The sequence below is a fragment of the Agromyces sp. NPDC058064 genome (assembly GCF_042885275.1).
Lineage (GTDB): Bacteria > Actinomycetota > Actinomycetes > Actinomycetales > Microbacteriaceae > Agromyces.
In genome coordinates, this window is record NZ_JBHVSE010000005.1 from 134338 (window position 1) to 244370 (window position 110033).

A 110033-nucleotide genomic window follows, 5' to 3' on the forward strand; every position below is an offset into this window, starting at 1 on the left:
CGCCGTCCCGCCGGGAACCCGTGGGAGGGTGGAGGCATGAGCACGCAGCCCGCCCGTCGCGCAGACGAGACCCTTCCGGCCGAGATCCTCGAGCGCGTCGACGCCCTGCTCGACGAGGCCGACATCCGCGAGAACCGAGGCCTCGTCGAACGGGTCCTCCTCACCGGCCTCCGGCTCGGGACCGACGGCACGCGACGTCTCGACCTGAAGATCACCGCATCGGCCCTCGAGGAGATGCGCGCGGCGTTCCGGCTGTTCGAGCCCTACTCGCGCGTGCCGAAGGTCACGGTGTTCGGCTCGGCGCGCACCTCGCCGAGCGACCCGCTCTACCGCCAGGCGCAGGACGTGGCGGCCGCGCTCGCCGCCGACGGCTGGATGGTCGTGACCGGCGCCGGGCCCGGCATCATGGAGGCCGCGACGACGGGCGCCGGTCCCGGGCGGGCGCTCGGGGTCTCCATCCGCCTGCCGTTCGAGGAGGCGCCGAACGAGGCGATCGCCGCGGCGAGTCGCGTGGCGATGAAGTACTTCTTCACCCGCAAGCTCATGCTCGTCAAGGAGTCGCGCGGCTTCGTCTGCCTCCCGGGCGGATTCGGCACGCTCGACGAGACCTTCGAGCTGCTGACGCTGCAGCAGACCGGCAAGGCCGAGCCTATGCCGATCGTGCTGCTCGATGCGCCCGGCGTCGGATTCTGGGAGGGCCTCCAGCGCTTCGTGGACGACTCGCTCGTGCCCGCGGGGCTCATCAACCGCGACGACCTCGATCGCGTGCTCATCACCGACTCGGTCGAGGCCGCCGCCGCCGAGATCACGGGGTTCTGGCGGAACTACGACTCGTTGCGCTGGGTCGGGAACCGGCTGGTGCTACGGCTCAACGCGCAGCCGAGCGACGACGAGGTCGACGAGCTCAACGACCGGTTCGGCGCGCTCCTCGCGGCCGGCCGGATCGAGCGGACCGAGCCCCTCCGTCCCGAGCGGGACGACGAGGACGTGCTCGGGCTGCCCCGCGTCATCCTCGAGCCCGACCAGCACCGCGTCGGAGAGCTCCACCGGCTCATCCGCGCGCTCAACGCGCTGCCGTCGGCGCCGGCCGACGCGACGCCGCCCGCGGTACCGGCCGCCGGCGGGTGAACCCCGCGCCGCGGGTGCTCGGAGGTCCCCGCATCCGGTACCGTAGAGTGTCCGCTCCGAGGGGTGGCGGCACGAGAGCTGAATAGAGGAGGCCGGCGATGGACATCGACCTCAGCATGCTTCGCATGGTGGAGCGCGAGAAAGAGATCCCGTTCGAAGAACTGGTGCAGATCATCGAGCAGGCGATCCTGATGGCCTACCTCAAGCACCAGAACCCGACCGTGCACGGCCACGCCAACCCGACGGGGGCCCGCGCCGAGCTCGACCGCAAGACGGGCCACGTCTCGATCTTCGTGCCCGAGCTCGACGACGAGGGCGAGGTCATCGGCGAGAGCGAGGACACCCCGAACGACTTCGGCCGCATCGCCGCCTTCGCGGCGAAGCAGGTCATCATGCAGCGCCTCCGCGACATCGCCGACGACGCGGTGCTCGGCGAGTTCCGCGGGCGCGAGGGCGACATCGTCGCGGGCATCATCCAGCAGGGCCCGAATCCGCGGATGGTGCACGTCGACCTCGGCACCGTCGAGGCGATGCTGCCGCCCGAAGAGCAGGTCCCGGGCGAGGAGTACCCGCACGGCCAGCGCATCCGCGTCTACGTCACGAGCGTCTCGAAGGGCACGAAGGGCCCGTCGATCACCGTGTCGCGCACGCACCCCGCGCTCGTCCGCAAGCTCTTCGCGCTCGAGGTGCCCGAGATCGCGAACGGCGTCGTCGAGATCGTCTCGCTCGCCCGCGAGGCCGGCCACCGCACGAAGATCGCCGTCCGGGCGAACCAGCCCGGCGTCAACGCGAAGGGCGCCGCCATCGGCGAGCTCGGGCAGCGCGTGCGCGCCGTGACCGCCGAGCTGGGCGCCGAGAAGATCGACATCGTCGACTGGTCCGACGACCTCGCGACCTTCGTCGCGAGCGCGCTGAGCCCGGCGAAGGTGACGAGCGCCTACATCATCGACGAGGCGACGCGGGCCGTCCGCGCGCTCGTCCCCGACTACCAGCTCTCGCTCGCGATCGGCAAGGAGGGTCAGAACGCTCGCCTGGCCGCCAAGCTCACCGGGGCGAAGATCGACATCCAGCCCGACTCGATCCTCGAACAGGGCTGATCCGCCGAAGGTCGTCAGCGCGACCTCCGCCCGTCGCGTCGGCGGGCCTGAGCGCAGAGTGTAAGATGGAACCTGTCAGAACGTGCATCGGATGCCGTTCGCGCGCCCCGCGATCCTCGCTTCTGAGGGTCGTCTCCCAGAACTCCCACGTCGTGGCCGATGTCACGGCCGTGCTTCCGGGCAGGGGTGCGTGGCTGCATCCGACACCCGAGTGCTACCGGCTCGCCGTTCGGAAGCGCGCCTTCGGGCGAGCGCTCCGTCTTCACGGCGAGGTGGACACCGGCAACGTAGAGAACAGGCTGAACCCACAAGTGATGACCAATGAGTGACAACTAATGAGCGGCTCGAAATGAGTCCCGTCCGCCATTGATGGTCTGCCCCTGTCCGGGCGCAGGCCCGGAACAGGAGAGAAGTGGCTGCCAAACCACGCGTACACGAGATCGCATCCGAGCTCGGTGTCGACAGCAAGATCGCCCTTGAGAAGCTCAAGGAGATGGGCGAGTACGTCAAGGGACCCTCGTCGTCCATCGAACCCCCCGTCGCACGTCGCCTGAAGGCGGCGCTCGAGGCCGCCGGCGCCGCCGCGCAGGCCGCGCCCGCGGCGACCCCCGCCGCACCGGCGAAGCCCGCGGCGAAGCCGGGTGCGAAGCCCGGCCCCAAGCCGGCTCCGAAGCCCGCCGAGCCCGCTCCCGCGGCTCCGGTCCCCGCCCCGGCGCCCGCCGCCCCGGCCGACGCGCCGCTGACGGTCGCCGAGCGCCAGGCGCAGGCGGAGGAGAAGGCGGCCCAGGCCGCCGCCGAGAAGGCCGCCGAGGCGCCCGCCGCCTCGACCGACGCCGTCAAGCCCGGCGCCTCGGCTCCGAAGCCCGGTGCCGCGGCTCCGCGCCCCGGTGCTCCGAAGCCCGGCGCGCCGCGCCCCGGCAACAACCCGTTCTCGAGCTCGCAGGGCATGGGCTCCCGCCCCGCCCAGCCGCGCCCGGGCAACAACCCGTTCTCGAGCTCGCAGGGCATGGGCCAGCGTCCGAGCCCCGGCAACATCCCGCGCCCGCAGGCCCCGCGCCCCGGTTCGCCGCGCCCCGGCGCCCCGCGTCCGGCCGGCGCAGGCGGTCGTCCCGGCGGCGGCTTCCAGCGCCCCGGCGGTGCGGGCGGCGGCGCCCGTCCCGGCGGCGGCGGTGGCTTCCAGCGCCCCGGCGGCGCTCCCGGCACCGGCTTCGGCGGCCCGCGTCCCGCGGGCGGCGGCGGTCGCGGTCGCGGCCCCGGCGGCGGTACTGCAGGTGCCTTCGGCCGCGGTGGCGGCAAGTCCAAGGCGCGCAAGTCGAAGCGGACGAAGCGGGCCGAATTCGAGATGCGGGAGGCCCCGTCGCTCGGCGGCGTGAGCGTTCCCCGCGGCGACGGCAACACCGTCATCCGCCTGCGTCGCGGCTCCTCGATCTCCGACTTCGCCGACAAGATCGACGCGAACCCCGGTTCGCTCGTCACGGTGCTGTTCCACCTCGGTGAGATGGCGACCGCGACCGAGTCGCTCGACGAGGCCACGTTCGAGGTGCTCGGCGCCGAGCTCGGCTACAAGATCCAGGTCGTCTCGCCCGAGGACGAGGACCGCGAGCTCCTCGAGGGCTTCGACATCGACCTCGAGCAGGAGCTCGAGGACGAGACCGACGAGGACCTCGCGCAGCGGCCCCCGGTCGTCACCGTCATGGGCCACGTCGACCACGGTAAGACCCGACTCCTCGATGCGATCCGCAACGCGAACGTCGTCGCGGGCGAGGCCGGCGGCATCACCCAGCACATCGGTGCGTACCAGGTGCACACCGAGCACGAGGGCGTCGACCGCGCGATCACCTTCATCGACACCCCGGGTCACGAGGCGTTCACCGCCATGCGCGCCCGTGGTGCGCAGGTCACCGACATCGCGATCCTCGTGGTCGCGGCCGACGACGGCATCATGCCGCAGACGATCGAGGCGCTGAACCACGCCCAGTCGGCGAACGTGCCGATCGTGGTCGCGGTGAACAAGATCGACAAGCCCGACGCCAACCCGGCGAAGGTGCGCCAGCAGCTCACCGAGTTCGGCCTGGTCGCCGAGGAGTACGGCGGCGACGTCATGTTCGTCGACGTCTCGGCTCGCGAGGGCGTCGGCATCCAGGAGCTGCTCGACGCGGTCCTGCTGACCGCCGACGCCGGGCTCGACCTCCGGGCGAACCCGAACAAGGCGGCCCGCGGTGTCGCGATCGAGGCGAAGCTCGACAAGGGGCGCGGCGCCGTGGCGACCGTCCTCATCCAGTCGGGCACGCTGAAGGTCGGCGACGCGATCGTCGCGGGCACGGCCTACGGCCGCGTGCGCGCCATGGCCGACGAGAACGGCGACGCCGTCACCGCCGCGACCCCGTCGCGTCCGGTGCAGGTGCAGGGCCTCTCGAGCGTCCCGCGCGCCGGCGACACCTTCCTCGTCACCGAGGAGGACCGCACGGCCCGTCAGATCGCCGAGAAGCGCGAGGCCGCAGAGCGCAACGCGCAGCTCGCGAAGGCTCGCAAGCGCATCTCGCTCGAGGACTTCACGCGTGCGCTGGAAGAGGGCAAGGTCGAGGCGCTCAACCTCATCATCAAGGGCGACGTGTCGGGTGCCGTCGAGGCGCTCGAAGAGTCGCTCATGAAGATCGAGGTCGACGACTCGGTGCAGCTGCGCATCCTCCACCGCGGTGTGGGTGCCGTCACCGAGAGCGACATCGACCTGGCGACGATCGACAACGCGATCGTCATCGGGTTCAACGTCCGCCCCGATGTGAAGGCGCGCGAGCGCGCCGCCCGCGAGGGTGTCGACGTGCGCTTCTACAACGTCATCTACAACGCGATCGACGACATCGAGGCCTCGCTCAAGGGCATGCTCAAGCCCGAGTACGAAGAGGTCCAGTCGGGTGTCGCCGAGATCCGCGAGGTGTTCCGCTCCTCGAAGTTCGGCAACATCGCCGGTGTCATCGTGCGCTCCGGCACGATCACGCGCAACGCCAAGGCGCGCGTCATCCGCGACGGCGTCGTGGTCGGCGACAACCTGGCCATCGAGTCGCTGCGCCGGTTCAAGGACGACGTCACCGAGGTCCGCACGGACTTCGAGGCGGGCATCGGCCTCGGCAAGTACAACGACATCCAGGTCGGCGACGAGATCGAGACCATCGAGATGCGCGAGAAGCCTCGCGCGTAGCCGGAACCGGGGGCGGCGGCACGCCGCCGCCCCCGTCTCCGTCCGTTCGGAAGGGAACCACCCATGGCTGATCCGGCACGCGCCAGGAAGATGGCCGACCGCATCAAGGAGATCGTCGCCCGGCGCCTCGACAAGGGTCTCCGCGACCCGCGCCTCGGCTTCGTGACGATCACCGACGTGCGCGTCACGGGCGACCTGCAGCACGCGAGCATCTTCTACACGGTCTACGGCTCCGACGAGGAGCGCCGCGACTCGGCGCTCGCGCTCAAGGCCGCCACCGGGATGCTCCGCAGCGAGGTCGGCCGCAACATCACGGCTCGGCTCACGCCGACCCTCGAGTTCATCGCCGACGCGGTGCCCGAGAACGCGCAGCACATCGCCGATCTGCTGCGCGAGGCCCGCACCCGCGACGAGGAGACGTCGGCGCTCGCGGCGAAGGCCGAGTACGCCGGCGACCCCGACCCGTACGTGAAGCCGCGCGAACTCGACGACGACGAGGACGACTTCGACGACGTCGAGGCTCGCTGAGCGCGCGACGACGTCGCGAACGACATCGCGTCGACCGAGGTCGACGTGCAGCTGCCCGGGGCCATCAGGCCTCGGGCAGCGTCATTCCGTCGGCGGTCGCGACGGCGAGCCCGTCGGCGACGAGCCCGGCGATCGCGCGCTCGAGCTGCGCGGCGTCGCCCCAGACCCCTGAGAGCTCGGCGCGGGTCACCGGACGGTGCGCGGCACGGAGCTCGCGCATGACGATCCCGCGCACCTGCCGGTCGGAGCCCTCGAATCGCGCCTGCCTCGCCTTGCGCGGTCCGTCGTAGGCGGGCGAGCCCGCGCGGAGCCAGGCGCAGCGGTCGCGGATCGGGCAGTCCGCGCACCGCGGAGCGCGGGCCGTGCAGACGACCGCCCCGAGCTCCATGGCGGCGGCGTTGAACACCCGCGCCGTGCGCGGGGCATCGGGCAGCAGCGCCGACATCGCGGCGAGGTCCCTCGTCGTCGACGGGGGAGCGGGCTCGGCGTTGCCGTCGACCGCCCGGGCGATCACCCGCCTCGTGTTCGTGTCGACGACTGGCACCCGCACGCCGAAGGCGAACGCCGCCACCGCGCGGGCGGTGTACGGCCCGACCCCCTGGAGGGCGAGGAGCTCGTCGAGCTCGCGCGGCACCTCGCCGTCGTGGCGCTCGACGATCTCGACGGCCGCTCGATGCAGCCAGAGCGCCCGCCGCGGGTATCCGAGCCGGTCCCACGCGCGCACCGCCTCCGCGGCGGGCTCGGCGGCGAGGCTCGCCGGGGTGGGCCACCGGCGGATCCAGGCCTCCCAACGCGGGATCACCCGGTCGACCTGCGTCTGCTGCAGCATGAACTCGCTCACGAGCACCGCCCACGGCGACACCTCGGCAGCGCGCCAGGGCAGCGGCCGCGCGGCATCCTCGAACCACTCGTTGACGGCGGTGGCGAGGTCGGGGGCGGCCTGACGGGGCATCCGACCAGCCTAGGCCGCCCCGGAGGGCCCGGCGTTATGCTCGCAGCATGCGCCTCGTCACGACGCCCCGGGTCACGTTCCTCCGCGAGCTCTCGGGCGAGATCATCGCGCACTACGGGCGCGGGCGCATGATCGTCGCGGTCGACGGACCGCTGCGGAGCGGCAAGACGGCGTTCGCCGACGATCTCGCCGAGGTGCTCCGCGAGCGGGGCCACACGGTGTTCCGGGCGAGCATGGAGGGCTTCCACCGCTCCCGCGCCGCGCAGGCCGCCTTCGGGGACGACACCGCGGAACGCTACTACCGGTACGGCTTCGACGAGTCGGCGCTGCGACGGGTGCTCGTCGAGCCGTTCCGGCTCGGCGGCTCGACGGCGTTCGTGACGCGCGTGCTCGACCCCGCACGCGACGCGTGGGTCGAGCCCAGGTGGGTCACCGGCCCGGCCGACGCCATCCTCCTCCTCGACGGGCGCTTCGTGCTCCGCGAGCGGCTCGACGAGCTGTGGGACTACCGGATCGTCGTCGGAGGCGACCCGATCGACCCGGCCGACCGGCTCGCCTACGCCGAGCGCGACCCGCGGCGGGTCGCCGACGCGATCGTGAACCTCGAGGATCCCTCGGACCCGCGCCGAGGATAGGCGTTTGTACCCCGGTTCGATTCCCCATTCCGGGGGGCATTTTGTACCCCGATCGACGGAATCCGCCGATCGCGGGGGCGATCGATCACCATAATTGGCTGATTGCCAGCCCCCGGCAGCAGCGATACCCGACGCACCACCGCAGCACCCGAACACCGACGTCGACCGACGCGGCGCAGCCGCCGCGCCGATCGCCGACGCGCGGCAGCGCCCGGTTCGAGCCCCGCTCGACGCCGGCGGCTCGTCGCCGTTCGTGCTCCGGCGCGTGCTCGCGGGCTCCTCCTCGACCGGGCCGACTCCAGGAGACCCATTCGATGAGGACCACCCGTGCACTCCGCATCGCGGCGACCGTCGTCGGCGCGCTCGCGCTGACCCTCGGCTCAGCCGTGCTGCCCGCGCAGGCGACGCAGCCGTCGTTCATCTGTGAACCGCTCGACTCGGGCAAGATCGACACGACGGGCAGCCCGGCCACCGTCACGGTGACGGCGCCCGAGGGGCAGCTCATCGACGGGTACTGCGTCAAGGCCGGCACGACGAAGTACTTCGTGCCCGTGGTGCCGCCGCAGGCGACCGTCGTGATCGACCACCCGACGAAGGACTCCGTGAGCCACTACTCGGTGAGCTACGTCGACGTGCCGAGCGACCCCGAGGACCCCGAAGGCCTGCCGATCCCGGCCGAGCCGTCCTGGGTCGACGAGTGCGGCGTCGAGAACGACGGCTACGTGCTGCCCGACGACACCGACGACGTGGTCTGGACGACGAGCGGCCGCGACGCCGAGGGCCGGGAGACGGTGACGGCGACCGCGCAGGGCGAGCAGACGTTCGTCGGCGGCGACCCGACCGCCGAGTTCTCGCACGTCTTCACCGACGAGGAGTGCGAGACCCCGCCGCTCACCCGCTGCGAGGCGTTCTCGTCGAACCACTCCACCGACCTCTCGAAGTGGGACCTCGGCCAGACCCGCGCGACCGGTCACAACGAGCTCGTCGCGACCGGCCTCCGCGTCTGGACCGAGGGCGCGACGTCGACCGACAAGGCCGCCGGCTACTACGACACCAACTTCCCGCTCAGCGGCGTCGGGGTCACCTCGATCGCGGACGCGCTCGACTACACGGCGACCACCGGGCCCGAGCCGGGACTCCAGCTCGTCATCGACGTCGACGGCGACGGCACGGGCGACGGCATCCTGGTCGGCGAGGCCGTCTACGGCGAGAACTGGTGGCTGAGCGGCGGCTCGGCGCAGGCGCTCAAGGACGGGGCCCCGAACACGGGCGGCGGCAACGGCTCGGAGTGGTTCGGCACGGCCGCGGAGTGGGTCGAGGCGTTCCCCGATGCGATCGTCGAGGCGATCGGCTACTCGCTCGGCTCGGGCGTGCACGGCGACGGCGTCATCACGAAGATCACCCTCGGCTGCGTCGAGTACACCTTCGGCCTGAAGCCCACCGAGCTCGCGCAGCCGACGCTCGACGGGAGCATCGCCGCCGGCGTCTGCGTCGCGAACGCGCCGTGGATCTACTTCCACGTCGCCCTCACCGACCCCGACGGCGTCGTCGTCTCGCGCGAGGTCTCGCTCGTGCTGAGCGACGGCGAGCACACCGAGACGATCCCGCTCGGCACGCTGAACGACGAGGGCGTGCTCGAGGACGAGGTGCTCTGGCCCGGTGCGGCGGTCGACGACGAGGGCAACGCCACCGCGTGGCCCGGCTGGAAGCAGCTCGGCGACGGCACGTGGGTCGAGACCGACGAGAACTTCGCCTGGACCCGTGACCTCACGAGCGCGAGGTTCGTCGTGAACCCCGAGGTCGAGGTCGAGCTGGCCTACCCGCCGGCCACGCCCGACTGCCTGGCGGCCCCGCCCGTGACGCCGGGCGAGCCCGGTGGCGGCGACGGCGACTCGCCCTCGACGCCGGCCGGCGACGGTCTCGCCGACACCGGCTTCGCCGGCACGACGATCGCGATCGTCGCGGGGGTCGTGGTCCTCGCGGGCGTCGCGTTCCTCGTGATCGCGCGCCGGCGCCGCACGGAGTCCTGACGCCGCACGCGGAGGGGGCCGGCGCGCCGGACCCCTCCGCCGGCGGATGACCCGCACTTCCGCTCGGATCAGGGTTTTGTCCCCCACTTCGGGGGACATCTGGTACCTCGTGCCGAAAAGGGGCTGACAAGTCCCCCATTTCGAGGACATAATGGGGGACATTGCCAAGCCCCCGGCAGTAGCGAAACCCGAAGCACCACCCGCAACACCCGATACCCGAAGCTGATCGCCACGGAGACCCCTCCGCGTCGATCGTCGCTGTGTGCGCTCGATCCGGCCATGCAGGTGCGAACACGCACTCGCGAGGCCGGGTCGAGCGCCCGCGAAGAACTGCCCTCGTGCGCGACTTCGCCAAGCCTTCGCGTTCTCCGTTTCGCCGCCGAGCCGGGCCGATCCCTGGAGAGAACCCGAATGAGCAAGCCCGGCGCCGGTCTGGCGCACGCTGCAGACGGCGACGTCCGCGCACGGAAGCGATCCTCGTCCGTCCATCCGCTCCGCCGTCTCGCGGCAGCGGTCACCGCCCTCGTCGTCGGTGCGGGCCTCGCCCTCGTCGGCGTCGCCGCGCCCGCCGCTGCGCACACGGGCGACCTGACGGCCAAGGCCGTCTGCAACGTCGAGACCGGCGAGTACGACGTCACCTACACGCTCAAGCTCTCGAACGTGCCCGACGGAAAGACCGGCACCACGAACTGGCGGGTCGGCACGTCGAAGTTCGACGGCACGCCCAGGAACGCCGACGACATGGACCGCGGCCCGCTCACGTCGAAGGGCAACACCACGCTCACGCTCGGCACCGAGAGCCTGCCCGGCGACACCGTCGGCAACGGCCCGTGGGTGTACGCCTTCACGAGCTGGGACAAGAACAACAAGAAGGGCTCGGACGGTCGCATCGAAGGCCTGACCGGTGACTGCGGCAACGAGAGCACCGTCAAGAAGATCACCTTCTGCCACGCGACCGGAAGCGCCACGAACCCCTACGTGCGGCTCACGACCTCGGTCAGCGCCTTCCTGAACGCGGGGCACATCGACCACCAGAACCGTGGCGACATCTACCCCGAGTTCACGTACAAGAAGCCCGGCAAGAACGGCCAGCTGATCACGGTTCGCGCCCAGGGCGACCAGAGCCTGCTCCAGTACGAGGACTGCACCAAGCCGCCCACCAGGATCGCCGTCCCGACGGCCTCGTTCGCGGACGAGTGCGGTGTCGACAACTACGTGCTGAGCTACGACAAGAAGCTCGAGGGCGTCGTGTGGTCGGAGTCGGTCGCGGGCGGCAAGGTCACGCTGACGGCGAAGCCGGCTGCGGGCTACGTGTTCGAGGGCGGCAAGTCCGAGATCGTGTTCGGCCCGTGGACGCTCAACCAGAAGCCCTGCGACGTGCTGATCCCGGTGCCGACCCAGGCGTCGTTCGCAGATGAGTGCGGTGTCGACAACTACGTGCTGAGCTACGACAAGGAGCTCACGGGCGTCGTGTGGTCGGAGTCGGTCGTCGACGGCGAGGTCACCCTGACGGCGAAGCCGGCTGCGGGCTACGTGTTCGAGGGCGGCAAGTCCGAGATCGTGTTCGGCCCCTGGACGCTCAACCAGAAGCCCTGCGACGAGAAGATCGCCGCCCCGGTCGCCACGTTCACGGACGAGTGCGGCGTCGACAACTACGTGCTGAGCTACGACAAGGAGCTCACGGGCGTCGTGTGGTCGGAGTCGGTCGTCGACGGCAAGGTCACCCTGACGGCGACGCCGGCAGAGGGCTACGCCTTCGAGAACGGCGAGTCCGAGATCGTGTTCGGCCCGTGGACGCTCAACCAGAAGCCCTGCGACGTGCTGATCCCGGTGCCGACCCAGGCGTCCTTCGCCGACACGTGCGGCCCCGACAACGAGTCCCTCGCCTACGACAAGGAGCTCGCGGGCGTCGTGTGGTCGGAGTCGGTCGCGGACGGCAAGATCACCCTGACGGCGACGCCGGCTGCGGGCTACGTGTTCGAGGGCGGCAAGTCCGAGGTCGTGTTCGGCCCGTGGACGCTCGATGACGAGCCCTGCATCGCACCGGTGCTCGACGGCTCGGTCGCGACCGGGGTCTGCGAGGCCGACGCGCCGTGGATCTCCTACAAGGTCACCTTGACCGATCCCGACGACCAGGCGACCAGCCGCGAGGTGTCGCTCATCCTGAGTGATGGCGAGCACACCGAGACGCTCGCCCTCGGCACGCTGAACGACGACGGCATCCTCGAGGATCGCGTCCTCTGGCCCGGCGCCTCCGTCGACGACGAGGGCAACGCGACCGGATGGCCCGGCTGGAAGCAGCTCGGCGACGGCACCTGGGTCCAGACCGACGACAACTTCGCATGGACTCGCAACCTCACGAGCGCGACCTTCGTCGTGAACCCCGAGCTCGACGTCGAGCTGGCCTACCCGCCGGCCACGCCCGACTGCATCGCGGCCCCGCCCGTGACGCCCGGTGGCGAGGGCGAGACGCCCTCGACGCCGGCAGGCGACGGCCTCGCGGACACCGGCTTCGCCGGCACGACGATCGCGATCGTCGCGGGCGTCGTGGTCCTCGCGGGCATCGCGTTCCTCGTGATCGCGCGCCTGCGCCGCAAGCAGTCCTGACGCAGCACACGAAGGGGGTCCGGTTCGCCGGGCCCCCTTCGTCGTCGGCCGGTCCAGGCATCGGCGCGCCGGTTCAGACGCGAACGGCCGCGAGCACCCGCTCGGGAGCGAGGGGCGCACCGCTCGCCTCGACCTCGTGCACGAGGGCGGTGAGTGCGCGGCTGACCGGGGCGTCGAGCCCGGCGAGCGCCGCCTCGCGCACGACGGCCCCATTCAGGAAGTCGATCTCGGTCGGCTGGCCGCGGCGCACGCTCTGCTGGGTCGAGCCGAGGTTCGGCACTCCGCCCATGCGCACCCGCATGAGCCACGGGAGGACCTGGCCGAGCGCGAGCGGAAGCCGTGCGAAGAGCCGCAGGCGCCGATCGCCGAGGCCCTGCAGGGCTCCGAACCGCACGCCTCGCGCGATGCCGACGCGCACCGCCTCGCGCATGGAGGCCGCCACGACGCGGCGCAGCCGGCGGTCGTCGACGACGTCCTGCACGCTCCTGCCGACGACCGCCGGCACCGCGTTCAGCATGTTCACGATGAGCTTCGTCCACTGGGCGCCGCGGAACCCGGCGATCGCGACGACCGGCACGGCGTCGGAGAGGGTCGCCGCGAGTCGCCTCGACTCGGCATCGGGTGCGCCGTCGCCCCGGCCGAGATAGCTCGTCGCGGGCGTCGTCACGCGGACGACCCCGGGCTCGGTGTAGTTCGCGGCGATGATCGAGAGCAGCCCGACGGCGTGCGAGCGGGGGAGCAGGCGTTCGGCCGTCGCGACGCCGTCGAGCCCGTTCTGGACGACGACGACCGGCACGCCGTCGATGAGCGCCGCGTTCGCGGTGATCGCCGCCTCGGCGTCCTGCGCCTTCGTGCAGACGAGCACGAGCTCGGGGCGTTCGGTGAGGAGCTCGCCGGCCGCGACCCGCGCGTGGGCGTCGCCGTAGCCGCCGCTGAGCCGGATGCCGTCGGCCCTGATCGCCGCGAGGCCCGGGCCGCGCGCGGTCACCTCGATCTCGTGTCCGGCGCGCGCCAGCAGCGCCGCGAACGTCCCGCCGAGCGCGCCCGCGCCGATGATGCCGATCCTCACCGCTCCAGCGTAGGGCCGCGCCGCGCTGCTCGGCGCCGGCCGGGGCGCGTGCGACTGTTAGCCTGAGGGGCGTGAACAGCGGCATCCTCCTCGTCGACAAGCCGCAGGGGATCACGAGCCACGATGTCGTCGCCCGCATGCGGCGCCTCGCCGGGACGCGCAAGATCGGCCACGCCGGCACGCTCGATCCCATGGCGACGGGCCTGCTCGTGCTGGGCGTCGGCACTGCGACGCGTCTCCTGCACTACCTCGTCGGGCTCGACAAGGAGTACTTCGCGACGATCCGGCTCGGCTGGGGCACCACGACCGACGACGCCGAGGGCGAGGCGCTGCCGGCGACGCCCGAGATGACGGCGACCGCCCTCGCGCAGGACGAGGCGACGCTGCGCGAGGCGTTGCTCGCCTTCACCGGCGAGATCGAGCAGGTGCCGAGCGCGGTGAGCGCGGTGAAGATCGACGGCAAGCGGGCGTACCAGCGCGTGCGCGACGGCGAGACCGTCGAGATCGCCCCCCGCAGGGTCACGATCTCGGCCTACGAACTGCTCGACGTGCGCGCCGGTGAGGGATGCCTCGACCTCGACGTCCGCGTCGAATGCTCGTCGGGCACGTACATCCGGGCGCTCGCGCGCGATCTCGGCACGAAGCTCGGCACGGGCGGCCACCTGACGGCGCTCCGGCGCAGTCGGATCGGCCGGTTCGACGTCGCCGAGGCCGGCGAGCTGGAGGGCTTCGACGTCGCCGCCTCCCTGGTGAGCCCGACCGCCGCGGCACGGCGCGCACTGCCGGTCGTCGAGTTCTCCGACGCGGAGGCCGTCGATCTCGGGCACGGCAAGCGCGTGCCCGTGAGCGGCGCCGGCGACGAGGCATCCGCCGATCGACGCGGCGAGCCCTTCGCGGCCGTCGCGCCCGGCGAGCGCCTCGTGGCGATCGTCGAGCGGCGCGGCGGGCAGTGGAAGGTCGTCACCGGATTCCCGCAGGAGGGCGGAGCATGATCGAGTGGTTCGCCTGGGTGCAGCTCGCGGTCGCGGTCGCGGCGGGACTGCTCTGCCTCGTGCTCGGCTTCGCGGGCCGCGTGCCGAGCGACCTCACGCTCGGGGCGCTCGCGCTCGTCGAGCTCCTGCTCCTCGTGCAGGTCGTGGTCGCCATCGCCGCGCCCGCGTTCGGCAACTCGCCGACGGGCAGCCCGCTCGAGTTCTGGGTCTACCTCGTCTCGGCGGCCCTGCTGCCGCCGGCCGCCGCGTTCTGGGCACTGCTCGAACGCAACCGCTGGTCGACCGTCGTGCTCGGCGTCGCCGCGCTCTCGGTCGGCGTGATGGTCTACCGGATGCTGCAGATCTGGACCGTGCAGTCCGTCTGAGCGCCGCACTTCTGAGAGAATCGAACGACATGGAAAGCCTGCAGAGCGCCCCGGCGGAGACCCGTACGCCGACGAAGATGAGCGGTATCGGGCGCGTCCTCGTCGCCGTGTACGGCGTGCTGGCGCTCGCCGCCCTCGGCCGGTCCTTCGTGCAGATCGTCTCGAAGTACGACGAGGCGCCGCTCGCGTACGCCCTGTCGGCGCTCGCCGCCGCGGTCTACGTCGTCGCGACGATCGCGCTCGTGCGGCCCGGCGTGGTCTGGTACCGGGTCGCCTGGGCGACGATCGTCTTCGAGTTCACCGGCGTCATCGTGGTGGGCACCCTGAGCGTCGTGGACCCTGCGCTGTTCCCGCACGACACGGTGTGGTCGTGGTTCGGCCGCGGCTACCTGTTCATCCCGCTCGTGCTGCCCGTGCTCGGCATGTGGTGGCTCGCGAAGCACCGGCCGACGGCGGAGGCCGAGTGAAGACGTACAAGGGCCTCGGCGCCGTCCCGCAGGGCTTCGGGCCCTCGGCTGTGACGATCGGCAAGTTCGACGGCGTGCACCGCGGGCACCGCGAGGTCATCGCACGACTCCGCGACATCGCCGAGGCCGAGCACCTCGCCACCACCGTCGTGACGTTCGACCGCAATCCGCTCGCGCTGCTCGCGCCCGACAAGTGCCCCGAGTCGCTCGTGAGCGTGCGCCAGAAGCTCGAGCTGCTCGCGACGACGGGGGTGGATGCCACGGTGCTGCTGCCGTTCGACCGCGCCCTCGCCTCGGTGCCGGCGACGGAGTTCGTCGAGCGGGTGCTCGTCGACACGCTGCAGGCGAAGGCCGTCCTCGTCGGTAGCGACTTCCGCTACGGCGCCAGGGGCGCCGGCGATGTCGCGCTGCTCGTCGACCTGGGCGCACGCTTCGGCTTCACCGTCGAGGTCGTCGGCGACGTCGCACCCGACGGCGAGCGACGGGTGTCGTCGACCTGGGTGCGCGAACTCCTCGCCGAGGGCGACGTGCGGCGGGCCACCGAACTGCTCGGGCACACGCCGACCGTGTCGGGCATCGTGGTGCACGGGGCGGCCCGCGGTCGCGAGCTCGGGTACCCGACGGCGAACCTGACGCCCGAGTCCGAGGGGCTCATCCCGGCCGACGGCGTGTACGCGGGTTGGCTCACCGACGCGGGCACGCGGTACCCCGCGGCGATCTCGGTGGGCGACAACCCGACGTTCGAGGGCGTGCCGAAGAAGCAGGTCGAGGCCTATGTGCTCGACCGCGAGCTCGACCTCTACGACCACGTCGTCGACGTGGAGTTCGTCGACCGGATCCGTGGCATGGTGGCCTTCACCTCCATCCCCGCGCTCATCGACACGATCCGCGACGACGTCGAACGCACCCGCGGCATCCTCGGGCTCTGAGCCGCGCCTCGCGCGAACCGACCTGGACCCGAGACGGAGACCCGACCGATACCCCGGCTGCCGCAGATACTGCACGATATCGGCGCTGCTCTCGCTCTACGCCGCGATGGCCGCCGGGCTCGTCGTGCCGGTCACCGCGGCGCGCTACGGCCGGATCCGGCTGCTCGTCGGCATCTCCGTGGTCTCGTTCGTCGTCGGCTACCTCGTCGTCGCCGTGAGGCCGCTCCTCGTCGGCATCCTGCACCAGGCGAGCGGCGGATGGACCGTGCCGCTCGTGCTGGTGCTCGCCTCGGCGGCCCGCGGCGGTCGCCGGCGTCGTGATGGCGAGGCCCCGTTTCGTCGAGGACGATCGCCCGGGACGCTGAACGGCGGCGGCGCGGGGCGAGGGGTCGACGCGCACCCGCGGGGCGGCTAATATCCGGGTGCCATGGAGTTGCTGACCTCCGCGGTCGAGACGGCCGCCGCGGCGAAGTCGCCGAACCTCTGGGGCGCGCTCGGCTGCGCGCTCGCCTACTCGGGCGCCCTGTTCGCAACGATCGACGCCTTCGCCGACCTGCTGCTGACGCGCGGCGACGGCGCCGGCGGCCGACTCAGTCCCGCGCTGCGGCTCAAGGCCGGGTCGAAGATCGCCGCCGCGGCCATCACGGTGGTCTCTGCGGCGCTCGTGCTCGCGCTCGACGCGAACTGGTTCGCGTTCTCGGCGCTCAGCATCGTGTTCGCGGTGCTGGTCGGGATCGCGGCGCTCGTGCTCGTACGGCAGCGGGCGCACGTGCGCGAGCGCACGGCCGTGTTCGATGCGCCGGCGACGCGGAGGGGCGGCGCCGAGCCGACGGCCGACGGGGTGTGACATCGCCGTCGACGGTGCGGCCGGACGAAACGACGAACGGGACGATACCGGACGAAACGGACGAGTCAGACGATGAGGTCGGGCCGGTGCACGAGCGCCGCCGCGCCGATCAGGGGGCCCTCGTCGGACAGCGCGGAGGGCACGATCTCGACGCGCGTCGCGAAGGCGAACCCGGTGCGCTCGGCGACCGCGGCGCGGGCGTGGTCGAAGAGCACGGGGGAGACCCGCGAGAACCCACCGCCGATCGCGACGAGATCGAGGTCGAGCAGATTCGTCGCCGAGGCGATGGCGTGGCCGATCGCGGTGCCCGAGCGCTCGACCGCCGCGATCGCGACGGCGTCGCCGGCGGCGTGGGCGCGCGCCAGGTCTTCGCCGGTCGTGCCGTCGAAGCCCTGCGTGCGGGCCCAGGCGACCGTGCGCGGACCCGAGGCGATCGCCTCGAGGCAGCCGCGGCCGCCGCAGGTGCACGGGTCGTCGAACCCGCCGACCTCGATGTGGCCGATGTGGCCGCCGTTGCCCGTGGGGCTCGCGACGGCTCGGCCGCCGATCACGAGCCCGCCGCCGACACCCGTCGAGACGACCATGCCGAGGAGGTTCTCGCCCGGGCTGCCGGCTCCTGCGCCGACCCAGTGCTCGGCGAGCGCGATGCAGAGGCCGTCGATGCGCAGCACGACGGGCGTCCCGGGGAGCATCTCGCCGAGCCGGTCGCGCAGCGGGTGCCCGCGCCACGCGGGCACGTTGAGCGGGGAGACGCGGCCGGTGGCGACGTCGATCGGGCCGGCCGAGCCGACGCCGACGCCGACGAGACCGGCGTCGGCCGGCAGGGCGGCGAGGGCCGCCTCGACGACCTCGCTGACGGACCGGTCGAGCTCGTCGGCGGTCGCGGTCGACCCGGTGGGGCGCCGGTGGCGGGAGCCGGCCAGCAGGGCGCCGTGCTCGTCGACGAGTGCGGCTTCGACCTTGGTGCCGCCGAAGTCGACGGCGAGCGCGAGGGGCGTGGGCATTGCACCAGCATAGGCGCGCAGCATCCGCCACCGATCTGCTCATATGAGCAGCATCGCCTGCGAGTGTTGCCGATGAGCACCCGGCTGCCTACGCTGGAAGTCGAGGCGGACGGAGGCGCATGGACGAGATCGACGAACTCCTCTCCATCAGGGCGGCCGAGCTCTACTACGAGGAGAACAAGACCCAGGACGAGATCGGCCAGGCGCTGAATCTCACCCGGTGGAAGGTCGGGCGCCTGCTGGCGCAGGCCAAGCACCGCGGGTTCATCCGCATCGAGATCCTGCACCCGCGGGCGCGGCGGCTGCCGATCGAGCGGCGCCTCCGCGAGGAGCGCGGGCTCACCGACGCCATCGTCGTCTCCTCCGCGGGCGTCGCCTCGGCCGAAGAGCTGCAGGCGCGCACCGCGCAGGCCGCAGCCGACTACCTCACCGCGCTCCGGCCGGTGCCGCGCACGCTCGGCGTGAGCTGGGGGCGCACCCTCTTCGAGATCTCCCAGCACCTGCGCAACGGCTGGGCGACCGGCGTCAACGTCGTGCAGATCAACGGCGGCGTGAGCCTCAACCGTCGCGCGGGCACCGCGGCGGCGACCGCCGTCGCGATCTCGCAGAAGGGCGGCGGCCAGGCGACGCTGCTGCCGAGCCCCGCCATCCTCGAGCGGCTCGAGACGAAGCACGCCATCGAGTCCGATCGCGTCGTCGCCGGCGTCATCGAGCTCGCCCGCTCCGCCGACGCCTATCTGTTCAGCGCCGGCGCCGCCGACCACAACTCGGTGCACGTCGAGAGCGGCTACCTCGCTCCCGGCGACGTCGACCTCCTCGTCGCCAAGGGGGCCGTCGGCGACGTCGTGGGTCGGTACATCGACTCCGACGGCAACATCGTCGACCCCGCCCTCGACGCCCGCACGGTCGGGCTCACGCTCGACGAGATCCGCAGCTCCCCGCTCGCGATCGCCGTCGTCGCTGGCCCTGCCAAGCACGCCGTGGCCGACGCGGTCGTGCGCAGTCGGCTCTGCACGGTGCTCGTCACCGACGAGTCGACCGCCCTCCATCTCCTCGACGGCTGATCCCCCGCCGTCCTCCACCACACGAAAGCCAGGTCCAACTCATGCCAGCACCGGTCAACGCCGGCACCGCCCTCGCCACCGCACGCGAGCGCGCGCTCGCCGTGCTCGGCGGCGAGCCCGACGACCAGACGCTCGGTCGCTACCTCCACGGCATCCCCGGGGTCGACGCCGTCGGCCTCGAGCAGCGCGCCGCAGCCCTCGGCACCCGCTCGATCAAGACGACGTCGAAGGCCTGGGCGCTCGACCGCATCATCGAGCTCATCGACCTGACGACGCTCGAGGGCGCCGACACCCCAGGCAAGGTCCGCTCGCTCGTCGCGAAGGCGCTCACGCCCGATCCCGCAGACACCACGACTCCGCGGGTCGCCGCGGTCTGCGTCTACGGCGACATGGTGCCGTACGCGGTCGAGGCGCTGGGCGCCGCGCACGGCGACCCCGACGACGGCCTCATCTCGGTCGCCGCGGTCGCCACCGCGTTCCCGAGCGGCCGCTCCTCGCTCGCCATCAAGCTCGCCGACACGGCCGAGGCGGTCGCCGCCGGGGCCGACGAGATCGACATGGTCATCGACCGCGGCGCGTTCCTCGCGGGGCGCTACGGCGAGGTCTTCGACCAGATCGTCGCGGTGAAGGAAGCCTGCCGACGGCCCGACGGCACGAGCGCGAGCCTCAAGGTGATCCTCGAGACGGGTGAGCTCGTGACCTACGACAACGTGCGCCGCGCCTCGTGGCTGTCCATCCTCGCGGGCGGCGACTTCATCAAGACCTCGACCGGCAAGGTGTCGCCCGCGGCGACCCTGCCCGTGACGCTCCTCATGCTCGAGGTCGTGCGCGACTGGCACCGGCTCACGGGCCACAAGGTCGGCGTGAAGCCGGCGGGCGGCATCCGCTCGTCGAAGGACGCGATCAAGTACCTCGTCACCGTCGCCGAGACCGTCGGCGAGGAGTGGCTCGTGCCCCACCTCTTCCGGTTCGGGGCCTCGAGCCTCCTCAACGACGTGCTGCTCCAGCGCCAGAAGCGGACGAGCGGGCACTACTCGGGCGCCGACTACGTGACGATCGACTGACTGGACTGAACATGAGCTTCCTCGACTACGCACCCGCACCCGAGTCGCGCGCGATCCTCTCGCTCCGCGACAGCTACGGCCTCTTCATCGACGGCGAGTTCGTCGACGGCCGCGGCACCCCGTTCCAGACCATCTCGCCCGCGAGCGAGGAGCGCATCGCGATGATCGCGAACGCGAACGAGGCCGACGTGGCCGACGCCGTCGCCGCGGCACGCCGCGCCTACGACCGCGTGTGGTCCAAGATGAGCGGCCGCGATCGCGGCAAGTACCTCTTCCGCATCGCGCGCCTCGTGCAGGAGCGCGCCCGCGAGCTCGCGGTCGCCGAGTCGCTCGACAACGGCAAGCCGATCAAGGAGTCGCGCGACGTCGACGTGCCCCTCGTCGCGGCGTGGTTCTTCTACTACGCGGGATGGGCCGACAAGCTCGACCACGCCGGTCTCGGCGCCGACCCGCGCTCGCTCGGCGTCGCGGCGCAGGTCATCCCGTGGAACTTCCCGCTGCTCATGCTCGCCTGGAAGATCGCCCCGGCGCTCGCCGCGGGCAACACCGTGGTGCTGAAGCCCGCCGAGACGACGCCGCTCACGGCGCTCATCTTCGCCGAGATCCTCCAGCAGGCCGAGCTGCCGCCGGGCGTCGTGAACATCGTCACGGGCGCCGGCGACACGGGTGCGGCGCTCGTCGCGCACGAGGGCGTCGACAAGGTCGCCTTCACCGGCTCGACCGCGGTCGGCCGCGCGATCGCGAAGCAGATCGCCGGCACCGACAAGAAGGCCACCCTCGAGCTCGGTGGCAAGGCGGCGAACATCGTCTTCGACGACGCGCCCATCGACCAGGCGATCGAGGGCATCGTCAACGGCATCTTCTTCAACCAGGGGCACGTGTGCTGCGCCGGTTCGCGACTCCTCGTGCAGGAGAACATCCACGACGAGGTCGTCGAGCGACTGAAGACCCGACTCTCGACGCTGCGCCTCGGCGACCCGCTCGACAAGAACACCGACATCGGCGCCATCAACTCGCGCGAGCAGCTCGACCGCATCCGCGCGTTGAGCGACGCGGGCGTCGACGAGGGTGCCGAGCGCTGGAGCGCGCCGTGCGAGATCCCCGAGAACGGGTTCTGGTACGCCCCGACGATCTTCACGGGCGTGCAGACCTCGAGCCGCATCGCCCGGGAGGAGATCTTCGGGCCGGTGCTCTCGGTGCTCACCTTCCGCACGCCGCAGGAGGCGATCGCGAAGGCGAACAACACGCCGTACGGTCTCTCGGCCGGCATCTGGACCGACAAGGGCAGCCGCATCCTCGCGGTCGCCGACCAGCTGCGCGCCGGCGTCATCTGGGCGAACACGTTCAACCGCTTCGACCCGGCCTCGCCCTTCGGCGGCTTCAAGGAGTCGGGCTACGGCCGCGAGGGCGGCCGCCACGGACTCGCCGCGTACCTCGCCCCTGCGCCGATCGGGCGGGCGGCGGTCACGCGTTCCGCCGCGAAGTCGGCGATCACGGCGGATGCCTCGGCGGCCGACCCGGCCGCCAAGCGCACCCGTCGAACGCAGAAGGCCACCACGAAGGGATCGAAGCGATGACCCGCCTCGCCGTGCCGAAGACGTACAAGCTCTACATCGGCGGCAAGTTCCCCCGCAGCGAGTCGGGGCGCACCTACGAGGTCGCGGCTCCCGACGGTCGCTTCCTCGCGAACGCCGCGCTGGCCTCCCGCAAGGACGCCCGCGACGCGGTCGTCGCCGCGCGCGCCGCCGTCTCGGGCTGGGCGGGCGCGACCGCGTACAACCGCGGCCAGGTGCTGTATCGCATCGCCGAGCTCCTCGAGGGGCGCCGTGCGCAGTTCGTCGCCGAGATCGAGGACTCCGAGGGTGTCTCGAAGGCGGTCGCCGCCGCCCAGGTCGACGAGGCGATCGATCGCTGGGTCTGGTACGCGGGCTGGGCCGACAAGTTCGCGCAGGTCGCGGGCAACGCGAACCCGGTGGCGGGGCCGTACTTCAACATCTCGGTGCCCGAGCCGACGGGCGTCGTCGCGATCGTGGCCCCCCAGGACACCTCGCTCCTCGGCCTCGTCTCGGCGATCGCGCCGGCGCTCGTGGCCGGCAACTCGGTCGTGGTCGTGGCGAGCGAGCGCTTCCCGCTCTCGGCGATCAGCCTCGCCGAGGTGCTCGCGACGAGCGACGTGCCGGGCGGCGTCGTGAACGTGCTGACCGGCTCGCCCGCCGAGATCGCGCCCTGGCTCGCGAGCCACGCCGACGTCAATGCGATCGACCTGGTCGGCGCCGGCGCGCTCGACTGGATCTCGCTGGAGGTCGCAGCGGCCGACACGCTCAAGCGGGTGCTGCGCCCCGAGAACGGGCCCGACGCCGCGGCGCCGGCGCTCGGCCGCATCTCGGCGTTCACCGAGACGAAGACCGTCTGGCACACGAAGAGCCTGCGGTAGGGGCGACGGTGGCGGGTCGCAACGGCGCATCCGACGAGCGCGGCCGGCTCGTCACCGATCCGTTCGACTACCGCATCGCGAAGGACGGTGCGGTGGTCGTGTCCCGCGGCGGGCGCGTCGTGACGACGGTCGGCGGCCGCGATGCCGCGCGGCTCGGCGCCGCGCTGCAGTCGGCCGACGACGAGCGGGTGCAGCATCTGCTCGCCCGTGCGACGGGCAACTACCGGCGCGGCAACGAGCGGCGCTGACCGCGGTCGGGCGGGCCGATGCGACGTGCGCGCCCGGGCCCTCGGTGCCGCGGTTTCGCGGCGCGTCGGCGGTGCCGTCGGGCCTGCGGAATTCTCCGCGGAATTCGGTAACGAAACGGTAACGGTGTTGCTAGAGTAGCGTGCACCGCGCGGGCAACGGCGCCCCGCGGTGGAAAGGCCCGAACCCGTGAAGCACGCCTTCCGCATGGTCGACCCCGAGACCGTGCGGCGGCGGCCGAGTGCCGTCGCAGCCACGCCCCCCGCCCGCCCCCGACTGTTCGACGTCCTCGCGATCCCGCCCCGCAGGGCGATCCGCGCGGCGCTCGCCGCGATCGCGGTGGCGATCCTCGCCGCGGTGCTGCTCGTCGCGCAGACTCCGCCGACGGTGTACGCCATCGACGTGTTCGGCGCGCTCCGCGCACCCGGCGAGCGCGCCTTCACCGTCGGTCATCGTGGCGACCGGGCGACCGCACCGGAGAACACCATGCCCTCGCTCGAGCTCGCGATGGACGAGCTCGCGTTCGTCGAGACCGACGTGCAGCTCACGCGCGACGGCGTGCCGGTGCTCTTCCACGACGTCACCCTCGAGCGCGTCACCGGCGACCCGCGCACGGTGGGGGAGCTCGAGCTCGCCGAGCTGCGGCGGCTCGACGCGGGCGCCTGGTACGCGCCCGAGTTCGCCGGCACGCCCATCCCGACGCTCGAGGAGTTCTTCGTCGCGCTCGCCGAACGCGACGGCGCCCGTGCGCTCGTCGAGCTGAAGGCCGACTGGACGCCCGACGAGGTGAAGGCAGTGACGGGCCTCGTCGACCGGCACGGGCTCCGCGGGCGCGTCGTGCTGCAGAGCTTCAGCCTCGAGACGCTCGTCTCCCTGCAGTCGGTGGCGCCCACCCTCCCGCGCATCATGCTCATCCGCGAGCTGCCGGCCGACCCGGTACCGCTCGCGGAGCGGCTCGGCCTCATCGGCTTCGGCACGACGGTGGACTCGGTGACGGCCGAGCCCGGTGCGCTCGTGCTCGCGCACGAGGCCGGCGTCGCGGTGCTCTGCTACACGCTCAACACCGACGAGCACTGGGCGGCGGTGAACGCGCTCGGCGTCGACGGCATCATCACCGACGAGCCGAGCGAGCTCGACGCCTGGCTCGCGGTGACCTCGCCGGGCACCTGAGCGCGTCGAGGGTCAGCTGCGGTTGTTCGAGAGCTCGAAGATGCGCACGAGCTCGGCGACCGCCTCGTCGCGCTGCTCGCCGCCCTGCTCGTACATGTGCGAGACGTGGGTGCGCAGGTGGTTCTCGACGAGGAGCTTGTTCAGGGAGCCGAGCGACTTCTGCACGGCGAGCGACAGCGTGATGATGTCGACGCAGTAGTCCTCGTTCTCGATCATCTTCTCGATGCCGCGCAGCTGGCCCTCGATGATCTTCGTGCGGTGCAGTGCGCGCTTCTTGATGTCCTCGATCACCCTCACAGGATACCCCGTTTGCACCGAATACCCCTAGGGGGTACCCTCGAACGCATGACGACGCTCGAGACGCCACCGGTCCGCACCATCGACCTCGACATCGAGGGCATGACGTGCGCGAGCTGCGTCGGCCGCGTCGAGAAGCGCCTCGGCCGCCTCGACGGGGTCGAGGCCGCGGTCAACCTCGCGACCGAACGAGCGCGGGTCACGTTCCCGTCGAGCACCTCCATCGAGGCCCTCGTCGAGGCGGTGCACCAGGCGGGCTACACGGCCACCCCCGTCGTACCGGCGGATGCCACGGCGTCGCCGTCGCTCGCGGCCACCGAGCCGTCCATCGGCACCGCGACCCGACGCGCCGGGGCGGGCGGCCCCGCGGCAGACACCTCGCCGGCTGCCGGCGACGGCGAGTACGACCCGGCCGACGCCGGCGCGACGACGGGCACCCGCCGCGAGGCATCCGACCCGCTCATGACCCGGCTCGTCGTCTCGACGGTGCTCACCGTGCCGGTCGTGGTCATCGCGATGATCCCGGCGTTCCAGTTCACCTACTGGCAGTGGCTCTCGCTCACCCTGGCCGCACCGGTCGTGGTGTGGGGCGGCTGGCCGTTCCACCGCGCCGCCTGGCAGAACCTGCGGCACGGCGCCCTCACGATGGACACGCTGGTCTCGCTCGGCACCCTCACCGCCTTCGCGTGGTCGCTGTGGTCGCTGTTCCTCGGGCACGCCGGCATGCCGGGCATGACGCACGAGTGGTCGTTCGGCGTGCGGGGCACGCCCGGCGGCGACATCTACCTCGAGGTCGCGGCGGGCGTCATCACGATCCTGCTGCTCGGGCGGGTGCTCGAGGCGAAGTCGAAGCGCCGCGCGGGCCGGTCGCTGCGCACCCTGCTCGAGCTCGCCCCGCGCGAGGTCTCGGTGCTGCGAGGGCCGGACGGCGGCGGAGCCGGCGCGGTCGAGACCGAGGTGCGGGTGGCGATCGGCGCGCTGCGCCCCGGCGACCGCTTCGTGGTGCGCCCGGGTGAGCGCATCGCCGCCGACGGGGTGGTCGCCGACGGCGAGGCGAGCGTCGACGAGTCGATGCTGACGGGCGAGCCCGCCCCGGTCGACGTCGCGGCAGGTGCCGCGGTCACCGCGGCGACCATCGTGCACGGCGGCAGCATCGTCGTCACCGCGACCCGCGTCGGCGCCGACACCCGGCTCGCCCAGATCGCCCGCCTCGTGGAGGACGCGCAGCTCGGCAAGTCGAAGGCGCAGCGCCTCGCCGACCGCATCTCGGCGGTCTTCGTGCCGATCGTCATCGCGATCGCCGTCGGCACCGCGATCGTCTGGATCGCGACCGGCAGCCCCGTCGAGCAGGCCGTCACGGCGGCCGTCGCCGTGCTCGTGATCGCCTGCCCCTGCGCGCTCGGGCTCGCGACGCCGATGGCGATCCTCGTCGGCACGGGCCGCGGCGCCGAGCGCGGCATCCTGATCACCGGGCCCGAGACCCTCGACCGCACCGCCGGCATCGACACGATCCTGCTCGACAAGACCGGCACCCTGACGACCGGCCGCATGCGCCTCGGCGAGGTCACCACGACCGGCGGCACCGAGCCGAACGCCGCGCTCCGCGTCGCGGCCGCCCTCGAGCAGCGCTCCGAGCACCCCATCGCACGGGCCGTCGTCGACGGCGCAGCCGAGCGCGGGGTCGTCGTGCCAGAGGCGCAGGAGTTCCGTGCGCATGCCGGCCTCGGCGTCTCGGCGAGCGTCGACGGCGTCCGTGCGGCCGTGGGGCGCCCCGCCTTCCTCGAGGGGCTCGGCATGACCCTGCCCGCGGCGCTCGCCGAGCGGGCCGCCGCCTCCGACGCCACCGCCGTCGCCGTCGGCTGGGACGGCGAGGTGCGCGCGCTCCTCGAGGTGGGCGACTCGATCCGCCCGGGTGCCCGCGAGGCCGTCGACCGGCTGCGCGCCCAGGGGCTCGAGCCGATCCTGCTCACGGGCGACGCGCATCGCCCCGCCGAACGCGTCGCCGCCGAGCTCGGCATCGAGCGCGTGCACGCCGAGGTCAGCCCCGAGGGCAAGCTCGCGGCCGTCACCGAGCTGCAGGCCGCGGGGCGCAAGACCGCGATGGTCGGCGACGGGGTCAACGACGCCGCAGCGCTCGCCGCGGCCGACCTCGGCATCGCGATGGGCGGCGGCACCGACGCGGCGGCGAGCGCGAGCGACCTCGCGCTCACGCGCGACGAGCCCGGCGCGATCCCCGACGCGATCTCGCTCGCCCGCGCGACGCTCGGCACGATCCGCGGCAACCTCTTCTGGGCCTTCGCCTACAACGTCGCGGCGATCCCGCTCGCGGCGGCGGGGTTCCTGAACCCGATGATCGCGGGTGCGGCGATGGCGTTCTCGAGCATCTTCGTCGTGCTGAACAGCCTCCGACTGCGTCGGGCCTGACCCGCGACGCACCTGACGAACCGGCGCGGCGGCGGCTAGCGTTGGGGCATGCCCCGTCGCCCCGCCCGCCGTGCCGCCGTCGCACGACTCGCCGCCGCGTTCTCGGCCGCAGCCTCCGCCCTGCTCCTGGTCGGCGCCCTCGGTGCCGCGCCCGCCGTCGCGGGGGAGCGCGGGGCATCCCGACCGCTCGACGCGGCGGCCGGGCCCGCCGCCGTCGCTCCCGCGGCGATCAGTCCGCTCGGCGTGCGCGCCGGACCCGACGACTTCGTGTTCGACTCCTTCGACGCGGTCTACGAGCTCTCGCTCGACGACGAGGGGCGCTCGGTGATGGAGGTCACCGAGACGCTCGTCGCGGTGTTCCCCGAGTTCGACCAGAACCACGGCATCCGCCGAGCCATCCCGCTGAACTACGACGGGCATCCGGTCGACCTGGTCGTCGAATCGGTGACGGATGCCTCGGGCGCGCCTCGTCCCTTCGAGACCGAGGCCGACGAGGACGACGAGTTCCTGCTCGTCACCAGCCGTGCGGACGGCTTCGTGCACGGCGAGCAGACCTACGTGTTCCACTACCGCATGCACAACGTCACCCACGTGCCCGACGACGCGGCGATCGACGAGATCTACTGGGACGTCAACGGCACCGGGTGGGCGCAGCCCTTCGGCGTCGTGCGCGGCGAGCTGCGCCTCTCGGCCGAGCTCGCCGACGCGATGACGGGCGACATGGCCTGCTACCGCGGGTGGTCGGGATCGAGCGACCCCTGCGACTCGATGACGAGCGAGCCCGTCGACGACGGGGCGGTCGTCGTGGCCGAGGCCGCCGGGCTCGGGCCGTACGAGAACCTCAGCTTCGCGGTCGCGTTCGAGCCGGGCACGGTCGTGCCGCGCGACGACTCCTTCTGGTCGTCGCCCGCCGCCGTCGGCAGCGCGATCGCGGCGGCGCTCGCCGTGGCCGCCGCCGCCGTCGCGCTCGCGCTCCGCCTCGGCCGGTGGCGCAGCCACCCGGGCCGGGGCACGATCATCGCGCAGTACGAACCGCCCGAGGGCGTCTCCGCGTTCGTCGCCGCCGAGCTCGTCGGCAGCATGTCGCGGGGGGTCACCGCGACGGTGCTCGAGCGCGCCGTCGCCGGGGAGCTCCGCGTCGTCGAGACCGGGTCCCGCCGCTACGCCGTGCAGTTCACCGGCGGCGGTCCCGCGGGCGACGAGCACGCCCGGGCGGTCATGGAGGCGCTCTTCGGCAGCCCGCCGCAGCCCGGCGCCCTGCGCGAGATGAAGTCGAGCGACACTGCGCTCGGCAAGCGGCTGCTCGCGATCAGGCAGCGGGTGTCGAGCGGGGTCGTCGCGGCCGGGCTCCGGCGCAGCCCCGACCACGGCCTCCGCCTCCTGCTCGCGATCGGGGCCGGCATCGCGGCGGTCGCGAGCTTCGTGCTCGGCGTCATCGCGCTCACCTCGGTGATGGGCGGCGGCTGGCCCGCGCTCTGCTTCATCGTGGCGATCCTCGCCGGGCTGCTCGCGATCGGGACGGTCGCGTCGGTTCGGCCGCTCACCGAGCGCGGCCGCGAGCTCCGCGACCATCTCGAGGGCCTGCGGACGTACATCCGGCTCGCCGAGGCCGACCGCATCCGGGTGCTGCAGAGCCCCGAGGGCGCGCTCCGCATCGACACGAGCGATCTCGGCCAGGTGCTGAAGCTCAACGAGCGCCTGCTGCCGTACGCCGTGCTGTTCGGCTTCGAGCGCGACTGGAGCCGCGAGCTCGCGGTGCTCTACGAGCAGCTCGGCCGACAGCCCGACTGGTACTCGGGCAGCAGCGGGTTCAACGCGGCCTACTTCTCGGCGGGCGTCGCCTCGTTCTCGAGTTCGTCGAACAGCTCGTGGTCGGGATCGAGCTCGAGCTCGTCGTCGAGCGGCTCGGGCGGCGGCGGCTCGTCGGGCGGCGGTGGCGGCGGAGGCGGCGGCGGGGGCGTCTAACCCGGCCCGCCCCGGCCCTGGCCCGAGCGTGGTCGCGACCGCGCCGACCTGCCGGCGAGCTGCTACCCGGCTTCGCCCGCCGCAGCCGCGCGCTCGTCGCCGAGATCGACCCTCCGCTCGGCGTCGAGGCCCTCGACCTCCTCGTCGAGCACGTCGTCGAGCGAGCGCCCGTCGTCGTCATGCGCCTCGTCGGCCTCGTCGAACTCGGTGTCCTGCGAGACCGTGAAATCGTCGTCCTCGGGCGCGAACTCCGCGCCCGCCCCCGCGAGCTCGTCCATGTCTCAAGGGTAGGCGCGTCGGCGGCGAACGGGTAGCCCCGGTCCCTATGCTCGCAGCATGGCCGACTGGATCCTCGCGGGCATCGCCGGACTCCTCGCGGGCGGCGCGCTCCTCCTCGGCGCCGTCATCGCGTGGTACGTGAAGGTGCCGACGCGCGTCGTGGCATCCATCATGGCCTTCGGCTCGGGCGTGCTCGTCTCGGCGCTCGCCTTCGACCTCGTGCTCGAGGCGCAGGACGAGGGCGGCTTCTGGCCGACGGTCGGGGGGTTCGCCGTCGGAGCGATCGTCTACGTGTTCGCGAACCAGCTGCTCGACCGCCTCGACAAGCGCAACCCGCGCGGCACGGGCGAGGACCCGGGCACCGGCACCGGCATCGCCGTCGGCGCGCTCCTCGACGGCATCCCCGAGTCGGCGGTGCTGGGGCTCAGCATGGTCGGCGGCGGGGGAGTGAGCGTGCCGGTCTTCGTCGCGATCCTGATCTCGAACATCCCCGAGGGGCTCTCCTCGACGGCGGCGCTGAAGGAGAGCGGGCGTTCCCGCACGTACGTCTTCGTGCTCTGGGCGGGCATCGCGCTCGCGAGCGCGCTCGCGTCGCTCGCGGGCTACGTGCTGCTCGACGACGCCCCGGGCGAGCTCACGGCGTTCATCACGGCCATCGCGGCGGGCGCCATCCTCGCGATGATCTGCGACACGATGATCCCCGAGGCGTTCCGCACGGCGCACGCCTTCACGGGGCTGCTCGCGACGGCGGGGTTCCTGCTCAGCTACGCCGTGCACGTCGTCGGGTGACACGCGGTTCACGCCGGAGGCCCTTCGCCCGCTAGAATGGGGGAAGCGCCCGACGAATCCGTTCTTCGGCCGACCGTGCGAGCCCCGCTCGCCGCTGCTCGGTTCGGGATTCGGCGTACCGCGCCGCGCGGCATCCGAGCCGCAGCGTGCGGGCTCGACCACCAGGTGGTGCCGAGGGGGCGTGCCGGGCACGGCACGAAGGAAACGGGAGGACCATGGCCCAGACGAGGCAGCGGCAGCGTACGCGTTCGCGCGACGACGAAGCACCCATCATCCCGATCCTCGCCCGCAAGGTGCGAGAGGTCGAGCAGAAGGCGCAGAAGGGCAAGCTCGGCCCGACGAACCGCACCAAGTTCCAGGTCATCGCGCTGCTCATGCGCGAGGAGCGCGCCCGGGTCAAGGCCGACGCCGAGATCGGCGACGCGGCCCGCGGCGAGCTCCTGAAGCGGCTCGACGGCATCGCGCAGATCCTCGCGAAGACCGCGGCGCGCGACACGAGCCTCATCCAGCTGCTCGAGCCCGACGCCTCGATCTCCACCGTCGCGCAGCGATTCCGCCGCGACTGGCTGCTCGAGTCGGGCGCCGAGCTGAGCCCCGACGAACTCATCATCACGCGCGAGCCCGAGGCGAAGCTCGAGGTCTCCGAGAACCAGGTCATCCCCGCCTCGGTGAAGTCGCGCCAGCTCGCGAACCCGTTCCTCGCGCCCGACTTCTCGAAGCCCGCCGCGCCGCTCGTGCCCGTGCGCCGGCTGGCCAACTGGGAGCTGCTCGGCCCCCTCTTCAAGTCGTTCGAGCAGGGCTCGGGCGGCCAGGCCGCCTCGATGGAGCTGCCCGAGGCGCCGAAGGCCGACCGGCTCTCGCCGCGCGGCCTCGAGCTCATGAAGCACCAGGCCCGATTCATCGAGAGCGCCCGCGAGGGCCACCGCGCGTTCCTGCTCGCCGACGAGCCCGGCCTCGGCAAGACGGCCCAGTCGGTGCTCGCGGCATCCGTCGCGAACGCCTACCCGCTGCTCGCGGTCGTGCCGAACGTCGTGAAGATGAACTGGGCGCGCGAGGTCGAACGGTGGACCCCGCACCGCCGCGCCACCGTGATCCACGGCGACGGCGACACCCTCGACGCCTTCGCCGACGTCGTCATCGTGAACTACGACGTGCTCGACCGGCACATGGCGTGGCTGTCGACGCTCGGCTTCCGCGGCATGGTCGTCGACGAGGCGCACTTCATCAAGAACCTGCAGTCGCAGCGCTCGAAGAACGTGCTCGCGCTCGCCGAGCGCATCCGCAAGTCGACCCCCGGCGGCAACCCGCTGCTGCTCGCCCTCACGGGCACGCCGCTCATCAACGACGTCGACGACTTCCGCGCCATCTGGAAGTTCCTCGGCTGGATCGACGGCGACAAGCCCTCTGCGGAGCTCCTCGCGAAGCTCGAGGAGACCGGGCTCACCCCCGCCGAGCCCGGCTTCTACTCCGAGGCCCGGCGCACCGTCATCGACCTCGGCATCGTGCGCCGCCGCAAGGTGGACGTCGCGGCCGACCTGCCGGCCAAGCGCATCGCCGACCTGCCCGTCGAGCTCGACGACGAGCTCGGCCGCTCGGTGCGCGCCGCCGAGCGCGAGCTCGGCAATCGCCTCGCCTCGCGGTTCCGCGCGCTCGTCGAGGCCCGCCACCTCAAGGTCGGCGACCTCGACGAGGACACCCGCGACCAGTTCATCCGGGCCGTCGCGAGCGCCGAGCTCGAGGAGTCGAAGTCGTCGAAGTCGGGCGAGAACGTCTTCACGATGGTGCGCCGCATCGGCCAGGCGAAGGCCGGCCTCGCGGCCGACTACGCCGCCCAGCTCGCCCGCTCGGTCGGCAAGGTCGTCTTCTTCGCGAAGCACATCGACGTCATGGACCAGGCCGAGGCGGCCTTCGCTGCACGCGAACTGCGTACGGTGTCGCTGCGCGGCGACCAGACCGCGCTGCAGCGCCAGGCCGCGATCGACGCGTTCAACAAGGACCCCGAGGTCTCGGTCGCGGTCTGCTCGCTCACCGCGGCGGGCGTCGGCGTGAACCTCCAGGCCGCGTCGAACGTCGTGCTCGCCGAGCTCAGCTGGACGGCCGCCGAGCAGACGCAGGCGATCGACCGCGTGCACCGCATCGGCCAGGAGGAGCCGGTCACCGCGTGGCGCATCATCGCCGCGCACACGATCGACGCCCGCATCGCCGAGCTCATCGACTCGAAGCAGGGCCTCGCCGCCCGCGCCCTCGACGGCCAGGACGTCGAGCCGGGCTCGGCCGACTCGGTGCAGCTCGACGCCCTGCAGCACCTGCTCCGGCAGGCGCTCGACGGGGCGCTGTAGGGCTGGGCTCGAGGAGTCGACGAAGTCACCGTGTCGGTGAGATGTCTCGAAATCGCAGCGCGAGCGCATCGCTCATTCCGGGCGCACTCTTCACTGTCTTCGTGCTGAGCCAAGGGCTGGCGCTGGGTGCACGAGCCGTGCAGCTCTCCAATCCGCTCCTCGTTGTCGTGCAAGGGCTCGGGATCACGGCGATGATCCTCGCGATCGCATATTTGAGTTACACGCGCCACACCCGGAGACTGCTTGCAGGACTGCCTCGGCTCTCGGGCGACGCAACCGATCTCCTGTGGGTGGGCGCACGGCTGCATGAGACCGAGGTGGAATTCGGGAGGCTCAGAGCGGAGCGGGTGAAGCTCTCCCTCATCTACGTCGTGAAAGTGGAGCACGAAGTGCTCTCCGTACACAATCTCCCCGATGGGGAGGTCGTCATGGCCGTGCCCGTCTCCGGCATCGGCGAGTTGACGGTGGGTACATCGACCCGTCTGGGTGTCACCAACAACTGCCTTTTCGTCGACCTCGATCTGAACGGACTCTCGGCGAGACCGCCACTCGTGCTTCAGCGCAACTCCACGCCATTCTCAGTCATGCAGGACTCAAATCGACTCGAGGAATCCGCGCGGAGCCTCGCTGCGCTCGTCCATTAGGCCGACAGCCGCCTCGCCGTCATGGCGCATGGGTCGCTGACGGCGGAGATGTACGTGCGAGGTCAGCTCGAGGCGTTCCTCCAGCGGCAGGTGAATGTTCTCCTGTCCTCTCGATCGGGGAAGAACTCGATGAGGCGCGGGCGAGAGTCCAGGCACGGTGGTGGGGAACGGAAGATGCCGGCGAGGCGCCCGAGGCGGCGGCGTCGTGAGCAGACGGAGTGCTCGCCGTCGGGATGGAACCCGCTCGGTAGCGACCCGCGGCTGGCGCGAAGCTTGCGGCTTTCTGGCGAGCTTGATTCGAGGGCCCGCCCGAGCGGCCGTCGCAGAGTCGAGGTTCGCTAGACTTCCGAACGTCGTGCCCCGATGAAGCGGCTCCAGCGACGATTTCCCCCAGTGCAAGGAGTCCCACGCGTCATGAAGATCGGAATCCTCACCTCCGGCGGCGACTGCCCGGGGTTGAACGCCGTCATCCGCGGTGCCGTCCTCCGGGGCGTCATCTCGCACGAGACGGAGTTCGTCGGCTTCCGCTGGGGCTGGAAGGGCGTCGTCGAGGCCGACATCATGCCCATCACCCGCCACGACGTGCGCGGGCTCTCGAAGCAGGGCGGCACGATCCTCGGCTCGAGCCGCACCAACCCCTTCGAGGGCGAGGGCGGCGGCCCCGAGAACATCCAGCGCATGCTCGACGAGCACGGCATCGACGCGATCATCGCGATCGGCGGCGAGGGCACGCTCACGGCGGCCCGCCGCCTGCACGACGAGGGCGGCATCAACGTCGTCGGCGTGCCGAAGACCATCGACAACGACCTCGCCGCGACCGACTACTCCTTCGGCTTCGACACGGCCGTCGAGATCGCGACCGAGGCGATCGACCGCCTCCGCACGACCGCCGACTCGCACGGCCGCTGCATGGTGCTCGAGGTCATGGGCCGCCACGTCGGCTGGATCGCCCTGCACTCGGGCATGGCCGGGGGAGCGCACGCGATCCTCATCCCCGAGCAGCCCCAGTCGATCGAGCAGATCTGCGAGTGGGTCGAGTCGGTGCGCGACCGCGGCCGCTCCCCGCTCGTCGTCGTCGCCGAGGGCTTCACGCTCGAGGGCATGGACGAGGCGCACTCGCACAAGGGCCTCGACGCGTTCAACCGCCCGCGCCTCGGCGGCATCGCCGACATCCTCGCCCCCATGATCGAGGAGCGCACGGGCATCGAGTCGCGCGCGACCGTGCTCGGCCACATCCAGCGCGGCGGCGCGCCGTCGGCGTACGACCGGGTGCTCGCCACCCGCCTCGGCATGGCCGCGATCGACGCCGTCTACGACAACGCGTGGGGCTCGATGGTCACCCTCCGGGGCACCGACATCGAGACCGTCTCGATCGCCGAGGCCGTCGGCACCCTGAACCGGGTGCCGCAGTCGCGCTACGACGAGGCGCGCGTCCTCTTCGGCTGACATGTACCAGGTCTGCGTCTGCTACCTCCTGCGCGAACGCGACGGGGTCACCGAGGTGCTCCTCGGGCGCAAGAAGCACGGGCTGGGCGAGGGCTACTACGTCGGGCTCGGCGGCAAGCTCGAACCCGGCGAACAGGCGGTGGATGCCGCGGTGCGCGAGGTCTTCGAGGAGTCGGGGCTCGTCGTGGCCGCAGGCGACCTCGAACCGCGCGGCCTCCTCAGCTACCACTTCCCGCACCGCGAGTCGTGGAGCCAGGAGTCGAGCGTGTTCGTCGGCCGTCGCTGGCAGGGCGACCCCGTGGCATCCGACGAGCTCGACCCCGAGTGGTTCGCCCTCGCCGAGGTGCCGTACGCGCAGATGTGGGACGACGCGAAACGGTGGCTGCCCGGCGTGCTCGCGGGCGGCGAGGTGCGCCGTACCTTCGTGTTCGGCGAGGATCTCGCCACCGTGGTGACGGAGCACGGATCGGTCGCGTAGGATCGACGGGGTTCCTGAACTCCAGGTGAACTCTTCCCTCTCGCAAGAAAGACGCCGGTGGATCTCACCCTCATCGTCGTGCTGGTCATCGCACTGGCGCTCTTCTTCGACTTCACGAACGGCTTCCACGACACCGCCAACGCGATGGCGACGCCGATCGCCACCGGTGCGCTGAAGCCGAAGACCGCGGTCACGCTCGCAGCCCTCCTGAACCTCGTCGGCGCGTTCCTCTCCACCGAGGTGGCGAAGACGATCTCGGGCGGCATCATCAAGGAGGGCGACGGCGGCGTGCTGATCACGCCCGAGCTGATCTTCGCCGGCCTCATCGGCGCGATCGTGTGGAACATGATCACCTGGCTGCTGGGCCTGCCCTCGTCGTCGAGCCACGCCCTGTTCGGCGGCCTCATCGGCGCAACCCTCGTCGGCTTCGGCGTCAGCGCGATCGACTTCTCCGTCGTGATGTCGAAGGTCATCCTCCCGGCGATCCTCGCCCCGCTGACGGCGGGCCTCATCGCCTACGCCGCGACGAAGCTCGCGTACGCCATCACGCGCCGCTACGACGGCAAGCCCGACGGTCGCGACGGCTTCCGCCACGCGCAGATCTTCTCCTCCTCGCTCGTGGCCCTCGCGCACGGCACGAACGACGCGCAGAAGACCATGGGCGTCATCACCCTCACCCTCGTCGCCGCCGGGCTGCAGCCCGCCGGCAGCGACGTGTACCCGTGGGTCATCGTGACCTGCGCGGTCGCGATCGCGCTCGGCACCTACATGGGCGGCTGGCGCATCATCAAGACCCTCGGTACCGGCCTCACCGACGTCAAGCCCGCGCAGGGCTTCGCGGCCGAGACCGCGACCGCCGCGACCATCCTCGCCTCGAGCCACGTCGGCTTCGCGCTCTCGACGACGCAGGTCGCCTCTGGCTCGGTCATCGGCTCGGGCCTCGGGCGCCGCGGCTCGAAGGTACGCTGGCGCACCGCGGGGCGCATCGGCGTCGGCTGGCTGCTGACCCTGCCGGCCGCGGGCGCCGTCGGCGCGCTCGCCGCGCTCGTCGCGCACATGGGCGTCATCGGCGTCATCATCGACACGGTCGTCGGCGTCGGCGTCATCGTCGGCATCTTCCTGTGGTCGCGTCGCAGCGAGGTCTCGCACCACAACGTCGTCAGCGAGGTCGCGCACTCGGGCCGCGCCGTGAAGATCAAGCGCAACCCCAAGCCGAAGAAGAAGGTGACGTCGTGATCGACTGGCTCGCGTTCCTCCTCGTGTTCGTCTCGGCGCTCATCGGCACCGTCGTGGTCGTCTCCGCCTACTCGCTCGGCATCCGCCTGCTGACGGTCTCGGGGCGTACGCCGATCGTCACGCCGGCCGAGTTCACCGACGCGATCACCATCGTGACGCCCGCCGAGATCAAGCAGGCCGAGAAGCGCGCGAAGAAGGCCGCCAAGAAGAGCCCCCTCACCGACGGCCAGAAGCGCGCCGCGCTCGTGGGCGCCTGGGTCTGCTTCGCGCTCAGCGGCGTGGCCGTGCTCGTGGGCATCTACCTGATCGTCGGCGACCACATCATCAAGATGTTCAGCTGACCGCGTCGCGCACCCGTTCCACCACCCCAACTCCATACTCGACAGACCACCCGTCGTGCGCCCCCGGCGCTCGTCCCTCATCGAAGGTTCCCGGATGACCACTGCAACCACCCCGACGACCGACCCCGCCGACCCGGCCGAGCAGCAGCCGGTCGGCGCCGTCGACCGCTTCTTCGAGATCACGAAGCGCGGCTCCAACTACGCGACCGAGGTGCGCGGCGGCATCGTCACCTTCGTGACGATGGCGTACATCGTCATCCTCAACCCGATCATCCTGTCGACGCCCGACGTCGACGGCAACGTGCTGAACGGCGCCGCGGTCGCCGCGGCCACGGCGCTGACCGCCGGCGTCATGACGGTGCTCTTCGGCCTCGTCACGCGCCTGCCGTTCGCCTTCGCCGCCGGTCTCGGCATCAACGCGTTCCTCGCGTTCTCGGTCGTGGGCTCGGTCACCTGGCCCGAGGCGATGGCCCTCGTCGTGATCAACGGAATCGTGATCGTGCTGCTGGCGGCCACGGGCCTGCGGAAGATGATCTTCGATGCCGTCCCGGTGGAGCTGAAGCTCGCGATCACGGTCGGCATCGGGCTCTTCATCGCGTTCATCGGCTTCGTGAACGCGGGCTTCGTCACGGCCACCGGCAACCCGTCGCCCCCGGTCGACCTCGGCATCGGCGGCTCGGTCGCGAGCCTGCCCACCCTGCTCTTCGTCATCACGCTGCTCGCGGGCGGCATCCTGATCGCGCTCCGCGTGAAGGGGGCGATCCTCATCGCGCTCGTCGGCGGCACGGTGCTCGCCGCGGTGACCAACGCCATCTGGCCGTTCGGGCTCGACTTCGGCTTCGCCGGCGGCATCGTGAGCCTGCCCGACCTGAGCCTCATCGGCGCCGTCGACTTCGGTTTCGACCTCTCCAAGGTCGGGGTCCTCGCGCTCGTCATGATCGTCTTCACCCTCGTGTTCTCGAACTTCTTCGACGCGATGGGCACCATGACCGGCCTCGCCAAGGAGGCCGACCTCGCCGACGGGAAGGGCGACTTCCCGCGCATCAAGTCGGCGCTGGTCGTCGAGGGCGTCGGCGCCATCGTCGGCGGCGGCACCTCGTCGTCGTCGGCGACGGTCTTCGTCGAGTCGGGCTCGGGCATCGGCGAGGGCGCGCGCACCGGCCTCGCCAACGTCGTCACGGGCGGCCTGTTCCTGCTCGCGATGTTCTTCACGCCGCTCACCTCGCTCGTGCCCGGTGCGATCGCCGGCGCCGCCCTGGTGCTCGTCGGCGCCATGATGCTCTCGCAGATCAAGCACATCGACTTCACCGACTACCGCGTGCTGCTGCCGGTCTTCCTCACCGTCACCGTCATGCCGATGACGTACTCGATCGCGAACGGCATCGGGGCGGGCTTCGTGAGCTGGGTCGTCGTCAACGCGCTGTCGGGCAAGGCCAAGTCCATCCACCCGCTCCTGTGGGTCGTCGCCGCCGGCTTCGTGCTGTACTTCGCGCGCGGGCCGATCGAGGCGCTCTTCGCCTGATCCCGCGCGAACGACGGATGCCCCGGGCTGCGACTGCGGCCCGGGGCATCCGTGTCTCTCGTGGAGGTGCTCAGTTCGTGCCGCGCGCCTTCGCGATGCCGTTCATGACGTGGTAGATCACGATGGCGGCGATCGTGCCGAGCGCGATGCCGTTGAACGAGACCCCGCCGACGGCGAAGGTGAAGTCGGCGATGCCGATGATGAGGGCCGTCGCGGCGGTGAACTGGTTCACCGGCTTCGAGAAGTCGACCTTGTTGTCGAGCCAGATCTTCACGCCGATGATGCCGATGAGGCCGTACAGCGCGGTGGTGACGCCGCCGAGCACGCCAGGGGGGATCGTGTTGATGACCTCGCCGAACTTGGGGGAGAGGCCGAGCAGCACCGCGACCATGCCGGCGATCCAGTAGGCGGCGGTCGAGTAGACCCGGGTCGCGGCCATCACGCCGATGTTCTCGCCGTAGGTCGTCGTGCCCGAGCCGCCGAAGAGGCCTGCGACGGTGGTGGCGAGGCCGTCGGCGAAGAGCGCTCGGCCGGTCGACGTGTTGACCGAGGGGTCGGTCATCTGGGCGACGCCCTTGATGTGGCCCACGTTCTCGGCGATGAGCACGAGCACGACCGGCAGGAAGGCGGGGAGGAAGCCCCAGATCGCCGAGTCCGTGAACGGGTTCGCCGCCAGGTGGAAGGTGGGCAGGCCGATCCACGCGGCATCCTCGATGCGGGCGAAGTCGATCTCACCCTGGATCGCCGCGGCGACGTAGCCGATCACGACGCCGAGGAGGATCGACATGCGCCCGAGGATGCCGCGGAAGGCGACGCTCGCGATGATCACGGCGGCGAGGGTGATGAGCGCGGTCAACGGGGCGAGCATGAAGTTGTTCTTCGCAGCGGGCGCCAGGTTGAACCCGATCAGGGCGACGATCGCACCGGCGACGACGGGCGGCATGAGCGCGTCGATCCAGCGCGTGCCGACCCACTGCACGAGGAGGCCCACGAGGGCGAGGAGCACGCCGACGACCACGATGCCGAAGAGCGCGGCGCCCATCGGGTCGGCGATCCCCTCCGCGCCCATCGCGGCGGTGATGGGGGCGATGAACGCGAACGAGGAGCCGAGGTAGCTCGGCACCCGGTTCTTCGTGATCACGAGGAAGAGAATCGTGCCGAGGCCCGAGAAGAACAGGGTCGTCGCGGGCGGGAAGCCCGTGAGGATCGGCACGAGGAAGGTCGCGCCGAACATGGCGACGACGTGCTGCGCGCCGAGGCCGATCGTGCGGGGCCAGCTGAGTCGTTCGCCGGGGGCGACGACCTCACCGGGTCGGACGTTCTTGCCGTCGCCGTGCAGGGTCCAGGGCAGGGTCATGCTGCTCCGTTCGGGAGTCGAGGGGTGGGATCCCTCAGATCGTACCGGGGGGATAGCCCCATGTCGGAGGCCGTGCCACGTCCGTAGCGTGGTCTCATACCCACCAACGGGACCTCACGAACAGGAGACCGACCATGACCACCGTCACCGACACCGCAACCCGGGCGCCGTACGCGGAGCCGCACCCCGCTGCCGCGCCGATCGCGGAGTCGCGCGGGTTCAGCATCGCGAGCCTCGTGCTCGGCATCGTCTCGATCGTCGCGGGCTACAGCTTCGTCGTGCCGATCGTCGGCCTCGTGCTCGGCATCATGGCGCTCAAGCGCGAGCCGGCCGCCCGCACCATGGCGATCTGGGGCATCGTCCTCAACGCGGTCATCCTCGCGGGTGCGACGCTCGTCGCGCTCGGGGCGGCCGTCTTCGGCCTCGCGCTGCTGCCCTTCGCGTTCCTCTAGGCGGCACGGCGGCAGCGCCCCGAGCGGGGCCCGGGCTCGGCCCGGGCCCCGCTCGTCGTGCGCCGCCGCCGACCCGTGCAGAGCGTCCCGCCAGGGGGCGGGAACCGGACGCCTCGCCCGCCTCGCGGAGTGCCCTCGCGGCGGCCTCGCGGGATAGGCTCGGAGGGACGACCGCGCGGCGATCCCGCGCGACTGAGGCGATGGGGCCGGTTCCGGTGCGTCCGAACGATGACGCCGCCGCACGGCTCCGTGGAGGAACGACATGCACGTGCCCGAGACCACCCCGGCGACCCGGATCGAGACCGACTCGCTCGGCTCGGTCGAGGTGCCCGCCGACGCCTACTGGGGCGTGCACACGAAGCGGGCGCTCGAGAACTTCCCGATCTCGAAGCGGCCCATCTCGGTCTATCCCGAGCTCGTGGTCGCGCTGGCCTCGGTGAAGCAGGCCGCCGCCCGGGCGAACCGCGACGTCGGCGTGCTCACCTCGCAGAAGGCGGCGTGGATCGACGAGGCTTGCCAGCGCATCATCGACGGCGAGCTGCACGAGCAGTTCGTCGTCGGCGTGATCCAGGGCGGCGCGGGCACGTCGACGAACATGAACGCGAACGAGGTCATCGCGAACCTCTCGCTCGAGATCGCCGGCTACCCCAAGGGCCGCTACGACGTGATCCACCCCATCGACGACGTGAACCGCAGCCAGTCGACGAACGACACGTACCCGACCGCCGTGAAGGTCGCGATGGCGTTCTCGCTGCGCACCATGCTCGTCGAGCTCGACCAGCTGCGCATCGCGTTCAGCCGCAAGGGCCGCGAGTTCCACGAGGTGCTGAAGGTCGGCCGCACCCAGCTGCAGGACGCCGTGCCGATGACCCTCGGCCAGGAGTTCCACGGGTACGCCACGACGCTCGGCGAGGACATCGATCGCCTCCGCGAGACGATCAAGCTCCTCGGCGAGGTCAACCTCGGGGCGACCGCGATCGGCACCGGCATCACGGCCGACCCGGGCTACGCGTCATCCGTCGTCGAGCACCTGAGCGCGATCACCGAGTTGCGGCTCGAGACGGCGCCCGACCTCATCGAGGCGACGAGCGACACGGGCGTCTTCATGACCTTCTCGAGCGCGCTCAAGCGCAGCGCCATCAAGCTCTCGAAGATCTGCAACGACCTGCGCCTGCTCTCGTCGGGCCCGCAGGCGGGGCTCGGCGAGATCAACCTTCCGCCGATGCAGGCGGGCTCGTCGATCATGCCGGGCAAGGTGAACCCCGTCATCCCCGAGGCCGTCAGCCAGGTGGCCTATGCGGTCGCCGGGGCCGACGTCACCGTCATGATGGCGGCCGAGAGCGGCCAGCTGCAGCTCAACGCCTTCGAGCCGGTGATCGCGCACTCGCTGCTGCAGTCGATCACCTGGATGCGCCAGGCCTGCTGGACCCTCCGGGTCAACTGCGTCGACGGCATCACGGCGAACACCGACCGCCTCGAGCAGATGGTCGCGTCGAGCGTGGGCGTGATCACCGCGCTCATCCCGTTCATCGGCTACACCGAGGCGGCGAAGCTCGCGAAGCTGGCCCTCGCCACGGGCCGCCCCGTCGCCGACCTGGTCGTGGAGGCCGGGCTCATGAGCCGCGACGAGGTGATGGCCCAGCTGCAGCCCTCGAAGCTCTCGGGCATCCGGCCGATCACGACGGTGATCCCGGTGCAGGAGCTCCACTCCGAACCGCACGAGTAGGGCGGATACGCCGGGGCGTCGCCGTGCGCGGCGCCCCGGGCCCGTCGCTCGTGGCGGACCCGGCTCGCCCGCTCGCGGCGGGCCCGGCTCAGATCACGCGGCAGTGCGTCGTGAGCGAGCCGATGCCCTCGATCGTCACGGTGACGGTCGAGCCGTCGCGGAGGAACACCTGCGGGTTGCGCGAGTAGCCGGCGCCGCCGGGGCTGCCCGTCGAGATGAGGGTGCCGGGCGGCACGGTCGCCGAGCGCGACAGGTACTCGATGATGTCGGCGACGCTGCGCACCATCTCGTTGGTCGACGCGTCCTGGAGGATGCGGCCGTCGAGGTTCGTGGTGAGCCAGAGATCCTGCGGGTCGGGGATCTCGTCGGCGGTGACGACGACGGGGCCCGTCGGCGTGAAGCCGTCGAACGACTTGCAGCGCGACCACTGCGCCTCGCTGAACTGGATGTCGCGGGCGGTGATGTCGTTCACGACCGTGTAGCCCCACACGTAGTCGAGGGCGTCGCGGGCCTGCACGCCGCGGGCGGGCTTGCCGATGATCACGCCGAGCTCGGCCTCGTAGTCGACCTGGGTGGCGAGGTCGCCGGGCCAGGTCGTGGTGGCGCCGTGCGCCGCGAGCGAGTTCGGCCAGAGCGAGAAGATCGTCATCGCCGTCTCGGAGCGGAGCTTCAGCTCGGAGGCGTGCGCGGCGTAGTTCGCACCGATGGCGATGACCTGCGCCGGGCGGAGCACGGCGGAGGAGTGCCGGAGCTCGGAGACGGGCGTCAGGCCCGCGCCTGCGGCGAGACCCGCGTCGACGGCCTCGCGGACCGCGGCGAGCCCCTCGTCGCCCTGCTCGATGAGGTCCTGGAGGTCGCGGGGCGCCTCGGCCATGATCTCGTCGAGGAAGATCGCGGCTTCCGCGACGACCACCGCGAGTCGAGGGGTCGATTGGCCTTCGGCTCTCAGGTGCGCGAACTTCACCTGTCTAGGCTAGCGGGCCCGTCTCCGACCGCTCTGTGCGGCATGTACAACGAATGCGTTCGCATACGCCGCGGTGTCGACAATCGACGGGGTCCTCGGTGCGACGTCGGCGGGATGGGGTCGCGCGGCCGGCGGGGCGACCGCCGGCCGCGCGTACCGCTACTGGGCGGGTCGAAGCCGGAGCTCCTGCATGCCGCCGTCGACGGCGAGCGAGACGCCCGTCGTCGACCCCGACGCCGGGCTCGCGAGGTACGCGACGGCGCCGGCGACCTCGTCGGGGTCGACGAGGCGCCCGTGCGGCTGACGCGCCTCGAGCGCGGCGCGTTCGGCCGCCGGGTCGTCGGCCGAGTCGAGCAGCCGCCCCACCCACGGGGTGTCGGCGGTGCCGGGGTTCACGGCGTTCACGCGGATGCCCTCGCGCAGGTGATCGGCGGCCATCGCCCGGGTGAGCGCTGAGATCGCGCCCTTGCTCGCGCTGTAGAGCGCCCGCTGGGGCAGGCCGGCCGTCGCGGCGATCGACGAGGTGTTCACGATCGCCGCGGCGGGGGAGACGCGGAGGTGAGGCAGGGCGGCCCGTGACACGCGCACCGTGCCCAGCACGTTGACGTCGAGCACGCGGCGCCACTCGTCGTCGTCGTTCGCCGCGATGTCGCCCTGGGCGCCGATGCCGGCGTTGTTCACGACGACGTCGAGCCGGCCGAACTCCGCGACGACGCGGTCGACCCCCGCGCGGACGCTCGCGTCGTCGGCGATGTCGACCGCGACCGCGAGATCGGCGTGCGGGGCGGCATCCGGTGCGAGGTCGAAGACGGCGACGCGCGCCCCGCCTTGCCGGAGCCGGGCCGCGATGGCGGCGCCGATGCCCGACGCGCCGCCCGTGACGACGGCGACGAGGCCCTCGAACTCGGCGGTTCCGGTGAGTTCCTTGCTCATGGTGTTCCTCTCGATCGCGGCGTCAGGCGTCGACGTAGCGCTGGCGCTGGCGGCCGAGCCCGTCGATCTCGATCTCGACGACGTCGCCGGCGCCGAGGTAGGGGAAGCGGCCCGAGAGGGCGACGCCCTCCGGGGTGCCGGTCAGCACGAGGTCGCCGGGGTCGAGGGCGAGGTACTGGCTCAGCTGCCACACGATCGTGTCGATACCGAAGATCAGGTCGCCCGTGCGCGAGTCCTGCCGGGGCTCGCCGTTGACGAAGCTGCGGAGCCGCACGTCGTCGGCGTCGAGCTCGTCGGGCGTCGCGAGCCAGGGGCCGGTGGGGCAGAAGCCCGGTGCGCTCTTGCCCTTCGACCACTGGCCGCCTGAGACGGCGAGCTGCCAGTCGCGCTCCGAGAGGTCGTTGGCGGTGACGAAGCCGGCGATGTGCGCCCGCGCGTCGGCGGGGGAGTCGAGCGCGCTCGCGCGACGTCCGATCACGATGCCGAGCTCGACCTCCCAGTCGGTCTTGGTGCTGCCGCGGGGGATCGCGACGTCGTCGTTCGGGCCGATGACCGTGTTCGGCGACTTCATGAACATCACGAGGTGCTCGGGCGGCGCCGAGCCCGACTCGGCGGCGTGCGCGGCGTAGTTCATGCCGATGCAGTACACGGCGCCCGGCCGGGCGATGGGGGCGCCGATGCGCAGTCCGTCCGCGCCCTCGAGCTCGGGCAGCTCGCCGGCCTCGAGGGCCTCACCGGCGCGCTCGCGACCGTCGCCGGCGAGGAACGCGGCGTCGATGTCGCGGGTCACGCCGCGGAGATCGAGGGTGCGCGCCCCGTCGAGGAGCACGGGGATCTCGGAGCCGGGGTCGCCGAGCCTGGCGAATCTCATCGCTGGTCCTTCCACTCGCGGCGCTGCGTGAACATCTGAAGTATCCACTGCGGTCAGGCCGGTTTCACCGAGATTCTTGCACAGAAGTTCACGGTTGACAGCCGAGACATCCGATGTTTATGCTCGTGTCGCCCCACGAAAGGACGTCATGAGCACGATCGTCAGCGTTGATACCCGGGACATCCGGTTCCCGACCTCCCTCGAACTCGACGGGTCGGACGCGATGAACCCCGACCCCGACTACTCGGCCGCGTACCTCGTCATCCGCACGGACGCCGCCGACGGGCTCGCCGGGCACGCCTTCGTGTTCACCATCGGCCGCGGCAACGACGTGCAGGTCGCCGCACTCGACGCCCTGCGCGCCCACCTGGTCGGCCGCGACGTCGAAGCGCTGCTCGACGACATGGGCGGCGCATGGCGCCTGCTCGCGCACGACTCGCAGCTGCGCTGGCTCGGCCCCGAGAAGGGCGTCATGCACATGGCGATCGGCGCCGCGCTCAACGCCCTGTGGGACCTCAAGGCCAAGCGCGCGGGCCTTCCCCTCTGGCAGCTGCTCGCCGGGCTCAGCCCCGAGGAGCTCGTCTCGCTCATCGACTTCCGGTACATCTCCGACGCCGTGACCCCGGCCGAGGCGCTCGAGCTGTTCCGCGCCGCCGAGCCCGGCCGTGCCGAGCGCACCGCCAAGCTGCTCGAGCTCGGCTACCCCGCCTACACGACGACCCCGGGGTGGCTCGGCTACTCCGACGAGAAGCTCGAGCGACTCTGCCGCGAAGCCGTCGCCGACGGATACCCGCAGATCAAGCTCAAGGTCGGCGCCTCGCTCGACGACGACGTGCGTCGCCTCGGCATCGCCCGCGCCGCCGTCGGCGAGGGCTTCCCGATCGCCATCGACGCCAACCAGCGTTGGGGCGTCGACGAGGCGATCGAGTGGGTGCGCGCGCTCGCCGGGTTCGACCTCGCCTGGATCGAGGAGCCGACGAGCCCCGACGACATCCTCGGCCACGCCGCCATCGCGCGCGGCGTCGCGCCCGTGCGCGTCGCGACCGGCGAGCACGTCCAGAATCGGATCGTGTTCAAGCAACTGCTCCAGGCCGGCGGCATGCACGTCATGCAGATCGACGCCGCGCGCGTCGGCGGCGTCAACGAGAACCTCGCGAACCTCGTGCTCGCCGCGAAGTACGGCGTGCCCGTGTGCCCGCACGCGGGCGGCGTCGGGCTCTGCGAGGCGGTGCAGCACCTCTCGATGTTCGACTACGTCGCCCTGTCCGGCACGATGGACGGCCGCATGGTCGAGTTCGTCGACCACCTCCACGAGCACTTCGTCACGCCGGCCGTCGTCGAGCGGGGCCGGTATCTCACCCCGACCGCGCCCGGCGCCGGCACCGAGATGCACGAGGCCTCGATCGACCGCTACACCTGGCGCGGTGCGCACGTCACCGAGGTGCCGGCGTGAGCACCTCGGCACGATCCGCCCAGCCGGCCGGCCTCGGCCGGCTGGGCTACGGCGGGGCGTCCATCGGCAACCTCTACCGTGAGGTCGCGGACGCCGACGCGGAGGCGGCGCTCGACGCGGCGTGGGCCGGAGGCATCCGCTACTTCGACACCGCGCCCCATTACGGCCTCGGGCTCTCCGAGCGGCGGATGGGGGAGTTCCTCCGAGGCCGCCCCCGCGACGAGTACCTCCTGTCGACCAAGGTCGGCCGCGTGCTCGAGCCGAACCCCGACTTCTCGGGCGGCGACGACCTGGCACACGAGTACGCCGTGCCGGACCGCACGGTGCGCCGGTTCGACCCGAGCGAGGCCGGCGTGCGCCGGAGCATCGAGGACTCGCTCGAGCGGCTCGGCCTCGATCGCATCGACATCGCCTACCTCCACGACCCCGACGCGTACGACCTCGACCGCGGGCTCGCCGAAGGGCTGCCCGCCCTCGCGAAGCTGCGCGACGAGGGCGTCGTCGGCGCCATCGGCATCGGCACGAACAGCGCGGATGCCGCGGCGCGCGCCGTTCGCGAGGGCGACCTCGATCTCGTCATGATCGCGGGCCGCTTCACCCTGCTCGAGCAGCCTGCGCTCGCCGAGCTGCTGCCCCTGTGCGAGTCGCGGGGCGTCGGCGTCGTCGCCGCGGCGGTCTTCAACTCGGGCCTGCTCGCGACCGCGTCGCCCGAGGCGGGCGCGCGGTACGACTACGCGGCGGTACCCTCCGAGGTGCTGGCCCGCGCCCGGCGCCTGGCCGAGGCCTGCGCCGCCGAGGGCGTCGAGCTCCCCGTCGCCGCGATCCAGTACCCGCTGCGCCACCCCGCCGTGCGCTCGGTCGTGGTCGGCTCGGCGAGGGCGTCGAGCGTCGAGCAGAACCTCGCCCGCATGGCGGAGCCGCTGCCCGAGGAGTTCTGGACGAGCCTCGCCGAGCAGGGGCTCATCCCATGAACGACCGGCCGCGCACCATCGATGCGCACCTGCACCTCTGGGATCGTTCGGTCGGCGAGTACGGCTGGATCACCCCCGAGCTCGGCGCGCTGTACGCCGACTTCGGCCCCCGGGAGGCGCGCGCCGAGCTCGACACCGCGGGGATCGACGGCGCGATCCTGGTGCAGGCCGAGGATTCGGCCGCCGACACGCGCTTCATGCTCGACGTCGCCGCGGCGAACGACTGGGTGCTCGGCGTCGTCGGCTGGGTGCCCCTCGACGACACGCGCGCAGCGCTCGGCGCGCTCGACGCGCTGGCCGGTGAACGACGGCTCCGCGGCATCCGCCACCTCGTGCACGACGACCCGCGCGACGAGTTCCTCGAGCTCCCCGCCGTCCGGGCGTCGCTCGCCGAGGTCGCCGCGCGCGGCCTCGCGTTCGACGTGCCCGACGCGTGGCCGCGCCACCTCGGCGCGGCACGCAGGCTCGCCGGGTCGCTGCCCGGGCTCACGGTCGTCATCGACCACCTCGCCAAGCCGCCCGTCGGCCGCGACGGGTTCGCGGAGTGGGAGCGCGAGTTCGTCGCGCTCGCGGAGCTGCCGAACACGGTCGTCAAGTTCTCGGGACTCCACCTGCCCGGGGCGACGTTCGGGATCGACTCGGTGCGCCCGCTCTGGGAGCTCGCGATCGAGCGATTCACGCCCGATCGCGTCATGTACGGTGGCGACTGGCCGATGACGGTGCCGCACGGGGGCTATCAGCCGACCTGGCGCGTCATGCGCGAGTGCCTCGACGATCTCGAGCCGAACGATCGCGACGCGGTGCTCGGCGGCACCGCCGAACGGGTGTATCGCCTTGAGTAATCTGATGTATCGACCCCAATGGCCACGAAAACGCAACAACCACGCCTGATATGGGCTGAAACATCGGATGAGTAGTACACTCATTCACATCTCAAGGAAGAGAGGCACCACGTGCTCACCGGCATCCACCCGATTCTCCACGGCGAGCTGCTCGCCGCGCTCGATCGGCTCGGGCACGGCGACGAACTCGTCGTCGCCGATGCGAACTTCCCGGCGCACCGGCTCGGCGCGGTCGTGGTCGAGGTTCCCGGCCTCTCCGCCGCGAGCATCGTCGAGGCCGTCCGCACCGTCGTGCCCGCCGACGCCTACGACGGGGCCTCGGTGCTGCTCATGACCGCGGAGGACGACGAGCGGCCCGCGGTCCAGCACGAGCTGGTCGCGGCATCGGCCGTGCCCGCCGAGCGCGTCGACGAGCTCGAGCGGTTCGCGTTCTACGACCGGGCGGCCGGAGCCCGGCTGATCATCAGGAGCGGCGAGCTCCGTCCCTACGGCAACCTGATCCTCCGCAAGGGCGTCGTGAACGCGTACGAGCCGAGCGAGGCCGCGCGATGACCCCCGGCACCACGGCGCTCCTCGAGGTCGAGGGCGTCAGCAAGGGGTTCCCCGGGGTGCAGGCGCTCGCCGACGTGCAGCTCGAGCTGCGCCACGGCGAGGTGCTCGCGCTCGTCGGCGAGAACGGGGCGGGCAAGTCGACGCTCATGAAGCTCCTCGCCGGCATCTACACGCCCGACGCCGGGACGTTCCGCCTCAACGGGCGCGAGCTGACGATCGAGGGCCCGCGCCATGCCCAGGAGCTCGGCATCTCGATCATCCACCAGGAGTTCAACCTGATGCCCGACCTCACGGTCGCGCAGAACATCTTCATCGGCCGCGAACACCGCCAGGCCGGGCTGTTCCTCGACGACCGGGCGCTCAACCGGCGAGCGCAGGAGCTCTTCGACCGCCTCGGGCTCGCGCTCGACCCCGCCGAGCGCGTCGAGCACCTGACGGTCGCCCGCCAGCAGATGGTCGAGATCGCGAAGGCCCTGTCCTTCGACGCGAAGGTGCTCATCATGGACGAGCCGACCGCGGCCCTGAACGACGCCGAGGTCGACGTGCTCTTCGAACTGATCGAGCGGTTCCGCACGGCCGAGACCGGCGTCATCTACATCTCCCACCGCATGGAGGAGCTCGCGCGCATCTCCGACCGCATCAGCGTGCTGCGCGACGGCCGCTACGTCGGCACGCGCGTGACGGCCGAGACGGCGCCGAGCGAGATCATCTCGCTCATGGTCGGCCGTGAGATCTCGGGCGAGCAGCGCCCCGCGCCCCGCACCCCCGAGGGCGAGCCGGTGCTCTCGGTGCGCGGCCTCTCCACGAAGCACCTGCTGCGCGACGTGAGCTTCGACGTCCACGCCGGCGAGATCCTCGGCTTCGCCGGCCTGATGGGCGCCGGCCGCACCGAGGTCGCGCGGGCGATCGTCGGCGCCGACCGCCGCGAGGCCGGCGAGATCCGCGTCGGCGGCCGCGTCGTCTCGATCTCGAGCCCTGCGGAGGCCGCGGCGCTCGGCATCGGCTACCTCTCCGAGGATCGGAAGCAGCTCGGCGTGCTGCTCGAGCGCAGCGTGCGCGAGAACATCGTGCTCTCCTCGCTGCGCCGCTACGCCTCAGGCGCGGGCTTCGTCCGCGACGCGCGCATCGAGGCGACCGGCCGCGAGTACGTCGAGAAGCTCCGCATCAAGACGCCGTCGACGGCCCAGCTCGTCCGCAACCTCTCGGGCGGCAACCAGCAGAAGGTCGTCATCGCGAAATGGCTCGTGAAGGACTGCGACGTCCTCATCTTCGACGAGCCCACCCGTGGCATCGACGTCGGCGCCAAGGAGGAGATCTACGCACTGCTCCGCCGACTCGCCGACGAGGGCAAGGCGATCGTGATGATCTCGTCCGAGCTGCCCGAGGTGCTGCGACTCTCCGATCGCATCGCCGTCATGGCCGAGGGGCGGCTCACCGCCGTGCTCGACAACGCCGAGGCCACCCAGGAGAACCTCATGGACTACGCAACCCGATTCTCAAGCGAAGGAACGATCGCACGATGAGCCCGACCACGACGAAGCCCGAAACCGGGAGCACGGGCGGTGCGACGCCCTCGACCAGCGCGTACGCCGCGATCGAGGCCGGCAAGCCCCGCTTCGCCTGGCTCCGGGGCTCCCTCCAGCAGCTGCTCGCCTTCGCGAGCCTGATCGTCATCGTGGCGGTGTTCTCGTTCGCGAGCCCCCATTTCTTCACCGCGAACAACCTCGTCTCGATCCTGACGGCGGCGACCGTGACCGGCATCCTCGCGCTCGGCACCACCTTCGTCATCATCACGGGCGGCATCGACCTCTCGATCGGCACGGGCATGGTGCTCTGCGGCGTCATGGCGGGCGTGTTCCTCACCTACCTCGGCTGGCCGCTCTGGCTCGGCGTGACGGCGACGATCCTCTTCGGCGCGCTCATCGGGCTCATCAACGGCGTGAACGTCTCGGTGCTCGGCATCCCGCCGTTCATCGCCACGCTCGGCATGATGCTCATCGCGGCCGGCCTGTCGCTGGTGATCTCGGGCACGAAGCCGATCTACTTCACCGAGACGCCCGACTTCCAGTCGATCATGAACCTCTCGATCATCCCCGGCATGCGGTTCCCGCTCGGCGTGGCGATCTTCATCGTCATGATCATCGTCGCGGCGGTGCTCCTCTCGAAGACGATCCTCGGCCGCTACACCTTCTCGATCGGCTCGAACGAGGCGGCCACCGCGCTCTCCGGCGTGAACGTCCGCCGATGGAAGATCACGATCTACACGCTCGCCGGCCTCTTCGTCGGCCTCGCCGGAGTGCTGAGCGCGTCCCGGCTGTCGTCGGCGCAGCCGACGGGCGGCATGGGCCTCGAGCTCGAGGCGATCGCCGCCGTCGTCATCGGCGGCACGTCGCTCCAGGGCGGCAAGGGCTCGATCGTCGGCACCGTCATCGGCGCCCTCATCATGGCGGTGCTCACGAACGGCCTCCGCATCATCTCGGTGCCGCAGGAGTGGCAGTCCGTCGCCGTCGGCATCGTCATCCTGGTCGCCGTCTACCTCGACATGCTGCGGCGTCGACGCGGCTGACCGGCACCCCGGCGCGGCATCCCCGCCGCGACGGAGCACCATCACGACCCAGCACCACACCGTCCCCCATCAGTACCACCGCACCACCAACACCAAGGAGTGAGCATGTTCAAGAAGCGCACGATGGGCGCCGTCGTCGGCGCCGTCGCCGCGGCCCTCATCCTCGCCGGTTGCGCCAGCGACGGCGGCGACCAGGGCACGGGCGGCGACGCGAGCGGCGACAAGCCGTACGTCGCCCTCGTCTCGAAGGGCTTCCAGCACCAGTTCTGGCAGGCCGTGAAGACGGGCGCCGAGCAGGCGGCCGAGGAGTTCGACGTCGAGATCACCTTCGAGGGCCCCGACACCGAGGCCGACGTCGACCAGCAGATCCAGATGCTGCAGACGGCGCTCGACAAGAGCCCGGCCGCGATCGGCTTCGCCGCGCTCGACAGCCAGGCCGCGGGCCCGCTGCTGCAGCAGGCGAAGGACGCGAACATCCCCGTCATCGCCTTCGACTCGGGCGTCGACAGCGACATCCCGCTGACCACGGCCGCGACCGACAACCTCGCCGCCGCAGCCGAGGCCGCGAAGCACATGGCCGACGCCGTCGGCCACGAGGGCAAGGTCGCCCTCGTCGTGCACGACCAGACCTCGGTGACCGGCCAGCAGCGTCGCGACGGCTTCGTCGACTACATGGAGGAGAACGAGCCGAACATCGAGATCGTCGACATCCAGTACGGCGGCGGCGACCAGGCGAAGTCGGCCGACCTCGCGAAGGCGATCCTCGCGGCGCACCCCGACCTCAAGGGCATCTACGGCTCGAACGAGGGCTCGGCGATCGGCGTCGTGCAGGCCGTCAAGGAGCTCGGCATCGACGCCTCGACGCTCGCCGTCGTCGGCTTCGACTCGGGCAAGGCCCAGATGGACGCGATCCGCGACGGCCTCATGACCGGCGCGATCACGCAGAACCCGATCGGCATCGGCTACGAGACGGTCAAGGCCGCGGTCGAGGCGATCAACGGCGAGGAGCTGCCGAAGACCATCGACACGGGCTTCTACTGGTACGACGCGTCGAACATCGACGACGAGGAGATCCAGGCCGTCCTCTACGAGTGACGATCGGATGACCCGGGGGCGTCGGCTGCGGCCGGCGCCCCTTCGTCGTGCCCGCGCGGGCACGACGTGGCGCGGTCGGGGGCCCCACGACCGTGCGCCGGGGCCGGCGGCGGGCCGGCCCGTCAGCGCGTCAGAGCGCCGAGCGCAGCCACTGCTCGACGCCGCTGACGTGCACGACGGTGAGCGCCGACGCGAGCTCGGCGTCGCCGGCGGCGATCGCGTCGAGGATGGCGTGATGCTCCTGGAGGGTTCGCTCGACGGCGCTCTCCTGCGTGATGCCGCGCCAGATGCGCGCCCGCACCGTGTGGCTCGACAGCGAGTCGATGAGGCTCGCGAGGTAGCCGTTGCCCGTGGCGTCGGCGATGCCGCGGTGGAACTCGAGGTCGTGGTCGACGAGGCTCTCGACGTCGGCGGCGTGATCGACGCCCGCGACCGACTCGCGGAGGCGCTCGAGCTCGGCCTCGCCGGCGTGCCGCGCCGCCAGCGAGGCGGCGGCGGGCTCGAGGATGCGGCGTACGGCGAAGATCTCGAGGATCGAGTGGTCGTCGTGCAGGTCGACGACGAACGACATGGCCTCGAGCAGCAGGCGCGGCTCGAGGCTCGTGACGTAGGTGCCGTCGCCGCGCCGCACGTCGAGCACGCGGATGACCTCAAGCGCCTTGACCGCCTCGCGCAGCGAGGAGCGCGAGAGGCCGAGCCGCTCGCTCAGCTCCTTCTCGGGCGGAAGCCGGTCGCCCGGCGCCAGTTCGCCCGAAAGGATCATCTCTTTGATGCGCAGAATCGCTTCGTCGGTGACGGCCATGCCCGAATCGTACCGCGCGCGCGGCCAGACATCAGATCTTTGTGGCGGCGGCGCGCCAGAGGTGCATCGAGGCGTAGCTGCGCCACGGCGCCCACCGTGCTCCGAGCTCGTCGAGTGCGGGTGCTGCGGCGGGCAGGCCGAGCCGCTCGGCGCCCGCCCGGAGCGCGAGGTCGCTCGTGAGCAGCACGTCGGGGGCCCGCGTGACCCGCATCGCGACGTAGCCCGCCGTCCACGGGCCGATGCCCGGGATGCCGACGAGTTCGCGCGCGAGCTCGCTGCGGTCGCGATCGGCCGAGACCACGAGCTCGCCCGCGGCGAGCCGGGCCGCGACGTCGACGATGGTGCGGATGCGGGCCGCCGGCCCGCGCAGCACCTCGCCGCCGCGCTCGGCGATCGCCCCGGCGGTGGGGAAGAGCCGCACGAGGCCGTCGGCGCCGAGCCCGCCTTCACCAGGCTCGACACCCGGTCGGCCGCCGATCGTGAGCGGTTCGCCCAGCTCGGCCGCGAGCCGCGAGAGCGCCGTGCGCGCCGCCTTCACCGAGATCTGCTGGCCGATGAGCGCACGGAACACGAGCTCGTGCGGGTCGAGTGCGCCCGGCACGCGGATGCCGGGGGTCGTCGCGACCGAGGCCGCGAGCGCGGGGTCGGCCGCGAGCAGCTCGTCGATCGCGACGGCGTCGGCGTCGAGGTCGAAGAGCCGGCGCACGCGGGCGACGAGCGGCGGCAGGTCGGCGAGGCTCGCGAGCCGGGCCTCCACCTCGATCGCGGGGGCGCGGTCGTCGGCGCTCGGCGCGAACGCGACCACGGCGGGCCCGGCGGGCAGCCGCAGCGTGCGCGCGTAGCGGCCGGGGCCGGCCGCCTCGACGCCGTCGACCGCACGCGCCGCGAGCCAGTCGAAGACGCCGGCCGCGTCGAACGGGGCGCGGGCGGGCAGCCGGAGCCGCACCACCCCGTCGCCGGCGCGCTCGCGCCGCTCGCCGAGGCGCGCGGCCGCCCGTAGCTCGAGCGGGCTGCGCTCGTACACCTCGCGGATCGTGTCGTTGAACTGCCGGATGCTGCCGAAGCCCGAGGCGAAGGCGATGTCGGCCGCGGGCATCGACGTCGAGGTGAGCAGGGCGCGAGCGGTCTGGGCCCGGTGGGCGCGCGCCAGCGCGAGGGGGCCCGCGCCGAGCTCGGCGCTGAGCACGCGCGTGAGGTGCCGGCTCGTGTAGCCGAGGTGGGCCGCGAGCCCCGGCACGCCCTCGCGCTCGACGACGCCGTCGGCGATGAGGCGCATCGCCCGGGCGGCGAGGTCGTCGCGCAGGTCCCACTCGGGGGAGCCCGGCACCGCGTCGGGCAGGCACCGCTTGCAGGCCCGCAGGCCCGCCTCGTGCGCGGCGGCGGCCGTGAGGTAGAAGCTCACGTTCTGCGCCTTCGGCGACACCGCGGGGCAGCTCGGGCGGCAGTAGATGCCGGTCGAATGCACTCCCGTGATGAACTGGCCGTCGAACCGCGCGTCGCGCGCCTGCATGGCCCGGTAGCGCTCGGCGAAGACGGGGTCGTCGAGCGGGTCGGTGCGGAGGGCCTGTGCGGTCATGACCCCAGCCTCGCACGCTCCGCCGACATCGACTGGCGGAAATCGGACCCGGCCCGCGTGGCTAGGGTGGAGGGATGTCGCACGTCGTCGCCCAGCTGCAAGAAGCCCTCGGGGCATCCGTCTCACTCGATGCCGAGGTGCTCGAGACGACCCGCGAAGACCGCTCGGGGTGGCGCAGCGCGACGCCCCCGCTCGCCGTCGTGCACGCGGGCTCCGTCGACGAGGTGCAGCAGCTCATGCGCATCGCGCACGCGACCGGCACTCCGGTCGTGCCCCGCGGCGCCGGCACCGGCCTCGCGGGCGGCGCGATCGCGAGCCCGGGGGCGATCGTGCTCGACCTCTCCCGCATGAACCGCATCCTCGAGATCTCCGAGGCCGACGAGCTCGCGGTCGTCGAGCCCGGAGTCATCAACGGCGATCTCAACGACGCCCTCGCGCCGCTCGGCCTCTGGTTCGCGCCCGACCCCGCCAGCCGGGCGATCGCCTCGGTCGGCGGCAACATCGCCACCAACGCCGGCGGGCTGCTCTGCGCGAAGTACGGCGTGACGCGCGAGGCCGTGCTCGGCGTCGCGGTCGTGCTCGCCGACGGGCGGCTGATCCGCCTCGGCCACCGCACGGTGAAGGGCGTCACGGGCTACGACCTCACCGCCCTCCTCACCGGCTCCGAGGGCACGCTCGGCATCATCGTCGAGGCGACGGTGCGCGTGCGCCCGATCACGCAGGGCGTCCCCGTGACCGTCGCCGCGGCCTTCGCCGACGTCACCGCCGCGGCGGCCGCGTGCGCCGCCGTCACCGCCGACCGCATCCGCCCGGCGATCCTCGAGCTGATGGACGCCGGCGTGGTCGCCCGCGTCGCCGCGTACCTCGGCGACGAGGCGCTCGCCGGCACGCCCCTCGAGGAGGTGCTGCCCGGCGAGACGTTCCTCATCGCGCAGACCGACGACGCCGGCGCGACGGCCGAGGCGGCCCGCATCGCCGAGCTCTTCGCGGAGGCCGGCGGCCGGGTCACCCTCTCGACCGACGAGACGACGGGCGAGCGCCTGCTCGACCTCCGGCGCGCGATGCACCCCGCGCTCGCCGCGAGCGGCCAGGTGCTCATCGAGGACGTCGCGGTGCCGCGTTCGAAGCTGCCCGAGATGTTCCGCGCCATCGACGAGATCGCGGCGCGGCACGGCGTCGAGATCCCGACGATCGCCCACGCCGGCGACGGCAACCTGCATCCGAACTTCGTGTTCACGGGCGACGAGGTGCCCGCGCACATCTGGCAGGCCGCCGACGAGATGTTCCGCGCGGCGGTCGCCCTCGGCGGCACGCTCACGGGCGAGCACGGCGTCGGGGTGCTGAAGCGGCGCTGGCTCGCCGAGGAGCTCGGCGACGACGTGTTCGAGCTGCAGCGCGGCATCAAGGCCGTCTTCGACCCGACCGGCATCCTGAACCCCGGGGTCATGTTCGAGGCATCCGTCGCCGCCCCTCGCTAGGCTGCTCGCGTGAGCCACCTCGCCCCCGGGCCGTCCCCGTACCCCGTCGCGCCGCAGCCGGTGGCCGCGGCGCCCGCGTGGGCCGCGCCCGTGCGCGGCCGCAACGGCAGCGGCTCGGTGTTCGCGATCATCGGCATCGTGATCGGCGGGCTCGTCGGCCTCCTCGTGATCGCCTACCTCGCGCTCGCGCTCGGCGCCCCCGTGCTCGCCATCGGGTCGCTGCTCGCGCTGGTGCCGCTCGCGGGCGTCCTCCTCGCGGTGCGCTGGGTCGACCGGTGGGAGCCCGAGCCGCGCGGCGCGCTCTGGTTCGCGTTCCTCTGGGGCGCCGCGGTCTCGGTCGCGATCGCGCTCGTCGTCGACCTCGGCGTCGAGCTCGCGGTCGCCTACTCGCAGCCCGGCGGCGCCGCCGACGAGGTCGTGCGCACCGTCGTGCAGGCGCCCATCGTCGAGGAGCTCGCGAAGGGCCTCGGCGTGCTGCTCGTGTTCGCCTTCGCGCGCTGGCAGTTCGACGGGCCGCTCGACGGCCTCGTCTACGCGGCCGTGGTCGCTGCGGGCTTCGCCTTCACCGAGAACATCATCTACTTCGGCTCGGCCCTCATCGAGGGCGGCGCCGAGAGCCTCGGTGCGACCTTCGTCGTGCGCGGCATCTTCTCGCCGTTCGCCCACGTGCTCTTCACGGCGTGCACCGGCCTCTGCATCGGCATCGGCGCGCGGCGCGGCGGCGGCGCGGGCGTCATCGGCTGGTTCCTGCTGGGGCTCGCCGGCGCGATCGGGCTGCACGCGCTGTGGAACGGCTCGCTCGCCTTCGGCGACGACGCGATCGGGCTGTACGTCACCGTGCAGGTGCCGATCTTCGTCGCGGCGGTCCTGCTCACCCTGTACCTCCGGCGCCAGGAGGTGCGGGTCACCCGCCGCCGCCTGGCGGAGTACGCGGCGGTCGGCTGGTTCAGCCACGCCGAGGTCGAGCTCCTCGCCACCCCGGCCGGCCGCAGGCAGGCGAAGGCGTGGGCGCGCGCGCAGCATCCGCCGCGCACCGCGACGATGAAGCGGCTGATCGCGGATGCCACGCACCTGGCCTTCGCCCGCCAGCGCATCGCGACGGGGCAGGGCGGAGCGGTCGCGGCGGCCGACGAGCAGTCGCTGCTGACCTCGATCGTGGCCGGACGGCAGGCCCTACTGCGCTGAACGCGCCGGGGCTATGCTGGCCTGATTCCCGCTCGACGACGATCGGAGACGGCATGCCCGGCACCGCGCTCCCGCAGCCCGATCCGGGCGCGCCCGGCGGAGGGGAGCGGTCGGGCTCGCTCCGCGACCGGCTGCTCGACGCCCAGCAGCGCGCGATCGACACGGGCACCGTGCCGCTCAGCCTCCGCCCGATCGTCCGGGCGTCGTGGGAGCGCGCCATCCGGGGCGCCGTCGACCCCGACCGGGCGCTGCCCAGCCTCGAGCACGACGAGCAGGAGTTCCTCGACTACCGTGCCGGCCACGCGCTCGCACAGGTGATGCCGGTCGTCCGCCGGCTCCTCGTCGACGGCGCGCACGACGCCGGCCTCGTGGTCGCCGTCGGCGACGAGCACGGCCGCCTGCTCTGGGTCGAGGGCGACGCGGCGCTCAGGCACCGCGCGGAGGACATGCTGTTCGTGCCGGGCGCCGACTGGTCGGAGTCGGTCGTCGGCACGAGCGCCCCTGGCACCGCGCTCGCGCTCGACCGGGCCATCCAGATCCGCGGCGCCGAGCACTTCAACCGCATTGTGCACCCGTGGAGCTGCACGGCCGCGCCCGTGCACGACCCGGCGACCGGCCTCGTGCTCGGCGTCATCGACATCACGGGCACCGACCACGCCGTCGCACCGCACACGCTCGGCCTCGTCTCGGCGACGGTCGCCGCGGTCGAGGCGGAGCTCAAGATCGCGAGCCTCGAGTCGGCGGTGCAGGCGACGCTGCGTCGCTCGCGCATGGTGAGCGTGGGCGGGTCGCGCGCGCCCCGTGCCGCGCGGACGCCGCTGTCGGTGCTGGGGCCGCGCCGTCCGAGGCTCGGCGGGGTCGAGCTGAGTCCCCGGCACGCCGAGATCCTCACGCTCCTCGCGTGGCATCCGGCGGGGCTCGGCACCGAACGCCTCGCCTCGCTCGTCTACGAGGCCGAGGGGTCGCCCGTCACCCTGCGCGCCGAGCTCGTGCGCCTCCGCCGCGTGCTCGAGGCCGCCGGCGAGCCGCCGCTCGAGTCGCGACCCTACCGGCTCGGCCGCGAGCTCGAGCTCGACGCCGCGGTGGTCGTGCGCCTGCTGGGGCAGGGCGCGCTGCGGCGCGCGGCCGAGACGTACGCCGGCCCCCTGCTGCCGGCGTCGACGGCGCCCGGCATCGTCGAGCTCCGCGCCGAGCTCGCGGGCCGGGTGCGCGAGTCGATGCTGGCGGATGCCTCGGCCGACCTCCTGGCCGCGTTCGCCGAGCGCGAGGAGTGCCGCTTCGACGTCGAGCTGTGGCGCACCCTGCTCGCACTGCTGCCGCCGCGCTCACCGCGGCGCGCCTCGGTCGTCGCCCACCTCGAGCGGATCGAGGCCGCGCTGCGCTGAGGCGATGCCGCGACGAGACCGCCCGGCATCGTGACGGCGCGCGCCCGCGCCGGGCCGGCACCGCTGCAACGCGACTGCAACGTTCGGGCAACCGCGCCGCAACCCGCGCGCGCATAGCGTGACGTCGTCCCATCGAGGGGCAGACGCCCCACCCGGGGCATCCGACAACGACGTCAAGGAGACACGATGACCGTGTACGCCGCGCCCGGCACCCCCGGCGCGCTCATCGAGTTCAAGCCGCGCTACGAGCACTTCATCGGCGGCGAGTGGGTGAAGCCCGCGGGCGGCGCCTACTTCGAGAACATCTCGCCCGTGAACGGCAAGGCGTTCACCGAGGTCGCCCGCGGCACCGCAGCCGACATCGACGCGGCGCTCGACGCCGCGCACAAGGCCGCACCCGCGTGGGGCCGCACGAGCGCGGCGCACCGCGCCGGCATCCTGAACGCGATCGCCGATCGCATCGACCGCAACCGCGAGCTCCTCGCCGTCGCCGAGACCTGGGACAACGGCAAGTCGATCCGCGAGCCGCTCAACGCCGACCTCCCGCTCGCGAGCGACCACTTCCGCTACTTCGCGAGCCTCATCCGTGCGCAGGAGGGCAGCTTCACGCAGCTCGACGAGGACACGGTCGCGTACCACTTCCAGGAGCCGCTCGGCGTGGTCGGGCAGATCATCCCGTGGAACTTCCCGCTGCTCATGGCCGTGTGGAAGCTCGCCCCCGCGCTCGCCGCGGGCAACGCGGTCGTGCTGAAGCCGGCCGAGCAGACGCCGACGTCGATCCTCGTGCTCGTCGAGCTCATCGCCGACCTGCTGCCCGCGGGCGTGCTCAACGTCGTCAACGGGTTCGGCGTCGAGGCGGGCAAGCCGCTCGCGTCCTCGAACCGCATCCGCAAGATCGCGTTCACCGGCGAGACGACGACGGGTCGGCTCATCCTGCAGTACGCGTCGAACAACATCATCCCCTCGACGGTCGAGCTCGGCGGCAAGAGCCCGAACATCGTGTTCGAGTCGGTCGCCGACCGGCGCGACTCGTTCTACGACAAGGCGCTCGAGGGCTTCAGCCTGTTCGCGTTCAACCAGGGCGAGGTGTGCACCTGCCCCAGCCGTTCGCTCATCCAGAAGTCGATCTACGACACCTTCCTCGACGACGCGATCGAGCGCACGAAGCAGGCCAAGCAGGGCAACCCGCTCGACACCGAGACCCAGGTCGGCGCGCAGGCGTCGAACGACCAGCTCGAGAAGATCCTGAGCTACATCGACATCGGCAAGCAGGAGGGCGCGAAGCTGCTGCTCGGCGGCGAGCGCGCCGACCTCGGCGGCGACCTCAGCGAGGGCTACTACGTGCAGCCGACCATCTTCGAGGGGCAGAACCGCATGCGGCTGTTCCAGGAGGAGATCTTCGGCCCGGTCGTCGCGGTCACGAGCTTCACCGACTACGACGACGCGATCTCGATCGCGAACGACACCCTCTACGGGCTCGGCGCGGGCGTCTGGAGCCGCAACGGCAACGAGGCCTACCGCGCCGGTCGCGACATCCAGGCCGGCCGTGTCTGGGTGAACAACTACCACGCGTACCCCGCGGGCGCCGCGTTCGGCGGGTACAAGTCGTCGGGCATCGGCCGCGAGAACAACAAGCTCGCGCTCGACCACTACCAGCAGACGAAGAACCTGCTCGTCAGCTACAGCGAGAACCCGCTCGGGTTCTTCTGATCGGCGGTCCGCGATGTCGCTCGAGCGATTCGCCGCAGGCGTCGTCGGCCGGGTCGTGATCGCGGGGGAGTCGTCGCCGCGGGTGGAGCTCTCACCCGCGGCGGCGACGCTGCTCGACCGCCTCTGGTCCATGCACGGCCCGCTCATGTTCCACCAGTCGGGCGGATGCTGCGACGGCAGTTCTCCGATGTGCTACCCCGCGGGGGAGTTCCTGACGAGCGACGCCGACGTGCTGCTCGGCGAGCTCGACCTGGGGCCGGCGGGTGCCGGCCGGGATGCCTCGGGCGGGTCGGATGCGCCGGGGCCCGACCCCGATCGAGGCGCGCGCGTCGTGCCGTTCTGGATGTCGGCGGAGCAGTTCGCCTATTGGCGTCACACGCACCTCACCGTCGACGTCGTGCCCGGCCGCGGCAGCGGCTTCTCGGTCGAGGCGCCGAGGGCGTGCGATTTCTCATCAGGTCGCGGCTGATGGAGTGATGGACTCGCCACAGGGCGGCGGAGCCCGCCTGCTCCGAGTCGTCTCGCGGGTGCCCAGCGGCGCCCCCGGCACGAAGAAACTCGCCGCCCTGTGGTGTGGCACTGCCGACATCTCTACGGGGCGACGAGTTCTCGGATTCCAGAGTGCAACGTGTTCGCAGTCAGCGCAAGAGGGGGGTGGACGGTTGTCCGCGATTGCGAGGGCGCCGCGAACCTGCTCAACTTGAGGCATGACCGATACGAACAGCAAGCCCGAGATCGACGCCCCCGAGGGCCCCGCTCCCGTCGACCTCGTCATCGAGGACATCGTCGTGGGCGACGGCGCCGAGGCGACCGCCGGCTCGACGGTCGACGTGCACTACCTCGGTGTCGAGTACGACAGCGGCGAGGAGTTCGACTCCTCGTGGGGTCGCGGCCAGTCGATCAACTTCCCGCTCGCGGCGCTCATCTCCGGTTGGCAGGAGGGCATCCCCGGCATGAAGGTCGGCGGGCGTCGCAAGCTCACCGTCCCCCCGCACAAGGCCTACGGCCCGGCCGGCGGCGGCCACCAGCTCTCGGGCAAGACCCTGATCTTCGTGATCGACCTGCTCGGCGTCAGCTGAACCACCCCGATCCACCGGAGGCCGGCGGGCGCGAGCCCGCCGGCCTTCGTCGTGCGTGGGCTACGATTCGGGGGTGCTGCCCGCTTTCGCCCCCTATCTCGTGGTCTCCGCGCTCCATCTCGTGCTGCAGTACGTCGGACCGGCCTGGAGCGTGACGGCGACGAAGTCGCTGCTGATGCCGCTCCTCGCCCTCGCGGTCGTGCTGCTCGCGCGCCCGGTGCGCAGGGCGGCGCCGCTGCTCCTCCTCGGCGGCATCGCCTTCTCGTGGGGCGGCGACGTGCTGCTCACCTTCCCGGGCGACGGCTGGTTCGCGGCCGGGCTCGCCTCGTTCCTGCTCGCCCACGTCGTCTACATCGTGCTCTTCCTGCGGTTGCCCCGCGCGCGCCGCCGGCCGCCGGTCTGGTCGTACGTCTACTGGGCGTGGGTCGTCGCCATGCTCGCCCTGCTGCTGCCGCACGCCGGCATGCTCGCGGTGCCGATCGTGCTCTACGCGATCGCGATCGGCCTGATGGCGACGTGCGCGTCGATGCACGGCGGATGGATCGCCCTCGGCGGCGCGTTCTTCGTGGTCTCCGACTCGGTGCTCGCGCTCGGCCGGTTCCTGCCGGGGTACGAGTTCGCCGCGCACGACTTCGTCGTGATGTCGACCTACCTCGCCGCGCAGGGACTCATCGCGTGGGGCGTCGTGGCGAAGCTCCGCGCGGGTCGCCCCGCCTCGGCTCCGTCGTCTCCTGCACCCGCTCGACCAGCTGACGCCACGGCCCGGTGAGCTGACGCTCGGCGAGGGTCGCCTCGTTCGGCGGGCACTCGATGCGGTAGACGAAGCGGTCGGGCTCGGGCGGCACCGGCTCGGCGTCGCTCCACGGGATCTCGTCGATGAGGATGTACCACTCGTCGGGGTCGGGTTGCTCGTCGACGCGCACCTCCCAGACGAGGCGCGAGCCGGCGAGGCCGCCGCTGCGCTGCACGATGACATCCATCGTGCTGGATGCTACTCCGCTGCGCCGCCCGCCGCCCGGTCGTCGAGCACGCCGACCGTCTGCCAGCCCCGCTCGACGGCGCGCGCCTCGCGCGAGCCCGCGCCGAAGCGCGCCTCGGCGCTCTGCACGGTGTCGGCCGCGAACTCGGCGAAGGTCGCATCGCGGCCGAGCCGCCCCGAGGTGAGCGTGTCGTACCAGATGCGCCCCACGTGCTCCCAGGCGAAGCCGTCGAGCTCGCGCGCGGCGAGTGCGAACGCGCGGTTCGGGATGCCGGAGTTCAGGTGCACGCCGCCGTTGTCGTCGGCGGTCTCGATGTAGTCGCGCATGTGCGCCGGCTGCGGGTCGCGGCCGAGCACGTCGTCGTCGTAGGCCGTGCCCGGCTCGAGCATCGAGCGCAGCGCCCGCCCCTCCACCTCGTCGGTGAAGATGCCCTCGCCGATCAGCCAGGTGGCCGCCCCGGCGTCCTGGCCGAGGGCGTACTGCTCGACGAGGGCGCCGAACGCGTCGGAGACGTGCTCGTTGAGGGCGCCCGACTGCCCCTGGTAGCGCAGCCCGGCGGTGTGCTCGGTGACGCCGTGGGCGAGTTCGTGGCCGATCACGCTGAGCGAGTCGGTGAACCCGCGGAACACCTCGCCGTCGCCGTCGCCGAAGACCATGCGCTCGCCGTCCCAGAAGGCGTTGTCGTAGCGGCGGCCGAAGTGCACGGTCGCCTCGAGCGGCATGCCCGCACCGTCGATCGAGTCGCGGCCGAAGACGCGGTCGAAGAGCCGGTGGGTGTCGCCGAGGCCGTCGTAGGCGTCGTCGACCGACTCGTCGCCCGTCGCGGGCTCGCCCTCGCGGCGCACGAGGCGCCCGGGCAGGGTCTCGCGGCCGCCGGCGTCGGAGATGCGTCGGTCGGGCATCGACGGGGCGTCGGGCAGCACCGTCGGCAGGTCGTCGTCGTGCAGCGGCGGCACCACGGGCGGTGCGCCGCGGAGCGCACGACGGGGCGCGTCGTGCAGCAGCGAGCGCCGGGCGGCCTCGGCGGCGAGCGGGAAGCGATCGGCGCCCGCGTCGGCGATGCGATCGAGCAGGTAGGGAGGAACGATCTGGCGCATGCCTCGATGTTGGCATCCGCCGCCGACAACGTCGAGGCCGAATCGCGGGCTCGGGCACTCTCGCGCGGGCCGGTCGCGCAGGCACGCCCGGTTAGGCTGTTCGCGTGACCGACGCCCCCTTCCTCGCGCTCCTGCTCGACGTCGACGGCCCCATCGCGAGCCCGGTCACCCGGTCGATCGCGATCCCGTCGATCGCGCGCGACCTCGCGACACTCGCGAACGCCGGCAATCCCGTGATCTTCAACACGGGGCGCTCCGACGCGTTCATCGCCGCCGAGGTCGTGCCGCCGCTCCTCGACGCCGGGCTCGAGCCCGGTGCGCCCGTCTGGGCGATCTGCGAGAAGGGGGCGGTGTGGGCCGAGATCGGCACGGGCGGCCTCGGCGAGGTCTTCGTCGACCTCGATCTCGCGATGCCCGTCGACTTCTCCGCCGACATGCGGGCGTACGTCGAGGCGCACTTCGACGAGTTCGCGTTCTTCGACGAGACCAAGCGGGCCATGGTCTCCGTCGAGCAGCACGTGCACGTGGCATCCGACGCGTACCTCGCGGCGCAGCCGCGCTTCGACGCCCACGCGCACGCCGCCCTCGCCGCCCGCGGCTTCGGCACCGTCCGCGAGGGCGACGAGCGGCCCGACGACGCGGGCCGGGTGCACTGGCGCATCGACCCGACCATCATCTCGACCGACGTCGAGTCGGTCAGGCTCGGCAAGGACCTCGGGGCGGCGCGCGCCGTCGAGCTGCTCGAGGCCCGGGGCATCCGCCCGCAGCACTGGCGCACGATGGGCGACTCGCGCGGCGACTACCGCATGGCCGACTGGCTGCACGAGCGCGGCGAGCGGGTGAGCCACGTCGACGTGCGACCGGCCGAGGGCATCCCGGTGACCGGGTACCCGGTGCTGACGGCGGGCGAGCTGATCCACGACGAGGCCGGAGCGGTGTTCCTCGACCGCTGGGTTCGGGCCGCCGGCCGCGGCGAGCTCGGCGACGACGAGTAGCGGGCCCGCCGATGCCGAGTCCCGACGCCGCCGACGCCGCCGACGCTGCCGAGCGATCCGCGCTGCGGACGCATCCGATCGCCCTCCTGCCCGCCCTCCTCGTCTGCGGCGCCGCGGTGGCGCTCTTCGGCTTCCTCGCCCCGGTCGCGGGCTATTCGATGCTCGCCGCCGGACTCGTGATCGCCTGGATCTGCGACCGCTCGGGCCGTACCGAGCGCCTCGCCGCCGACCTCGCGCTCATCGCGGTCGGGCAGCTCATCATCTCCACGGTCTCGCTGAAGGCCGATCTCAGCGACGCCGGCATGGTGCGCTTCGCGGTGGTGCTCGGGCTCGCGGTGCTCGTGCCGTATCTCATCTCGCGGTTCCTGTACCGCGAGCGCACGATCCGCTTCCCGTGGCGCACCGGCCGGCGATGGAACCGCACGCAGTGGCTCTACCTGATCTTCGTGACGCTCGCCGGATGGCTCATCCTGCCGTTCTACTTCATCAGCTCCGGCGTCTACCAGAACTGGCCGACCGTGACCGAGCCCGACACGATCGCGCGCCTGTTCGTCGGGGTCGCCGCCGTCGGCACGTGGGACGAGCTGTTCTTCATCTGCACGGTGTTCGTGCTGCTGCGGCGGCACTTCCCGAGCTGGCAGGCGAACGTCCTGCAGGCGATCGTCTTCGTCTCGTTCCTCTGGGAGCTCGGCTACCAGTCGTGGGGGCCGCTGCTCACGATCCCGTTCGCGCTCATCCAGGGCTACACGTTCAAGCTCACGAAGTCGCTCGGCTACGTGTTCACGGTGCACATGCTGTTCGACGCGGTGGTGTTCGCGGTCATCGTGTACGCCCACATCGGATGGCCGGCGATCTTCCCGTTCGCGCCGCAGCCGTAGTCGCCCGCACCCGCGCGCTCAGGGGCCTCGACGGATGCCCCGTGCTCGCCGAGCCACGCGAGCAGCACCGCTGCGTGGTTGCTGTGCTCGTCGCGGGCGCCGTAGAGCAGCGTGACCCGCTCGTGTTCGTGGCTGAGCGCGATGAGCGCCTCGGCGGCGGGGTTCTCGTCGAGCTCGGCGCGGTAGCGGGTCGCGAAGCGGTCGAAGTCGCCCTGTCGATCGGCGGCGTGATGCCACTCGGTGCGCAGCTCGGGGGAGGGGGCGACCTCCTTGTCCCACAGGTCGAGCTCGGCGCGCTCCTTGCTCACGCCCCGCGGCCACAGCCGGTCGACGAGCACCCGGAACCCGTCGCCCGCCGCGGCGGGCTCGTACACGCGCTTGATGACGAAGGCCATGGCTCCAGTCTCGCGGGCGCCGGGCGATGAGACAACGGATGCCCCGTGCGCAGGCCTGCGCACGGGCATCCGCCGGTCGGGAACGCGACGATCAGATCGCCGACCAGCCGCCGTCGGAGGCGAGCACGACGCCCGAGACGTTGGCCGAGTCGTCGGAGAGGAGCCACGTGATCGCGGCCGCGAGCTGCTCGGGCTCGGCGGGAACGAGCGCGAGGGCGCCGAGCACCGGGCCCAGCACCTTGCCCGCGTGCTCGGACTTGAACGGCGCCTCGATGTTGGTCTTCACGCCGCCGGGCGCGACCGCGTTCACGCGGACGCCGGCGCCCGAGTACATGACCGAGGTGTTCTTCGTGAAGCCGACGACCGCGTGCTTCGAGGTCGTGTAGGCGGCGCCGGCCGAGGCGCCGCGGAGGCCCGCCTCGCTCGTCACGTTCACGATCGAGCCCGAGCCCTGCTCGAGCATCGCGGGCAGCACCGCGCGGGTGAGGCGCATGACGGCGGTGACGTTGACGTTCATGACGCGCTCCCAGGTGGCGTCGTCGACCTCGGCGGCGGGCAGGAAGCCGTCCATGATGCCGGCGATGTTCGCGAGCACGTCGATCTTCTCGCCCGCGGCCGCCACGAGCGCCTGCACGTTCTCCTCGACGGTGATGTCGCCGGCGACGGCGACGATGTCGAGCGCGGGGTTCGCGGCGACGAGGGCGTCGAGGCGCTCGGCCGAGACGTCGGCGGCGATCACGCGGGCGCCCTCGGAGGCCAGGCGCACGGTCGTCGCGAGGCCGATGCCCGAGCCCGCGCCGGTCACGATCGCGACCTTGCCGTCGAAGCGTCCGGGGGTGATGGCGGTGTTCATTGCTGCTCCTCAGGGGTGAGTGCGGCGTCGTGGCGTACGCGGCGTCGCGGTGGTTCGCCGGTCGGGTTCGTGGCCGGTCCACTAGTTATAACACTCGGTGTCATAAAATGTTCCGAGAACCGGGTTTCCGCGAGAATGGGAGCGTGGCCATGGATGCCTCGGCAGCGACCCCCGCCGCCCGCGCGCCGCGCGGGCGACCGGTGGAGGTCGACCCCGAGGCGCTCGCGGCCGCGGCGCTCGCGCTCTTCGACGAACGCGGCTTCGACGAGGTCACCATGGCCGAGGTCGCCGACGCCGCGGGGGTGAGCCGCCGCACCCTGTTCCGCTACTACCCGTCGAAGCCCGACCTCGTGTGGGGCGGGTTCGACGAGGCGATCGCGCGATTCGAGGCGTCGCTGGCAGCGAGCCGAGGCGGAGCCGAAGGCCGGTCGGCGTCACCGGGCCCGGCGCCGATCGCCGAGCTCCACCGCGCGTACGTCGCGATGGCCGAGTTCCCGCCCGACGTGCTCGGCGTGACCCGCCAGCGGCTGCGCATCATCGACGCGCACCCCGCGGTGCTCGCCCACGGGCTCGCGAAGTTCGGCGCCGTGCACGAGATGCTCGAGCCCTACCTCGGCGAGCCGGGGTCGCTCCGGGCGCACCTCCTCGCCGACCTCTACGTGACGACCGGTTTCAGCGCGATGCGCTGGTGGGCGCGGAGCGGCACGGGCACTCCGGCCGAGGCGGTCGACGCGGCGCTCACGCTGCTCGAGGGGCAGTTCGGGTGAGGGGTGATGTCCTCGTGGACCGCAGCTTCGATCACGACGGGCGGCGCGGCCGCGACCGCAGCCGCAGCGCGCTCCGCACCGCCAGGTCGGCGAGCACGACCGCGGCCGCCACGGCCGCCGCGCACAGGGCCCACTCGAACGCGCCCGGCGGCTCGGGCGGATGCTCGAACACCGCGCCCGTTGCGCTGAGATAGACGGTCGCGGAGGCGCCGACCGCGAGGCCGTCGGTTCGGACCTCGGCGCGGGCTCCGTCGGGCAGTTCCACGCTCACGACGCGGAACGTCGAGGTCCGACTCCCGGTGCGGACGGCGAACGTCTGCTCCTCGGTGCGCTCGTCGACGACGGTCGCCTCGAGCGGCGTGTACGAAGCGGAGGCGCGCGCGGCGGTGTCGCCGAGCGCCAGCGCCGCCAGCACGGCGAGCGCAACGGCGATCACCGCGAGCACCGCGACCGTGAGCGCGGGTGGCGGATATCCGGTGCGGTCGGCGGTTCGTGGTTCGGCGCTCATCGTCGCGACCTCCCGGGTCACTCGTGATTCCGACCGCCGAACGGCGGGCTGCCGCCTCGCGGGCGGCGCTACTTCAGCTGTCCGCGGATCTCTCCAGGCTGGTTGTTCGCGTTGTGCACGTTGACGTAGTAGGCGCTCGGGTTCGCCGCGATCGCATCGAGCAGGGCCTCGTCGGCGACGATCGTGCAGCCACTGACCGAGAAGTCGGTCGCACTCGGCACGCCGAGCGGGATGACCACCGGACCGGCGGTGTTGCGCGGGGCGACGTGCACGTGGGCGGCCGTCGCCGGTGCGGACAGTCCCGTCACGTCGAGTGTGTAGCAGAACCGGTTGAGGTCGTCGTCGATCTCGTAGCTGAACGTCCCGCGCGCGCCGAAATCGTTCGGTGTCGGCACCTCCTGCCCGCCGTTGAGCGGAATGGCCGGGGCGGCTTGGGCGGCGCCGGCGCCGGCGCCGGCGAAGGTGAGGGCGGCGACGGCGGCGAGCGTCAGCGCGGCGGTTCGCGCGCGCTTCTTCGTGATCATGATGAGAACTCACTTTCTGGGTGTGTTCGCACGCTACGCCGACGGTCACGAGGCCACAAGGCCGTGTCGATCAGGCGGCGACGGATGCCGTGTGGGAGTCCGCGCGTTCGGCGACGATCTGCTGCACCGCGGCCCGTCCGGCGCGGTTCGCGCCCACGGTCGACTGCGACGGCCCGTAGCCGATCAGGAACAACCGCGGCTCGTCGAGCGAGCGCGTCTCGGCCACGCGGAAGCCGCCCTCCGGCGTCCGCAGCTTCAGCGGCGCGAGATGGTCGAGCGCCGGGCGGAACCCCGTCGCCCACAGGATCACGTCGGCCACGATGAACGAGCCGTCGGGCATGCGCACGCCGCGCTCCTCGATCGAGGCGAACATCGGATGGCGCACGAGCACGCCCCGGGCCTGGGCGGCCCGCGCCCACGGCGTCCAGTGCATCCCCGTGACGGAGATCACGCTGCCGGGCGGGAGCCCTTGCCGCACCCGCGCCTCGACACCGGCGATCGCCGCGCTGCGGGTCGCCAGGTCGAACTCCTCCTCGATCCACTCGGGCTCGCGGCGGGTCATCCAGACGGTCTCGGCGACGTGCGAGATCTCATCGAGCAGCTGTACTGCGGAGATGCCCGCGCCGACGATGATCACCCGCTCACCGGCGAGCTCGTCGGCCGACACGTAGTCGGCGACGTGCAGCTGGCGCCCGCGGAATCTCTCCATGCCGGGGTAATACGGGCGGAACGGCCGGGTCCACGTGCCGGTGGCGTTGATGACGTCGCGGGCCGCCCACGTGCCGCGGTCGGTCTCGACGAGCAGGCGCCCATCGGGGTCGTCATCGGCACGGCGCACCGCGCGGACGCGGACCGGCCGCTGCACCTCGAGCGCGAAGCGACGCTCGTAGTCGGCGAAGTACGGCGGCAGGGCGTCGCGACTCGGCGTCGAGGGGTCCGCCGGAGGCACCGGGAACCCGGGCAGCTCATGGATGCCGTTGACGGTCGCCGTGCGGAGCGATTCCCAACGGTGCTGCCAGGCGCCGCCCGGCGCCGCGTTCGCGTCGAGCACCACGAACGTCTGGGCCGCGCCGGGATCGCGGGCGACGGGCGTGAAGCCCCGGCGCTGCAGGTGGTACGCCGCGGAGAGCCCCGCCTGGCCGGCGCCGATAACGGCGACGTCCACATCGATTGCATTCACGTGCATGCGAACCGCGCGGTGGCGTGCGCTATTCCGGCGCCCGCGGCAGGTGCCCTGGGCGAGGGCTCCGTTTCGTCGGGTGGTCGGCCCGAGGCATCCGCTCTGGTAGAGTATTCAGGTTGCCGTGAATCGGCCGCGCATCAAGAGAGCCCAGGCATTCGGCCCCGGGCAGCGCGCAACAAGGAGAAAGGGGATCCCATCTATGGCACTCGAAGCAGACGTCAAGAAGGCGATCATCGAAGAGTACGCGACGCACCCCGGTGACACTGGATCCCCCGAGGTCCAGATCGCGCTCCTCACGAAGCGGATCAAGGACCTCACCGAGCACCTGAAGGCGCACAAGCACGACCACCACTCGCGTCGTGGCCTGCTGCTCCTCGTCGGTCAGCGCCGTCGTCTCCTCGGCTACCTCGCCGATGTCGACATCGCGCGCTACCGCTCGCTCATCGAGCGTCTCGGGCTGCGCCGCTAAGCGGAGTAGTCTCGCGCGGCTCTCGACGACACCGCGAACTTCTTGCGAAGGCCCCCACCGATCCGGTGGGGGCCTTCGTCATGCTCGGATGCCTCGTGGCGCGCGCGATGTCGGATGGCGGGCGCTGCGCCTCAGCTCGCCCGCGCCCGGTGCGCACGGGCCGCCATGCGGTTGCCGCAGCGCGTGCTGCAGTAGCGGCGCGAGGCGTTCTTCGAGAGGTCGACGTAGACGCCCTCGCAGTCGTCGGCGTCGCACTCGCGCAGGCGGCGGGTCTCGTCGGCGCGCACCACGTCGACGAGGGCCATGGCGGCCTCGACGAGCATGCGCTCGGCGAGCGGCGCGTCGGGCGAGGTGGCGTGGATGTGCCAGTCGGCGCCGTCGTGCCGCACCAGGTGGGGGAGCGCGTTCGCCTCGTCGAGGATGTCGTTGACGGCGCCGGCGAGCTCGTCGCGCGGCAGCGCCCACACGGTGCGGAGACGCGTGCGTGCGGCGCGCACCTCGGCGAGTTCGGCGTCGTCGCCGTCGTGGCGGCCCGAGTACCGCCAGGCGTCGATCATGTCGTCGAGCTGCGCGATCGTCGCGAGCTCGTCGTCGCCCGATTCGGACGCCTCGGGCACCGTGTCGGCCAGTGCCGCCATGAACTCGAGCGCCGCCACCGTGTCATCGGTGAAAATCATTTGACTCCTGACGTGGTCGGGATGTACTGTCACGAGCATAACGGTTTTCACTCATGACGAGGAAGAGGTGGCACGACCATGACGGCACGACGCGGCGGGCTCGCCGGCATCGCGATCGGCCTCGCGGCCGGCCTCGCCTTCGGCATCGGCGGCGTCTTCGTGAAACCCCTGCTCGAGAGCGGCTGGTCGCCGGGCGTCGCGGTGCTCGCGCGCATCTCGATCGCCGCCGTGCTCCTCGCCGTCCCCGGCCTACTCGCGCTCAAGGGCGACCTCCGCCCGCTGTGGCGCGCCAAGTGGACGATCCTCCTCTACGGCACTGTCGCCGTCGCCGGCGTGCAGTTCTTCTTCTACGCCTCGCTCCAGCGCATCCCCGTGTCGATGACGCTCCTCATCGAGTACCTCGCGCCCATCGCGCTCGTGCTCCTCGCGTGGGTCCGTACGCGCCGGCTGCCGCAGCCGGTCGTCCTCGGCGGATCGGTGCTCGCCCTCGCCGGACTCGTGCTCGTGATCGGTCCCGGCGGCGGCGGGCTCGACGTGCTCGGCCTCGCCTTCGCCGCCCTCGCCATGATCGGCGTCTGCGTGTATTACGCGGTCGGCGAGTCGGCGGCCGAGCAGGTGCCGCCGGTGACGCTCATCGCGGCCGGCTTCGTCGTCGGCGCGCTCGCGCTCGCGCTCGCCGGGCTCACCGGCCTGCTGCCGATGCGCGTCGAGTTCGGCGAGGTCGCCTTCCTCGGCGCGGAGGTCCCGTGGTTCGTCCCGCTCCTCGCCGTCGGCGTCGTCTCCACGGCCTTCGCCTACACGGCCGGCATCGCCTCCATCCGCATGCTCGGCGCGCGACTGTCGTCGTTCCTCGGGCTCTCCGAGGTCGTGTTCGCGGCGATCGCCGGGTGGATCCTGCTCGGCGAGGTGCTCGGCCCCCTGCAGATCCTCGGCGGACTGCTCATCCTCGGCGGCATCGTCTGCGTGAAGCTCGAGCGGGCCGATCCGCCGGGCGCGCCCGCCGTCGAGCTCGGCGCCGAACCGGTGCCGGTCACCGCGTCGACGCCGGCGATCGCGTCGGCGTCGCACGCGACCGACCCCGAACGCGCGGCCTAGGCTGACGGCATGCGATTCGGCATCGTCATCCTGCCCCAGCACGACTGGCCCGAGGCCGCCCGCCTCTGGCGCGGAGCCGAGGAGTACGGCTTCGACCACGCCTGGACGTACGACCACCTCGCCTGGCGCAGCCTCGCCGGCGAGCGCTGGCACGCGACGATCCCGACGCTCACGGCCGCGGCGATGGTCACCGAGCGCATCGGCCTCGGCACCTTCGTGTCGCACCCGAACTACCGGCATCCCGTGCCCTTCGCGAAGGACGTCGCGACGCTCGACCAGATCTCGGGCGGGCGCGTCATCCTCGGCATCGGCTCGGGCGGCACCGGATTCGACTCGACCGTGCTGCGCCAGGCGCCCCTCACCGCCCGGCAGCGGGCCGACCGCTTCGACGAGTTCGTGCGCGAGCTCGACACCCTGCTGCGCTTCGAGCGGCCCGGATCGGGCGGCATCTCGTTCGACGGCGAGTGGTTCGGCGCCGACGGGGCCCGCATGGTCGGCGAACCGGCGCAGGGGCCGCGCACGCCGTTCCATCTCGCCGCGAACGGCCCGCGCGGGCTGGCGCTCGTCGCCGAGCTCGCAGAGGGGTGGATCACCACGGGCGGCGACGACGACGGCACCGACGCGTGGTGGCGGCAGGTCGCGACGCTCTCGGCGCGGCTCGACGACGCCTGCGCCGCGGCGGGCCGGGCGCCCGGCGAGCTCGCGCGCACGCTCTCGCTCGACTCCGAGGCGCGCACGAGCCTCGCGAGCGTCGACGCCTTCGAGGACGCCGTCGGTCGCGCCCGTGAGCTGGGCTTCACCGACGTCGTGTCGCACTGGCCCCGCCCCGAGGGCATCTACGCGGCCGATGAGCGGGTGCTCGACGAGGTCGCCGGGCGGCTCCACGCCCTCCGCTGACGGCGGCGCCGGGGCATCCGCCGCGATAGCCTGAACAGATGTCTGCGCCCCGCCGGAAGCCGCTCCACCTCTGGGAGCCGCTGCCGTACCTCGTCGTGCTCGTCCTGCTCATCGCGACCGGCGGCGTGCGTCCCGACTCGCCGGCGTGGCTGTTCTGGCCGTTCAACGTCGTGCTCGTCGCGGCGATCGCGTGGCTCGTCGTCGGTCTCGTCCGAGGGAGCCGGCGCACGAACCCCGACCAGTGGGGCGACCTCCGCACGCTCGACGGACTCGAGGTCGTCGACGCGCCGCGCCTCGAACGCGCGGTGCGCCAGGTCGCGCCGGTCGCCGACACGCATCGGCACCAGCCGGCCATCGACCTCGCACTGCTGTACGGGGGCGCCGATCAGCACGCCGTGCTCGTGCCGCGCGCGAGCCGCTGGCTCTCGATGCGCTACCGCATCGGGGTGCAGCTCGTCGGCGGCGGCACGCCGAGGCATGCGGGCTTCCTCGGCGATGCGGTGGATGCCACGTGGCGCGAGCTCCTCGACGGGCTCGCGTCGGACGGCCGGTACGTCAGGGTGCCCGCGCGCATCACGGGCGACTCGCGCCCGCACGGCGTCGAGCTCGACCTCGGCGGACTCGAGACGATCGCGACGGCCGAGGCCGGCGCGACGCGCTGACGCGCCGGGGCTCGCCCGTCGGGCGGGCCCGGCTCAGGCGCCGGCGGCCTGCTGCGCCTGGTCGGCGTCCTGCGACTCCTGCGCGGCGAGCTGCGCGCGCACCTCGTCCATGTCGAGCGCCCGCACCTGCGAGACGAGCTCGTCGAGCATCGGACGGGGGAGGGCGCCGGCCTGTGCGAACACGCCGATGCCGTCCTTGAAGGCCATGATCGTCGGGATCGACGTGATGTTCATCGCGGCCGCGAGCTGCTGCTGGTCCTCGGTGTCGACCTTCGCGAAGGTGAAGTCGGGGTTCGCCTCGGACGCGGCCTCGTAGTTCGGGGCGAACTGGCGGCAGGGCCCGCACCACTCGGCCCAGAAGTCGACGAAGACGGTGCCTCCTTCGAGGATCGTCTTCTCGAAGTTCTCCAGGGTCAGCGCGACGGTAGCCATTCGTCCAGACTAGGCGACGCCGCTGGACGGCCGCCGGGTGTTCGCTGTCAGCGACCCGAACGGCTGCGGGCGCAAGCCGGACGAGACGTTCGTCCGGAGATTTCCTCAACCCCCTTCTCGGGGGAGGCCGCGCCGCCTATGCTCCCTTGCCAGGCGCCCAGATCGGGCCGCCGGTTGGAGGAAGACGATGAAGTCACCTGTAACACCGTCCCGCGGATTGGCGATCGCGACCGTCGCGGCGTTCGCCGTCGCACTGTTCCCGGCAGGAGCGGCCACCGCCGCGCCGTCGGCGACGTGCGACAACCGCAACAACAACACCGTCTCGAAGCTGCTCGAATGCGTGAGCGGCGACGGCGCGATGGAGCACCTCGAGGCGCTGCAGTCGATCGCCGACGAGAACGGCGGCAACCGGGCCGCAGGGCTCCCGGGCTACGAGGCCAGTGTCGACTACGTCGTCGACACGCTCGAAGCGGCCGGATGGAACGTGTCGATCGAGGAGTTCGACTACGACTTCATCGGCGACGCGGAGCTCGAGCAGCTGACCCCGGTGCAGGCCGAGTACCCGACCGGCGCGTTCAGCGGCAGCGGTGCCGGCGACGTGACCGCCCCCGTCGTGGCCGTCGACATCAACCTCGTCCCGCCGCGCGCCTCGACGAGCGGCTGCGAGGAGTCCGACTTCGACGGGTTCCCCGCCGGATCGATCGCGCTCGTGCAACGCGGCACGTGCAACTTCGGCGACAAGGCCTTCTTCGCCGAGCAGGCCGGCGCCGTGGGCGTCATCATCTTCAACCAGGGCAACACGCCTGACCGCGAGGGGCTCGTCGTCGCCGACGCGTCGTCGCGCACCGACGGCACGCCGGTCACCCACGGCATCCCCGTCGTCGGCGCGAGCTTCGACCAGGGCGTCGCGCTCTCGCAGCCGAACTCCACGGCGCGCGTCTTCGTGCCCGAGCCCGACCCCCGCCCGCAGAAGAACGTGATCGCCGAACTGCCGGGCAGGAACGACGCCAACGTCGTCATGGCCGGCGCGCACCTCGACTCCGTGCGCGAGGGCCCCGGCATCAACGACAACGGCAGCGGTTCGGCCGCGCTCCTCGAGATCGCCGAGCAGATGTCGAAGGTGAAGCCGCAGAACACCGTGCGCCTCGCCTGGTGGGGCGCCGAGGAGGACGGGCTGCTCGGCTCGGCCGCCTACGTGGCCGCGCTCTCGCAGGCCGAGAAGGACGAGATCGCGCTGTACCTCAACTTCGACATGGTCGCCTCGCCGAACTACATGTTCATGACGTACGACGGCGACGAGTCGGGCTTCCCGGCACCGGTGACGGTGCCCGACGGCTCGGTCGAGATCGAGAAGCTGTTCGAGAGCTACTTCACGAGCGTCGGCGTGCCCTACGACGACGCGGAGTTCAGCGGTCGCAGCGACTACGAGGCGTTCATCCTGAACGGCATCGCCGCAGGCGGCCTGTTCACGGGTGCCGACGCGATCAAGACCCCCGAGCAGGAGGCGATCTGGGGCGGCGTGGCCGGCGAGATGCTCGACCAGTGCTACCACCAGGCCTGCGACGACATCGACAACGTGAACGCGTACGCGCTCGACGTGAACATGGACGCGATCGCGCTCGCGGTGCTCGCGTACTCGTACTCGACGGAGTCGGTGAACGGCGTGGTCGGCAAGAAGGTGCCGGGCGGGCTCGTCCTCCCCGAGCCGATCGGCCCCGAGGGCACGGTCGGCAGCGGCGGCGGGCACGAGCACGGCGAGATCGGCTGATCCCAGCCGGCTGCACCACGGCGGGGGCGTCTTCGGGCGCCCCCGCCTTTCGCGTGTTCCGCGTCGTGCGCCGCGGCGTCGGCTGGCGGGAATACGGTGGCAGGGGCATCCGTTGCAGGAACTGTATGCAAACGCATATATTGATGGCATCGCCGAGAACACGAGCTCAGGAGCAGCTGCAATGCAATTCGGAATCTTCACCGTCAGCGACATCACCGCCGACCCGACCACGGGGCGCACGCCGACCGAGGCCGAGCGCATCAAGGCCACCGTGACCATCGCGAAGCACGCCGAGGAGGTCGGCCTCGACGTCTTCGCGCTCGGCGAGCACCACAACCCGCCGTTCTGGTCGTCGTCGCCCACGACGACGCTCGCCTACATCGCCGGCCAGACCTCGACCCTGCAGCTCTCGACCGCGACCACGCTCATCACCACGAACGACCCGGTGAAGATCGCCGAGGACTACGCGATGCTGCAGCACGTCTCCGACGGGCGCGCAGACCTGATGCTCGGCCGCGGCAACACCGGGCCCGTCTACCCGTGGTTCGGCAAGGACATCCGCCAGGGCCTGCCGCTCGCCGTCGAGAACTACGAGCTGCTGCACCGGCTGTGGCGCGAGGACGTCGTCGACTGGTCCGGCAAGTTCCGCACGCCGCTGCAGGGCTTCACCTCGACCCCGCGCCCGCTCGACGGCGTGCCGCCGTTCGTGTGGCACGGCTCGATCCGCACTCCCGAGGTGGCCGAGCAGGCCGCGTTCTACGGCGACGGCTTCTTCGCCAACCACATCTTCTGGCCGGCCTCGCACACCCAGCGCATGATCGCGCTGTACCGCCAGCGCTTCGAGCACCACGGGCACGGCACCGCCGCCCAGGCGATCGTCGGCCTCGGCGGCCAGGTGTTCATGCGCCGCAACTCGCAGGACGCGGTGCGCGACTTCCGTCCGTACTTCGACAACGCCCCGGTCTACGGCCACGGTCCGAGCCTCGAGGAGTTCACCCAGCAGACGCCGCTGACCGTCGGCAGCCCGCAGGAGGTCATCGACAAGACCCTGGGCTTCCGCGACTACGTCGGCGACTACCAGCGCCAGCTCTTCCTCCTCGACCACGCGGGACTGCCGCTGCAGACCGTGCTCGAGCAGCTCGACCTGCTCGGCGAGGTCGTCGCAGTGCTGCGCGAGGAGTTCGCGAAGAACCGCCCCGCCGAGGTGCCGGATGCCCCCACGCACGCCTCGCTCGTCGCCGCGAAGTACGGCGACGAGGCGCCCCGCCAGGCCACGCCGAACGCGAACCGCGGCGACAACCTGACCGTCGGCTCGCCCTACCAGGACACGGCGACCGCCGCGGCGCCGGCTCCGGCCGCCGTCGGCTCGGCGTTCGGCCCCGCTGCGACCCGTCAGGGGGCGACCCGATGACCGCGAAGAGGATCGTCGTCGTCTCGGCCGGGCTCTCGACGCCGAGCTCGACGCGGCAGCTCGCCGACCGGCTCGCGTCGGACGCCGTGTCGGTGCTCGCCGACCGCGGCGTCGCTGCCGAGGTGCAGACGTTCGAGCTGCGCGAGCTCGCGCACGACATCACGAACCACCTGCTGCTCGGCTTCGCTCCGCCGAAGCTCGAGGCGGCGCTGGAGGCGGTCGCGTCGGCCGACGGGCTCATCGCCGTCTCGCCGATCTTCACCACGAGCTACGCCGGGCTGTTCAAGTCGTTCGTCGACGTGATCGACCCGCAGGCGCTCACCGACCTGCCGGTGCTGCTCGGGGCGACGGGCGGCACGCCCCGCCACTCGCTCGCGATCGACTACGCGATGCGGCCGCTGTTCACCTACCTGCACGCGGTGCCGGTCACGACCGGCGTGTTCGCCGCCACCGGCGACTGGGGCGGCGCCGAGGGCGACGGCGTGCGCTCGCTGCCCGACCGCATCTACCGCGGCGCGAAGGAGTTCGCCGAGCTCGTCGAGCGCACCGACCGCTCGCAGCTCGTGAACGACCCGTTCCAGCTCGACCGGCCGATGGGGCACCTCATCGGCGGGCTCGCGGGGGAGTAGTCGCCCGATGGCGACGTGAACTGCGGTTCACATCGCATCGAGATCGATCGACCAGGAGGGCGGGTCGGGCCAGGAGCGGCCCGACCCGCCCTCCGTCGTGCGATCTCAGCTCGTCGGGCGGTTCACGTCGGGGATCGTGATCGGCGTCGTCGTGCCCGAGGTGCCGCGGTTGAGGAAGGCCATCGCCAGGGCGCGGAGGAACTGGTCGAACAGGTAGAAGTTCACCGGCGCGATGGGGATGAGCCCTTCGCGGAACAGGATGTAGGAGGGCCACCCGACGCGGATCGTCGCCGCCGAGACGTAGTCGCGCTTGAGGCCCAGCCAGTCGCCGATCTCGTTGCCGAGCTGGTAGCGCACGAACTCGTTCAGGAACCCGCGGGTCACGCCGAGATCGACCTGGGCGGTGAGGCCGAGGAGCACCTCGGCGAGCTCCTGGCCCTCGGGCGTCCAGTGCAGCTTCGGGGTGAGGATCTGGTCGGCCTGCGCGTGTGCCGCAGCCCACGATGCGGGGATGTACTCGTCGCGGACGCCGAGCATGTGCAGGGCCACCTGCCACGAGTGCAGGAAGGCGTCCTGGTCGGCGGTCGACATCGGCACGCCCCACTCCTTGAGCTTCTTGTGCGCGAAGGTGCCCGTGCTGTGGAAGGTGACGAGGATGTCGTGGTTGGAGATCGGGATCTGCTCGTCGTGACCGCTCGCCTGCCAGTGCGGCGACTGGGGCAGCAGATGGCGCACGGCCGCGTGCACCATGCGGGTCTTGTTGGAGGTGACGAGGAACTCGCCCGTGTTCTCGAACGCGTTGAGATCGCTCAGGTCGTACCCGAACGAGAACGTCTTCGCGGCGCGGTCCTGCATGTCGGCGCCGCCCTTCGACCAGTACACCGAGCGGGCCTCGCGCGGGATGACGGTCGACATGATGCCGCCGCCGATGCCGTAGATCACGAAGAGGTAGGTGTCCTTGCGGCGGTTGAAGTCGGCGGCGCGACGCAGCTTCGTGCGGTCGGCCCACGCGGGCAGGGCGACGGCCCCCTGCAGCCAGGTCGCGAGCTCGGGCGGGAGGCCGCTCGGCACGGGCTGCCAGTTGTTGCCCCAGGACGCCATCGCCTGGTTCACGGCGGGGACCTGTCCGTTCTGGATGACCGAGGCGAGGATCCGGTCGATCTCGTCGTCCCAGACCCACTGCGGGTCGACGCTCGAGCCGCTGCCGAGGGCGCCTGCGAGCGAGCCCGCGACGGAGTCGGACCTCGACCACGACCACGCCGCACCCGGCGCGGCGACGACGCCGGAGAGGCCGAGGGCCGCCCCGAGGGTGAGCACGGATCGTCTGTTCATCTCGGGCATGTGTCCACCTGCTTCCTCGAAGGGGATGGCTGCGCCGCGGCCTCGTCGTCGGGGCCAGGTCCAGCATCTGCAGTCCATCCTGCACATGTGATTCGGCATTAACATATTGACCCGCCTCGCTCGCGCACAAGCCCCCGTTCCCGGATAAAGGTGAGGAAAAATCAGGAAATCCGTTCCGCAGGGGTCGAATCGGCGTACCCTCGATGACGGGGGACGCGGCGTGAGCCGCCGACACCGCGCGATGGCGCGCATATTCCGATCGGGGCGGGATTCCAGGCCAGGCAGGGCCGGGGGTCGTCGTGTCGCCCGTGTCCGGATTCCGATCGGAAGGAAGCATCATGGCAATTCGTCGAACGCTCGTCGCGCTCGTCGCCGCAGCGGGGCTCGTCCTCGCGGGGGCCGGCCCGGCGATCGCGGGCGGGAGCCCGCACTTCATCAAGAGCGCCACGACCGCGTCGGCCGACGGCGTCTCGCTCGTCGTGCACTTCAAGGAGGCCGGCCTCTCGGCGGGCTCGGTCGAGACCGTGGAGGCGACGGCCGACCTCGAGGCGCTCTACCAGTGCGTCAACGGCGGCGGCAACGTCCCGAGCGACCCGAAGAAGACCGCCTTCGACGAGAGCGTCTCGGCCAGCGGGCAGTTCACCGCGGGCAAGAACGGCAATCTCGTCGGCGACCTGACCCTCTCGGCGCCGGCCGCGGCCGACGTGCTCGACTGCCCCGGCGGCCAGACCTCCACGCTCGTCTCGGTGGTCTGGACGAACGTGACCGTCGAGGACCTCACGAGCGGCGCGTTCCTCGCGATCAAGGGCACGTTCACCGGTCCCTGACGCACCGGGCGCGATCGGGGGCGCCCGGCAGGGCGAACCCGCTGAGGCGCGACGATGGTGGGGAGGTCCGGAAGGACCCTCCCACCACCGCTGCGCAGGGCGTCAGTCGTCGAGCACGAAGGTCACCTCGAGCGTCACCGACCAGGCGGTGATCCGCCCGTCGGTCGCTTCGACCTTCTGCTCCTTCACCCACGCGCCGCTCACATTGCGCAGCGTCTCCGACGCGCGGGCGACGCCGGCGGCGACGGCGTCGTCGAAGCTCGTCTCCGAACGGACGGTGATGGTGGTGACACGTGCGACGGAAGCCATGGTGTTCCTCCTCGAATCCGATGGTGCCTTCCCTCCATCATCCGCCCGCCCCTTCGGGAGCGCGAGTGGTTGACCGCAGGGTCGACGACGGGGAACACGCGTCGACCGGCGGGTGAATCCTTCGCGCGAACGGGGGTTTCGGCGTGCCGGGAGGTGCATCGCGTCGCACGCTGGTGGCGTGAAGGTCGCCCTCCTCGCAGAATCGTTCCTCCCGCACATGAACGGCGTGACGCACTCACTGCTGCAGGTGCTGCGCCACCTCGAACGCCGGGGCCACGAGACCGTCGTCGTCGCCCCCTGCTCGGGCCCCGTCGACCGCACGCTCGCCGGCGGTGCGCGCACGATCCTCCTGCCGTCGGTGCCGCTGCCGAGCTACCCCGAGGTGCGCGTGACGCTCGCGGGGGCCGGGCGGATCGCCGGGATCCTGCGGACGCACGGGGCCGACGTCGTGCACCTCGCCTCGCCGTTCGTGCTGGGCTGGCGCGGCGTGCTCGCGGCCGAGGCGGCGGGCGTCCCGTCGGTCGCGGTCTACCAGACGGACGTGCCCGCCTACGCCGCTCGCTACGGGGTGCCGGCCGCCGAGCCCGCGCTGACCCGCCACCTCGCGAAGCTCCACCGCCGGGCGACGCTCACCCTCGCCCCCTCCAGCTCGGCGCGCGAACGCCTCGAGTCGCTCGGCGTCGAACGGCTCCGCACCTGGCGCCGCGGCATCGACACCGAGCGCTTCGCCCCCTCGCGGCGCGACGAGTCGTGGCGGCGCCGCGTCGCGCCGGGCGGCGAGACGATCGTCGGCTACGTCGGCCGGCTCGCGGCCGAGAAGCAGGTCGACGACCTCGCCGCCCTCGCCGGGATGCCGGGCATCCGGCTCGTGGTGGTCGGCGACGGGCCCTCGCGGGGCGCACTGGAGCGCCGACTGCCCGGTGCGCTGTTCACCGGGTTCCTCGGCGGCGACGAACTGGCGACGGCGATGGCCGGACTCGACGTGTTCGTGCACCCGGGGGAGCACGAGACCTTCTGCCAGACCGTCCAGGAGGCGCTCGCGAGCGGGGTGCCGGTGGTCGCGACGGGGCGCGGCGGCCCCCTCGACCTCGTCGAGCAGAGCCGCAACGGCTGGCTCTACCGGCCGGGCGACCTCCACGAGATGCGGTCGAGGGTGCAGGATCTCGTCGGCGACGCCGCGAAGCGCCGGGCGTTCGCCGAGCGCGCCCGGGAGTCGGTGCTCGGCCGCGGGTGGGACCGGCTCGGCGACGAGCTCATCGGGCACTACGAGGACGCCGCGGGCCTCCGCCCGGGCTCGGCCGGCCGTCGTCCGGCGCGAGACGCGGCACCGGCCCGCGTCGCGACGCGGCCCGCCGCGCCGTCGCCGACCGTGCCGCCCGTCGCGCCCCGGCCGCGTCGCTACGTGGCCGTCGGCGACTCGTTGACCGAGGGGCTCTGCGACACCTCGCGCACCGCCGACGGCTCGTACCGCGGCTGGGCCGACCGGCTCGCGATGCTGCTCGCGCTCGCCGCCCCGCAGGGGGAGCCGGTCGCCTACGCGAATCTCGCGGTGCGCAGCCGCAAGGTGCACGACGTCGTCGAGGAGCAGCTGCCGCGGGCGCTCGAGCTCGGCGCCGATCTCGTCTCGGTGCTCATCGGCGGCAACGACCTCGTCGGACGCCGGGTCGATCCCGAGGCCCTCGCGCACCGCCTCGGCGACGCCGTCGCTCGCGCACGTGCGACCGGGTGCGAGGTGCTGGTCGTCATGCCCTTCCTGCCCGGGCGCCCCGAGGCGAGGCCGCTGGTCGCGCGGTTCGCCCGCTTCAACGCCGTGCTCGCCGAGGTCGCGGGCTCGCACGGCGCCCGGCTCGTCGACGTCGCCGCCGAGCCGGCGCTCACCGGACGGGATCGCTGGGCCGAGGATCGCGTGCACCTCAACTCGGCGGGTCACCGCGGACTCGCCTACGCCGCGGCGCTCGCGCTCGGCATCCCCGACGCCGGCGAGCTCGGCGCCCTCGAACTCGCCCTGCACGACGACGCGGCCGACCCGGGGGAGCTCGGCGACCTCGCCTGGCTGCGCCGGCACGCCGTGCCGTGGGCGCTCAGGCGCCTGCGCGGTCGCACGGCCGGCGAGGGGATCGACGCGAAGCGGGACGCGCTCGAGCCGGTCGCACTGCCGTCCGCGCCGGCCGGCGGGCGGCCGCGCAGCCTGCCGGTCGCCCGGAGCGCCGGCTGAGCTCAGCCGCTCTTGCGGCGGAACTCGCGCTTGTGGTCGGCGGGGCCGTGCGTGTGGCTCGCGGCACCCGATCCGTCGAGGTGGGCTTCGCCCTCGCGTCGCTTCGACGCGTTGTTCTTGCGCTCGAGCGCCTCGCGGAACTTGCGCTTGGTCTCCTCGGAGGCGCTGGGTGTCGTCTGCTCGTCGGAAGTCATGCCTTCGAGTCTGGCACGGATGCCCCGGGGCGCGCGCCGCGCCGACGCGTCACGCGCGGGACATCCGCAGTTCACGGCCGGAAAAGGCCCCTCTGCTAGCATTGGGAGCGGTTGCCCGTGCATTCGCCCGGGCGATCACTGGAGCAGGCCGGCAGGAAGCTGGTCCCCTGTGGTGGATCACCAACTCGTCTTGGTGGACTTCTACTGGTGGCCAGCGTGAACGCAAGCTCTTGCGATTCGTAATGCCTGTTCCTGCTCCTTCGTACGAGTCGTGCCCACACGGGGTGCGACGGTAAACAAAGGAGAGGCCTCTTGGAAGGTCCTGAAATCACGTTCGCCGAGACCGTCATCGACAACGGCAAGTTCGGCACGCGTACCATCCGCTTCGAGACCGGCCGCCTCGCGCAGCAGGCGCAGGGCTCGGCGGTCGCCTACATCGACGAAGAGACCATGCTGCTCTCGGCGACCTCCGTCTCGAAGCAGCCGAAGGAGCACTTCGACTTCTTCCCGCTGACGATCGACGTCGAGGAGCGCATGTACGCCGCGGGTCGCATCCCCGGCTCGTTCTTCCGTCGCGAGGGCCGCCCCTCGACCGAGGCGATCCTCACCTGCCGCCTGATCGACCGCCCCCTGCGCCCCTCGTTCGTCGAGGGCCTCCGCAACGAGGTCCAGGTCGTCGTGACGGTGCTCGCCATCGAGCCCGACGAGCTCTACGACGTGCTCGCCATCAACGCCGCGTCGCTCTCGACCCAGCTCTCGGGCCTGCCGTTCTCCGGCCCCGTCGCCGGTGTCCGCGTCGCGCTCATCGACGGCCAGTGGGTCGCGTTCCCCAAGCACTCGCAGCTCGAGGACGCCGTGTTCAGCATGGTCGTCGCCGGTCGCGTCGTGACCGAGGCCGACGGCTCGCAGGACGTCGCGATCATGATGATCGAGGCCGAGGCGACCGACAACGCGTGGAACCTCATCCAGGGCGGCGCCGTCAAGCCGAACGAAGAGATCATCGCGCAGGGCATCGAGTCGTCGAAGCCCTTCATCAAGCAGCTCGTCGAGGCGCAGCTCCAGGTCGCGAAGACCGCGGCGAAGCCCGTCGCCGACTACCCGACGTTCCCGCCGTACCAGCCCGAGGTCAAGGAGGCCGTCGCGGCCTTCGCCGGCGCCGAGCTGAAGGACGTCTACCAGATCGCCGGCAAGGTCGAGCGCCAGGACGCCGACGACGCGCTCAAGGCGCGCACGAAGGAGCACATCGCGGCGAAGGTCGAGGCGGGCGAGCTGCCCGAGTCGGCGAACGCCGAGGTGTCGGCCGCCTACAAGTCGGTCACCAAGAAGGTCATGCGCACGCGCGTCCTCGAGGAGGGCGTCCGCATCGACGGCCGCGGCCTCGCCGACATCCGTCCGCTCGACGCCGAGGTCCAGGTCGTGCCCCGCGTGCACGGTTCGGCGATCTTCCAGCGCGGCGAGACGCAGATCCTCGGCGTCACCACGCTGAACATGCTGAAGCTCGAGCAGCAGATCGACTCGCTGAGCCCGGTCACCAAGAAGCGCTACATGCACAACTACAACTTCCCGCCCTACTCGACGGGTGAGACGGGTCGTGTGGGTTCGCCCAAGCGCCGCGAGATCGGCCACGGCGCGCTCGCCGAGCGTGCGCTCGTGCCGGTGCTGCCCACCCGCGAGGAGTTCCCCTACGCCATCCGCCAGGTCTCCGAGGCGCTCGGCTCGAACGGCTCGACCTCGATGGGCTCGGTCTGCGCCTCGACCCTGTCGCTGCTGAACGCCGGTGTGCCGCTCCGCGCGCCCGTCGCGGGCATCGCCATGGGCCTCATCTCCGACACCGTCGACGGCGAGACCCGCTACGCGGCCCTCACCGACATCCTCGGTGCCGAAGACGCGCTCGGCGACATGGACTTCAAGGTCGCCGGCACCAGCGAGTTCGTCACCGCGATCCAGCTCGACACGAAGCTCGACGGCATCCCCGCCTCGGTGCTGGCCGGCGCGCTGACGCAGGCGAAGGACGCCCGCACGACGATCCTCGCCGTGCTGAACGCCGCGATCGACGCGCCCGACGAGATGGCGCCGACCGCGCCCCGCGTCATCAGCGTGCAGATCCCCGTCGACAAGATCGGCGAGCTGATCGGCCCCAAGGGCAAGACGATCAACGCCATCCAGGACGAGACCGGCGCCGACATCTCCATCGAGGAGGACGGCACCGTCTACATCGGCGCGACCGACGGCCCGTCGGCCGAGGCCGCCCGCGCCCAGGTCAACGCGATCGCCAACCCGACGAACCCCGAGGTCGGCGAGCAGTTCCTCGGCACGGTCGTGAAGATCGCCGCCTTCGGCGCGTTCATCTCGCTGCTGCCCGGCAAGGACGGCCTCCTCCACATCTCGGAGGTGCGCAAGCTCGCCGGCGGCAAGCGCGTCGAGAACGTCGAGGACGTGCTCGGCGTCGGCCAGAAGATCCTCGTCGAGATCACCAAGATCGACGACCGCGGCAAGCTCTCGCTCGCCCCGGTCCTGCAGGAGGACGCGGACTCCGAGGGTCGCGGCGCGACCGGCGAGCACGCCGAGGCTCCCGCCGAAGGCGCCGACGACTAGTCGTCGGCTTCGCTGCAGCAGACGGATGCCCCGCCCGAGTCACTCGGGCGGGGCATCCGTCGTTCGCGGCCAGTGCGACCGCTGCTGCTGCAGGAGTATTGCGCCGAGACGGGCTCGGAGCAGGGGATGGAGCCTGATCTCCTGCGGGAGCAGCGGGTCAGAGCAGGCGGGTGTTCGCGCGGCCGAGCAGCGCGTCGCGCTCGGCGAGGGCCTGCTGCGCCGCGGCGCGGGCCTCGAGCCGGCCGAGCTGGCGCTCGCGGTCGTTGCGGCGGCCGGCGAGGCGCAGGCCCCAGGCGGCGAGGCCGAGCCCGCCGCGAACGGCGAGGGCGGCGAGGGCGCCGGCGCCGGGGGAGAGCGGTGTGAGCGTCGCGTTGGTCATGATCGCTCCTTTCGGGGAGTGTCGTGCTTCGTGTCGTTGTCGTCGGTGACCTCCCCGCGAATCAGGGGGAAGGCGTTGAGGTGGATCTGCACCGGCCGGGAGCCGGGCGACGGGGTGCGCTTGTACAGATCGCCGTACTTCAGCAGCACGGCGTCGATCTCGGCGACGAGGGCGGCGAGCTGCTCGGGCCGCAGCCGGAGGTTGATCGTGTCGCTCGTCGCGACGTCGTGCCACTCGCTGCCGAAGACCTCGTCGCCCTCGGCCAGGAAGTCGCGGTAGTTCTGGTCGCGGGTGCGGTGCCATTCGTCCTCGACGAGCTTCGCCGCGAGGCGTTCGGCGCTGCCGGCGGGCAATGAGCGCGCGTCGGGCACGGCGACCGAGCCGGGCACCCGCTCCCACCAGCGCTCTCGCCCGGTGCCGCGTTCGGCGTTCTCGCGGATCAGGCCGGAGCGCTCGAGCTGGCGCAGGTGATAGCTCATCGACCCGCTCGACTCGCCGAGCCGATCGCCGAGCCCGCTCGCGGTGAGCGGGCCGTAGGCCGACAGCTCGTCGTAGATGCGCACCCGGAGCGGGTGGGCGAGCGACTTCAGCGCGCTCGTCGACAGCACGTGGTCGATGCCGGGGTGGCGGGTGCTGCTCGGCTGGTCGGCGAGGTTCTCTGGCGTCTCGGTCATGTTGCAAAGATAGCGTTGCAAAGAGTTCTTTGCAAGCATTTGTTTGCAACGAGTTCTTTGCATGCTCGCTGCAAGGCAGGCCTCAGCGTTCGAGCAGCGGCCCCAGCCGGTACGGGATGAGCTCGCCCATCGCGAGCGAGGTCTCGGTGCGTTCGACGCCGTCGATGGCGAGGATCTCGCCGTCGATGCGGAACAGGTCGTGCGCGTCGCGGCAGACCACCCGCACGAGCAGGTCGATCGACCCCGAGAGGCCGTGCGCCTGGATCACCTCGGGGATCGCGGCGATCTCGTCGACGACCTCGCCGAGGAGCTTCTGCCGCACGTGCACGGCGATGAACGCCTCGATCGGGTAGCCGAGCGGCGCAGGGTCGATGCTGCGCTCGAACGACAGGAAGGCCCCGGACGACTCGAGGCGGGCCATCCTCGCCTGCACCGTGTTGCGCGAGAGTCCGAGGCGATCGGCGAGGGCGACCACCGTCGCACGCGGGTCGGGCGAGAGTGCCGCGAGCAGGGCTCGGTCGACGGCGTCGTAACCGGTCATATCGCCACACGATAGCACCACCGACCCGGGTGCGACTTGGCAACATGCTCAACGGCGACGAGCTTGCTTGAGCTGTGTGACCGATCGACGTACGCTCGCGGTATCCGGCAGAGTCGCCGGTGCGGGCTGCCCACGAAGCGGGCCCGCCGAGAGCGAGGATCGACGATGACCCCATCCGACCGAGACGCCACTGGCCTCCTGACGCGCCCCGACGCATTCGTGCAGCTGATCACGCCCGCGGGCGAGCGGGTGCGCGACGCCCAGTACGACCCGTGGGTCGCCGACGTCGACCTCGACGTGCTCGGCCGCCTGTACCGCGACATGGTCGTGGTGCGCCGCATCGACACCGAGGCCACCGCGCTCCAGCGCCAGGGCGAGCTCGGCCTGTGGCCGCCGCTCGCCGGGCAGGAGGCCGCCCAGATCGGCTCGGCCCACGCGCTGCGCGACGACGACTTCGTCTTCTCGAGCTACCGCGAGCACGCCCTCGCCTGGCACCGCAAGGTCGCCCCGGCCGAACTGCTGAGCGTCTGGCGCGGTACCGCGGCCTCGGGGTGGAACCCCTACGAGCACAACATGGCCGTGCCGCAGATCATCATCGGCGCACAGGCGCTGCACGCGACGGGCTACGCGATGGGTCTGCGCTGGGAGGGCTCCGACGCCGCGGCGATCGCGTACTTCGGCGACGGCGCGACGAGCGAGGGCGACGTGAACGAGGCGCTCGTGTTCGCCTCGAGCTTCGACGCGCCCGTCGTGTTCTTCTGCCAGAACAACCAGTGGGCCATCTCCGAGCCGGTCGGACTCCAGTCCAAGCAGCCGATCGCCCGCCGAGCCGACGGCTTCGGCATGCCCGGCCTCCGCGTCGACGGCAACGACGTGCTCGCCGTGCTCGCCGCCACCCGCTTCGCCCTCGATCGCGCCCGCCGCGGCGAGGGCCCGAGCTTCATCGAGGCCGTCACCTACCGGATGGGCCCGCACACGACCGCCGACGACCCCAAGCGGTACCGCGGCGACGCCGAGCTCGCCGAGTGGCGCGAGCGCGACCCCATCGCGCGGGTGCTCGCCTACCTCGACGGCTCCGGCGTCGACATCGCGGGCCTCGAGCGCGAGGCGACCGCCGAGGCCGACCGCGTCGCGGCCGAGCTCCGCGCCGCGATCACGACGCTCGGCGACCCCGAGCCGCTCAGCGTCTTCGACCACGTCTACGCCGAGCCGAACAGCCACGTCGACCGCCAGCGCGCGAACTACGCGCGCTACCTGGCGATGTTCGAGGAGCCGGGCGACCCCGAGGCATCCGGCCGTACCGAAGGAGGCGTGCGATGACGCAGCTCACGCTCGCGAAGGCACTGAACGCCGGACTCCGTCGCGCCCTCGCCGACGACGACAAGGTCGTGCTCATGGGCGAGGACATCGGCACGCTCGGCGGCGTGTTCCGCGTGACCGACGGACTGAAGGCCGAGTTCGGCGGGCACCGCGTCGTCGACTCGCCGCTCTCGGAGGCCGGTCTCATCGGCACCGCGGTGGGGCTCGCGTACCGCGGCTTCCGACCGGTCGTCGAGATCCAGTTCGACGGCTTCATCTACCCGGGCTTCGACCAGATCGTCGCCCAGGTCGCGAAGCTCCACTACCGCTCGCGCGGCACCGTGAAGATGCCGATCACGATCCGCGTGCCGTTCGGCGGCGGCATCGGCGCGGCCGAGCACCACTCAGAGTCGCCCGAGGCGTACTTCGCGCACACTGCCGGCCTGCGCGTCGTCGCCTGCTCGAACCCGGCCGACGCCTACGTGATGCTGCGCCAGGCGATCGCGAGCGACGACCCCGTGCTGTTCTTCGAGCCCAAGCGCCGCTACCACGTGAAGGGCGAGGTCGACGAGTCGGCGAGCCTCGCCGACGCGCCGCCGATGGGCGTCGCCACGACGCTCGCGCGCGGGAACGACGTCACGCTCGTCACCTACGGCGCGCTCGTGCAGACCGCTCGGGATGCCGCGACCGCGGCCGCCGAGGAGGGCATCTCGCTCGAGGTGATCGACCTGCGCTCGCTCGCGCCGATCGACTACGCGCCGATCGAGGCGTCGGTGCGGCGCACCGGCCGGCTCGTGATCGCGCACGAGGCGGGCCAGCAGGGCGGCATGGGCGCCGAGATCGCCGCATCGATCACCGAGCGCTGCTTCGAGTTCCTCGAGGCGGCGCCCGTGCGGGTCACCGGGCACGACATCCCGTACCCGCCGGCGAAGCTCGAGCGCCACCACCTGCCCGACCTCGACCGCATCCTCGACGGGGTCGATCGCGCGCTCGGCCGCCCGAACTCGCTGAGCGGGGTGGAGGCGTGAGCACGATGATCCGCGACTTCCCGCTGCCCGACCTCGGCGAGGGGCTCACCGAGTCCGAGATCGTCGCCTGGCGCGTCGCCGTGGGCGACCGCGTCGAGCTCAACCAGATCGTCGCCGACATCGAGACCGCGAAGGCGGTCGTCGAGCTGCCCTCGCCGTTCGCGGGGGTCATCACGGCGCTGCACGCCGCGGAGGGCGAGACGATCGACGTCGGCGCACCGCTCTTCTCGTGCGACACCGGGGAACCGGCGGGCGAGGGGGATGCCGCGCCCGAGCCGGCGGCCGCTGCGCCCGCACCGGCACCGGCCGAGCAGACCGGGCCGTCCGCGACGCCGGCCGCGCCCGAGGCGGCTCCCGGTCCGAATCTCGTGGGCTACGGCGCACGAGATGAGGGCGGACCGAAGCGCCGCGCACGACTCGCCGCGGCGCTCGCCGCCGAGCTCGTGCCCGAGCTGCCGGCGGCGTCGGTCGCCGAGGCGCCTCGCGTCGACCTCGAACCCGCCATGGGCGCCGAGCGCCCGCGGTCGACTCCGCCGGTGCGCAAGCTCGCGCGCGACCTCGGCGTCGACCTCGAGCGCGTCGCCGGCACCGGCCCGCGCGGCCTGATCACGCGCGACGACGTCGAGCACGCGGCATCCTCGTCGGGCACGCGGCCGGCGATCGCGGCCGGCCCCGGTGTCGCCGAGCCGCAGGCGGCCGCGACCGGCCCGTTGCCCGCCGAGACCCGCATCCCGATCAAGGGCGTGCGCAAGCACACCGCCGCGGCGATGGTGCGCAGCGCCTTCACCGCGCCGCACGTGACGGAGTTCCTGACGATCGACGTCACCGAGACGATGGAGCTCGTGCGGGGGCTCCGCGAGGACCGCGCGCTCGCCGCCCACCGCGTGACACCGCTCGCGGTCGTCGCGAAGGCGCTCTGCATCGCCGCGCGCCGCACGCCCGAGGTGAACGCCAGGTGGGACGAGGAGGCCCAGGAGATCGTGCAGTTCGCCGGGGTGAACCTCGGCATCGCCGCGGCGACCGAGCGCGGCCTCGTCGTGCCGAACATCCCCGGCGCCGACGGGCTGACCCTGCTCGAGCTCGCCGACGCGATCACCGCGCTCGCCGAGACGGCACGTTCCGGGAAGACGAGTCCGTCGTCGCTCGCGGGCGGCACCATCTCGATCACGAACATCGGCGTCTTCGGCATCGACGCGGGCACGCCCATCCTGAACCCCGGGGAGGCGTCGATCCTCGCGATGGGCGCCGTGCGCCGGCAGCCGTGGGAGCACCGGGGCGAGATCGCCCTCCGCGAGGTCATGACGCTGAGCCTCTCGTTCGACCACCGCCTGGTCGACGGCGAGCAGGGCTCGCGGTTCCTCGCCGACATCGGCGCGATCCTCCGCGAGCCGGGCCGTGCGCTGACCATGATGTGATCGCCCGAACCGAATACAGGACGATCCCGTCGACACCCCGCGCTCCGGGGGAGGAGTGCGGCGCGTCGGCGGGGATCTCCTGCATCCGGTGCGCGGATCGGTCGGTGAACCACTACCGACGGGCCCCGGCCAGGAGGAGGATGGCGGCATGAACGACGCGCGGCGCATCCTCACCCCGGCCGAGACCGCCGACGAGCTGGCGGGCACGGCCTTCGTGCACACCGGCGACCGGCTCGACGGCGCCTACCGCACCGACGACTTCGCGAGTGCCGTCGAGCTCCTCGACGAGGTCGCGCTGGTCGCCGACGCACTCGACCACCATCCCGACGTGCGGCTCGGCTGGGGGCGCATCGCCTTCGAGCTGAGCTCGCACGACGTGGGCGGCGTCACCTTCCGCGACCTCGAGCTCGCCCGTCGCATCGACGCGCTGGCCGAGGCGCAGGGCGCACGCACCGGCAACTGACCGGAAGCACCGCCGGTCGAACCGCGGGCCGCGACGCCGCACCGGTCGCGCGCCGGCACTGCGGCGCGGCGGCGCGGCGAGGCATCCGCCCGCCCGTGCTCGTCAGCCGAGCCGGTACACCCGCTCCTCGATCTCTGCCTCGCGGGCGTTCGCGTAGCCGTGCTCGGTGCCGACGTGCTCGAAGCCGAGCTTCTCGAGCACGGCGATCGATCCGGCGTTGTCCGCGGCGACCCGGGCGCGCACCGGGCGCTCGCCGAGGGCGTCGAGGAACAGGTGCATGGCCCGCGTCGCGATGCCGCGGCCCCAGTGCGCACGGTCGATCCAGTACGTGATCTCGGGGGCGCCCTCGTCGAACCAGCGGGCGACGCTGCCCACGATCTCGCCGTCGGCGCGCACCGTGCGGGTGTCGACGCCGGGGTCGTCGAGCAGCCGGCGCCAGTGGGCGTCGAACATCGCTCGATCGCTCGGGTCGGGCGGGGTGAAGGCCGCCATGCGGACCGCGACCGGGTCCTGCTCGATCAGGAACAGTGCATCGAGATCGCCGTCGCGGGTCGCGCGCAGCGTCACGACATGAGGCTCGCCCATGCCATCTCCTCCAGGATGCCGCGGACGGTGCCGTCGGCAGGTCGGCGCCCGGGGATGCGGGCGCTGTGCGGAGTGGAGTTCAGGAGGCCGAAGGCGGCGTGTGCCCTGACCCTGAGCTCCGCCTCGGCCCGATCGGGCCGGAGTCGGGAGAGCACGTCGACCCAGTGTTCGACGTAGCGGCGCTGGAGGAGGCGGACGTCGTGGCGCGCGCCCGCGTCGAGCTGTTCGAGTTCGCGATCCTGCACGAGGATGACGTCGGCGTCGCCGAGGGCGAAGTCGACGTGGTGCGCGATGAGCGCGCGCAGCGAGCGTTCGGGGTCGGATGCCTCGTGGAGCACCCGCTCGGCACCGTCGAGGAGGGCCCGGCTCGCGCCCTCGAGGATCGCGGCGAGCACGGCGGCCTTGCCCGGGAAGTGGCGGTAGACGGCCGGGCCCGAGACGCCGACGGCGGTGCCGAGGTCTTCGATCGTGACGCCCGCGTAGCCGCGCTCGGCGAAGAGGGTCGCGGCGGCGGCGAGGATGGCGGCGCGGCGGTCGGCCTTCTGCCGTCCGCGTTCGGTGAGCACGGTCGGCGCGTCGGGCGCGGGGGCTGGGCTGCTTGCCATCTCGGTTAACGCTCGCTAACATCGGGAATCGAGTTAGTGCACACTAACCGAAACCAGGTGCCCGCGGCAAGGGGGCGCGCCGTCGACGACGACGGACCGAGCGAGACGAGCTGAGCGCATGGGCATCCTGCACACGCAGATCGACGTCGACGGCGACACCGGCCGGGCGAACGCGGCGGCGCACGCCGAACTGGCGGAGGAGCTGCGGGCACGGCTCGCGGCCGCCGCGCAGGGCGGGCCCGAGGCATCCAGGGCGCGTCACGTGGCGCGCGGCAAGCTGCTGCCCCGCGACCGCGTCGCCCGCCTGCTCGACGAGGGCAGCCCGTTCCTCGAGATCGCGCCGCTCGCCGCCGACGGCCTCTACGGCGACGACTCGCCGGGTGCGGGCATCATCACCGGCATCGGCCTCGTGCACGACCGGCCCGTCGTGGTCGTCTGCAACGACGCGACCGTCAAGGGCGGCACCTACTACCCGATGACGGTGAAGAAGCACCTCCGTGCGCAGGAGGTCGCGAAGGAGCACCGCCTGCCGTGCGTCTACCTCGTCGACTCGGGCGGCGCGTTCCTGCCCCTGCAGGACGAGGTGTTCCCCGACCGCGAGCACTTCGGCCGCATCTTCTACAACCAGGCGCAGCTGTCGTCCCTGCGCATCCCGCAGCTCGCGGCGGTGCTCGGCTCGTGCACCGCGGGCGGCGCCTACGTGCCGGCGATGAGCGACGAGACGGTGATCGTGCGCGACCAGGGCACGATCTTCCTCGGCGGCCCGCCCCTCGTGAAGGCCGCGATCGGCGAGGTCGTCACCCCCGAGGAGCTCGGCGGCGGCGAGCTGCACGCGCGAACCTCGGGAGTCGTCGACCACCTCGCCGAGGACGACGAGCACGCCCTCGAGCTCGTGCGCGACATGGTCGCGACCCTGCCCGAGCAGGCGCCCCGCGCCTGGGCGGTGCGCGAGCCGCGCGAGCCGGCGGTCGACCCCGCGGGGCTCACCGCCGCGGTCCCCGTCGACGTGCAGCAGCCGTACGACGTGCGCGAGGTCATCGCACGACTCGTCGACGCCAGCGAGTTCGCCGAGTTCAAGCCCGAGTACGGCGACACCCTCGTCACGGGCTTCGCCCACGTCGACGGGCACCCGGTGGGCATCGTCGCGAACAACGGCGTGCTGTTCAGCGAGTCGGCGATGAAGGGCGCGCACTTCATCGAGCTCTGCGACCAGCGCGGCATCCCGCTGCTGTTCCTGCAGAACATCTCGGGCTTCATGGTCGGCCGAGACGCCGAGGCGGGCGGCATCGCGAAGCACGGCGCGAAGATGGTCACCGCCGTCGCGACGACGCGCGTGCCGAAGCTCACGGTCGTCATCGGCGGCTCGTTCGGCGCCGGCAACTACTCGATGTGCGGCCGGGCGTACTCGCCGCGCTTCCTCTGGATGTGGCCGAACGCCCGCATCTCCGTCATGGGCGGCGAGCAGGCGGCGTCGGTGCTCGCGACGGTCAAGCGCGACCAGCTCGCTGTCGCCGGCGAGAGCTGGCCCGAAGAGGCCGAGCAGGCCTTCAAGGAGCCGATCCGCGCGCAGTACGACGAGCAGGGCAGCCCGTACCACTCGACCGCGCGGCTCTGGGACGACGGCATCATCGCGCCCGAGGACACGCGCACCGTGCTCGGCCTCGCGCTCGAGCTCGCCAGCCGCACGCCGCTGCCCGAGCCCCGGTTCGGCCTCTTCCGCATGTGAGGGCGGGCCGCCGGCGGCACGCGGCCGCCGGGCCTCAGCGACCGGATGCCTCGGCGGCGGCCTCGATCGCGTCGATGATCTCGCGCACGCCGCCGCGCCAGGGGGCGCCGTGACCGGGGATCACCCAGGCCGCCTCGAGGCCCTCGAGCCGGTGGAGCGAGGCGAGCGCCTCGGCCGGGTCGTCGGTGAAGGGCGCGGGCTGCGGCCCGTCGGCGCCCGTCAGCACGTGGCGGGTGGTCAGCGCATCGCCGACGAAGACGGCGTCGACCGACGGCACGTGCACTGCGACGCTGCCGGGGGAGTGGCCCGGCATGCCGACGATGCGCGGGGAGCCGGGCAGGTCGAGCACCTCGCCGTCGCGGAAGGTCTCGACCTCGCCGAGGTGGGCGGTGCGCAGGCCGCCCTTGCGCGCGGCGTACCAGAGGAACCTCGCGGTCGCGCCGAGCTTCATGCGGCCCCACTCGGGCTTCGTCGACGTCTCGCCGCGGGCACGTGCCGCGTCGGCCTCGTGCACGTGGACCGGGACGCCGTGGTCTCGGCGGAGGCGCTCGGCGAAGCCGATGTGGTCGGTGTCGCCGTGCGTGAGCACCACGCCGCGGACGTCGTCGAGGCTGCGGCCCATCGCCGCGAGCTCGGCGAGCAGCTCGTTCCACTGGCCCGCGAGGCCCGCGTCGATGAGCGTGACGCCCTCGGGGGTGTCGACGAGGTGGACGGCGACGAGGTCGTTGCCGATGCGGTGGAGGGAAGGGGCGAGCTGCATCTCGGGGTCCTTGCGTTGCGGGTGGATGATGATGGCTATGCTACATAGCCATCATGGCTATGCGCAATAGCCTAGAGTGGAATCCTCGAAGGGAGCCCATGATGCCGACACCCGAACGCACCTCGCTCGACGCGATCCTCACCGCGGGTCGGGAGATCCTCGAAGCCGAGGGGCTCGGCGGGCTCACCATGCAGGCCGTCGCCGACCGCGTCGGAGTGCGGGCGCCCTCGCTCTACAAGCGCGTGCGCAACCGCGGCGAGCTCGTCCGGTCGATCGCGGCCGCCACGGTCGCCGAGCTCGGCGACCGGCTCGAGGCGCCGGGGGAGCCGAGTGAACCTAGGGCGCCCGGTGAATACGGGGGGCCCGGCGCGTCCAGGGAGCCCGGCGCACTTGGTGGCCCGGATGCGGCACTCGCCCGTCTCGCCCGTCTCGCCGGCATCATGCGCGCGTTCGCCCACGAGCGCCCGGCGGCCTACCGGTTGCTCTTCGCCTCGGGCGACGAGTCGGGCCTCGAGGTCGAGCAGCTCCGCGAGGCGAGCGCGCCGCTGCTCGCGGTCGCCGCCGAGCTCGCCGGGCCCGAGCACGCACTCGACGCCGCCCGCACGCTCACCGCGTGGGTCACGGGGTTCATCAGCATGGAGCTCGCGGGTGCCTTCCGGCTGGGGGGCGACGTCGACCGGGCATTCGAGTACGGCGTCGCGCACCTCGGCGCGGCGCTCGCGTCGTCGGCGCGCTGATCCGCTCGCCCGTCCCCTTGCGATTTCAGTTAACGAGCACTAACATCGAATCCAGTTAGTGCGCGTTAACTGTTCTGCGCGCACCTCGAGCGCAGGGAGGCGCGGATGGGCACGGGCGACGCCGTCATCGGAACACGACCGCCGCGCCCCTTCGACCGCGTGCTCGTCGCCAACCGCGGCGAGATCGCGGTCCGCGTCATCCGCACCCTGCGCCGGCTCGGCATCCGCTCCATCGCGGTCTTCTCCGATGCCGACGCCGACGCGCCGCACGTGCGCCTCGCCGACGAGGCCGTGCGCATCGGCCCCGCGGCCGCCGCCGAGAGCTACCTCGACCCGGCGCGCATCATCGCCGCGGCCCGCGAGTGCGGCGCCCAGGCGATCCACCCCGGCTACGGCTTCCTCTCCGAGCACGCGGGCTTCGCCGCCGCCTGCCGTGACGCCGGCATCGTCTTCGTCGGGCCCGGCGTCGAGGCGCTCGACGTCATGGGCGACAAGATCCGGGCGAAGCGGCACGTCGAGGCATCCGGGGTGCCGACCGTGCCCGGCATCGCCGACCCGACGCTCGACGACGCCGCGCTCGCCGCGGCCGGCGAGTCGATCGGCTACCCCCTGCTCGTGAAGCCGAGCGCCGGCGGCGGCGGCAAGGGCATGCAGATCGCCCGCGACGCCCGCGAGCTCGCCACCGCCATCCCCGCCGCGCGGCGCGTCGCGCTCGCCGCCTTCGGCGACGACACCCTGCTGCTCGAGCGGCTCATCGAACGCCCCCGTCACATCGAGGTGCAGGTGCTCGCCGACGAGTACGGCGAGGTCGTCCACCTCGGCGAACGCGAGTGCTCGCTGCAGCGACGGCACCAGAAGGTCATCGAGGAGGCGCCGTCGCCCCTGCTCGACGACGCCACCCGTGCGCGCATCGGGCGGTCGGCCTGCGACGCGGCGCGCAGCGTCGACTACCGCGGCGCCGGCACGGTCGAGTTCCTCGTCTCCGACGCGGCGCCCGAGGAGTTCTTCTTCATCGAGATGAACACCCGGCTGCAGGTCGAGCACCCCGTGACCGAGCTCGTGACCGGCATCGACCTCGTCGAGCAGCAGCTGCGCATCGCCGCGGGCCAGCCGCTCGCGATCCACCAGGAGGAGGTGCGGCTCGCCGGCCACGCGATCGAGGCGCGGGTCTACGCCGAGAGCCCCGAACGCGGCTTCCTCCCGTCGACGGGCGAGCTGCTCGTCTGGCGCGCGCCCGCGGGCGAGGGCGTCCGCGTCGACGGGGGCATCCGTTCTGGGCAGCGCATCACCGCCGACTACGACCCGATGATCGCGAAGGTGATCGCCCACGGCGACGACCGCGCGGAGGCGCTCGCGCGACTCGACGCCGCGCTCGCCGAGACGGTCGTGCTCGGCGTCGACACGAACCTCGCCTTCCTGCGCCGGCTGCTCGCGGAGCCCGCCGTGCAGCGCGGCGACCTCGACACCGGGCTCATCGACCGCATGCCCGAGCCCGAGTCCGACGAGGTGCCCGCCCCCGTGCTCGCCGCCGCGGCGGCGGTGCGCGACGAGGCCGCCGTCGACGACGCGCGGGCCGCGGGCGGCCACGCATGGCAGACCGCCCGAGGCTGGGCCGCCGGCCGGCGAACCGCGCCGGGCGTCGCCGACGGCGCGCGCACCGACGCCGAGGTCGTCGCGACCGACGCCGACGGCGCGCTCTGGCTGCACGGCCCCCTCGGCACCTGGCGCGTGCCCGCCGTCGACCGGCGCGCCGACCTCCGTGCCCGGCTCGCGATGATCGAGCGCGGCGGCCTCGCCGACCCCGAGCTGCGCGCGCCGATGCCCGGCACCGTGACCGCGGTGCTGGTCGCCGACGGCGACCGCGTCGAGCCGGGCGACGCCGTCGTCGCGATCGAGGCCATGAAGATGGAGCATCGCGTGACGGCACCCGTCGCCGGCGTCGTGCGGCTCGCCGTCGCGATGGGCGCGCAGGTCTCGCGCGACCAGCCCGTCGCCCGCGTCGAGCCCGACCACGAGGCATCCGCGCCCGCATCGCCGGCCGACCAGACCCCCGCATCATCGGGCGCGCCTCACGAGGGCGCGCACCCGACCGCACCCCACCAGGAACGAGGAGCACGACCGTGAGCACCGAGCTGAGCGCCGAGGAACAGCAGCTGTACGACATGGTCTGCGAGTTCGCCGACACCGTCGTCGCACCGCAGTCGTACGAGGCCGACCGCACCCACACGCTCTCGATGGACGTCGTGGCCCAGATGGGCGAGCTCGGGCTCTTCGGGCTGCCCTTCCCCGAGGAGGTCGGCGGCCAGGGCGGCGACTACATGGCGCTCTGCCTCGCGATCGAGGCGCTCGCCCGGGTCGACCAGTCGATCGCGATCACCCTCGAAGCAGCGGTCGGCCTCGGCGCGATGCCGATCTTCCGCCACGGCACCGAGGAGCAGAAGGCCGAGCTCCTGCCCGACCTCGTCGCCGGCCGCGCGCTCGCCGGCTTCGGCCTCACCGAGCCCGAGGCGGGCTCCGACGCCGGCGCCACCCGCACGACGGCCGTGCTCGACGGCGACGAATGGGTCGTCAACGGCTCGAAGCAGTTCATCACCAACTCGGGCACGCCCATCACGAGGTTCGTCACCGTCACGGCGGTGACCGGCGAGCGCACCCGCTCCGACGGCTCGGTCTCGAAGGAGCTGTCCACGATCATCCTGCCGAACGGCACCCCCGGATTCACGGTCGCCCCCGGCTACGACAAGGCCGGCTGGCGCGCGAGCGACACGCACCCGCTGACGTTCGACGACGTGCGCGTGCCCGCGTCGAACCTGCTCGGCGAGCGCGGCCGCGGCTTCGCGAACTTCCTGCAGACGCTCGACGAGGGCCGCATCGCGATCGCGGCGCTCTCGACCGGTGCCGCGCAGGGCTGCCTCGACGAGGCGATCGCGTACGCGAAGACCCGCAACGTCTTCGGCGTGCCGATCGCCTCGCACCAGTACATCGCCTTCACGATCGCGCAGATGCAGGCCCGCGTGCACACCGCGCGCCTCGCCTGGCACGACGCGGCACGCCGTGCCGACGCCGGCCTGCCCTTCAAGAAGGAGGCGGCGATCGCGAAGCTCGTCGCGAGCGACGCCGCCATGGCGAACTCGCGCGACGCGACCCAGATCTTCGGCGGCATGGGCTTCATGAACGAGACGCTCGTCGCCCGGCACTACCGCGACTCGAAGATCCTCGAGATCGGCGAGGGCACGAACGAGGTGCAGCTCATGGTCATCGCACGCGAGCTGGGGCTCGCGGGGTAGCGTTCGAGATGGATGCCGCGGGGTGCGCCCCGCGGCGGAAGGGAGCTGCTGATGGCCGGCGAGTCGACCGAGCTGCCCGAGGTGCGCCGCGAGGTGATGCAGCGCGGGCTCTGGTTCGAGGAGTTCGAACCGGGCACGAGGTACCTGCACCGACCGGGTCGCACCGTGACCGAGGCCGACAACGTGCTGTTCACGACCCTGACGATGAACACGCAGTCGCTGCATCTCGACGCCGCGTGGGCCGAGACGCAGCCCTTCGGCGAGCGGCTGATGAACTCGATGTTCACGCTCGCGACGATCGTCGGCGCGTCGGTCGCCCAGCTCACGCAGGGCACGATCGTGGCGAACCTCGGCTTCACCGAGGTCGCGTTCCCCGCCCCGCTCTACCACGGCGACACCCTCTACAGCGAGACCGTGGTGGTCGAGGCGCGCGCGTCGGCCTCCCGGCCCGGGCAGGGCATCGTCACGCTCCAGCACGTGGGCCGCAACCAGCACGGCGGCGAGGTCGCCCGTGCCCGCCGCTCGGTGCTCATGTGGATGCGGGAGGCGGGCGAGCGGCAGGCGACGGCGACGGTGCAGTCCGCCGGACGGGCGCGCGCCGGACGGGGCGACGTGCGCCGCTCGGCCGACGAGGAGGAGTGATGTCGGCGCACCCGATCTTCAGGTTCGGCCCCGCGATCCTCTTCTGCCCGGCCGATCGGCCCGAGCGGTACGCGAAGGCGCTCGATCGCGCCGACGCCGTGATCCTCGACCTCGAGGACGCGGTCGCGCCGGCGGCGAAGCGGGCGGCCCGGCTCGCGCTCATCTCCACGCCGCTCGATCCCGAACGAGTGATCGTGCGGGTGAACCCCGCGGGTACCGACGACTTCGCCGACGATCTCGCCGCGCTCGCCGCGACCGAGTACCGCACGGTCATGCTCGCGAAGTGCGAGGGCACCGCCGACCTCGTCGACCTCGCCGAGTTCGAGGTGATCGCGCTCTGCGAGACCGCGAGGGGCGTGCTCGCCGCACCCGAGATCGCGGCGATCCCGAACGTGTCGGCGCTCATGTGGGGCGCCGAGGACCTGGTCGCCTCGCTCGGCGGATCGTCGAGCCGGGCGGCCGACGGGTCGTACCGCGACGTCGCCCGGCACGCGCGCTCGCGCGTGCTGCTCGCGGCCGGCGCGCACGGCGTGGCCGCGATCGACGCGGTGCACCTCGACATCGCCGACGTCGACGGGCTCCGCGACGAGGCCGAGGACGCGGCCGCCGTCGGGTTCGCCGCGACCGCGTGCATCCACCCCGCGCAGGCGGGGGTCGTCCGCGACGCGTACCGGCCGAGCGCAGAACGAGTCGAATGGGCGCGGGCGGTGCTCGACGCCGCACGGGACGAGCGGGGCGTGTTCGCGTTCCGGGGGGCGATGGTCGATGCGCCGCTGCTCGCCCAGGCCGAGGCGGTCCTGCGTCGCGCATGAGCGATCGTCCTCGCACGTGAGGGCCCCCGATGGGGGTACGGATCCGGGTCGCCATCAAACGATTCGATAACGGTTCATCCGTTGTTGCCCCGTCTGCGCCGGAAACGGGGGACGACCTGCGTATCCTCAAAGCCAATCCTGGGGAGGAGGGGACGCGTGGCGAGACGACACAGCTACCGGCCGGGTTCGGCGAGCGTTGCGGGGGCAGCGGTCGCCGAGATGGAGATCGGCGAGGTCGCGGACGAGGCCGGTGCCGGGGCATCCGGTGCGGTCATGAGCGGCGACGCCGCTCGTTCGCGAGTCGAGACGATCGCATCGAATCCGCTGTCGGGCCCGATCACGGTGCCCGCCCGCGTCGCGATCGGCGACACCGGTCTCACGGCGCATCCGGTCGTGCTGGGAGCCAGCACCTTCGGGTGGACGCTCGGCGCCGAGCAGGCCTTCGCGGTGCTCGATCGCTTCGTCGCCGTCGGCGGCTCGCTCATCGACACCGCCGACAGCTACGCCGCCGGGCGCAGCGAGTCGATCCTCGGCATGTGGATGGATTCGCGCGGCACCCACGACCGGGTCCGCATCATGACGAAGGTCGGCCGCCACCCCGAAGCCGCGGGGCTCGCTCCCGAGCAGATCAACGCCGCGGTCGACGCCTCGCTCATGCGCCTCGGCGTCGAGCGCCTCGACCTCGTGCACTTCCACGGCGAAGACCCCGACGTGCCCCTGGAGGAGAGCCTCGGCGCGATCGACGCCCTCATCACCGCGGGCAAGGTCGGCGCGATCGGCGCGTCCGACTTCGGGCCCGAGCGCCTCATCGAGGCCCGGGTGCTCGCCGCCAACGGACTGCCGCGCTTCCAGGCGTTCACGACGCGCTACAACCTCATGGAGCGGCGTCCGTTCGAGGGGGCTCCCGAGCTCGTCGCGCACGCCCAGGGCCTCGCGGTGCTGCCGTACTTCGCACTCGCCAACGGCTTCCTCGGCGGCCAGGTGCGCCGTCGCGCCGACGTGAGGCACGACGCTCGCGGAGCGCGGCAGGCGCGCCACCTCGGGCGTCGCGGGCACCGGGTGCTCGCCGCACTCGACGCGGTGGCCTTCGCACGCGGCGTGCAGCCCGCGACCATCGCCCTCGCCTGGCTGCTCGCCAAGCCCACCGTGGCCGCACCCGTCGCGAGCGCGACGAGGCCCGAACAGGTCGACGCACTGCTCGCAGCGGCCGCGGTCGAGCTGACCCGCTCGGAGCTCGTCGAACTCGACCGCGCCTCGGCGTGAACCGACCCCGAATTCGACGGGGAGTGGCATAGGCTGTTCAGGATGAACGGCGCCGTCGACCTCCCTCTCGGCCAGGCCGAGCTCTCCTTCGAGGCGACGGGCGGCTCGCGCGTGCGGCGTTCGGTGCTCCCCTCGGGGGTGCGCGTGCTCAGCGAGCAGGTTCCGGGCAGCCGCAGCGCCACGGTCGGATTCTGGGTCGCGGTCGGCTCGCGCGACGAGCAGCATGCGGACGCCTCGGGGCCCGCGAGCCTCGGATCGACTCACTTCCTCGAGCACCTCCTGTTCAAGGGCACCCCGAGCCGCACCGCGCTCGACATCGCGATCTCCTTCGACGCCGTCGGCGGCGAGCACAACGCGCTCACGGCGAAGGAGTACACCTGCTACTACGCCAAGGTGCAGGACCGCGACCTCCCGATGGCGGTCTCGGTGCTCGCCGACATGTTCACCTCCTCGCTCCTCGATCCCGACGAGTTCGAGACCGAGCGCGGCGTCATCCTCGAGGAGCTCTCGATGGCGGGCGACGACCCCGCCGACGTCGCGAACGAGCGCTTCTTCGAGGCGGTGCTCGGCGCCCATCCGCTCGGCCGCCCGATCGGCGGCAACACCGGCACCATCCAGGCCGCGACCCGCGGAGCGGTCGCCGAGCACTACCGGGCCAATTACCGCCCGCAAGACCTCGTGGTGAGCGTCGCCGGCGCCGTCGACCACGACGCGCTCATCGCCGAGCTGAACCGCGCCCTCACCGCCGGCGGCTGGCGCCTCGACGAGCCGGGGGAGCCCGTCGCGCGGCGCGCGACCCTGCCCGCGGTCCTCGCGCCGGGGCAGCCGGTCACCGTCGTCGAGCGCCCGACCGAGCAGGTGAACCTGCTGCTCGGCACGCCGGCGCTCGTCGCGACCGACGAGCGCCGGGTCACCATGAGCGTGCTCAACGCCATCTTCGGCTCGGGCATGTCGTCGCGGCTCTTCCAGCAGGTCCGCGAGCGGCGCGGACTCGCGTACTCCGTCTACTCCTTCGCGCCGGCGTACTCCGACGCGGGGCTCTTCGGCATGTACGCGGGGTGCTCGCCGGCCAAGGCCGGCACCGTCGCCGAGCTGATGCGAGAGGAGCTCGACCGCCTCGCCCGCGACGGCGTGACGGCCGACGAGCTGGCGCGGGCCGGCGGCCAGCTCGCGGGCGCCTCGGCGCTCGCGCTCGAAGACTCGGACACCCGCATGTCGCGGCTCGGGCGCTCCGAACTCACCCTCGGCGAATTCGTCGACCTCGACGAGGCGCTCCGGCGCGTCGCACGCGTCACCGTCGACGACGTGCAGGCGCTCGCGAGCGACCTCGCCGCCCAGCCGTTCTCGCTCGTCGCCGTCGGCGCGATCGACGAATCGGCGTTCACCGGCGCAGCCGACCAGCTCGCGCCGAGCACCGACGTCGCCTGAGCGACGCGACCCCCTACAGGAGCAGAGCCCGTGGCCCATCACCTCTACCTCGTGCGACATGGCGAGCAGATCGACGCCGAGCACGGCCTTCCCGACGGGCCGCTCTCGCCCCGCGGTCGCCGTCAGGCCGAACTCCTCGCGGAGCGCCTCGGCGGCATCCCCTTCGATCACGCCTGGCATTCACCGCTGCAGCGCGCGACCGAGACGGCCGAGATCATCGCGGCGAAGATGCCGGCGCTCGACCCCGAGCCCTCGGCGCTGCTGTTCGACTGCATCCCGTCGGGTCCCGCCCCCGAGACGCCGAAGGTCTACGACCCGTTCTTCGGCTCGGTCACCGAGGAGGAGATCGAGGCCGGCAGTGCGCAGATGGCCGACGCCGTCGCCGAGTTCCTGCGCTCGCACCGCGAGGACCGCCACGAGCTGCTCATCACGCACAACTTCGTCATCGGCTGGTTCGTGCGGGAGGTGCTCGGCGCACCCGACTGGCGCTGGGTCTCGATCAACCAGGCGAACTGCGGGCTGACGGTGCTCACCCAGAAGCCGGGCCGCCCCTGGAGCCTCGTCACGCACAACGACCTCGCACACCTGCCGCCCGAGCTGCGCACCGGGCTGCCCGAGCCGTACGTCATCTGACCCGACCCGCTGATCGGGCAGCGGTGAGGGGCGCGCGGTGCGCGGCCCCGACCGCTCAGACCCGCTTGCCGAACCAGTCGGTCGCGTTCGGGTTGGCGTTGTAGGGCTCGATGTGGGAGTAGCCCGCCGAGCGGTAGAGCCCGCCCGCGGCCTCGAGGTTGGCGTTCGTGTCGAGCACGAGCTCCTGCGCCCCGTACTCGACCGCGCGCCGCTCGAGCTCCCCGAGCAGGCGGCGGCCCTCGCCGCGACCGCGTGCGGCCGGGGCGAGCCAGAGGTGCTTCACCTCGAAGCGGACCTCGTACGTCTCGGGCCGGCGCTGGATGCGCCGCACCCCGCCGCAGCCGACGAGCTCCCCGCCGCGCTCGTCGTCGGCCACGACGAGGAAGACGCCCGCGGGCGGGGTGAACTGCGCGGCATCCGGGAAGGTCGGCCGATACTCGCCCTGCTCGGCCGGGAAGCCGAGCGCACGCTCGGCGAAGTAGGCCTCGAGGAGGGCGTGGGCGTCGGGGTCGGTGACGGCGGCGTCGCGGAATCGCAGCATGCCTCGAGCATATTGGCCGCTTGCTAGGCTGGCCCGGTGACGATCAAGGTCGCCGTGGCCGGAGCCACGGGCAAGATGGGGCAGCTGGCGATCCGACTCATCGAGGCGGCCGACGACCTCGAACTGCACGCGGCGCTCGACTCGCGCTCGAGCCTCGACGAGATGCTCGGCGCCGACGTCGCCTTCGACGTCACCCACCCCGCTGCGAGCTCCTCGGTCGTCGAGTTCGCGGTCGACGCCGGCATCCCCATCGTCGTCGGCACCTCGGGCTGGTCGAGCGACCGCATCGCCGAGGTCTCCCGCTCGGTGCGTGCGCGCGACGACGCGGGCGCGGTGCTGTTCGTGCCGAACTTCTCGATCGGCAGCGTGCTGGCGACCGCGTTCGCGGCGCTCGCCGCCCCCTACTTCGACTCGATCGAGATCATCGAGGCCCACCACGCGGGCAAGGTCGACTCGCCCTCGGGCACCGCGGTCCGCACCGCCGAGCTCATCGGCGAGGGCCGCGGCGCGGCCGGGCCCGTCGCGGCGCCGCACGCCGACCAGCGCGCCCGCGGCCAGCTCGTCTCGGGCGTGCCCGTGCACAGCCTCCGCATGTCCGGCGTCCTCGCCGAGCAGCGCGTCATCATGGGCGGCGACGGCGAGACGCTCTCGTTCACGCACTCCACCCTCTCGCCGAGCTCCTACGAAGCCGGCATCCTGCTCGCGCTGCGGCGCGCACCCGAGGCTTCCGGGGTCACCGTCGGCCTCGACGCCCTGCTCGAGCTCGGCCTGCCCGGCTCGATCCGATGACCGTCAAGGCGGGCGCGCTCCTCATGGCCGCCCTGCTCGCGCTCTACCTCGCCCTCGTCGGCTGGCGCGCCGTGCAGTTCGTCGCGACCGGCGAGCCCGTCGCGGTCGCGATGGGCGTCGCGCTCATCGTGCTGCCGATCATCGCGGCGTGGGCGCTCTGGCGCGAGCTCTCGTTCGGCATCCGCTCGCAGGCGCTCGTGAAGCGCCTCGAGGCCGAGGGCGGGCTCGACCTCGAGCTGCCCCTGCTGCCGAGCGGCCGCCCCGACCGTGCTGCCGCCGGGGCCGAGTTCGGCCGGTTCAAGGCCGAGGCCGAGGCCGAGCCCGAATCATGGCGAGCCTGGCTGCGCCTCGGTCTCGCGTACGACGCGGCGGGCGACCGCCGTCGCGCCCGTCAGGCCGTGCGGCAGGCTATCCAGCTCGATCGCGCTTCGCGCTGAGCATCGCGTCGAGCGCCGACTCTACCGTGGGGTGCGTGAAGCGGTAGCCGTCGTCGATGAGGCGCTGCGGCCTCACCTTCTGGCTCGAGAGCAGCAGCTCGTCCGCCGCGCGGCCGAGCGCGAGCTCGAGCATCCGCTCGGGCACCGCGAAGGCGTACGGCCGCTTCATGCGCTCGGCCATCGACGTCATCACCCGGTCGGCGGTGGCGGGCGTCGGCCCCGTGAAGTTCACCGGTCCCGACAGCTTCGAGCCGAGCAGGTGCACGAGCCCGCCCACCTCGTCGTCGAGCGCGACCCACGGCCAGTGCTGGCCCCCGGTGCCGAGCCGGCCGGAGACGCCCAGCTTCGTCAGCGTGCCCACGCGCTGCATCGCGCCGCCCTGCCCGACCACGAGGCCGGTCCGCACGTGCACGGTGCGGGTCTCCTCGGGGGCGAGCGTCGCGGCCTGCTCCCACTTCGCGACGACCTCGGCGAGGAACCCCGTGCCGGCGCTCGAGTACTCGGTGAGCAGCTCGCCGGGCCGGTCGCCGTAGTAGCCCACGGCCGAGGCGCTGAGGAACACCGACGGCGGGTTGCGGGCCTTGCGCATCGCGTCGGCGAGCGTGCGCGTCACGCCGATGCGCGAGTCGAGGATCTCGCCGCGGTAGCCCTTCGTCCAGGGCAGTCGTGCGAGCGAGGCGCCTGCGAGGTTCACGACCGCGTCGACCCGGTCCATCACGGTGAAGTCGATGATGCCCGCCGCCGGCGACCACGACACCTCGTCGCCGGCCTGCGCCCGCCGGCGCACCAGCCTGACGACCTCATGCCCCTCGTGACGCAGCCGCTCGACGAGCGGTGCGCCGATGAAGCCCGAGGCGCCGGCGATCAGGACCCGCATCGCTCAGGCGAGTTCGGCTTCGATCGTGATCGGGATCCCGGCGAGCGCCTGCGAGATCGGGCAGCCCGCCTTCGCGTCGTTGGCGAAGGCCTCGAACTCGGCCTCGCTGAGTCCGGGCACCCGGGCGCTCACGAGCAGGTGGCTGCCGAGCACGCCCTTGCCGGCCTCGAAGGTCACGGCGGCGGTCGTCTGGATGCTCTCGGCCGGCGAACCGGCCTGGGCGAGCGCGAGCGAGAGCGCCATCGAGAAGCAGGAGGAGTGCGCCGCCGCCAGCAGCTCCTCGGGGTTCGTCGTGTTCGCGACGCCCTCGGCGCGGGCCTTCCAGTTGACGGGGAAGCTCGCGAGGCCCGAGGAGTCGAGGCCGACCTCGCCCGAACCCTCGAACAGCGTGCCCTTCCAGACGGTCGTCGCTTCACTCGTGATTGCCATCGGGTTCCTCCACTTCGAGCCGGAGTCTCAGCCTAGCGGGGCGTTGGCCGGACGCGCCGGGAGGATTCGTCGCGCCGTGCGGCGCGATCGACGAGGGGCCGGATGCCCCGCGCTCACGCCGTGCGGATCACTCGCGCCCGCACCAGCAGCAGGTAGATCCGGCAGCCGAGGCAGAAGTCGAACGCGGCGTTGAGGAAGGCGGCGACGAAGGCGACGGCCGCGGCGATCGGCACGGCGGAGGGCACCCCGAGCAGGGCCAGTACGACCCCGGCGAGGGTGACGGCGAAGCCGACGCCCTGCGCGAAGGTCGGCGGGCGAGGGTCCTCGAGCTCGGCCGGCGGCGCCAGGCGCGGTCGGACGACGCGCGCGAAGAGGAGGCCGAACGGGTGGCGCCGGATGCCGGCGAAGGCGCCCCAGGCGAAGAGCGCCGTGAGACCGACCAGCAGCCAGAACGCGGCCGTCTCGGCGCCGGCGAGGGCGAGCACGACGGTGACGAGCAGGAGGACCGCGGTGATCGCCGCCCCGAAGCGCGGGCCCCGCGGGTCGATGCCCGTGGCCGTCGTGGGCTCGTTCGTCCGATCAGTGGGCACCGACATGGTTCCTCCCGAGGATGTCGTCGAGTCGGGCGCGCACCACCTCGGCGCGCGGCGCCCCGCCGATGCGGGCCCGCACGGCGCCGTCGGCGTCGAGGAGCAGCGTCGTGGGGGTCTGGCTGATCCGGAAGCGCGCGGCGAGGTCCGCCCGGTGCGTGAGGTCGACCTCGACGTGGCGGGTGCCCGCCTCGTCGTCGGCGATCGCGCCGAGCAGACGCGCGGCGGCGGGGCAGCGGCTGCAGAACTCGGTCGAGAACTGGAGGAGCGTCGCCCCGGTGCCGAAGCCGTCGGCCGCGAGCCCGAGCTCGCCCGGACGCACCCGCTCGCCCGAGCCGCGCACGGCGCGACCCTGCGCGGCGCGCCAGGCGAGGCCGGCGACGGTCGTCACCGCGACGAGCGCTGCGCCGATCGCGAGCGCGGGCAGGAGGTCCATGGGAACGAAGGTAGGCCCGCCCGGTCGCGGCGCGACGACTGTGACGACGAATGACGCCCGCACCGAGGCATCCGCGGGTTAGCCTTGATGCGATGTCCGAGACGATCGCAACCCCGTACGAAGACCTCCTGCGCGACGTGCTCGAGCACGGCACGCCGAAGACCGACCGCACCGGCACCGGCACGCGAAGCGTGTTCGGCCGACAGCTGCGGTTCGACCTCGCCGAGGGGTTCCCCCTCATCACGACGAAGCGCGTGCACTTCAAGTCGATCGCGTACGAGCTGCTGTGGTTCCTGCAGGGCTCGTCGAACGTCGGCTGGCTGCAGGAGCACGGCGTCTCCATCTGGGACGAGTGGGCCGACGCCGACGGCGAGCTCGGCCCCGTCTACGGGGTGCAGTGGCGCTCGTGGCCGACCCCGTCGGGCGAGGTCATCGACCAGATCGCCGACGTGGTCGCGCAGATCCGCGAGAACCCCGACTCGCGCCGCCTCATCGTCTCGGCGTGGAACCCCGCCGACATCCCCTCCATGGCGCTGGCCCCCTGCCACGCGCTGTTCCAGTTCTACGTCGCCGACGGCCGGCTGTCGTGCCAGCTCTACCAGCGCAGCGCCGACCTCTTCCTCGGCGTGCCGTTCAACATCGCCTCCTACGCGCTGCTCACCCACATGGTCGCCGCGCAGACCGGCCTCGAGGTCGGCGACTTCGTCTGGACGGGCGGCGACTGCCACATCTACGACAACCACGTCGAGCAGGTGACCGAGCAGCTCGCCCGCGCGCCGTTCGCGCCGCCGACGCTGCGCCTGACGCGCACGCCCGCGTCGATCTTCGACTACGAGTACGACGACTTCGCGGTCGAGGACTACCGGCACCACCCGGCGATCCGCGCCGCCGTCGCGGTATGAGCGAGGATGCCCCGGCGCGAGCCCCGCACGGCGACGACGCGCCCCGCACGGGTGAGCGCGAGGCATCCGAGGCGATGCCGGCGCGCATCGGACTCGTCTGGGCGCAGGCCGACGGGGGAGTGATCGGCCGCGACGGCGGGATGCCGTGGCACGTGCCCGAGGACCTCGCCCACTTCAAGGCCGTGACGCTCGGCGCCCCCGTCGTCATGGGCCGCAAGACCTGGGACTCGCTGAACCCCCGGTATCGGCCCCTGCCCGGGCGCCGCAACATCGTGGTGACCCGGCAGCTCGACTGGGCCGCCGACGGCGCGGAGCGTGCCGGCTCGCTCGACGAGGCGCTCGCGCTCGCCGCCGACGTGGACCGGGTCTGGGTCATCGGCGGCGGGCAGCTCTTCGCCGAGGCGATCGACCGGGCCGACGTGCTCGAGGTGACCGAGCTCGGCCACCCCGGCGGCTTCGCGCCCGAGCCGGGCGACGTGCTCGCCCCGCTCGTGCCGCCCGCCTTCTCCGTCGTCGCCGCCGACCCGGCCGACGGCACGCACACCTCCCGCACCGGCATCCACTACCGCTTCCTCGGCTACCGCCGGGCCTGACCGGCCCGTCGCCGCTCGGGGCGAGTCGCAGGACGGGACCCGCAACACGCCGCTGGAATGGACGGTCTCGACCCGCGCGTCCGGCGACTCGCAGCGCGGCACTGCGTGCGCCGAGCGAGTCGCAGGATGATCGGGGCGACGCGCCGCCGGTCGGGCGTGTTTCGTCGGTCGGCTCCTGCGACTCGACGAGCGCGCCCGGCCGGCCACTGTTCCTCCACAGGCCGCCCGCGGTGCGATCTCCACCGTCCACCCGCGGACGAACGGGCGGACGCAGCCGCGATCGGCAGGATCGTGGCATGCGCATCCATCCGGTCGAGGTCCGCCGGTGGTGCGAGAGCCTCGGCGGAGTCGCCCGCACCGCCGAGCTCGCCCGCGTCGGCGTCGATCGGCACTCCCTCCGAGCAGCGCTCGACGCGGGCGAGCTGCGGCGCGTTCGCGAAGGGGTGTACGCGACACCCGACACCGGTGCCGAGGTCATCACCGCGGTCCTCCACGGCGGTGCACTCGGATGCGCGAATCGCCTGCGGGCCGAAGGGCTGTGGCTCATCGGCTGCGACGACCGCGTCCACGTGTCGATGCCGCCGACCGGTCGCCGCAGGCCGCACGCCGGGTGCGCGTGCGTCAGCCACTGGACCGCGAGCACGACCGACGGCGGCATGGGCTCGCTCGCCGATGCGCTCGTGCAGCTGCTGCAGTGCCGGGGCGCTGAGGACTTCTTCGTCGCACTCGAGTCCGCGATGCGGAAGCGCCGGTTGTCGAGGTCCGGGGTGCAGCGGCTTCGTGCTCGCGTGCAGGCGCAGCACCGCCATCTCGTCGACTTCGCGAGATGGGACGCCGACAGCGGACTCGAGTCGTTGCTGCGACTCCGGTTCCGGCGGTCCGGCCTCGATCTCGCCCCGCAGGTCCGGATTCCCGGAGTCGGGCGAGTCGACTTCGTCCTCATCGGCCTCGTCGTCATCGAGGTCGACGGCGTGCCCGGCCACGCGGACTCGCCGCTCTCGAGGCACAAGGATCTCGTGCGCGATGCGATCGCTTCAGCGCACGGGCTCGAGACCCTGCGGTTCGACTACGCGCTCGTGGTGCACGAGTGGCCGCTCGTCGAAGCGGCGATCCTCGCTGCGGTCGATCGGGCCCGGCGGCGACGTGCGCGACGAGTCGTCGGATGAGCGGGTCCCCGGCGTCCCCGTCGCGGCGTGTCGCCCGGCCGGTCCGTCGACCTGCCGCGCCGCAGCGCGGCTCGCGCGGTGCGCGCGGTGTGTGCGGTGCGCGTGGCGCGCAGCGGGGCGAGTCGCAGGACGATCGGGCGCGCAGCCGCCCGAGCTGCGGCGCGTCGGCCGACCGGTCCTGCGACTCGACACGCCACGACGTCCGGAGCCCTGGCAGGCCGCGGAGCGCGGGTGCGCCGCATGACCCGGCGGGTCGCCGCCGCCCCGAGGCATCCGCTCGAACCGATACGCTGGTGGGCGTGACTCAAGAGAACCCCTTCGGACAAGTGCTCGTCGCGCTCGTCACGCCGTTCACGGCGGACGGCGAGGTCGATTGGCCCGGGGTCGAGAAGCACATCGATCACCTCATCCAGGGCGGTGCCGACGGCATCGTCGTCACGGGCACCACGGGCGAGACCTCGACCCTGACCGACCCCGAGAAGATCCGGCTGGTCGAGGTCGGCAAGGACGTCGCGGCGGGGCGCGCGAAGATCATCACGGGCGGCGGCTCGAACGAGACCGCGCACGCGATCGAGCTGTACAAGCACTCCGAGCAGGCCGGCGCCGACGGCATCATGATCGTCACGCCGTACTACAACAAGCCGACCCAGGCCGGCATCCTCACCCACTTCCGGATGGTCGCGGACGCGACCGACCTGCCGGTGATCCTGTACG

111 protein-coding genes and 1 pseudogene (1 of these 112 running past the window's edge) are annotated in these 110033 nt (G+C 72.3%); 78 read left to right on the top strand and 34 right to left on the bottom strand.

Features of this window, described 5'->3' with window-relative positions; genetic code table 11:
- Positions 1-36 precede the first annotated feature (36 nt).
- The 5 genes from ACFVSL_RS16150 to rbfA all read left to right on the top strand — a co-directional run bounded on the left by ACFVSL_RS16150 (position 37) and on the right by rbfA (position 5949).
- Positions 37-1128, top strand: a complete 1092-nt coding sequence (locus tag ACFVSL_RS16150) for a TIGR00730 family Rossman fold protein (RefSeq protein WP_386941996.1) — start codon at positions 37-39, stop codon at positions 1126-1128.
- A 98-nt stretch (positions 1129-1226) separates the two neighbouring features.
- The gene (gene nusA / locus ACFVSL_RS16155; protein ID WP_386941997.1) at positions 1227-2225 is read left to right on the top strand and encodes a transcription termination factor NusA; all 999 of its coding nucleotides are present in this window, start codon (positions 1227-1229) and stop codon (positions 2223-2225) included.
- Positions 2226-2290: 65 nt separating this feature from the next.
- A complete protein-coding gene (locus ACFVSL_RS16160) occupies positions 2291-2554 on the top strand; it encodes a YlxR family protein (RefSeq protein ID WP_386941998.1) in 264 nt (87 codons plus the stop codon).
- Between the two features lie 83 nt (positions 2555-2637).
- Positions 2638-5421: a translation initiation factor IF-2 gene (gene infB, locus ACFVSL_RS16165; protein WP_386941999.1), complete on the top strand. Its 2784-nt coding sequence runs from the start codon at positions 2638-2640 to the stop codon at positions 5419-5421.
- 63 nt (positions 5422-5484) lie between these two features.
- On the top strand, positions 5485-5949 hold the full coding sequence (gene rbfA / locus ACFVSL_RS16170; RefSeq protein WP_386942000.1) for a 30S ribosome-binding factor RbfA: 465 nt from the start codon (positions 5485-5487) through the stop codon (positions 5947-5949).
- A gap of 64 nt (positions 5950-6013) precedes the next feature.
- On the opposite strand, the gene ACFVSL_RS16175 is transcribed toward rbfA, so the two are convergent.
- Complete coding sequence (locus tag ACFVSL_RS16175; RefSeq protein ID WP_386942001.1) at positions 6014-6901, bottom strand: A/G-specific adenine glycosylase; 888 nt, start codon at positions 6899-6901, stop codon at positions 6014-6016.
- Between the two features lie 47 nt (positions 6902-6948).
- Between ACFVSL_RS16175 and ACFVSL_RS16180 the strand changes: the two genes are divergently transcribed.
- The 3 genes from ACFVSL_RS16180 to ACFVSL_RS16190 all read left to right on the top strand — a co-directional run bounded on the left by ACFVSL_RS16180 (position 6949) and on the right by ACFVSL_RS16190 (position 12173).
- Complete coding sequence (locus ACFVSL_RS16180; protein WP_386942002.1) at positions 6949-7536, top strand: hypothetical protein; 588 nt, start codon at positions 6949-6951, stop codon at positions 7534-7536.
- 314 nt (positions 7537-7850) lie between these two features.
- Positions 7851-9566, top strand: coding sequence for a hypothetical protein (locus tag ACFVSL_RS16185; protein ID WP_386942003.1), 1716 nt, complete (start codon positions 7851-7853; stop codon positions 9564-9566).
- A 411-nt stretch (positions 9567-9977) separates the two neighbouring features.
- Positions 9978-12173, top strand: coding sequence for a hypothetical protein (locus ACFVSL_RS16190; protein WP_386942004.1), 2196 nt, complete (start codon positions 9978-9980; stop codon positions 12171-12173).
- Between the two features lie 73 nt (positions 12174-12246).
- Here the strand turns inward: ACFVSL_RS16190 and ACFVSL_RS16195 are convergent, their stop codons facing one another.
- On the bottom strand, positions 12247-13242 hold the full coding sequence (locus ACFVSL_RS16195) for a ketopantoate reductase family protein (protein WP_386942005.1): 996 nt from the start codon (positions 13240-13242) through the stop codon (positions 12247-12249).
- Between the two features lie 71 nt (positions 13243-13313).
- Here ACFVSL_RS16195 and truB point away from each other — a divergent pair, with 71 nt between their 5' ends.
- The 6 genes from truB to ACFVSL_RS16225 all read left to right on the top strand — a co-directional run bounded on the left by truB (position 13314) and on the right by ACFVSL_RS16225 (position 16842).
- Positions 13314-14234 carry a tRNA pseudouridine(55) synthase TruB gene (gene truB, locus ACFVSL_RS16200; RefSeq protein WP_386942006.1) on the top strand — a complete coding sequence of 307 codons (921 nt, stop codon included), beginning with the start codon at positions 13314-13316 and terminating at the stop codon, positions 14232-14234.
- Positions 14231-14599, top strand: a complete 369-nt coding sequence (locus tag ACFVSL_RS16205) for a hypothetical protein (protein ID WP_386942007.1) — start codon at positions 14231-14233, stop codon at positions 14597-14599. The genes truB and ACFVSL_RS16205 overlap by 4 nt, the downstream gene beginning before the upstream one ends.
- Before the next feature lie 29 nt (positions 14600-14628).
- Entirely contained in the window at positions 14629-15066 is a 438-nt protein-coding gene (locus ACFVSL_RS16210) for a hypothetical protein (protein ID WP_386942008.1), read from the top strand.
- Entirely contained in the window at positions 15063-15995 is a 933-nt protein-coding gene (locus ACFVSL_RS16215; RefSeq protein ID WP_386942009.1) for a bifunctional riboflavin kinase/FAD synthetase, read from the top strand. Before ACFVSL_RS16210 ends, ACFVSL_RS16215 begins: the two co-directional genes overlap by 4 nt.
- Positions 15996-16101: 106 nt before the next feature.
- Positions 16102-16410, top strand: a complete 309-nt coding sequence (locus tag ACFVSL_RS16220) for a hypothetical protein (RefSeq protein WP_386942010.1) — start codon at positions 16102-16104, stop codon at positions 16408-16410.
- 12 nt (positions 16411-16422) lie between these two features.
- Entirely contained in the window at positions 16423-16842 is a 420-nt protein-coding gene (locus ACFVSL_RS16225; RefSeq protein WP_386942011.1) for a hypothetical protein, read from the top strand.
- A gap of 65 nt (positions 16843-16907) precedes the next feature.
- On the opposite strand, the gene ACFVSL_RS16230 is transcribed toward ACFVSL_RS16225, so the two are convergent.
- Entirely contained in the window at positions 16908-17846 is a 939-nt protein-coding gene (locus ACFVSL_RS16230; protein ID WP_386942012.1) for an ROK family protein, read from the bottom strand.
- Between the two features lie 119 nt (positions 17847-17965).
- Between ACFVSL_RS16230 and ACFVSL_RS16235 the strand changes: the two genes are divergently transcribed.
- The 6 genes from ACFVSL_RS16235 (at position 17966) to ACFVSL_RS16260 (ending at position 23824) form a co-directional block, all read left to right on the top strand.
- The gene (locus ACFVSL_RS16235; RefSeq protein WP_386942013.1) at positions 17966-18910 is read left to right on the top strand and encodes a sugar-binding transcriptional regulator; all 945 of its coding nucleotides are present in this window, start codon (positions 17966-17968) and stop codon (positions 18908-18910) included.
- A 41-nt stretch (positions 18911-18951) separates the two neighbouring features.
- On the top strand, positions 18952-19974 hold the full coding sequence (deoC, locus tag ACFVSL_RS16240; RefSeq protein WP_386942014.1) for a deoxyribose-phosphate aldolase: 1023 nt from the start codon (positions 18952-18954) through the stop codon (positions 19972-19974).
- 11 nt (positions 19975-19985) lie between these two features.
- Entirely contained in the window at positions 19986-21551 is a 1566-nt protein-coding gene (locus ACFVSL_RS16245; protein ID WP_386942015.1) for an aldehyde dehydrogenase family protein, read from the top strand.
- The gene (locus ACFVSL_RS16250; protein WP_386942016.1) at positions 21548-22408 is read left to right on the top strand and encodes an aldehyde dehydrogenase family protein; all 861 of its coding nucleotides are present in this window, start codon (positions 21548-21550) and stop codon (positions 22406-22408) included. The genes ACFVSL_RS16245 and ACFVSL_RS16250 overlap by 4 nt, the downstream gene beginning before the upstream one ends.
- 8 nt (positions 22409-22416) lie before the next feature.
- Positions 22417-22656: a hypothetical protein gene (locus ACFVSL_RS16255; RefSeq protein WP_386942017.1), complete on the top strand. Its 240-nt coding sequence runs from the start codon at positions 22417-22419 to the stop codon at positions 22654-22656.
- 187 nt (positions 22657-22843) lie between these two features.
- Positions 22844-23824 (top strand): glycerophosphodiester phosphodiesterase, encoded by a 981-nt coding sequence (locus ACFVSL_RS16260; RefSeq protein ID WP_386942018.1) that lies wholly within the window; start codon positions 22844-22846, stop codon positions 23822-23824.
- A 12-nt stretch (positions 23825-23836) separates the two neighbouring features.
- Here the strand turns inward: ACFVSL_RS16260 and ACFVSL_RS16265 are convergent, their stop codons facing one another.
- Positions 23837-24115 carry a metal-sensitive transcriptional regulator gene (locus tag ACFVSL_RS16265; protein ID WP_157422625.1) on the bottom strand — a complete coding sequence of 93 codons (279 nt, stop codon included), beginning with the start codon at positions 24113-24115 and terminating at the stop codon, positions 23837-23839.
- A 54-nt stretch (positions 24116-24169) separates the two neighbouring features.
- Here ACFVSL_RS16265 and ACFVSL_RS16270 point away from each other — a divergent pair, with 54 nt between their 5' ends.
- Positions 24170-26545 (top strand): heavy metal translocating P-type ATPase, encoded by a 2376-nt coding sequence (locus tag ACFVSL_RS16270; protein ID WP_386942019.1) that lies wholly within the window; start codon positions 24170-24172, stop codon positions 26543-26545.
- 48 nt (positions 26546-26593) lie between these two features.
- A complete protein-coding gene (locus ACFVSL_RS16275) occupies positions 26594-28510 on the top strand; it encodes a DUF2207 family protein (RefSeq protein ID WP_386942020.1) in 1917 nt (638 codons plus the stop codon).
- Between the two features lie 62 nt (positions 28511-28572).
- On the opposite strand, the gene ACFVSL_RS16280 is transcribed toward ACFVSL_RS16275, so the two are convergent.
- Positions 28573-28788 (bottom strand): hypothetical protein, encoded by a 216-nt coding sequence (locus ACFVSL_RS16280; protein ID WP_386942021.1) that lies wholly within the window; start codon positions 28786-28788, stop codon positions 28573-28575.
- 58 nt (positions 28789-28846) lie between these two features.
- On the opposite strand from ACFVSL_RS16280, the gene ACFVSL_RS16285 reads away from it, so the two are divergent.
- The 8 genes from ACFVSL_RS16285 to ACFVSL_RS16320 all read left to right on the top strand — a co-directional run bounded on the left by ACFVSL_RS16285 (position 28847) and on the right by ACFVSL_RS16320 (position 37584).
- Positions 28847-29578 carry a ZIP family metal transporter gene (locus ACFVSL_RS16285; protein WP_386942022.1) on the top strand — a complete coding sequence of 244 codons (732 nt, stop codon included), beginning with the start codon at positions 28847-28849 and terminating at the stop codon, positions 29576-29578.
- A 215-nt stretch (positions 29579-29793) separates the two neighbouring features.
- On the top strand, positions 29794-31917 hold the full coding sequence (locus tag ACFVSL_RS16290) for a DEAD/DEAH box helicase (protein ID WP_386942023.1): 2124 nt from the start codon (positions 29794-29796) through the stop codon (positions 31915-31917).
- 41 nt (positions 31918-31958) lie between these two features.
- The gene (locus ACFVSL_RS16295; protein ID WP_386942024.1) at positions 31959-32561 is read left to right on the top strand and encodes a hypothetical protein; all 603 of its coding nucleotides are present in this window, start codon (positions 31959-31961) and stop codon (positions 32559-32561) included.
- Positions 32562-32975: 414 nt separating this feature from the next.
- Positions 32976-34007, top strand: coding sequence for a 6-phosphofructokinase (locus ACFVSL_RS16300; protein WP_386942025.1), 1032 nt, complete (start codon positions 32976-32978; stop codon positions 34005-34007).
- A 1-nt stretch (position 34008) separates the two neighbouring features.
- Positions 34009-34485, top strand: coding sequence for an 8-oxo-dGTP diphosphatase (locus ACFVSL_RS16305; RefSeq protein WP_386942026.1), 477 nt, complete (start codon positions 34009-34011; stop codon positions 34483-34485).
- A 57-nt stretch (positions 34486-34542) separates the two neighbouring features.
- Entirely contained in the window at positions 34543-35721 is a 1179-nt protein-coding gene (locus ACFVSL_RS16310) for an anion permease (RefSeq protein WP_386942027.1), read from the top strand.
- Positions 35718-36062 carry a peptidase gene (locus tag ACFVSL_RS16315; RefSeq protein WP_386942028.1) on the top strand — a complete coding sequence of 115 codons (345 nt, stop codon included), beginning with the start codon at positions 35718-35720 and terminating at the stop codon, positions 36060-36062. Before ACFVSL_RS16310 ends, ACFVSL_RS16315 begins: the two co-directional genes overlap by 4 nt.
- 94 nt (positions 36063-36156) lie before the next feature.
- Positions 36157-37584 (top strand): NCS2 family permease, encoded by a 1428-nt coding sequence (locus ACFVSL_RS16320; protein ID WP_386942029.1) that lies wholly within the window; start codon positions 36157-36159, stop codon positions 37582-37584.
- A gap of 70 nt (positions 37585-37654) precedes the next feature.
- Here ACFVSL_RS16320 and ACFVSL_RS16325 read toward each other — a convergent pair whose 3' ends face one another.
- Entirely contained in the window at positions 37655-38941 is a 1287-nt protein-coding gene (locus ACFVSL_RS16325; protein ID WP_386942030.1) for a uracil-xanthine permease family protein, read from the bottom strand.
- A 134-nt stretch (positions 38942-39075) separates the two neighbouring features.
- Here ACFVSL_RS16325 and ACFVSL_RS16330 point away from each other — a divergent pair, with 134 nt between their 5' ends.
- A complete protein-coding gene (locus ACFVSL_RS16330; protein ID WP_386942031.1) occupies positions 39076-39393 on the top strand; it encodes a DUF4190 domain-containing protein in 318 nt (105 codons plus the stop codon).
- 262 nt (positions 39394-39655) lie between these two features.
- Positions 39656-41119, top strand: coding sequence for an aspartate ammonia-lyase (locus ACFVSL_RS16335; RefSeq protein ID WP_386942032.1), 1464 nt, complete (start codon positions 39656-39658; stop codon positions 41117-41119).
- Between the two features lie 88 nt (positions 41120-41207).
- Here the strand turns inward: ACFVSL_RS16335 and ACFVSL_RS16340 are convergent, their stop codons facing one another.
- From ACFVSL_RS16340 to ACFVSL_RS16350, 3 genes are all read right to left on the bottom strand, one after another.
- Positions 41208-42083 carry a fumarylacetoacetate hydrolase family protein gene (locus tag ACFVSL_RS16340; protein ID WP_386942033.1) on the bottom strand — a complete coding sequence of 292 codons (876 nt, stop codon included), beginning with the start codon at positions 42081-42083 and terminating at the stop codon, positions 41208-41210.
- A gap of 159 nt (positions 42084-42242) precedes the next feature.
- The gene (locus tag ACFVSL_RS16345) at positions 42243-43016 is read right to left on the bottom strand and encodes an SDR family NAD(P)-dependent oxidoreductase (RefSeq protein ID WP_386942034.1); all 774 of its coding nucleotides are present in this window, start codon (positions 43014-43016) and stop codon (positions 42243-42245) included.
- A gap of 22 nt (positions 43017-43038) precedes the next feature.
- A complete protein-coding gene (locus ACFVSL_RS16350; RefSeq protein WP_386942035.1) occupies positions 43039-43887 on the bottom strand; it encodes a fumarylacetoacetate hydrolase family protein in 849 nt (282 codons plus the stop codon).
- 148 nt (positions 43888-44035) lie between these two features.
- Between ACFVSL_RS16350 and ACFVSL_RS16355 the strand changes: the two genes are divergently transcribed.
- The 7 genes from ACFVSL_RS16355 to ACFVSL_RS16385 all read left to right on the top strand — a co-directional run bounded on the left by ACFVSL_RS16355 (position 44036) and on the right by ACFVSL_RS16385 (position 51366).
- Complete coding sequence (locus tag ACFVSL_RS16355; RefSeq protein ID WP_386942036.1) at positions 44036-45340, top strand: L-fuconate dehydratase; 1305 nt, start codon at positions 44036-44038, stop codon at positions 45338-45340.
- Positions 45337-46311: an aldo/keto reductase gene (locus ACFVSL_RS16360; RefSeq protein WP_386942037.1), complete on the top strand. Its 975-nt coding sequence runs from the start codon at positions 45337-45339 to the stop codon at positions 46309-46311. Before ACFVSL_RS16355 ends, ACFVSL_RS16360 begins: the two co-directional genes overlap by 4 nt.
- Positions 46308-47153 (top strand): amidohydrolase family protein, encoded by an 846-nt coding sequence (locus ACFVSL_RS16365; RefSeq protein WP_386942038.1) that lies wholly within the window; start codon positions 46308-46310, stop codon positions 47151-47153. Before ACFVSL_RS16360 ends, ACFVSL_RS16365 begins: the two co-directional genes overlap by 4 nt.
- Before the next feature lie 111 nt (positions 47154-47264).
- Positions 47265-47705, top strand: coding sequence for an RbsD/FucU family protein (locus ACFVSL_RS16370; RefSeq protein ID WP_386942039.1), 441 nt, complete (start codon positions 47265-47267; stop codon positions 47703-47705).
- Positions 47702-49228, top strand: coding sequence for a sugar ABC transporter ATP-binding protein (locus tag ACFVSL_RS16375; RefSeq protein WP_386942040.1), 1527 nt, complete (start codon positions 47702-47704; stop codon positions 49226-49228). The genes ACFVSL_RS16370 and ACFVSL_RS16375 overlap by 4 nt, the downstream gene beginning before the upstream one ends.
- The gene (locus ACFVSL_RS16380) at positions 49225-50271 is read left to right on the top strand and encodes an ABC transporter permease (protein WP_386942041.1); all 1047 of its coding nucleotides are present in this window, start codon (positions 49225-49227) and stop codon (positions 50269-50271) included. The genes ACFVSL_RS16375 and ACFVSL_RS16380 overlap by 4 nt, the downstream gene beginning before the upstream one ends.
- Before the next feature lie 105 nt (positions 50272-50376).
- Complete coding sequence (locus tag ACFVSL_RS16385) at positions 50377-51366, top strand: ABC transporter substrate-binding protein (RefSeq protein ID WP_386942042.1); 990 nt, start codon at positions 50377-50379, stop codon at positions 51364-51366.
- 130 nt (positions 51367-51496) lie between these two features.
- On the opposite strand, the gene ACFVSL_RS16390 is transcribed toward ACFVSL_RS16385, so the two are convergent.
- On the bottom strand, positions 51497-52168 hold the full coding sequence (locus tag ACFVSL_RS16390; RefSeq protein ID WP_376940852.1) for a FadR/GntR family transcriptional regulator: 672 nt from the start codon (positions 52166-52168) through the stop codon (positions 51497-51499).
- A 31-nt stretch (positions 52169-52199) separates the two neighbouring features.
- Positions 52200-53744 carry an AlkA N-terminal domain-containing protein gene (locus tag ACFVSL_RS16395; RefSeq protein ID WP_386942043.1) on the bottom strand — a complete coding sequence of 515 codons (1545 nt, stop codon included), beginning with the start codon at positions 53742-53744 and terminating at the stop codon, positions 52200-52202.
- 74 nt (positions 53745-53818) lie between these two features.
- On the opposite strand from ACFVSL_RS16395, the gene ACFVSL_RS16400 reads away from it, so the two are divergent.
- The 7 genes and pseudogenes from ACFVSL_RS16400 to ACFVSL_RS16430 all read left to right on the top strand — a co-directional run bounded on the left by ACFVSL_RS16400 (position 53819) and on the right by ACFVSL_RS16430 (position 61350).
- Entirely contained in the window at positions 53819-55222 is a 1404-nt protein-coding gene (locus tag ACFVSL_RS16400) for an FAD-binding oxidoreductase (RefSeq protein ID WP_386942044.1), read from the top strand.
- 9 nt (positions 55223-55231) lie between these two features.
- Entirely contained in the window at positions 55232-56407 is a 1176-nt protein-coding gene (locus ACFVSL_RS16405) for a PrsW family intramembrane metalloprotease (protein WP_386942045.1), read from the top strand.
- Positions 56408-56460: 53 nt separating this feature from the next.
- Positions 56461-57792 carry a GAF domain-containing protein gene (locus ACFVSL_RS16410; RefSeq protein ID WP_386942046.1) on the top strand — a complete coding sequence of 444 codons (1332 nt, stop codon included), beginning with the start codon at positions 56461-56463 and terminating at the stop codon, positions 57790-57792.
- Between the two features lie 186 nt (positions 57793-57978).
- Entirely contained in the window at positions 57979-59502 is a 1524-nt protein-coding gene (locus ACFVSL_RS16415; protein ID WP_386942047.1) for an aldehyde dehydrogenase family protein, read from the top strand.
- Between the two features lie 13 nt (positions 59503-59515).
- A pseudogene (locus tag ACFVSL_RS16420) lies at positions 59516-59979 on the top strand (DUF779 domain-containing protein).
- Between the two features lie 230 nt (positions 59980-60209).
- The gene (locus ACFVSL_RS16425) at positions 60210-60581 is read left to right on the top strand and encodes an FKBP-type peptidyl-prolyl cis-trans isomerase (RefSeq protein WP_386942048.1); all 372 of its coding nucleotides are present in this window, start codon (positions 60210-60212) and stop codon (positions 60579-60581) included.
- A 73-nt stretch (positions 60582-60654) separates the two neighbouring features.
- Positions 60655-61350 carry a lysoplasmalogenase gene (locus tag ACFVSL_RS16430; RefSeq protein WP_386942049.1) on the top strand — a complete coding sequence of 232 codons (696 nt, stop codon included), beginning with the start codon at positions 60655-60657 and terminating at the stop codon, positions 61348-61350.
- Here ACFVSL_RS16430 and ACFVSL_RS16435 read toward each other — a convergent pair.
- Together ACFVSL_RS16435 and ACFVSL_RS16440 are read right to left on the bottom strand one after the other, a co-directional pair.
- A complete protein-coding gene (locus tag ACFVSL_RS16435) occupies positions 61250-61561 on the bottom strand; it encodes a protealysin inhibitor emfourin (protein ID WP_386942050.1) in 312 nt (103 codons plus the stop codon). The genes ACFVSL_RS16430 and ACFVSL_RS16435 overlap by 101 nt on opposite strands.
- Before the next feature lie 11 nt (positions 61562-61572).
- The gene (locus ACFVSL_RS16440) at positions 61573-62658 is read right to left on the bottom strand and encodes a M4 family metallopeptidase (RefSeq protein ID WP_386942051.1); all 1086 of its coding nucleotides are present in this window, start codon (positions 62656-62658) and stop codon (positions 61573-61575) included.
- A 104-nt stretch (positions 62659-62762) separates the two neighbouring features.
- Here ACFVSL_RS16440 and ACFVSL_RS16445 point away from each other — a divergent pair, with 104 nt between their 5' ends.
- Entirely contained in the window at positions 62763-63653 is an 891-nt protein-coding gene (locus ACFVSL_RS16445; protein ID WP_386942052.1) for a hypothetical protein, read from the top strand.
- Between the two features lie 11 nt (positions 63654-63664).
- Positions 63665-64531, top strand: coding sequence for a CPBP family intramembrane glutamic endopeptidase (locus tag ACFVSL_RS16450; protein WP_386942053.1), 867 nt, complete (start codon positions 63665-63667; stop codon positions 64529-64531).
- Here the strand turns inward: ACFVSL_RS16450 and ACFVSL_RS16455 are convergent.
- Together ACFVSL_RS16455 and ACFVSL_RS16460 are read right to left on the bottom strand one after the other, a co-directional pair.
- Entirely contained in the window at positions 64426-64926 is a 501-nt protein-coding gene (locus ACFVSL_RS16455; RefSeq protein WP_386942054.1) for a DUF488 domain-containing protein, read from the bottom strand. The two genes, ACFVSL_RS16450 and ACFVSL_RS16455, sit on opposite strands and share 106 nt — an antisense overlap.
- 91 nt (positions 64927-65017) lie before the next feature.
- A complete protein-coding gene (locus tag ACFVSL_RS16460) occupies positions 65018-65779 on the bottom strand; it encodes an SDR family NAD(P)-dependent oxidoreductase (RefSeq protein WP_386942055.1) in 762 nt (253 codons plus the stop codon).
- Positions 65780-65928: 149 nt separating this feature from the next.
- Here ACFVSL_RS16460 and ACFVSL_RS16465 point away from each other — a divergent pair, with 149 nt between their 5' ends.
- On the top strand, positions 65929-66546 hold the full coding sequence (locus ACFVSL_RS16465) for a TetR family transcriptional regulator (protein WP_386942056.1): 618 nt from the start codon (positions 65929-65931) through the stop codon (positions 66544-66546).
- Between the two features lie 31 nt (positions 66547-66577).
- Here ACFVSL_RS16465 and ACFVSL_RS16470 read toward each other — a convergent pair whose 3' ends face one another.
- The 3 genes from ACFVSL_RS16470 to ACFVSL_RS16480 form a co-directional block, all read right to left on the bottom strand.
- Positions 66578-67075, bottom strand: a complete 498-nt coding sequence (locus ACFVSL_RS16470; protein WP_386942057.1) for a hypothetical protein — start codon at positions 67073-67075, stop codon at positions 66578-66580.
- Between the two features lie 47 nt (positions 67076-67122).
- Positions 67123-67578, bottom strand: coding sequence for a CHRD domain-containing protein (locus ACFVSL_RS16475; RefSeq protein WP_386942058.1), 456 nt, complete (start codon positions 67576-67578; stop codon positions 67123-67125).
- 70 nt (positions 67579-67648) lie between these two features.
- The gene (locus ACFVSL_RS16480) at positions 67649-68764 is read right to left on the bottom strand and encodes an NAD(P)-binding domain-containing protein (RefSeq protein WP_386942059.1); all 1116 of its coding nucleotides are present in this window, start codon (positions 68762-68764) and stop codon (positions 67649-67651) included.
- Between the two features lie 196 nt (positions 68765-68960).
- Here ACFVSL_RS16480 and rpsO point away from each other — a divergent pair, with 196 nt between their 5' ends.
- Complete coding sequence (gene rpsO, locus ACFVSL_RS16485) at positions 68961-69230, top strand: 30S ribosomal protein S15 (RefSeq protein WP_022890935.1); 270 nt, start codon at positions 68961-68963, stop codon at positions 69228-69230.
- Between the two features lie 131 nt (positions 69231-69361).
- Here the strand turns inward: rpsO and ACFVSL_RS16490 are convergent, their stop codons facing one another.
- On the bottom strand, positions 69362-69907 hold the full coding sequence (locus ACFVSL_RS16490) for a CGNR zinc finger domain-containing protein (protein WP_386942060.1): 546 nt from the start codon (positions 69905-69907) through the stop codon (positions 69362-69364).
- A gap of 78 nt (positions 69908-69985) precedes the next feature.
- Here ACFVSL_RS16490 and ACFVSL_RS16495 point away from each other — a divergent pair, with 78 nt between their 5' ends.
- From ACFVSL_RS16495 to ACFVSL_RS16505, 3 genes are read left to right on the top strand one after another with little or no spacing between them, the layout of a single operon-like run.
- Complete coding sequence (locus tag ACFVSL_RS16495; RefSeq protein WP_386942061.1) at positions 69986-71002, top strand: DMT family transporter; 1017 nt, start codon at positions 69986-69988, stop codon at positions 71000-71002.
- Positions 71003-71011: 9 nt separating this feature from the next.
- On the top strand, positions 71012-71899 hold the full coding sequence (locus ACFVSL_RS16500) for an LLM class flavin-dependent oxidoreductase (protein WP_386942062.1): 888 nt from the start codon (positions 71012-71014) through the stop codon (positions 71897-71899).
- A 38-nt stretch (positions 71900-71937) separates the two neighbouring features.
- The gene (locus tag ACFVSL_RS16505) at positions 71938-72561 is read left to right on the top strand and encodes a hypothetical protein (protein ID WP_386942063.1); all 624 of its coding nucleotides are present in this window, start codon (positions 71938-71940) and stop codon (positions 72559-72561) included.
- A 33-nt stretch (positions 72562-72594) separates the two neighbouring features.
- On the opposite strand, the gene trxA is transcribed toward ACFVSL_RS16505, so the two are convergent.
- Positions 72595-72993 carry a thioredoxin gene (gene trxA / locus ACFVSL_RS16510; protein WP_386942064.1) on the bottom strand — a complete coding sequence of 133 codons (399 nt, stop codon included), beginning with the start codon at positions 72991-72993 and terminating at the stop codon, positions 72595-72597.
- Positions 72994-73210: 217 nt separating this feature from the next.
- On the opposite strand from trxA, the gene ACFVSL_RS16515 reads away from it, so the two are divergent.
- From ACFVSL_RS16515 to ACFVSL_RS16525, 3 genes are all read left to right on the top strand, one after another.
- Positions 73211-74761 (top strand): M28 family metallopeptidase, encoded by a 1551-nt coding sequence (locus ACFVSL_RS16515; protein ID WP_386942065.1) that lies wholly within the window; start codon positions 73211-73213, stop codon positions 74759-74761.
- A gap of 181 nt (positions 74762-74942) precedes the next feature.
- Positions 74943-76172: an LLM class flavin-dependent oxidoreductase gene (locus ACFVSL_RS16520; RefSeq protein WP_386942066.1), complete on the top strand. Its 1230-nt coding sequence runs from the start codon at positions 74943-74945 to the stop codon at positions 76170-76172.
- Positions 76169-76801: an FMN reductase gene (locus ACFVSL_RS16525; RefSeq protein WP_386942067.1), complete on the top strand. Its 633-nt coding sequence runs from the start codon at positions 76169-76171 to the stop codon at positions 76799-76801. The genes ACFVSL_RS16520 and ACFVSL_RS16525 overlap by 4 nt, the downstream gene beginning before the upstream one ends.
- Positions 76802-76906: 105 nt before the next feature.
- Here ACFVSL_RS16525 and ACFVSL_RS16530 read toward each other — a convergent pair whose 3' ends face one another.
- Entirely contained in the window at positions 76907-78133 is a 1227-nt protein-coding gene (locus ACFVSL_RS16530; protein ID WP_386942068.1) for an oxygenase MpaB family protein, read from the bottom strand.
- 347 nt (positions 78134-78480) lie between these two features.
- Here ACFVSL_RS16530 and ACFVSL_RS16535 point away from each other — a divergent pair, with 347 nt between their 5' ends.
- Entirely contained in the window at positions 78481-78969 is a 489-nt protein-coding gene (locus ACFVSL_RS16535; protein ID WP_386942069.1) for a hypothetical protein, read from the top strand.
- Between the two features lie 102 nt (positions 78970-79071).
- On the opposite strand, the gene ACFVSL_RS16540 is transcribed toward ACFVSL_RS16535, so the two are convergent.
- On the bottom strand, positions 79072-79278 hold the full coding sequence (locus ACFVSL_RS16540) for a dodecin family protein (RefSeq protein ID WP_386942070.1): 207 nt from the start codon (positions 79276-79278) through the stop codon (positions 79072-79074).
- A gap of 178 nt (positions 79279-79456) precedes the next feature.
- On the opposite strand from ACFVSL_RS16540, the gene ACFVSL_RS16545 reads away from it, so the two are divergent.
- Positions 79457-81493, top strand: coding sequence for a GDSL-type esterase/lipase family protein (locus ACFVSL_RS16545; RefSeq protein ID WP_386942071.1), 2037 nt, complete (start codon positions 79457-79459; stop codon positions 81491-81493).
- 2 nt (positions 81494-81495) lie between these two features.
- Here ACFVSL_RS16545 and ACFVSL_RS16550 read toward each other — a convergent pair whose 3' ends face one another.
- Entirely contained in the window at positions 81496-81687 is a 192-nt protein-coding gene (locus tag ACFVSL_RS16550; RefSeq protein WP_386942072.1) for a DUF5302 domain-containing protein, read from the bottom strand.
- Positions 81688-81999: 312 nt separating this feature from the next.
- On the opposite strand from ACFVSL_RS16550, the gene ACFVSL_RS16555 reads away from it, so the two are divergent.
- The gene (locus ACFVSL_RS16555) at positions 82000-84282 is read left to right on the top strand and encodes a polyribonucleotide nucleotidyltransferase (RefSeq protein WP_386942073.1); all 2283 of its coding nucleotides are present in this window, start codon (positions 82000-82002) and stop codon (positions 84280-84282) included.
- Positions 84283-84439: 157 nt separating this feature from the next.
- On the opposite strand, the gene ACFVSL_RS16560 is transcribed toward ACFVSL_RS16555, so the two are convergent.
- The 3 genes from ACFVSL_RS16560 to ACFVSL_RS16570 form a co-directional block, all read right to left on the bottom strand.
- Positions 84440-84661 (bottom strand): hypothetical protein, encoded by a 222-nt coding sequence (locus ACFVSL_RS16560; protein ID WP_386942074.1) that lies wholly within the window; start codon positions 84659-84661, stop codon positions 84440-84442.
- Positions 84658-85335: an ArsR/SmtB family transcription factor gene (locus ACFVSL_RS16565; protein ID WP_386942075.1), complete on the bottom strand. Its 678-nt coding sequence runs from the start codon at positions 85333-85335 to the stop codon at positions 84658-84660. Before ACFVSL_RS16565 ends, ACFVSL_RS16560 begins: the two co-directional genes overlap by 4 nt.
- A gap of 82 nt (positions 85336-85417) precedes the next feature.
- On the bottom strand, positions 85418-85876 hold the full coding sequence (locus ACFVSL_RS16570) for an Lrp/AsnC family transcriptional regulator (protein ID WP_386942076.1): 459 nt from the start codon (positions 85874-85876) through the stop codon (positions 85418-85420).
- A gap of 165 nt (positions 85877-86041) precedes the next feature.
- Here ACFVSL_RS16570 and pdhA point away from each other — a divergent pair, with 165 nt between their 5' ends.
- The 4 genes from pdhA (at position 86042) to ACFVSL_RS16590 (ending at position 90081) form a co-directional block, all read left to right on the top strand.
- Positions 86042-87196 (top strand): pyruvate dehydrogenase (acetyl-transferring) E1 component subunit alpha, encoded by a 1155-nt coding sequence (gene pdhA / locus ACFVSL_RS16575; protein WP_386942077.1) that lies wholly within the window; start codon positions 86042-86044, stop codon positions 87194-87196.
- The gene (locus ACFVSL_RS16580; RefSeq protein WP_386942078.1) at positions 87193-88203 is read left to right on the top strand and encodes an alpha-ketoacid dehydrogenase subunit beta; all 1011 of its coding nucleotides are present in this window, start codon (positions 87193-87195) and stop codon (positions 88201-88203) included. Before pdhA ends, ACFVSL_RS16580 begins: the two co-directional genes overlap by 4 nt.
- A 5-nt stretch (positions 88204-88208) precedes the next feature.
- Positions 88209-89618 (top strand): dihydrolipoamide acetyltransferase family protein, encoded by a 1410-nt coding sequence (locus tag ACFVSL_RS16585; RefSeq protein ID WP_386942155.1) that lies wholly within the window; start codon positions 88209-88211, stop codon positions 89616-89618.
- Positions 89619-89766: 148 nt separating this feature from the next.
- Positions 89767-90081: a 4a-hydroxytetrahydrobiopterin dehydratase gene (locus ACFVSL_RS16590; RefSeq protein ID WP_386942079.1), complete on the top strand. Its 315-nt coding sequence runs from the start codon at positions 89767-89769 to the stop codon at positions 90079-90081.
- Positions 90082-90183: 102 nt separating this feature from the next.
- Here ACFVSL_RS16590 and ACFVSL_RS16595 read toward each other — a convergent pair whose 3' ends face one another.
- Positions 90184-90666 (bottom strand): GNAT family N-acetyltransferase, encoded by a 483-nt coding sequence (locus tag ACFVSL_RS16595; protein ID WP_386942080.1) that lies wholly within the window; start codon positions 90664-90666, stop codon positions 90184-90186.
- The gene (locus ACFVSL_RS16600; protein ID WP_386942081.1) at positions 90645-91271 is read right to left on the bottom strand and encodes a TetR/AcrR family transcriptional regulator; all 627 of its coding nucleotides are present in this window, start codon (positions 91269-91271) and stop codon (positions 90645-90647) included. The genes ACFVSL_RS16595 and ACFVSL_RS16600 overlap by 22 nt, the downstream gene beginning before the upstream one ends.
- Before the next feature lie 118 nt (positions 91272-91389).
- Here ACFVSL_RS16600 and ACFVSL_RS16605 point away from each other — a divergent pair, with 118 nt between their 5' ends.
- Positions 91390-92997 (top strand): carboxyl transferase domain-containing protein, encoded by a 1608-nt coding sequence (locus ACFVSL_RS16605; protein WP_386942082.1) that lies wholly within the window; start codon positions 91390-91392, stop codon positions 92995-92997.
- 34 nt (positions 92998-93031) lie between these two features.
- Here the strand turns inward: ACFVSL_RS16605 and ACFVSL_RS16610 are convergent, their stop codons facing one another.
- Positions 93032-93757, bottom strand: a complete 726-nt coding sequence (locus ACFVSL_RS16610) for an MBL fold metallo-hydrolase (RefSeq protein WP_386942083.1) — start codon at positions 93755-93757, stop codon at positions 93032-93034.
- Positions 93758-93858: 101 nt separating this feature from the next.
- Between ACFVSL_RS16610 and ACFVSL_RS16615 the strand changes: the two genes are divergently transcribed.
- The 8 genes from ACFVSL_RS16615 to ACFVSL_RS16650 all read left to right on the top strand — a co-directional run bounded on the left by ACFVSL_RS16615 (position 93859) and on the right by ACFVSL_RS16650 (position 102559).
- Entirely contained in the window at positions 93859-94494 is a 636-nt protein-coding gene (locus ACFVSL_RS16615; protein WP_386942084.1) for a TetR/AcrR family transcriptional regulator, read from the top strand.
- Positions 94495-94599: 105 nt separating this feature from the next.
- Complete coding sequence (locus ACFVSL_RS16620; RefSeq protein WP_386942085.1) at positions 94600-96618, top strand: acetyl/propionyl/methylcrotonyl-CoA carboxylase subunit alpha; 2019 nt, start codon at positions 94600-94602, stop codon at positions 96616-96618.
- On the top strand, positions 96615-97781 hold the full coding sequence (locus tag ACFVSL_RS16625; RefSeq protein ID WP_386942086.1) for an acyl-CoA dehydrogenase family protein: 1167 nt from the start codon (positions 96615-96617) through the stop codon (positions 97779-97781). Before ACFVSL_RS16620 ends, ACFVSL_RS16625 begins: the two co-directional genes overlap by 4 nt.
- 51 nt (positions 97782-97832) lie before the next feature.
- Entirely contained in the window at positions 97833-98423 is a 591-nt protein-coding gene (locus ACFVSL_RS16630; RefSeq protein WP_386942087.1) for a MaoC family dehydratase, read from the top strand.
- The gene (locus ACFVSL_RS16635; RefSeq protein ID WP_386942088.1) at positions 98423-99235 is read left to right on the top strand and encodes an HpcH/HpaI aldolase/citrate lyase family protein; all 813 of its coding nucleotides are present in this window, start codon (positions 98423-98425) and stop codon (positions 99233-99235) included. Before ACFVSL_RS16630 ends, ACFVSL_RS16635 begins: the two co-directional genes overlap by 1 nt.
- A 156-nt stretch (positions 99236-99391) precedes the next feature.
- Positions 99392-100498 carry an aldo/keto reductase gene (locus tag ACFVSL_RS16640; RefSeq protein ID WP_386942089.1) on the top strand — a complete coding sequence of 369 codons (1107 nt, stop codon included), beginning with the start codon at positions 99392-99394 and terminating at the stop codon, positions 100496-100498.
- Between the two features lie 42 nt (positions 100499-100540).
- Positions 100541-101926 carry a M16 family metallopeptidase gene (locus ACFVSL_RS16645; RefSeq protein ID WP_386942090.1) on the top strand — a complete coding sequence of 462 codons (1386 nt, stop codon included), beginning with the start codon at positions 100541-100543 and terminating at the stop codon, positions 101924-101926.
- A 30-nt stretch (positions 101927-101956) separates the two neighbouring features.
- Positions 101957-102559 (top strand): histidine phosphatase family protein, encoded by a 603-nt coding sequence (locus ACFVSL_RS16650; protein ID WP_386942091.1) that lies wholly within the window; start codon positions 101957-101959, stop codon positions 102557-102559.
- A gap of 55 nt (positions 102560-102614) precedes the next feature.
- Here the strand turns inward: ACFVSL_RS16650 and ACFVSL_RS16655 are convergent, their stop codons facing one another.
- The gene (locus ACFVSL_RS16655; RefSeq protein WP_386942092.1) at positions 102615-103100 is read right to left on the bottom strand and encodes a GNAT family N-acetyltransferase; all 486 of its coding nucleotides are present in this window, start codon (positions 103098-103100) and stop codon (positions 102615-102617) included.
- 36 nt (positions 103101-103136) lie between these two features.
- Here ACFVSL_RS16655 and dapB point away from each other — a divergent pair, with 36 nt between their 5' ends.
- Together dapB and ACFVSL_RS16665 are read left to right on the top strand one after the other, a co-directional pair.
- Positions 103137-103889, top strand: a complete 753-nt coding sequence (gene dapB / locus ACFVSL_RS16660) for a 4-hydroxy-tetrahydrodipicolinate reductase (RefSeq protein WP_386942093.1) — start codon at positions 103137-103139, stop codon at positions 103887-103889.
- Positions 103886-104326, top strand: a complete 441-nt coding sequence (locus ACFVSL_RS16665; RefSeq protein ID WP_386942094.1) for a hypothetical protein — start codon at positions 103886-103888, stop codon at positions 104324-104326. The genes dapB and ACFVSL_RS16665 overlap by 4 nt, the downstream gene beginning before the upstream one ends.
- On the opposite strand, the gene ACFVSL_RS16670 is transcribed toward ACFVSL_RS16665, so the two are convergent.
- From ACFVSL_RS16670 to ACFVSL_RS16685, 4 genes are all read right to left on the bottom strand, one after another.
- Complete coding sequence (locus tag ACFVSL_RS16670) at positions 104298-105203, bottom strand: TIGR01777 family oxidoreductase (protein WP_386942095.1); 906 nt, start codon at positions 105201-105203, stop codon at positions 104298-104300. The two genes, ACFVSL_RS16665 and ACFVSL_RS16670, sit on opposite strands and share 29 nt — an antisense overlap.
- 3 nt (positions 105204-105206) lie before the next feature.
- The gene (locus tag ACFVSL_RS16675) at positions 105207-105632 is read right to left on the bottom strand and encodes an OsmC family peroxiredoxin (protein WP_386942096.1); all 426 of its coding nucleotides are present in this window, start codon (positions 105630-105632) and stop codon (positions 105207-105209) included.
- Positions 105633-105745: 113 nt separating this feature from the next.
- Positions 105746-106228: a DUF4395 domain-containing protein gene (locus ACFVSL_RS16680; RefSeq protein WP_386942097.1), complete on the bottom strand. Its 483-nt coding sequence runs from the start codon at positions 106226-106228 to the stop codon at positions 105746-105748.
- Positions 106212-106658 carry a TlpA family protein disulfide reductase gene (locus tag ACFVSL_RS16685; protein ID WP_386942098.1) on the bottom strand — a complete coding sequence of 149 codons (447 nt, stop codon included), beginning with the start codon at positions 106656-106658 and terminating at the stop codon, positions 106212-106214. The genes ACFVSL_RS16680 and ACFVSL_RS16685 overlap by 17 nt, the downstream gene beginning before the upstream one ends.
- 92 nt (positions 106659-106750) lie before the next feature.
- On the opposite strand from ACFVSL_RS16685, the gene ACFVSL_RS16690 reads away from it, so the two are divergent.
- From ACFVSL_RS16690 to dapA, 4 genes are all read left to right on the top strand, one after another.
- Complete coding sequence (locus ACFVSL_RS16690; protein ID WP_386942099.1) at positions 106751-107560, top strand: thymidylate synthase; 810 nt, start codon at positions 106751-106753, stop codon at positions 107558-107560.
- 74 nt (positions 107561-107634) lie between these two features.
- Positions 107635-108153 (top strand): dihydrofolate reductase, encoded by a 519-nt coding sequence (locus ACFVSL_RS16695; RefSeq protein WP_386942156.1) that lies wholly within the window; start codon positions 107635-107637, stop codon positions 108151-108153.
- Between the two features lie 296 nt (positions 108154-108449).
- Positions 108450-109319, top strand: a complete 870-nt coding sequence (locus tag ACFVSL_RS16700; RefSeq protein ID WP_386942100.1) for a type IV toxin-antitoxin system AbiEi family antitoxin domain-containing protein — start codon at positions 108450-108452, stop codon at positions 109317-109319.
- Positions 109320-109618: 299 nt separating this feature from the next.
- Positions 109619-110033: the 5' end (the start) of a 4-hydroxy-tetrahydrodipicolinate synthase gene (gene dapA / locus ACFVSL_RS16705; protein WP_386942101.1), read on the top strand. 560 nt of this gene lie beyond the right edge of the window; only the first 415 of its 975 coding nucleotides appear in the window; the start codon lies at positions 109619-109621; its stop codon lies off the right edge, out of view.

Coding starts and splice junctions, on each gene's coding strand:
- ACFVSL_RS16415 (WP_386942047.1), top strand. CDS start 57,979: ATGACCGTGTACGCCGCGCCCGGCACCCCCGGCGCGCTCATCGAGTTC.
- ACFVSL_RS16620 (WP_386942085.1), top strand. CDS start 94,600: ATGGGCACGGGCGACGCCGTCATCGGAACACGACCGCCGCGCCCCTTC.
- ACFVSL_RS16205 (WP_386942007.1), top strand. CDS start 14,231: ATGATCGAGTGGTTCGCCTGGGTGCAGCTCGCGGTCGCGGTCGCGGCG.
- ACFVSL_RS16505 (WP_386942063.1), top strand. CDS start 71,938: ATGTCTGCGCCCCGCCGGAAGCCGCTCCACCTCTGGGAGCCGCTGCCG.
- ACFVSL_RS16615 (WP_386942084.1), top strand. CDS start 93,859: ATGCCGACACCCGAACGCACCTCGCTCGACGCGATCCTCACCGCGGGT.
- ACFVSL_RS16390 (WP_376940852.1), bottom strand. CDS start 52,168: ATGGCCGTCACCGACGAAGCGATTCTGCGCATCAAAGAGATGATCCTT.
- trxA (WP_386942064.1), bottom strand. CDS start 72,993: ATGGCTACCGTCGCGCTGACCCTGGAGAACTTCGAGAAGACGATCCTC.
- ACFVSL_RS16520 (WP_386942066.1), top strand. CDS start 74,943: ATGCAATTCGGAATCTTCACCGTCAGCGACATCACCGCCGACCCGACC.
- ACFVSL_RS16350 (WP_386942035.1), bottom strand. CDS start 43,887: ATGAGATTCGCCAGGCTCGGCGACCCCGGCTCCGAGATCCCCGTGCTC.
- ACFVSL_RS16610 (WP_386942083.1), bottom strand. CDS start 93,757: ATGCAGCTCGCCCCTTCCCTCCACCGCATCGGCAACGACCTCGTCGCC.
- ACFVSL_RS16305 (WP_386942026.1), top strand. CDS start 34,009: ATGTACCAGGTCTGCGTCTGCTACCTCCTGCGCGAACGCGACGGGGTC.
- ACFVSL_RS16690 (WP_386942099.1), top strand. CDS start 106,751: ATGTCCGAGACGATCGCAACCCCGTACGAAGACCTCCTGCGCGACGTG.
- ACFVSL_RS16605 (WP_386942082.1), top strand. CDS start 91,390: ATGGGCATCCTGCACACGCAGATCGACGTCGACGGCGACACCGGCCGG.
- ACFVSL_RS16150 (WP_386941996.1), top strand. CDS start 37: ATGAGCACGCAGCCCGCCCGTCGCGCAGACGAGACCCTTCCGGCCGAG.
- ACFVSL_RS16685 (WP_386942098.1), bottom strand. CDS start 106,658: ATGGACCTCCTGCCCGCGCTCGCGATCGGCGCAGCGCTCGTCGCGGTG.
- pdhA (WP_386942077.1), top strand. CDS start 86,042: ATGACCCCATCCGACCGAGACGCCACTGGCCTCCTGACGCGCCCCGAC.
- ACFVSL_RS16455 (WP_386942054.1), bottom strand. CDS start 64,926: ATGGCCTTCGTCATCAAGCGCGTGTACGAGCCCGCCGCGGCGGGCGAC.
- ACFVSL_RS16590 (WP_386942079.1), top strand. CDS start 89,767: ATGAACGACGCGCGGCGCATCCTCACCCCGGCCGAGACCGCCGACGAG.
- ACFVSL_RS16570 (WP_386942076.1), bottom strand. CDS start 85,876: ATGACCGGTTACGACGCCGTCGACCGAGCCCTGCTCGCGGCACTCTCG.
- ACFVSL_RS16630 (WP_386942087.1), top strand. CDS start 97,833: ATGGCCGGCGAGTCGACCGAGCTGCCCGAGGTGCGCCGCGAGGTGATG.
- ACFVSL_RS16160 (WP_386941998.1), top strand. CDS start 2,291: ATGGAACCTGTCAGAACGTGCATCGGATGCCGTTCGCGCGCCCCGCGA.
- ACFVSL_RS16400 (WP_386942044.1), top strand. CDS start 53,819: ATGTCGCACGTCGTCGCCCAGCTGCAAGAAGCCCTCGGGGCATCCGTC.
- ACFVSL_RS16595 (WP_386942080.1), bottom strand. CDS start 90,666: ATGGGCGAGCCTCATGTCGTGACGCTGCGCGCGACCCGCGACGGCGAT.
- ACFVSL_RS16635 (WP_386942088.1), top strand. CDS start 98,423: ATGTCGGCGCACCCGATCTTCAGGTTCGGCCCCGCGATCCTCTTCTGC.
- ACFVSL_RS16530 (WP_386942068.1), bottom strand. CDS start 78,133: ATGAACAGACGATCCGTGCTCACCCTCGGGGCGGCCCTCGGCCTCTCC.
- ACFVSL_RS16560 (WP_386942074.1), bottom strand. CDS start 84,661: ATGACCAACGCGACGCTCACACCGCTCTCCCCCGGCGCCGGCGCCCTC.
- ACFVSL_RS16185 (WP_386942003.1), top strand. CDS start 7,851: ATGAGGACCACCCGTGCACTCCGCATCGCGGCGACCGTCGTCGGCGCG.
- ACFVSL_RS16475 (WP_386942058.1), bottom strand. CDS start 67,578: ATGATCACGAAGAAGCGCGCGCGAACCGCCGCGCTGACGCTCGCCGCC.
- ACFVSL_RS16465 (WP_386942056.1), top strand. CDS start 65,929: ATGGATGCCTCGGCAGCGACCCCCGCCGCCCGCGCGCCGCGCGGGCGA.
- ACFVSL_RS16235 (WP_386942013.1), top strand. CDS start 17,966: ATGGACGAGATCGACGAACTCCTCTCCATCAGGGCGGCCGAGCTCTAC.
- ACFVSL_RS16330 (WP_386942031.1), top strand. CDS start 39,076: ATGACCACCGTCACCGACACCGCAACCCGGGCGCCGTACGCGGAGCCG.
- ACFVSL_RS16665 (WP_386942094.1), top strand. CDS start 103,886: ATGACCGTCAAGGCGGGCGCGCTCCTCATGGCCGCCCTGCTCGCGCTC.
- ACFVSL_RS16245 (WP_386942015.1), top strand. CDS start 19,986: ATGAGCTTCCTCGACTACGCACCCGCACCCGAGTCGCGCGCGATCCTC.
- ACFVSL_RS16375 (WP_386942040.1), top strand. CDS start 47,702: ATGACCCCCGGCACCACGGCGCTCCTCGAGGTCGAGGGCGTCAGCAAG.
- ACFVSL_RS16600 (WP_386942081.1), bottom strand. CDS start 91,271: ATGGCAAGCAGCCCAGCCCCCGCGCCCGACGCGCCGACCGTGCTCACC.
- ACFVSL_RS16700 (WP_386942100.1), top strand. CDS start 108,450: ATGCGCATCCATCCGGTCGAGGTCCGCCGGTGGTGCGAGAGCCTCGGC.
- ACFVSL_RS16550 (WP_386942072.1), bottom strand. CDS start 81,687: ATGACTTCCGACGAGCAGACGACACCCAGCGCCTCCGAGGAGACCAAG.
- ACFVSL_RS16410 (WP_386942046.1), top strand. CDS start 56,461: ATGCCCGGCACCGCGCTCCCGCAGCCCGATCCGGGCGCGCCCGGCGGA.
- deoC (WP_386942014.1), top strand. CDS start 18,952: ATGCCAGCACCGGTCAACGCCGGCACCGCCCTCGCCACCGCACGCGAG.
- ACFVSL_RS16440 (WP_386942051.1), bottom strand. CDS start 62,658: ATGCGCCAGATCGTTCCTCCCTACCTGCTCGATCGCATCGCCGACGCG.
- ACFVSL_RS16355 (WP_386942036.1), top strand. CDS start 44,036: ATGAGCACGATCGTCAGCGTTGATACCCGGGACATCCGGTTCCCGACC.
- ACFVSL_RS16285 (WP_386942022.1), top strand. CDS start 28,847: ATGGCCGACTGGATCCTCGCGGGCATCGCCGGACTCCTCGCGGGCGGC.
- ACFVSL_RS16670 (WP_386942095.1), bottom strand. CDS start 105,203: ATGCGGGTCCTGATCGCCGGCGCCTCGGGCTTCATCGGCGCACCGCTC.
- rbfA (WP_386942000.1), top strand. CDS start 5,485: ATGGCTGATCCGGCACGCGCCAGGAAGATGGCCGACCGCATCAAGGAG.
- ACFVSL_RS16480 (WP_386942059.1), bottom strand. CDS start 68,764: ATGCACGTGAATGCAATCGATGTGGACGTCGCCGTTATCGGCGCCGGC.
- ACFVSL_RS16270 (WP_386942019.1), top strand. CDS start 24,170: ATGACGACGCTCGAGACGCCACCGGTCCGCACCATCGACCTCGACATC.
- ACFVSL_RS16365 (WP_386942038.1), top strand. CDS start 46,308: ATGAACGACCGGCCGCGCACCATCGATGCGCACCTGCACCTCTGGGAT.
- ACFVSL_RS16435 (WP_386942050.1), bottom strand. CDS start 61,561: ATGGATGTCATCGTGCAGCGCAGCGGCGGCCTCGCCGGCTCGCGCCTC.
- rpsO (WP_022890935.1), top strand. CDS start 68,961: ATGGCACTCGAAGCAGACGTCAAGAAGGCGATCATCGAAGAGTACGCG.
- ACFVSL_RS16300 (WP_386942025.1), top strand. CDS start 32,976: ATGAAGATCGGAATCCTCACCTCCGGCGGCGACTGCCCGGGGTTGAAC.
- ACFVSL_RS16645 (WP_386942090.1), top strand. CDS start 100,541: ATGAACGGCGCCGTCGACCTCCCTCTCGGCCAGGCCGAGCTCTCCTTC.
- ACFVSL_RS16290 (WP_386942023.1), top strand. CDS start 29,794: ATGGCCCAGACGAGGCAGCGGCAGCGTACGCGTTCGCGCGACGACGAA.
- ACFVSL_RS16540 (WP_386942070.1), bottom strand. CDS start 79,278: ATGGCTTCCGTCGCACGTGTCACCACCATCACCGTCCGTTCGGAGACG.
- ACFVSL_RS16525 (WP_386942067.1), top strand. CDS start 76,169: ATGACCGCGAAGAGGATCGTCGTCGTCTCGGCCGGGCTCTCGACGCCG.
- ACFVSL_RS16535 (WP_386942069.1), top strand. CDS start 78,481: ATGGCAATTCGTCGAACGCTCGTCGCGCTCGTCGCCGCAGCGGGGCTC.
- ACFVSL_RS16220 (WP_386942010.1), top strand. CDS start 16,102: ATGGCCGCCGGGCTCGTCGTGCCGGTCACCGCGGCGCGCTACGGCCGG.
- ACFVSL_RS16320 (WP_386942029.1), top strand. CDS start 36,157: ATGACCACTGCAACCACCCCGACGACCGACCCCGCCGACCCGGCCGAG.
- ACFVSL_RS16565 (WP_386942075.1), bottom strand. CDS start 85,335: ATGACCGAGACGCCAGAGAACCTCGCCGACCAGCCGAGCAGCACCCGC.
- ACFVSL_RS16425 (WP_386942048.1), top strand. CDS start 60,210: ATGACCGATACGAACAGCAAGCCCGAGATCGACGCCCCCGAGGGCCCC.
- ACFVSL_RS16495 (WP_386942061.1), top strand. CDS start 69,986: ATGACGGCACGACGCGGCGGGCTCGCCGGCATCGCGATCGGCCTCGCG.
- ACFVSL_RS16225 (WP_386942011.1), top strand. CDS start 16,423: ATGGAGTTGCTGACCTCCGCGGTCGAGACGGCCGCCGCGGCGAAGTCG.
- ACFVSL_RS16680 (WP_386942097.1), bottom strand. CDS start 106,228: ATGTCGGTGCCCACTGATCGGACGAACGAGCCCACGACGGCCACGGGC.
- ACFVSL_RS16490 (WP_386942060.1), bottom strand. CDS start 69,907: ATGATTTTCACCGATGACACGGTGGCGGCGCTCGAGTTCATGGCGGCA.
- ACFVSL_RS16190 (WP_386942004.1), top strand. CDS start 9,978: ATGAGCAAGCCCGGCGCCGGTCTGGCGCACGCTGCAGACGGCGACGTC.
- ACFVSL_RS16275 (WP_386942020.1), top strand. CDS start 26,594: ATGCCCCGTCGCCCCGCCCGCCGTGCCGCCGTCGCACGACTCGCCGCC.
- ACFVSL_RS16585 (WP_386942155.1), top strand. CDS start 88,209: ATGATCCGCGACTTCCCGCTGCCCGACCTCGGCGAGGGGCTCACCGAG.
- ACFVSL_RS16500 (WP_386942062.1), top strand. CDS start 71,012: ATGCGATTCGGCATCGTCATCCTGCCCCAGCACGACTGGCCCGAGGCC.
- ACFVSL_RS16210 (WP_386942008.1), top strand. CDS start 14,629: ATGGAAAGCCTGCAGAGCGCCCCGGCGGAGACCCGTACGCCGACGAAG.
- ACFVSL_RS16295 (WP_386942024.1), top strand. CDS start 31,959: ATGTCTCGAAATCGCAGCGCGAGCGCATCGCTCATTCCGGGCGCACTC.
- ACFVSL_RS16695 (WP_386942156.1), top strand. CDS start 107,635: ATGCCGGCGCGCATCGGACTCGTCTGGGCGCAGGCCGACGGGGGAGTG.
- ACFVSL_RS16450 (WP_386942053.1), top strand. CDS start 63,665: ATGCCGAGTCCCGACGCCGCCGACGCCGCCGACGCTGCCGAGCGATCC.
- ACFVSL_RS16385 (WP_386942042.1), top strand. CDS start 50,377: ATGTTCAAGAAGCGCACGATGGGCGCCGTCGTCGGCGCCGTCGCCGCG.
- ACFVSL_RS16280 (WP_386942021.1), bottom strand. CDS start 28,788: ATGGACGAGCTCGCGGGGGCGGGCGCGGAGTTCGCGCCCGAGGACGAC.
- ACFVSL_RS16335 (WP_386942032.1), top strand. CDS start 39,656: ATGCACGTGCCCGAGACCACCCCGGCGACCCGGATCGAGACCGACTCG.
- ACFVSL_RS16230 (WP_386942012.1), bottom strand. CDS start 17,846: ATGCCCACGCCCCTCGCGCTCGCCGTCGACTTCGGCGGCACCAAGGTC.
- ACFVSL_RS16675 (WP_386942096.1), bottom strand. CDS start 105,632: ATGGCAATCACGAGTGAAGCGACGACCGTCTGGAAGGGCACGCTGTTC.
- ACFVSL_RS16395 (WP_386942043.1), bottom strand. CDS start 53,744: ATGACCGCACAGGCCCTCCGCACCGACCCGCTCGACGACCCCGTCTTC.
- ACFVSL_RS16460 (WP_386942055.1), bottom strand. CDS start 65,779: ATGAACACCGCCATCACCCCCGGACGCTTCGACGGCAAGGTCGCGATC.
- ACFVSL_RS16175 (WP_386942001.1), bottom strand. CDS start 6,901: ATGCCCCGTCAGGCCGCCCCCGACCTCGCCACCGCCGTCAACGAGTGG.
- ACFVSL_RS16250 (WP_386942016.1), top strand. CDS start 21,548: ATGACCCGCCTCGCCGTGCCGAAGACGTACAAGCTCTACATCGGCGGC.
- ACFVSL_RS16580 (WP_386942078.1), top strand. CDS start 87,193: ATGACGCAGCTCACGCTCGCGAAGGCACTGAACGCCGGACTCCGTCGC.
- ACFVSL_RS16380 (WP_386942041.1), top strand. CDS start 49,225: ATGAGCCCGACCACGACGAAGCCCGAAACCGGGAGCACGGGCGGTGCG.
- ACFVSL_RS16180 (WP_386942002.1), top strand. CDS start 6,949: ATGCGCCTCGTCACGACGCCCCGGGTCACGTTCCTCCGCGAGCTCTCG.
- ACFVSL_RS16325 (WP_386942030.1), bottom strand. CDS start 38,941: ATGACCCTGCCCTGGACCCTGCACGGCGACGGCAAGAACGTCCGACCC.
- ACFVSL_RS16655 (WP_386942092.1), bottom strand. CDS start 103,100: ATGCTGCGATTCCGCGACGCCGCCGTCACCGACCCCGACGCCCACGCC.
- nusA (WP_386941997.1), top strand. CDS start 1,227: ATGGACATCGACCTCAGCATGCTTCGCATGGTGGAGCGCGAGAAAGAG.
- ACFVSL_RS16345 (WP_386942034.1), bottom strand. CDS start 43,016: ATGAGCAAGGAACTCACCGGAACCGCCGAGTTCGAGGGCCTCGTCGCC.